The 115,343-nt window shown below is 66.0% G+C and carries 104 protein-coding genes and 1 pseudogene (2 of these 105 running past the window's edge); 73 read left to right on the top strand and 32 right to left on the bottom strand.

The window, feature by feature from the left end; genetic code table 11:
* The 3 genes from secD to AC3A4Z_RS03080 form a co-directional block, all read left to right on the top strand.
* Window positions 1–842, top strand: the 3' end of a protein-coding gene (gene secD / locus AC3A4Z_RS03090) for a protein translocase subunit SecD (RefSeq protein WP_498709965.1). Its footprint begins 919 nt before the window's first position; 842 of the gene's 1,761 nt are visible here — the last part of the coding sequence; the start codon falls outside the window, past its left edge; it ends in the stop codon at window positions 840–842.
* Complete coding sequence (gene secF / locus AC3A4Z_RS03085; RefSeq protein WP_498709963.1) at window positions 842–1,858, top strand: protein translocase subunit SecF; 1,017 nt, start codon at window positions 842–844, stop codon at window positions 1,856–1,858. Before secD ends, secF begins: the two co-directional genes overlap by 1 nt.
* 132 nt (window positions 1,859–1,990) lie before the next feature.
* The gene (locus AC3A4Z_RS03080; protein WP_498709961.1) at window positions 1,991–4,381 is read left to right on the top strand and encodes a RelA/SpoT family protein; all 2,391 of its coding nucleotides are present in this window, start codon (window positions 1,991–1,993) and stop codon (window positions 4,379–4,381) included.
* On the opposite strand, the gene AC3A4Z_RS03075 is transcribed toward AC3A4Z_RS03080, so the two are convergent.
* From AC3A4Z_RS03075 to AC3A4Z_RS03065, 3 genes are all read right to left on the bottom strand, one after another.
* Window positions 4,262–4,999, bottom strand: coding sequence for a type IV toxin-antitoxin system AbiEi family antitoxin (locus AC3A4Z_RS03075; RefSeq protein ID WP_498709960.1), 738 nt, complete (start codon window positions 4,997–4,999; stop codon window positions 4,262–4,264). The two genes, AC3A4Z_RS03080 and AC3A4Z_RS03075, sit on opposite strands and share 120 nt — an antisense overlap.
* A gap of 104 nt (window positions 5,000–5,103) precedes the next feature.
* Complete coding sequence (locus AC3A4Z_RS03070) at window positions 5,104–6,690, bottom strand: DUF349 domain-containing protein (protein ID WP_498709959.1); 1,587 nt, start codon at window positions 6,688–6,690, stop codon at window positions 5,104–5,106.
* A 67-nt stretch (window positions 6,691–6,757) separates the two neighbouring features.
* Window positions 6,758–7,564 (bottom strand): peptidylprolyl isomerase, encoded by an 807-nt coding sequence (locus AC3A4Z_RS03065; RefSeq protein WP_498709958.1) that lies wholly within the window; start codon window positions 7,562–7,564, stop codon window positions 6,758–6,760.
* A gap of 224 nt (window positions 7,565–7,788) precedes the next feature.
* Between AC3A4Z_RS03065 and hisS the strand changes: the two genes are divergently transcribed.
* The gene (gene hisS / locus AC3A4Z_RS03060; protein ID WP_498709956.1) at window positions 7,789–9,159 is read left to right on the top strand and encodes a histidine--tRNA ligase; all 1,371 of its coding nucleotides are present in this window, start codon (window positions 7,789–7,791) and stop codon (window positions 9,157–9,159) included.
* Between the two features lie 23 nt (window positions 9,160–9,182).
* Here hisS and AC3A4Z_RS03055 read toward each other — a convergent pair.
* Window positions 9,183–10,542 (bottom strand): annotated as a pseudogene (locus AC3A4Z_RS03055) (HNH endonuclease).
* 248 nt (window positions 10,543–10,790) lie between these two features.
* Entirely contained in the window at window positions 10,791–12,029 is a 1,239-nt protein-coding gene (locus tag AC3A4Z_RS03050; protein ID WP_498709954.1) for an APC family permease, read from the bottom strand.
* 96 nt (window positions 12,030–12,125) lie between these two features.
* Here AC3A4Z_RS03050 and aspS point away from each other — a divergent pair, with 96 nt between their 5' ends.
* Complete coding sequence (aspS, locus tag AC3A4Z_RS03045; protein WP_498709952.1) at window positions 12,126–13,904, top strand: aspartate--tRNA ligase; 1,779 nt, start codon at window positions 12,126–12,128, stop codon at window positions 13,902–13,904.
* 75 nt (window positions 13,905–13,979) lie between these two features.
* Window positions 13,980–14,768: a GNAT family N-acetyltransferase gene (locus AC3A4Z_RS03040; RefSeq protein WP_498709951.1), complete on the top strand. Its 789-nt coding sequence runs from the start codon at window positions 13,980–13,982 to the stop codon at window positions 14,766–14,768.
* 24 nt (window positions 14,769–14,792) lie between these two features.
* Here the strand turns inward: AC3A4Z_RS03040 and AC3A4Z_RS03035 are convergent, their stop codons facing one another.
* The gene (locus tag AC3A4Z_RS03035) at window positions 14,793–15,467 is read right to left on the bottom strand and encodes an acVLRF1 family peptidyl-tRNA hydrolase (protein ID WP_498709950.1); all 675 of its coding nucleotides are present in this window, start codon (window positions 15,465–15,467) and stop codon (window positions 14,793–14,795) included.
* Between the two features lie 65 nt (window positions 15,468–15,532).
* Between AC3A4Z_RS03035 and AC3A4Z_RS03030 the strand changes: the two genes are divergently transcribed.
* The 14 genes from AC3A4Z_RS03030 to nusB all read left to right on the top strand — a co-directional run bounded on the left by AC3A4Z_RS03030 (window position 15,533) and on the right by nusB (window position 29,098).
* Window positions 15,533–16,954: a replication-associated recombination protein A gene (locus AC3A4Z_RS03030; protein ID WP_498709948.1), complete on the top strand. Its 1,422-nt coding sequence runs from the start codon at window positions 15,533–15,535 to the stop codon at window positions 16,952–16,954.
* Window positions 16,955–17,124: 170 nt separating this feature from the next.
* Window positions 17,125–17,751 (top strand): 30S ribosomal protein S4, encoded by a 627-nt coding sequence (gene rpsD, locus AC3A4Z_RS03025; RefSeq protein ID WP_050054931.1) that lies wholly within the window; start codon window positions 17,125–17,127, stop codon window positions 17,749–17,751.
* 146 nt (window positions 17,752–17,897) lie between these two features.
* Window positions 17,898–18,272 (top strand): DUF948 domain-containing protein, encoded by a 375-nt coding sequence (locus tag AC3A4Z_RS03020; protein WP_050054932.1) that lies wholly within the window; start codon window positions 17,898–17,900, stop codon window positions 18,270–18,272.
* 18 nt (window positions 18,273–18,290) lie between these two features.
* Window positions 18,291–18,533, top strand: coding sequence for a hypothetical protein (locus tag AC3A4Z_RS03015; RefSeq protein WP_498709945.1), 243 nt, complete (start codon window positions 18,291–18,293; stop codon window positions 18,531–18,533).
* Window positions 18,534–18,665: 132 nt separating this feature from the next.
* On the top strand, window positions 18,666–21,344 hold the full coding sequence (gene alaS, locus AC3A4Z_RS03010) for an alanine--tRNA ligase (RefSeq protein WP_498709943.1): 2,679 nt from the start codon (window positions 18,666–18,668) through the stop codon (window positions 21,342–21,344).
* A 7-nt stretch (window positions 21,345–21,351) separates the two neighbouring features.
* Window positions 21,352–21,951 (top strand): Holliday junction resolvase RuvX, encoded by a 600-nt coding sequence (gene ruvX, locus AC3A4Z_RS03005; RefSeq protein WP_498709942.1) that lies wholly within the window; start codon window positions 21,352–21,354, stop codon window positions 21,949–21,951.
* Entirely contained in the window at window positions 21,948–23,687 is a 1,740-nt protein-coding gene (mltG, locus tag AC3A4Z_RS03000) for an endolytic transglycosylase MltG (protein ID WP_498709940.1), read from the top strand. Before ruvX ends, mltG begins: the two co-directional genes overlap by 4 nt.
* Entirely contained in the window at window positions 23,684–24,544 is an 861-nt protein-coding gene (locus AC3A4Z_RS02995; RefSeq protein ID WP_498710071.1) for a shikimate dehydrogenase, read from the top strand. The genes mltG and AC3A4Z_RS02995 overlap by 4 nt, the downstream gene beginning before the upstream one ends.
* Before the next feature lie 26 nt (window positions 24,545–24,570).
* Complete coding sequence (aroC, locus tag AC3A4Z_RS02990) at window positions 24,571–25,770, top strand: chorismate synthase (RefSeq protein WP_498709939.1); 1,200 nt, start codon at window positions 24,571–24,573, stop codon at window positions 25,768–25,770.
* Between the two features lie 27 nt (window positions 25,771–25,797).
* Window positions 25,798–26,337, top strand: coding sequence for a shikimate kinase (locus AC3A4Z_RS02985; RefSeq protein ID WP_200900794.1), 540 nt, complete (start codon window positions 25,798–25,800; stop codon window positions 26,335–26,337).
* On the top strand, window positions 26,334–27,425 hold the full coding sequence (gene aroB / locus AC3A4Z_RS02980; protein ID WP_493968971.1) for a 3-dehydroquinate synthase: 1,092 nt from the start codon (window positions 26,334–26,336) through the stop codon (window positions 27,423–27,425). Before AC3A4Z_RS02985 ends, aroB begins: the two co-directional genes overlap by 4 nt.
* Window positions 27,425–27,943, top strand: coding sequence for a tetratricopeptide repeat protein (locus AC3A4Z_RS02975; protein ID WP_307609795.1), 519 nt, complete (start codon window positions 27,425–27,427; stop codon window positions 27,941–27,943). Before aroB ends, AC3A4Z_RS02975 begins: the two co-directional genes overlap by 1 nt.
* A gap of 181 nt (window positions 27,944–28,124) precedes the next feature.
* Window positions 28,125–28,688: an elongation factor P gene (gene efp / locus AC3A4Z_RS02970; protein WP_050054941.1), complete on the top strand. Its 564-nt coding sequence runs from the start codon at window positions 28,125–28,127 to the stop codon at window positions 28,686–28,688.
* Window positions 28,688–29,098 carry a transcription antitermination factor NusB gene (nusB, locus tag AC3A4Z_RS02965; protein WP_050054942.1) on the top strand — a complete coding sequence of 137 codons (411 nt, stop codon included), beginning with the start codon at window positions 28,688–28,690 and terminating at the stop codon, window positions 29,096–29,098. The genes efp and nusB overlap by 1 nt, the downstream gene beginning before the upstream one ends.
* A 100-nt stretch (window positions 29,099–29,198) precedes the next feature.
* On the opposite strand, the gene AC3A4Z_RS02960 is transcribed toward nusB, so the two are convergent.
* Window positions 29,199–30,470: a PrsW family intramembrane metalloprotease gene (locus AC3A4Z_RS02960; RefSeq protein ID WP_498709936.1), complete on the bottom strand. Its 1,272-nt coding sequence runs from the start codon at window positions 30,468–30,470 to the stop codon at window positions 29,199–29,201.
* A gap of 179 nt (window positions 30,471–30,649) precedes the next feature.
* Between AC3A4Z_RS02960 and pyrR the strand changes: the two genes are divergently transcribed.
* The 13 genes from pyrR (at window position 30,650) to AC3A4Z_RS02895 (ending at window position 45,765) form a co-directional block, all read left to right on the top strand.
* On the top strand, window positions 30,650–31,237 hold the full coding sequence (gene pyrR, locus AC3A4Z_RS02955) for a bifunctional pyr operon transcriptional regulator/uracil phosphoribosyltransferase PyrR (RefSeq protein ID WP_498709935.1): 588 nt from the start codon (window positions 30,650–30,652) through the stop codon (window positions 31,235–31,237).
* On the top strand, window positions 31,234–32,256 hold the full coding sequence (locus AC3A4Z_RS02950; RefSeq protein ID WP_493968974.1) for an aspartate carbamoyltransferase catalytic subunit: 1,023 nt from the start codon (window positions 31,234–31,236) through the stop codon (window positions 32,254–32,256). Before pyrR ends, AC3A4Z_RS02950 begins: the two co-directional genes overlap by 4 nt.
* The gene (locus AC3A4Z_RS02945) at window positions 32,256–33,590 is read left to right on the top strand and encodes a dihydroorotase (protein WP_498709934.1); all 1,335 of its coding nucleotides are present in this window, start codon (window positions 32,256–32,258) and stop codon (window positions 33,588–33,590) included. Before AC3A4Z_RS02950 ends, AC3A4Z_RS02945 begins: the two co-directional genes overlap by 1 nt.
* Entirely contained in the window at window positions 33,590–34,111 is a 522-nt protein-coding gene (locus AC3A4Z_RS02940) for a PH-like domain-containing protein (protein WP_498709933.1), read from the top strand. The genes AC3A4Z_RS02945 and AC3A4Z_RS02940 overlap by 1 nt, the downstream gene beginning before the upstream one ends.
* Entirely contained in the window at window positions 34,092–35,396 is a 1,305-nt protein-coding gene (carA, locus tag AC3A4Z_RS02935; RefSeq protein WP_493968977.1) for a glutamine-hydrolyzing carbamoyl-phosphate synthase small subunit, read from the top strand. The genes AC3A4Z_RS02940 and carA overlap by 20 nt, the downstream gene beginning before the upstream one ends.
* A complete protein-coding gene (gene carB, locus AC3A4Z_RS02930; RefSeq protein WP_498709931.1) occupies window positions 35,396–38,710 on the top strand; it encodes a carbamoyl-phosphate synthase large subunit in 3,315 nt (1,104 codons plus the stop codon). The genes carA and carB overlap by 1 nt, the downstream gene beginning before the upstream one ends.
* Window positions 38,703–39,575, top strand: a complete 873-nt coding sequence (gene pyrF / locus AC3A4Z_RS02925) for an orotidine-5'-phosphate decarboxylase (protein WP_493968979.1) — start codon at window positions 38,703–38,705, stop codon at window positions 39,573–39,575. Before carB ends, pyrF begins: the two co-directional genes overlap by 8 nt.
* A 148-nt stretch (window positions 39,576–39,723) precedes the next feature.
* The gene (mihF, locus tag AC3A4Z_RS02920; protein ID WP_498709930.1) at window positions 39,724–40,041 is read left to right on the top strand and encodes an integration host factor, actinobacterial type; all 318 of its coding nucleotides are present in this window, start codon (window positions 39,724–39,726) and stop codon (window positions 40,039–40,041) included.
* A 43-nt stretch (window positions 40,042–40,084) separates the two neighbouring features.
* Window positions 40,085–40,681: a guanylate kinase gene (gene gmk, locus AC3A4Z_RS02915; protein WP_498709929.1), complete on the top strand. Its 597-nt coding sequence runs from the start codon at window positions 40,085–40,087 to the stop codon at window positions 40,679–40,681.
* A gap of 15 nt (window positions 40,682–40,696) precedes the next feature.
* Entirely contained in the window at window positions 40,697–40,957 is a 261-nt protein-coding gene (rpoZ, locus tag AC3A4Z_RS02910; RefSeq protein WP_003800778.1) for a DNA-directed RNA polymerase subunit omega, read from the top strand.
* Between the two features lie 34 nt (window positions 40,958–40,991).
* Complete coding sequence (gene coaBC, locus AC3A4Z_RS02905; protein ID WP_498709928.1) at window positions 40,992–42,233, top strand: bifunctional phosphopantothenoylcysteine decarboxylase/phosphopantothenate--cysteine ligase CoaBC; 1,242 nt, start codon at window positions 40,992–40,994, stop codon at window positions 42,231–42,233.
* An 87-nt stretch (window positions 42,234–42,320) separates the two neighbouring features.
* On the top strand, window positions 42,321–43,556 hold the full coding sequence (metK, locus tag AC3A4Z_RS02900; protein WP_050054961.1) for a methionine adenosyltransferase: 1,236 nt from the start codon (window positions 42,321–42,323) through the stop codon (window positions 43,554–43,556).
* 82 nt (window positions 43,557–43,638) lie between these two features.
* Window positions 43,639–45,765: a primosomal protein N' gene (locus tag AC3A4Z_RS02895; protein WP_498709924.1), complete on the top strand. Its 2,127-nt coding sequence runs from the start codon at window positions 43,639–43,641 to the stop codon at window positions 45,763–45,765.
* A gap of 53 nt (window positions 45,766–45,818) precedes the next feature.
* Here AC3A4Z_RS02895 and AC3A4Z_RS02890 read toward each other — a convergent pair whose 3' ends face one another.
* Genes AC3A4Z_RS02890 through AC3A4Z_RS02875 form a run of 4 tightly spaced genes read right to left on the bottom strand, consistent with a single transcriptional unit; the run spans window position 45,819 to window position 49,688 of the window.
* Entirely contained in the window at window positions 45,819–46,901 is a 1,083-nt protein-coding gene (locus AC3A4Z_RS02890) for a glycosyltransferase family 4 protein (RefSeq protein WP_498709922.1), read from the bottom strand.
* Window positions 46,898–47,827 (bottom strand): alpha/beta fold hydrolase, encoded by a 930-nt coding sequence (locus AC3A4Z_RS02885; protein WP_498709920.1) that lies wholly within the window; start codon window positions 47,825–47,827, stop codon window positions 46,898–46,900. Before AC3A4Z_RS02885 ends, AC3A4Z_RS02890 begins: the two co-directional genes overlap by 4 nt.
* A 6-nt stretch (window positions 47,828–47,833) precedes the next feature.
* Window positions 47,834–48,703 (bottom strand): aldo/keto reductase, encoded by an 870-nt coding sequence (locus AC3A4Z_RS02880; RefSeq protein ID WP_493968985.1) that lies wholly within the window; start codon window positions 48,701–48,703, stop codon window positions 47,834–47,836.
* Between the two features lie 10 nt (window positions 48,704–48,713).
* Complete coding sequence (locus AC3A4Z_RS02875; protein ID WP_498709918.1) at window positions 48,714–49,688, bottom strand: sugar-binding transcriptional regulator; 975 nt, start codon at window positions 49,686–49,688, stop codon at window positions 48,714–48,716.
* A gap of 124 nt (window positions 49,689–49,812) precedes the next feature.
* Between AC3A4Z_RS02875 and AC3A4Z_RS02870 the strand changes: the two genes are divergently transcribed.
* The 3 genes from AC3A4Z_RS02870 (at window position 49,813) to glpK (ending at window position 54,033) form a co-directional block, all read left to right on the top strand.
* The gene (locus AC3A4Z_RS02870) at window positions 49,813–51,624 is read left to right on the top strand and encodes a glycerol-3-phosphate dehydrogenase/oxidase (protein WP_498709917.1); all 1,812 of its coding nucleotides are present in this window, start codon (window positions 49,813–49,815) and stop codon (window positions 51,622–51,624) included.
* 90 nt (window positions 51,625–51,714) lie between these two features.
* Window positions 51,715–52,464: an aquaporin gene (locus AC3A4Z_RS02865; protein WP_493968988.1), complete on the top strand. Its 750-nt coding sequence runs from the start codon at window positions 51,715–51,717 to the stop codon at window positions 52,462–52,464.
* Window positions 52,465–52,518: 54 nt separating this feature from the next.
* Complete coding sequence (gene glpK, locus AC3A4Z_RS02860) at window positions 52,519–54,033, top strand: glycerol kinase GlpK (RefSeq protein ID WP_498709915.1); 1,515 nt, start codon at window positions 52,519–52,521, stop codon at window positions 54,031–54,033.
* A gap of 94 nt (window positions 54,034–54,127) precedes the next feature.
* On the opposite strand, the gene AC3A4Z_RS02855 is transcribed toward glpK, so the two are convergent.
* The gene (locus AC3A4Z_RS02855; RefSeq protein ID WP_498709913.1) at window positions 54,128–56,422 is read right to left on the bottom strand and encodes a PEP/pyruvate-binding domain-containing protein; all 2,295 of its coding nucleotides are present in this window, start codon (window positions 56,420–56,422) and stop codon (window positions 54,128–54,130) included.
* Window positions 56,423–56,715: 293 nt separating this feature from the next.
* Here AC3A4Z_RS02855 and leuS point away from each other — a divergent pair, with 293 nt between their 5' ends.
* The 6 genes from leuS (at window position 56,716) to AC3A4Z_RS02825 (ending at window position 64,719) form a co-directional block, all read left to right on the top strand.
* Window positions 56,716–59,244, top strand: coding sequence for a leucine--tRNA ligase (leuS, locus tag AC3A4Z_RS02850; protein ID WP_498709912.1), 2,529 nt, complete (start codon window positions 56,716–56,718; stop codon window positions 59,242–59,244).
* A 54-nt stretch (window positions 59,245–59,298) separates the two neighbouring features.
* The gene (locus tag AC3A4Z_RS02845; RefSeq protein WP_498709911.1) at window positions 59,299–60,309 is read left to right on the top strand and encodes a DegV family protein; all 1,011 of its coding nucleotides are present in this window, start codon (window positions 59,299–59,301) and stop codon (window positions 60,307–60,309) included.
* Window positions 60,310–60,378: 69 nt separating this feature from the next.
* Complete coding sequence (locus tag AC3A4Z_RS02840) at window positions 60,379–61,299, top strand: ComEA family DNA-binding protein (protein WP_498709909.1); 921 nt, start codon at window positions 60,379–60,381, stop codon at window positions 61,297–61,299.
* Between the two features lie 279 nt (window positions 61,300–61,578).
* Window positions 61,579–63,444, top strand: coding sequence for a ComEC/Rec2 family competence protein (locus AC3A4Z_RS02835; RefSeq protein WP_498709908.1), 1,866 nt, complete (start codon window positions 61,579–61,581; stop codon window positions 63,442–63,444).
* Window positions 63,378–64,394: a DNA polymerase III subunit delta gene (gene holA, locus AC3A4Z_RS02830; protein WP_498709906.1), complete on the top strand. Its 1,017-nt coding sequence runs from the start codon at window positions 63,378–63,380 to the stop codon at window positions 64,392–64,394. The genes AC3A4Z_RS02835 and holA overlap by 67 nt, the downstream gene beginning before the upstream one ends.
* Window positions 64,342–64,719, top strand: a complete 378-nt coding sequence (locus AC3A4Z_RS02825) for a VOC family protein (RefSeq protein WP_498709904.1) — start codon at window positions 64,342–64,344, stop codon at window positions 64,717–64,719. The genes holA and AC3A4Z_RS02825 overlap by 53 nt, the downstream gene beginning before the upstream one ends.
* Before the next feature lie 88 nt (window positions 64,720–64,807).
* On the opposite strand, the gene rpsT is transcribed toward AC3A4Z_RS02825, so the two are convergent.
* A complete protein-coding gene (gene rpsT, locus AC3A4Z_RS02820; RefSeq protein ID WP_091419918.1) occupies window positions 64,808–65,068 on the bottom strand; it encodes a 30S ribosomal protein S20 in 261 nt (86 codons plus the stop codon).
* A gap of 169 nt (window positions 65,069–65,237) precedes the next feature.
* Window positions 65,238–65,816, bottom strand: coding sequence for a type II toxin-antitoxin system PemK/MazF family toxin (locus AC3A4Z_RS02815; RefSeq protein WP_498709901.1), 579 nt, complete (start codon window positions 65,814–65,816; stop codon window positions 65,238–65,240).
* 173 nt (window positions 65,817–65,989) lie between these two features.
* Between AC3A4Z_RS02815 and lepA the strand changes: the two genes are divergently transcribed.
* Both lepA and hemW read left to right on the top strand, forming a co-directional pair.
* Complete coding sequence (gene lepA / locus AC3A4Z_RS02810) at window positions 65,990–67,843, top strand: translation elongation factor 4 (protein WP_200900804.1); 1,854 nt, start codon at window positions 65,990–65,992, stop codon at window positions 67,841–67,843.
* A gap of 36 nt (window positions 67,844–67,879) precedes the next feature.
* On the top strand, window positions 67,880–69,109 hold the full coding sequence (gene hemW / locus AC3A4Z_RS02805) for a radical SAM family heme chaperone HemW (RefSeq protein ID WP_498709899.1): 1,230 nt from the start codon (window positions 67,880–67,882) through the stop codon (window positions 69,107–69,109).
* Window positions 69,110–69,157: 48 nt separating this feature from the next.
* On the opposite strand, the gene AC3A4Z_RS02800 is transcribed toward hemW, so the two are convergent.
* The 3 genes from AC3A4Z_RS02800 to AC3A4Z_RS02790 form a co-directional block, all read right to left on the bottom strand.
* Complete coding sequence (locus tag AC3A4Z_RS02800) at window positions 69,158–69,691, bottom strand: 2'-5' RNA ligase family protein (RefSeq protein ID WP_498709897.1); 534 nt, start codon at window positions 69,689–69,691, stop codon at window positions 69,158–69,160.
* A 52-nt stretch (window positions 69,692–69,743) separates the two neighbouring features.
* Complete coding sequence (locus AC3A4Z_RS02795; RefSeq protein ID WP_498709894.1) at window positions 69,744–70,163, bottom strand: DUF4870 domain-containing protein; 420 nt, start codon at window positions 70,161–70,163, stop codon at window positions 69,744–69,746.
* 117 nt (window positions 70,164–70,280) lie between these two features.
* Window positions 70,281–71,129, bottom strand: coding sequence for a DUF3097 domain-containing protein (locus AC3A4Z_RS02790; protein ID WP_498709892.1), 849 nt, complete (start codon window positions 71,127–71,129; stop codon window positions 70,281–70,283).
* A gap of 175 nt (window positions 71,130–71,304) precedes the next feature.
* Here AC3A4Z_RS02790 and hrcA point away from each other — a divergent pair, with 175 nt between their 5' ends.
* The 3 genes from hrcA to AC3A4Z_RS02775 all read left to right on the top strand — a co-directional run bounded on the left by hrcA (window position 71,305) and on the right by AC3A4Z_RS02775 (window position 74,313).
* Window positions 71,305–72,318, top strand: coding sequence for a heat-inducible transcriptional repressor HrcA (gene hrcA, locus AC3A4Z_RS02785; RefSeq protein ID WP_498709890.1), 1,014 nt, complete (start codon window positions 71,305–71,307; stop codon window positions 72,316–72,318).
* Window positions 72,319–72,400: 82 nt separating this feature from the next.
* On the top strand, window positions 72,401–73,528 hold the full coding sequence (gene dnaJ / locus AC3A4Z_RS02780) for a molecular chaperone DnaJ (RefSeq protein WP_493969002.1): 1,128 nt from the start codon (window positions 72,401–72,403) through the stop codon (window positions 73,526–73,528).
* 2 nt (window positions 73,529–73,530) lie between these two features.
* Entirely contained in the window at window positions 73,531–74,313 is a 783-nt protein-coding gene (locus AC3A4Z_RS02775; RefSeq protein ID WP_498709888.1) for a 16S rRNA (uracil(1498)-N(3))-methyltransferase, read from the top strand.
* Between the two features lie 10 nt (window positions 74,314–74,323).
* Here the strand turns inward: AC3A4Z_RS02775 and AC3A4Z_RS02770 are convergent, their stop codons facing one another.
* Entirely contained in the window at window positions 74,324–75,226 is a 903-nt protein-coding gene (locus AC3A4Z_RS02770; RefSeq protein WP_498710070.1) for a GerMN domain-containing protein, read from the bottom strand.
* A 439-nt stretch (window positions 75,227–75,665) separates the two neighbouring features.
* Between AC3A4Z_RS02770 and AC3A4Z_RS02765 the strand changes: the two genes are divergently transcribed.
* The 5 genes from AC3A4Z_RS02765 (at window position 75,666) to AC3A4Z_RS02745 (ending at window position 81,156) form a co-directional block, all read left to right on the top strand.
* Entirely contained in the window at window positions 75,666–76,754 is a 1,089-nt protein-coding gene (locus tag AC3A4Z_RS02765) for a PhoH family protein (RefSeq protein ID WP_493969004.1), read from the top strand.
* Window positions 76,751–77,224, top strand: coding sequence for an rRNA maturation RNase YbeY (ybeY, locus tag AC3A4Z_RS02760; RefSeq protein ID WP_498709886.1), 474 nt, complete (start codon window positions 76,751–76,753; stop codon window positions 77,222–77,224). The genes AC3A4Z_RS02765 and ybeY overlap by 4 nt, the downstream gene beginning before the upstream one ends.
* Entirely contained in the window at window positions 77,221–78,552 is a 1,332-nt protein-coding gene (locus AC3A4Z_RS02755) for a hemolysin family protein (protein ID WP_498709884.1), read from the top strand. The genes ybeY and AC3A4Z_RS02755 overlap by 4 nt, the downstream gene beginning before the upstream one ends.
* Window positions 78,536–79,495, top strand: coding sequence for a GTPase Era (gene era, locus AC3A4Z_RS02750; protein ID WP_498709882.1), 960 nt, complete (start codon window positions 78,536–78,538; stop codon window positions 79,493–79,495). The genes AC3A4Z_RS02755 and era overlap by 17 nt, the downstream gene beginning before the upstream one ends.
* Window positions 79,496–79,710: 215 nt before the next feature.
* A complete protein-coding gene (locus AC3A4Z_RS02745; RefSeq protein WP_498710069.1) occupies window positions 79,711–81,156 on the top strand; it encodes an LCP family protein in 1,446 nt (481 codons plus the stop codon).
* A 99-nt stretch (window positions 81,157–81,255) separates the two neighbouring features.
* Here AC3A4Z_RS02745 and AC3A4Z_RS02740 read toward each other — a convergent pair whose 3' ends face one another.
* Window positions 81,256–83,208, bottom strand: coding sequence for a M13 family metallopeptidase (locus tag AC3A4Z_RS02740; protein WP_498709881.1), 1,953 nt, complete (start codon window positions 83,206–83,208; stop codon window positions 81,256–81,258).
* A 253-nt stretch (window positions 83,209–83,461) separates the two neighbouring features.
* Between AC3A4Z_RS02740 and leuA the strand changes: the two genes are divergently transcribed.
* The 3 genes from leuA (at window position 83,462) to AC3A4Z_RS02725 (ending at window position 86,905) form a co-directional block, all read left to right on the top strand.
* A complete protein-coding gene (gene leuA / locus AC3A4Z_RS02735; protein ID WP_498709879.1) occupies window positions 83,462–85,201 on the top strand; it encodes a 2-isopropylmalate synthase in 1,740 nt (579 codons plus the stop codon).
* Window positions 85,202–85,313: 112 nt separating this feature from the next.
* A complete protein-coding gene (recO, locus tag AC3A4Z_RS02730; protein ID WP_498709877.1) occupies window positions 85,314–86,066 on the top strand; it encodes a DNA repair protein RecO in 753 nt (250 codons plus the stop codon).
* A 2-nt stretch (window positions 86,067–86,068) separates the two neighbouring features.
* The gene (locus AC3A4Z_RS02725) at window positions 86,069–86,905 is read left to right on the top strand and encodes an isoprenyl transferase (RefSeq protein WP_498709875.1); all 837 of its coding nucleotides are present in this window, start codon (window positions 86,069–86,071) and stop codon (window positions 86,903–86,905) included.
* A gap of 37 nt (window positions 86,906–86,942) precedes the next feature.
* Here the strand turns inward: AC3A4Z_RS02725 and AC3A4Z_RS02720 are convergent, their stop codons facing one another.
* Window positions 86,943–87,908: an alpha/beta hydrolase gene (locus AC3A4Z_RS02720; RefSeq protein WP_498709873.1), complete on the bottom strand. Its 966-nt coding sequence runs from the start codon at window positions 87,906–87,908 to the stop codon at window positions 86,943–86,945.
* A 109-nt stretch (window positions 87,909–88,017) separates the two neighbouring features.
* Here AC3A4Z_RS02720 and AC3A4Z_RS02715 point away from each other — a divergent pair, with 109 nt between their 5' ends.
* Window positions 88,018–89,103: a quinone-dependent dihydroorotate dehydrogenase gene (locus tag AC3A4Z_RS02715; protein ID WP_498709871.1), complete on the top strand. Its 1,086-nt coding sequence runs from the start codon at window positions 88,018–88,020 to the stop codon at window positions 89,101–89,103.
* 106 nt (window positions 89,104–89,209) lie between these two features.
* Here AC3A4Z_RS02715 and AC3A4Z_RS02710 read toward each other — a convergent pair whose 3' ends face one another.
* Complete coding sequence (locus AC3A4Z_RS02710; protein ID WP_050055215.1) at window positions 89,210–89,812, bottom strand: DUF3043 domain-containing protein; 603 nt, start codon at window positions 89,810–89,812, stop codon at window positions 89,210–89,212.
* A 91-nt stretch (window positions 89,813–89,903) separates the two neighbouring features.
* Between AC3A4Z_RS02710 and AC3A4Z_RS02705 the strand changes: the two genes are divergently transcribed.
* From AC3A4Z_RS02705 to AC3A4Z_RS02685, 5 genes are all read left to right on the top strand, one after another.
* On the top strand, window positions 89,904–91,346 hold the full coding sequence (locus AC3A4Z_RS02705; protein ID WP_498709869.1) for a dipeptidase: 1,443 nt from the start codon (window positions 89,904–89,906) through the stop codon (window positions 91,344–91,346).
* 175 nt (window positions 91,347–91,521) lie between these two features.
* Entirely contained in the window at window positions 91,522–91,911 is a 390-nt protein-coding gene (locus AC3A4Z_RS02700) for a HesB/IscA family protein (protein ID WP_050055216.1), read from the top strand.
* A gap of 186 nt (window positions 91,912–92,097) precedes the next feature.
* The gene (gene ctaC / locus AC3A4Z_RS02695; protein ID WP_498709867.1) at window positions 92,098–92,970 is read left to right on the top strand and encodes an aa3-type cytochrome oxidase subunit II; all 873 of its coding nucleotides are present in this window, start codon (window positions 92,098–92,100) and stop codon (window positions 92,968–92,970) included.
* A 10-nt stretch (window positions 92,971–92,980) separates the two neighbouring features.
* Window positions 92,981–94,708: an aa3-type cytochrome oxidase subunit I gene (ctaD, locus tag AC3A4Z_RS02690; protein ID WP_498709865.1), complete on the top strand. Its 1,728-nt coding sequence runs from the start codon at window positions 92,981–92,983 to the stop codon at window positions 94,706–94,708.
* A complete protein-coding gene (locus AC3A4Z_RS02685) occupies window positions 94,705–95,106 on the top strand; it encodes a cytochrome c oxidase subunit 4 (protein ID WP_050055219.1) in 402 nt (133 codons plus the stop codon). The genes ctaD and AC3A4Z_RS02685 overlap by 4 nt, the downstream gene beginning before the upstream one ends.
* 125 nt (window positions 95,107–95,231) lie before the next feature.
* Here AC3A4Z_RS02685 and AC3A4Z_RS02680 read toward each other — a convergent pair whose 3' ends face one another.
* The gene (locus AC3A4Z_RS02680) at window positions 95,232–95,525 is read right to left on the bottom strand and encodes an HPr family phosphocarrier protein (protein WP_498709863.1); all 294 of its coding nucleotides are present in this window, start codon (window positions 95,523–95,525) and stop codon (window positions 95,232–95,234) included.
* 153 nt (window positions 95,526–95,678) lie between these two features.
* On the opposite strand from AC3A4Z_RS02680, the gene AC3A4Z_RS02675 reads away from it, so the two are divergent.
* Window positions 95,679–96,461: a GntR family transcriptional regulator gene (locus tag AC3A4Z_RS02675; RefSeq protein ID WP_498709862.1), complete on the top strand. Its 783-nt coding sequence runs from the start codon at window positions 95,679–95,681 to the stop codon at window positions 96,459–96,461.
* Between the two features lie 122 nt (window positions 96,462–96,583).
* Here AC3A4Z_RS02675 and qcrB read toward each other — a convergent pair whose 3' ends face one another.
* The 4 genes from qcrB to ctaE all read right to left on the bottom strand — a co-directional run bounded on the left by qcrB (window position 96,584) and on the right by ctaE (window position 100,919).
* Window positions 96,584–98,254 carry a cytochrome bc1 complex cytochrome b subunit gene (gene qcrB / locus AC3A4Z_RS02670; RefSeq protein ID WP_493969021.1) on the bottom strand — a complete coding sequence of 557 codons (1,671 nt, stop codon included), beginning with the start codon at window positions 98,252–98,254 and terminating at the stop codon, window positions 96,584–96,586.
* On the bottom strand, window positions 98,232–99,305 hold the full coding sequence (gene qcrA / locus AC3A4Z_RS02665; RefSeq protein ID WP_285250271.1) for a cytochrome bc1 complex Rieske iron-sulfur subunit: 1,074 nt from the start codon (window positions 99,303–99,305) through the stop codon (window positions 98,232–98,234). The genes qcrB and qcrA overlap by 23 nt, the downstream gene beginning before the upstream one ends.
* Before the next feature lie 100 nt (window positions 99,306–99,405).
* Entirely contained in the window at window positions 99,406–100,194 is a 789-nt protein-coding gene (gene qcrC / locus AC3A4Z_RS02660; RefSeq protein ID WP_498709859.1) for a cytochrome bc1 complex diheme cytochrome c subunit, read from the bottom strand.
* Between the two features lie 86 nt (window positions 100,195–100,280).
* Complete coding sequence (gene ctaE / locus AC3A4Z_RS02655) at window positions 100,281–100,919, bottom strand: aa3-type cytochrome oxidase subunit III (protein WP_201298412.1); 639 nt, start codon at window positions 100,917–100,919, stop codon at window positions 100,281–100,283.
* A 148-nt stretch (window positions 100,920–101,067) separates the two neighbouring features.
* Between ctaE and trpD the strand changes: the two genes are divergently transcribed.
* On the top strand, window positions 101,068–102,126 hold the full coding sequence (trpD, locus tag AC3A4Z_RS02650; protein ID WP_498709857.1) for an anthranilate phosphoribosyltransferase: 1,059 nt from the start codon (window positions 101,068–101,070) through the stop codon (window positions 102,124–102,126).
* A gap of 13 nt (window positions 102,127–102,139) precedes the next feature.
* Here trpD and AC3A4Z_RS02645 read toward each other — a convergent pair whose 3' ends face one another.
* Window positions 102,140–102,418, bottom strand: a complete 279-nt coding sequence (locus tag AC3A4Z_RS02645; protein WP_050055227.1) for an Lrp/AsnC family transcriptional regulator — start codon at window positions 102,416–102,418, stop codon at window positions 102,140–102,142.
* Between the two features lie 109 nt (window positions 102,419–102,527).
* Window positions 102,528–102,929: a DUF3054 family protein gene (locus tag AC3A4Z_RS02640; protein ID WP_493969025.1), complete on the bottom strand. Its 402-nt coding sequence runs from the start codon at window positions 102,927–102,929 to the stop codon at window positions 102,528–102,530.
* Window positions 102,930–103,076: 147 nt separating this feature from the next.
* On the opposite strand from AC3A4Z_RS02640, the gene AC3A4Z_RS02635 reads away from it, so the two are divergent.
* Together AC3A4Z_RS02635 and AC3A4Z_RS02630 are read left to right on the top strand one after the other, a co-directional pair.
* Entirely contained in the window at window positions 103,077–103,475 is a 399-nt protein-coding gene (locus AC3A4Z_RS02635) for a VOC family protein (protein ID WP_498709855.1), read from the top strand.
* Between the two features lie 56 nt (window positions 103,476–103,531).
* Window positions 103,532–104,002 carry a VOC family protein gene (locus tag AC3A4Z_RS02630; protein ID WP_498709854.1) on the top strand — a complete coding sequence of 157 codons (471 nt, stop codon included), beginning with the start codon at window positions 103,532–103,534 and terminating at the stop codon, window positions 104,000–104,002.
* Window positions 104,003–104,011: 9 nt separating this feature from the next.
* On the opposite strand, the gene AC3A4Z_RS02625 is transcribed toward AC3A4Z_RS02630, so the two are convergent.
* From AC3A4Z_RS02625 to AC3A4Z_RS02615, 3 genes are all read right to left on the bottom strand, one after another.
* Window positions 104,012–104,608 carry a hypothetical protein gene (locus AC3A4Z_RS02625; RefSeq protein ID WP_498709852.1) on the bottom strand — a complete coding sequence of 199 codons (597 nt, stop codon included), beginning with the start codon at window positions 104,606–104,608 and terminating at the stop codon, window positions 104,012–104,014.
* Entirely contained in the window at window positions 104,605–105,708 is a 1,104-nt protein-coding gene (locus AC3A4Z_RS02620; protein WP_498709851.1) for a chitinase, read from the bottom strand. The genes AC3A4Z_RS02625 and AC3A4Z_RS02620 overlap by 4 nt, the downstream gene beginning before the upstream one ends.
* Before the next feature lie 101 nt (window positions 105,709–105,809).
* Entirely contained in the window at window positions 105,810–108,149 is a 2,340-nt protein-coding gene (locus AC3A4Z_RS02615; RefSeq protein WP_498709848.1) for a bifunctional polysaccharide deacetylase/glycosyltransferase family 2 protein, read from the bottom strand.
* 271 nt (window positions 108,150–108,420) lie between these two features.
* On the opposite strand from AC3A4Z_RS02615, the gene AC3A4Z_RS02610 reads away from it, so the two are divergent.
* From AC3A4Z_RS02610 to AC3A4Z_RS02595, 4 genes are all read left to right on the top strand, one after another.
* Entirely contained in the window at window positions 108,421–108,570 is a 150-nt protein-coding gene (locus tag AC3A4Z_RS02610) for a hypothetical protein (protein ID WP_493969031.1), read from the top strand.
* 249 nt (window positions 108,571–108,819) lie between these two features.
* A complete protein-coding gene (locus AC3A4Z_RS02605; RefSeq protein WP_498709846.1) occupies window positions 108,820–110,013 on the top strand; it encodes a type III polyketide synthase in 1,194 nt (397 codons plus the stop codon).
* Between the two features lie 17 nt (window positions 110,014–110,030).
* Window positions 110,031–110,714 carry a methyltransferase domain-containing protein gene (locus tag AC3A4Z_RS02600; RefSeq protein ID WP_498710067.1) on the top strand — a complete coding sequence of 228 codons (684 nt, stop codon included), beginning with the start codon at window positions 110,031–110,033 and terminating at the stop codon, window positions 110,712–110,714.
* 1 nt (window position 110,715) lies between these two features.
* Window positions 110,716–111,909 carry an FAD-dependent oxidoreductase gene (locus AC3A4Z_RS02595; RefSeq protein ID WP_498709843.1) on the top strand — a complete coding sequence of 398 codons (1,194 nt, stop codon included), beginning with the start codon at window positions 110,716–110,718 and terminating at the stop codon, window positions 111,907–111,909.
* On the opposite strand, the gene AC3A4Z_RS02590 is transcribed toward AC3A4Z_RS02595, so the two are convergent.
* Complete coding sequence (locus AC3A4Z_RS02590; RefSeq protein WP_498709841.1) at window positions 111,900–112,358, bottom strand: nuclear transport factor 2 family protein; 459 nt, start codon at window positions 112,356–112,358, stop codon at window positions 111,900–111,902. The two genes, AC3A4Z_RS02595 and AC3A4Z_RS02590, sit on opposite strands and share 10 nt — an antisense overlap.
* A gap of 53 nt (window positions 112,359–112,411) precedes the next feature.
* On the opposite strand from AC3A4Z_RS02590, the gene AC3A4Z_RS02585 reads away from it, so the two are divergent.
* From AC3A4Z_RS02585 to AC3A4Z_RS02570, 4 genes are all read left to right on the top strand, one after another.
* Window positions 112,412–113,092, top strand: a complete 681-nt coding sequence (locus AC3A4Z_RS02585) for a peptide deformylase (protein WP_498709839.1) — start codon at window positions 112,412–112,414, stop codon at window positions 113,090–113,092.
* Between the two features lie 71 nt (window positions 113,093–113,163).
* A complete protein-coding gene (locus AC3A4Z_RS02580) occupies window positions 113,164–114,045 on the top strand; it encodes a putative RNA methyltransferase (RefSeq protein WP_498709835.1) in 882 nt (293 codons plus the stop codon).
* 125 nt (window positions 114,046–114,170) lie between these two features.
* Window positions 114,171–114,644, top strand: a complete 474-nt coding sequence (locus tag AC3A4Z_RS02575) for an NfeD family protein (RefSeq protein ID WP_498709833.1) — start codon at window positions 114,171–114,173, stop codon at window positions 114,642–114,644.
* Between the two features lie 23 nt (window positions 114,645–114,667).
* Window positions 114,668–115,343, top strand: the 5' portion of a protein-coding gene (locus tag AC3A4Z_RS02570) for an SPFH domain-containing protein (protein ID WP_498709831.1). Its footprint extends 269 nt past the window's final position; the window shows 676 of its 945 coding nt (coding positions 1–676); its start codon is at window positions 114,668–114,670; its stop codon lies off the right edge, out of view.

Raw genomic sequence — 115,343 nt, 5'->3', positions numbered from 1 at the left:
TCACGGAACAGACCGCGAAGGCGTTGTCCGACCAGCTCCGCTTCGGCGCCCTGCCCATCAGCTTCGAGATCCAGAGCGAACAGCAGATTTCCGCCACCCTCGGCGGCGAGCAGCTGCGCATGGGTCTCCTTGCCGGCCTCATCGGCCTGCTGCTGGTGGTGGTCTATTCGCTGTTCCAGTACCGGGCCCTCGGTTTTGTGACCATCGCCTCGCTCGTGGTGGCCGGCATCCTGACCTATCTGGCCATCGCCATCCTGGGCTGGACGGAAAACTACCGGCTGTCCCTGGCCGGCGTCGCGGGCATCATCGTGGCTATCGGCCAGACGGCAGACTCGTTCATCGTCTACTTCGAGCGCATCAGGGATGAGCTTCGGGAGGGACGCGGGCTGGTGTCCGCCGTCGAAAACGGCTGGAAGCGCGCCAAGCGGACCGTCCTGGCCTCGAAGGCAGTCAACCTGCTGGCGGCCCTGGTTCTGTACTTCGTGGCCGTCGGCAACGTGCGCGGCTTCGCCTTCACCCTGGGCCTGACCGCCATCGCCGACCTCATCGTGGTGTTTATGTTCACGCACCCCACGCTGCAGCTGCTGGCCCGCACCCGGTTCTTTGGTGAAGGACACCGGTTCTCCGGTCTCGATCCGAAGCGCCTTGGCGCCGTTCCGCTGTACCGCGGCGCCGGCCGCCTCAGGACCCCCGAGGACCGGCCCGCCGTCGCTGTCCGTGCCAAAAACGCGGGCGCCACGGCCGAGGCGGAACGCCGGATGACCATTGCCGAACGCCGCCTGGCGCAGAAGCAGGAAGAGCTGGCCGGCTCCTCGAAGTCTGCAGCGAAGGAGAACAAGTAATGCCAAGCTTCGCGACGTTCGGTAACGAGCTCTACACCGGCAAACGCTCCTACAACTTTGTAGGGGCCAAGAAGATCTGGTTCATCATTGCGGCCGTGGCCGTCGCCCTGTCCATCCTCATCCCGGTGGCAAAGGGCGGCTTCAACCTCGGCATCGAGTTCCGCGGCGGATCCGAGTTCACGGTCTCGAACGTGAAAACCACAGACGCCGCCCTCGGCGAGAAGGCCGTCACGGACGTGGTGGCCGGCAGCGTGCCCCGCGTCGCCAACGTGGCCGGGACCACCATGCGGATCCAGACCGACAAGCTCACCGACGATGAGACCCTTCGCATCAAGGAGGGCCTCACCACAGCCTACGGAGTCACCGATAACGAAGTGACGTCCACCTTTGTGGGACCCACCTGGGGTGCTGACGTGACCAAGCAGGCGCTGATCGGCCTGGTGATTTTTGTGCTCCTTGCCGCGGTGCTGATGGCGCTGTACTTCCGCACCTGGAAGATGTCGCTATCGGCCATCGCAGGCATGGTGGTGACGATGTTCGTCACAGCCGGGGTGTACGCCCTCAGTGACTTCGAAGTCACCCCGTCAGCCATCATCGGGTTCCTCACCGTGCTGAGCTACTCGCTCTATGACACCGTGGTGGTGTTCGACAAGATCCGTGAGAACACTGCCGAGCTCGATGCCTCAACGCGGCGCACGTTCGCGGAGGAAGTCAACCTGGCAGTGAACCAGACGCTGGTCCGCTCGATCAACACCATGATGGTGGCCATCCTGCCCGTCGGCGCCATCCTGTTCATCGGCGCCGGCCTCCTGGGGGCGGGTACGCTGCGCGACCTTTCACTCGCGCTGTTCGTCGGCATCCTGATCGGCACTGCGGCCACGATTTTTGTTGCCGCTCCGATGTACGCCTGGCTGCGCCAGAACGAGCCTGACCTCGTACGGCAGGCCAAGCGGGTTGAGCAGCGCCGTGCCGCTGCGGAGCGGTCCGCTGCTCCCGTGGAGCCGGCACAGGCCTAGGACGTTCCGTCCGGGCCGGGCAGCGTCAGAATCCTGACGCTGCCCGGCCCGTGCTGGTTTAAGCGCCGGTTATAAAAGTCGCTGCGGTGAGGAATAGACTGGGGTAATTAAACGGTCATGAAGGGTGCTTCATTGGAAGAACGTTCTGCGTCGCTGCCGACAGCACAGGGAGATCAGGGTCCGGCCGGTGTGCAGACCGGGACGGCCGCTTCTGCGCGCGCAGGTTCGTTGGTCCCCGTGGACAACTCCGGTTCCCGCCCCACTTTTCCGGGCCGCCGGGAACGCACCAGGTCCCGGCTTGCCCGCCTGACCGGCCGGGGTACGGCCAACTATTCGCCCATCCTTGAGCCTTTGCTGAGGACGGTCCGGGCCAACAATCCCAAAGAGGATTTCGACCTCATCCAGCGTGCGTTCGACGTTGCAGAGCAGAGCCACCGCGGCCAGAAGCGCAAGAGCGGCGACCCGTACATCACCCACCCGGTGGCTGTGGCCACGATCCTCGCCGAGCTGGGCCTCAGCGGAACCACCTTGGCGGCCGCACTCCTGCACGACACCGTGGAGGACACCCCGTACACCCTCGCCGACCTGAAACGTGACTTCGGCCCGGAAGTTGCGATGCTTGTTGACGGGGTCACCAAGCTGGACAAGGTCAGTTTCGGCGAAGCGGCGCAGTCCGAGACAGTCCGCAAGATGGTCGTGGCCATGGCCAAGGACATCCGGGTGCTGATGATCAAACTCGCCGACCGGCTCCACAACGCCCGCACCTGGCGCTTCGTGTCTGCCGAATCATCGGCCCGCAAGGCCCGTGAAACCCTGGAAATCTTTGCCCCGCTGGCGCACCGGCTGGGCATGAACACCATCAAGTGGGAGCTGGAGGACCTGTCCTTCGCAGCCCTGTACCCCAAGGTGTACGAAGAGATCGTCCGCATGGTGGGGGACCGCACGCCCGAGCGGGAGAAGAGCCTCAGTGTCATCCGTGACCAGATCACCGAAGATCTGCGGACCGCAAAGATCAAGGCCACCATCACGGGCCGGCCCAAGCATTATTACTCGATCTACCAAAAGATGATTGTCCGCGACAAGGACTTCGACGACATCAACGACCTCATGGGTGTCCGTGTCCTGGTGGACTCCGTCCGTGACTGCTACGCCGCCCTCGGCACCATGCACTCGCGCTGGAACCCGCTGCCCGGCAGGTTCAAGGACTACATCGCGATGCCCAAGTTCAACATGTACCAGTCGCTGCACACCACGGTGATCGGTCCTGGCGGCAAGCCGGTGGAGATCCAGATCCGGACCCACGAAATGCACCGCCGCGCCGAGTACGGTGTTGCGGCGCACTGGAAGTACAAGGACCAGCCCAACCGCACCGCCGTTGGCCCCGGCAGCCCCCGCGACGGCGACATGGGCTGGCTCCGGTCCCTGGTGGACTGGCAGCAGGAGACGTCGGATCCGGGGGAGTTCCTCGATTCCCTGCGGTTCGAGATCAACGCGCGGGAGGTTTTCGTCTTCACCCCCAAGGGTGAGGTGATGGCCCTGCCCGCCGGATCCACTCCCGTGGACTTCGCCTACGCCGTCCACACCGAGGTGGGTCACCGGACCATCGGCGCCAGGGTCAACGGGAAGCTGGTTCCACTCAACAGCGAGTTGAATCACGGCGACTGGGTGGAGATCTTCACCTCCAAGGCCGAAGGAGCAGGCCCCAGCCAGGACTGGCAGCATTTCGTCAAGAGCGCCCGGGCCCGCAACAAGATCCGCCAGTGGTTCAGCAAGGAACGCCGCGAAGAGGCGATCGACCGCGGCAAGGAACTCCTCACCCGCGCCATGCGGAAGCAGAACCTTCCCCTGCAGCGACTGATGACGCATGAGGCGCTGGCCGCGGTGGCGGAGGATTTCAAGTACGTCGACATCTCCGGCCTGTACGCCGGCGTGGGTGACGGGCACACCTCGGCCCAGGCGGTCATGGAAAAGCTCGTCGAAAGCCTCGGCGGCAATGAGAGCGCCGACGACGACATCTCCGAAGTCAGCATCCCCACCCAGGTCACCAAGGCTCGCTTCTCCGATTCCGGTGTTGTGGTGCGCGGCGTCGGCGACGTCTGGGTGAAGCTGGCCCGCTGCTGTACGCCTGTTCCGCCGGACCCCATTCTCGGGTTCGTCACCAGGGGCTCGGGCGTATCCGTGCACAGGACGGACTGCACCAACATCTCCGACCTGAAGGATCAGCCGGACCGGATCGTTGACGTGGACTGGGCGCCCACACAGTCCAGCGTGTTCCTCGTGGAAATCCAGGTTGAGGCGCTGGACCGGAAATCGCTGCTCTCCGACGTCACGCGCGTGCTGTCCGAGAACCACGTCAACATCCTGGCCGCGAGCGTCCATACGTCCAGCGACCGGGTAGCCATCTCAAAGTTCGCCTTCGAGATGGGCGACCCCAAGTACCTCAACCACGTCCTGAGTGCTGTCCGCCGGATCGACGGTGTTTTCGACGTCTACCGCACCACGGGGAACAAGCGCCGGAGCTAGCTGCGCCAGCTTTTCCAGGGCTGCCCTCTTGTGGGGCACCCTGGGACTCGCTTCCACGGCGAGAATCAGCAACCGCAGGCGCACATCGTTCTGCGGGCGTGCCAGCAAACTATCCAACGTGGGGATGGCCCGCTCCGCGTCCACATGCAGGGCGATATCCAGCGCAGTGCGCAGGGGACTGGAGACCATCAGGCCGCCCAGGCTGACAACGTCAAAGGGCCCGAGCTTGACCTCATGCAGGCTGCACCCCCTGGTGTTCCGGAGGCTCGAAACCCGCCGCTTGGTATCCACCAAAAGTGCCAAACGGTCCGGCTCGGCCGCACAGCCATAGATCCAGGCCGCCGTCATCCGCCCGGCCACCACCCGCTGGCGGACGGCCGCCGGAACCGCCCCGGCTGCGGCTCGTGCCCGGAGTTGCGGGGTGGCAGGGGTTCCGGGCAGTGCGTAACCGTGCTGATGGAACCGGGTCAGCAGGCCGTCCGCGGCCAGCGACTGAAGCTCCGGGAGGGCAAACGGCATGCCCGGAGCATAGAGCTCGGGAAAGCGCGGCAGCGGTTCTGCCCTGGAGGATGAATCCGCGCCGTGGGCGGCGGCGGGAGTTGCCGATGGTGTCGCCATCCACCCATCCTGCCGCGCCCACGTTAACTGGCACAGGCCCGGTTCCGGTTATGTGGATAACCGGAACCGGGCCTGCAGTGCAACAGCCTGGGAGTAAAAGACGGTCAGGTCAGTTCGCTGGCCGACCGCTGGATCTGGTCGAGCCAGGCCTGGCGCGCTTCGAGGGCTTCCTGGGCAGCCTTGATCCGGCGCTGGTCGCCCGTCTTCTCAGCCTTGGCAAGGTCTTCCTGGAGCCCCGCGATGGCGGATTCCAACTGCGAAAGTGCGCTGTTGGTGCGTGCCTTGCGCTCCGGGTTGGAGCGCTGCCACTGCTCTTCCTCGGCGTGGCGGACTGCGTCCTCCACCTTCCGCAAGCCTGCTTCGACGCGTCCCATGTCCGCGCGAGGAACCTTGCCGGCCTCTTCCCAGCGGTCCCGGATGGACTGCAGGGCCTTCTTGGCAGCTGCCAGGTCCTTCACCGGGAGAATGGCGTTGGCTTCGGTCAGGAGGGCTTCCTTGACCGTGAGGTTCGAGGCGTACTCCTGGTCGATCTCGTCATTTGCTGCCTGGCGGGCAGTAAAGAAGGCATCCTGGGCGGCGCGGAACCGGGCCCAGAGGGCGTCGTCGTCCTTGCGGCTGGCCCGCGGGGAGGCCTTCCACTGGTCCATCAGGCGGCGGTACTCGCCGGCGGCGAATCCCCAGTCGGTGGAGGTGGACAGTGCTTCGGCCTCGGTGATCAGCTTCTCCTTGGCGGACTTGGCAGCTGAGTTGTTGCTGTCCAGCTGTGAGAAGTAGGCGCGGCGGTGACGGTCGAAAACGGTGCGGGCGGCACGGAACCGCTTCCACAGGGCGTCCTCGTTGCTCCGGCCCAGGCGGACTCCGCTCTTCTGGGCCGCCTTCCAGGTCTCGAACAGTTCGTTCATCCGGGCACTGGAGGTCTTCCACTGTGTCTGGGCGGGATCCTGGCCGGAGATTTCCTCGGCTTCGGCCACGATCGCCTCGCGGGCAGCGAGCTCGGAGGCGCGGGCGGCGTCGTGCTCCGCCTTCTCCGCCTTTTCGAGTTCAACAATCTGCGTTGACAACGCATCGAGGCGGGCCTCTGCAGACCGGAGGTCGCCCACCATGTTGCGCTCGGCGAGCTGCTCGCGCAGGTGGGTGACGGTCTTTTGCATGTCGGTGCTGGGGGCCCTGGAGCTGACGCGCTGTTCGAGCAGCACAATCTGGGCCACCACGTCGTCGTACTTCCGCGCGAAGTAAGCCAGCGCCTCGTCGTCGCTGACACCCGGGTACTGGCCCACGGGGTGCTCGGCGCCGTCGATGTTCAAAAAGACGTGTCCATCCCCTTCAACGCGGCCCCACTTCGAGGCTTCTGCCAGCGATGTTGCCGGCGCTGCGGGTGCCGGAGCTGCGGCAGGCGCGGCGGCAGGCTTGGGACGGGAAGCGAAGGCGGCCGGAGAGGGAGCCGGACGGGGTGCCGGTGCCGGGGCGCTGGTTTCCGGGGTTGTGCCGGCCGGGGAAGGGTCTGCCGTCGCATTCGCGTCCGAGGCTGTACCCTCCTCGGCAACGCTCCCGGTGGCGGTGCTTTCGGGGGCCTCTTCCACGGGAGCTTCCGCTTCCGGGGTGCTGGCTGCAACTGAAACTTCCTCGGAGGCGGGGGCCGCCGTCCCGGTCAGGTCTGTTGCTGTTTCGTCGGATTTCTGACTGTCTGTCACCGCTAAAAGTCTTTCGCTTGGAGGGAAATACTCAGGTCCTGCACCGCAGCCTCCGGGGCCCGGCTTCCTACTTCAGAGAAAACGAGTCTATCGTGACTGGTTCCACAGGTGCGCCGTCTGTGTCGCTGCTGCCCGGCGTGACCCCGGCTGCAGCAATATTCGACACCACATCAAGGCCGGAAGTCACTCTTCCCACGACGGTGTAGCCCCCGGCGCTGTCCGCCGGAATGACCGTGTCCTTGTACACAATGAAGAACTGTTTCCCGTTTCCGAACGCGTTGTTCCCCGTGCGGGCCACAGCGATGGTTCCGGCCGGATAGGTATTGTCCGCGGGTGTGTTCTCCAGGGGCCCCCACGTGTAGCTTGGGTCGCCCTGCCCGTCAGGACCGGATGCGCCGCATTGAAGCAGCCCGAACGTCTCACCTGTGGTGAGGCGATGGCAGGACTTGGCACTGAAGTAGCCTTCGTCGCTGAGCGACTTGAAAACAGCGGCGGCCTGCGGTGCTTTCGTCCCGTCCAGCTCCACAGCCAGCGGGCTGCCGTTCAGGACCAGGTTTCCGGTGAAGGTCTTTCCGGCAGCCGTTTCCGCGGCAGGAATGTTGGGACCGTTGGTCGCTTGTGCTGACGGGCTCGCAGATGCGGAAGGGCTGGACAGCCCTGCCTCGGCGGCAGCAAACTCCTCCTCGGTGGGATTGCCGGCAAAGGCGGTCAATTGGAGGACGACGGCGAGCAGCACGGCGGCGGTTCCGGCACCGGCGGCGATCATGTTGTCGCGCTTTCGCCGCTTCTCCTGGTCCCGGCGCAGCTCGCGCTTGGCTTCCATCTGCTGAATGCGCCGCTTTGCTTCGCGGGCACTGCGTGAACTGGCCGCCAAGGGTCCTCCTTATTGTCGGGCTGCTGCGCCGCGCGGCACGGGCCGCCGGCGCAGGTGTCTGACGGCCGAGCCCTCGCTTCCGCTGCATTAGAGATGCTGGCGGATGACGCATAAACTGACTGCCGCACATAGTTTATGCATGACTGGCTGGACTGCCGCCGTTCCGGGCCCGTTTCGGGCCGCGCAAGTCCCAGGCACCCTTAACAAAGAGGAGAAAATCCACCATGGCACGCACCGCCTCCCTGTCCGGATTCCCTGAGTGGCTTCCCGAGGAGCGGCTGGTGGAGCTGCATGTGCTGGACACGCTGCGCCGGGTATTCGAGCTGCACGGGTTCGCTTCCATTGAAACGCGGGCGGTTGAAACCGTGGGGCAGCTGCTTCGCAAGGGTGAAATCGACAAGGAAGTGTACGGTCTCAGCCGGCTCCAGGAGGACGAGAGCGAGAACCCCGTTAAGGGCGGCAAAGCTGATCCTCACGCCCTTGCACTCCACTTTGACCTGACTGTTCCGTTTGCACGCTATGTGGTGGAGAACGCCGGCTACCTCGCTTTCCCGTTCCGCCGCTACCAGATCCAGAAGGTCTGGCGCGGTGAGCGGCCCCAGGAGGGCCGCGCCCGTGAATTCACCCAGGCGGATATCGACGTGGTGGGCGACGGCGAACTGCCGTTCCGCTACGACGTCGAAATCGCCCTGGTCATTGCAGAGGCCCTCAGCGCCCTCCCCATCCCCGACTTCAGGCTGCGGGTCAACAACCGCAAGCTCGCCGAGGGTTTCTACCGCGGCATCGGCCTGGACGATACTGCCGGTGTACTGCGCAGCATCGACAAACTTGAGAAGATCGGTCCCGCGAAAGTCGCCGGGCTGCTGAAGGCTGAACTCGGAGCAACCGACCAACAGGCGCAGAAAGCACTGGAGCTGGCGGGAATCCGCACCGAGGACACCTCCTTTGTGGAACAGGTGCGGGCCTTGGGCGTCAGCAATGAGCTGCTCGAGGAAGGCCTGAGCGAACTGGAACAGGTCATCGAGGCCGCTGTTCAGCGCGCTCCCGGCAAGGTGCTGGCCGACCTCAGCATCGCCCGCGGCCTGGACTACTACACCGGTACCGTGGTGGAAACTGTTTTGGTGGGCCACGAGCAGCTTGGGTCCATCTGCTCCGGCGGCCGCTACGACGCGCTGGCCTCCAAGGGTAACCGGAAGTTCCCCGGAGTTGGCCTCTCGATCGGCGTTACCCGGCTGGTGTCCCGCATCCTCAGCCAGGACCTGGCCAAGGCGTCCCGGTCCGTTCCCACCGCCGTGCTTGTCGCCCTGAGCAATGATGAGAGCTGGAGCGCCGCACAGGACGTCGCAGCCCAGCTCCGCAGCCGCGGAATAGCCACGGAAGTGGCAGCGAAGGCTGAGAAATTCGGCAAGCAGATCAAATTCGCCGACCGCCGCGGCATCCCCTTCGTATGGTTCACCGACGACAACGGCACCCACCAGGTCAAGGACATCCGCACCGGTGAGCAGGTAGTGGCATTCCCCGAAACCTGGACCCCGCCGGCGGAGGATTTGGCTGTCCAGGTCGTGTCAACAGCCCCGGTGGCTTCCGCAGTCTAGGGCTGCTCCCTGATGCGCTGCCGCTACCTAGGCAGCGCTTCCTGGAAGTGGGCGCGTTTGAGGGCATTGCGTTGCCTGGCTTCAGCGCGACGTGGCCTTGGCCGCATTACTGCTGTGGCAGGCAGGCCAACCGCAACGGTTCGAAGTAGGGGGCCGTTGGCTACCGGCGTTCCCGGCAAGGGCGGCGAGGTGGACCTGTAGGTGTGGCCGGTGGGTGTCCTTGTTTCGGCTGAATGCCTTTGACCTGGTCTGGTAACCGTCTTTGCGGTCCAGCCTGGTGTTTCTTTGGTGTGGTTGCAGGCTTCGCAGAGGCCTTGGCCGTTGGTGCCGGCGGTTGGTCCGTCGTTGTGCCAGGGAATGATGTGGTCCAGGTGGCGGATGGGCGCGTCGCAGTAGGGGGTGCGGCAGGTGTCGTCCCGTACCTGGATGAACCGGCGGAGTCCCGGCGGGAAGAGCCGGGCTTTGGAGTCCATTGCGACGAGCTCCCCGCTGGTGGGGGCGGTGTAGAGCCGGCGGAGCCAAGCCTGAAGCTCGGAATCATCCGCGAAGTGCCCAGGTCCAGCGTCTGTCATCAGTTCGCCCTTGAGGGCTTTTCGGGCCCATTCGCCGGGGATGATGCCGTAGCCGGTGAGGCGGGCGGGTTCGCTGTGGCCTTGGAAGAGGGTGCGGTCGGTCATGACGAGTTGGAGGTTGATGCCGGTGTAGCCGCCCGGGGTGCCGGTGACGCATTCCACGAGCCGATCGGCCATGATGGCACTCTTGGGCCGCTCATCGCCCGAAGACCTCAAGGCATCGGCGTGCCTGGTCAGCGCCGCCGAAAACGGCGACCCCCTGGGCCACCGGAAGGAGAGCGGTCAGCCGGGTCATGGTGTCCGGAGCCGGCCGGAGGGTCACGGTCCGTTCATTCACGGCATGGCTGGCCCGCCTGGCGACTGAGTGCGGGTCCCGCCGGTATGCGGCGGCCCGCACGGCGGCGTTGATGGCCCGGTCCCCGCAATGAGCCAGGGACCCGGTGTCCGCCGCGATCTCTTCATCCACAGCGGCCCGGTCCTCAACCGACAGGCAGGCCGTTTCCCTCACCACCAGGGTGGCCCGCCACTCGTTCAGCTGGCCCGATTCCAGCGCCGCGAACGTGTGGGGCATCTCAGCCAGGGCTTTCCCCAGACCCAGCAGCCTGCTCCCACGGGACGGGGACTCCCGACGCGCCAACGCGATTTCCGCGCCCACCCCGGCACCGAGCTCATCCGCCGGCACACCCGCGGCGGCCTGTTCCCGCCGGACGCCAAGATCGTAGGCCACGGCGATACGGGCCTGCTTCGCCGCGGCAGCGGACTTCACGTCCTCCAGCTCCCGCATCTGGTCAATCTTTCCCGGCCCGTCCATAGCGATTGGGACAGCAGCCAGCCATTCAAGGACATCAGCAACAGAAGGAACAGCACGGTTTTCCACCGCGACTGCCCCTGCCAACCCTTGAATCGCTTCCATAACCAAAGTCTTCCAAGGGGCCCCGCTAACGGCACGAACCCACCGGCCCTATGGAATAGCCGGGGACATCAGCCTCAGGGCTTGAGGACGGCGGCCGTTCCGCTACAAGCGGCAAGGCCGCCGTCGGACGCTATGCGGGCGGTGCGCTAACGGCGGAAGCGCAGCACCAGCCAGCGGCCCGCCACACCTAAGGCAAGAACCGCCGTCATGGTCAGCACGGAGGCTGCAGGCAGGGTGAAGGCCAGGAAAAGGCAGCCCAGGAAGCCGACGGCGTTCAACCACTGTGGCGCGTACCCGGGGTGGACGTTCAGCGTGAACGCAGAGGCATTCGCCACCGCGTAATACAGCAGCACGCCGAAACTGGAAAAGCCCACCACTGTCATAACGTCCGTGGTCAGCAGGAGCAGGATCACGACGGCGGCGACTGTCAGCTCTGCAACATACGGCACCGTGTGCTTGCCGCCGATCCTGGCCAACGGGCGGGGAAGGTCCCGCTCCCGGGCCATGGCCAGCGTGGTACGGCCCACGCCCGTGATGAGGGCGAGAAGAGCACCCAGGCACGCGGCCGCCGCGCCAGCCTGCACCGCCGGCGCGCCCGCCGCAAACTGCGACTGCAGCACGGCCTCCAACAGCGGCGTCCTCGTCGCCGCAAGCTGCCCACCGGGCAGGTGGTTCAGGAGCAGCAGCGCCAGGGCCAGGTAGATGGCGAAGGCCGAAGCCAGGGCGCCAAGGATGGCCCGGGGGATTGAGCGGGCAGGGTCCTTCACTTCCTCACCCAGGGTGGCGATCCTCGCGTACCCGGCGAAGGCGAAAAACAGCAGGCCGGCGGCAGGCAGCACTCCGCCGGAGCTGCCAGGGGCAGCCGTGCCGTCAGGGGACGGGTGCGGCCCCACCAGCGCGGCTGCCGCAACAAACACCAGGGTGGCCAGCACCACGCACAGCAGTATCCGGGTCAACAGGGCAGTCCGGGTGATTCCCAGCAGGTTCACCACGGTGAGCGCCACAACCGCCGCCACGGCCACCGGCACAGCGTAGCTTCCTGCCACATAGCTGCCGAAGGTCAGCGCCATCGCCGCGCAGGATGCGGTCTTCCCGGTGACAAAACCCCAGCCCGCGAGGAATCCCGGCCACTCACCGAGCTGTTCCCGGCCGTAAACATAGGTGCCGCCGCTGGTGGGATATTTTGCGGCCAGCGCCGCAGACGCCACCGCATTGCAATACGCCACCGCCCCCGCGATGATCACCGAAACCAGCAGCAGGTTTCCGGCCAGCGCGGCGGCGGGTGCGAAGACCACGAAGACGCCGGCGCCCAGCATGGAGCCGAGGCCGATGGTGGTGGCGTCGAAGGTGCCAAGCCTGCGTTGCAGCTGCTGGTGTTCGCTCATGCGGCGGTAGTCCCTGGGTAGCGGGTAAACTCGAACGGGATCGTTCCCGGATCGATCCTATTTAACTTCCCACTGTTTCCCGCAGAAAGGCGTGCTGTGCTGCGCACACATGACCTCGGATCCCTTCGTTCCGAGCACATTGGACAGACCGTAACCCTCGCTGGCTGGGTGGGCCGCCGTCGTGATCATGGTGGTGTGGCCTTCGTTGACCTGCGCGATGCTTCCGGCGTGGCCCAGGTTGTAGTCCGCGAGGAAGAAGTGTTCCACGGCCTGCGCAACGAGTATGTCCTGCAGATCATCGGCACGGTGTCCAAGCGGCCCGAGGGCAACGAGAACCCTGCCCTGGCCACCGGCGAGATCGAGGTGATGGCCGAGAAGGTGGTTATCCTCAACACCTCCGATCCGCTCCCGTTCCAGATCGACGAGCACGTTGAAGTGGGCGAGGAAGCACGCCTGAAGCACCGTTACCTGGACCTTCGCCGCCCCGGCCCCGCCCGCAACCTGCGGCTGCGCTCCGAAGCCAACCGGGTTGCCCGTGAACTGCTGCACCGGGACGGCTTCGTTGAGGTGGAAACGCCTACGCTGACCCGGTCCACGCCCGAAGGCGCCCGCGACTTCGTGGTCCCCGCACGCCTGGCACCGGGTTCGTGGTACGCGCTGCCGCAGTCGCCGCAGCTGTTCAAACAGCTCCTGCAGGTGGGCGGCTTCGAAAAGTACTACCAGATTGCGCGCTGCTACCGCGATGAGGACTTCCGTGCCGACCGGCAGCCCGAGTTCACCCAGCTCGACATCGAAGCCAGCTTTGTGGAGCAGGACGACATCATTTCCCTGGGCGAGAACATCGTCAAGGCACTGTGGAAGCTCATCGACGTCGAAATTCCGACCCCCATCCAGCGGATCACCTACCACGACGCCATGGCGCGCTTCGGTTCGGACAAGCCGGACCTCCGCTTCGGCGTGGAGCTTACCGAACTGACAGAATTCTTCAAGGACACCAACTTCGGTGTCTTCAAGGCGCCCTACGTGGGCGCTGTGGTGATGCCCGGCGGTGCTTCGCAGCCGCGCCGCACCCTGGACGGCTGGCAGGAATTCGCCAAGCAGCGCGGCCACAAGGGCCTGGCCTACGTTCTCTTCAAAGAAGACGGCGAGCTGGCGGGACCCGTCGCCAAAAACCTGACGGACACCGAGCGCGCCGGACTGGCGGATGCCGTAGGCGCCAAGCCCGGTGACTGCATTTTCTTCGCCGCAGGCGAGAAGTCATCCGCCCGCGCCTTGCTGGGTGCGGCACGCGTGGAGATCGGCCACCGCACCGGCCTGATCAACCCCAACGACTGGGCCTTCTGCTGGGTTGTCGACGCGCCGATGTTCGAGCCGGCAGCAGCAGCCGTTGCCTCGGGCGATGTGGCCGTCGGCGCCGGTCAGTGGACCGCCGTCCACCACGCCTTCACCTCACCCAAGCCCGAGTTCATGGACAGCTTCGACACGGACCCGGAGTCAGCGCTGGCCTACGCCTACGACATCGTCTGCAACGGCAACGAAATCGGCGGCGGTTCCATCCGTATCCACCAGAGCGACATCCAGGAACGGGTGTTCGAAGTGATGGGCCTTTCGCACGAGGACGCCCAGGAAAAGTTCGGCTTCCTGCTTGAGGGCTTCAAGTACGGCGCACCCCCGCACGGCGGCATCGCCTTCGGCTGGGACCGCGTGGTGGCGCTCCTATCCGGCGTGGACTCGATCCGCGACGTCATTGCCTTCCCCAAGACCGGCAACGGCTACGACCCGCTGACGGCTGCCCCGGCCCCGATCACGCCGCAGCAGCGCAAGGAAGCCGGCGTTGACTTCAAGCCGGAGGCCAAGCCGGCCGACGGCAAGTAAAAGCTTCAACCCGTTTGACCCGGAGGCTCTCCCGCAAGGGAGGGCCTTCGGGCTTAACCGCAGAGGAGAGGAACCATGCAGCCCAATCTTTTGGGTCAGCAGGCGTGCGCCTATGAGCCCCTGCTGGATGCCGCGTGGCCAGCCCCGGAGCGGTTCGACACGGGGGAGTGGGTCTTCCGGGCCGCGGAAGGGGTGACCCAGCGGGCCAACTCCGTCTGGCCGCGGAACACCGCCAAAGCGCCCGTGGACGCGCTGCGCGGGGCGGTGCAGTGGTACCGGGAACGGCGCCTTCCCCTGATTTTCCAGGTTACGGACACGCCGGCCAATGCAGAGCTCAATGCCGTCCTCGACGGACAGGGCTTCACGCGGCAGTCGGAGACGCTCATCATGGCCAGGACCGCCGGCGCAGAACCCCTGCGTTCACTGGCCGCTGGTGCTCCGGTGGAGATCAGCGACCGGCCCGACGACGAATGGCTGGCCCTGTGGTGGAGCGTGGACGGCCGGGGCGGCACAGCAGAGCTGGAGACGGCGCGTGCCATCCTCACCGGCTGCCCGTCACTGTACGCCCTTGTGAGGGACGACGACGGCCGGCCTGCCGCCGTCGGACGCCTCGCCATGGTGGAGGGAACCGGCGGCGTGTACTGCATGGCCACGTCCCCGGCGCACCGCCGGCGCGGGTACGCTTCGATGGTGCTGCAGGCGCTCCTGTCCGGGGGTAATGCGCGCGGGCTGGACCACTTTTGGTTGCTGGTGACAGCCGCGAACCAGGGTGCGCAGCAGTTGTACGGCCAGGCAGGCTTTAGGGAGTCGGGGCGTTACCTCTACCGCCAGCAGCGGCCGCGCCGGGCACTGACGGGCTGCTGACCCGTCCCCGGCTCCTGGTCCTGCCTATGCGGGAGGGTCGGTGACCTGGACCCGCACCGCGCACGCGTCGGCGGCAGCTTTCCGCAGCACCGCTGTTTTGGGATCCGGGACGTCAAGGTAGGCCAGCCGTGGTAGTCCGGCATAGTCCTTCAGGGACGGGTGCTGGAGGACGATGCCTGCCAGGGCCCTGTCGCCGCCGGGAACCACGTATTCGAAGGGCTCGCCGGCAAACACCCGCAGCGCCTGTTCCGCAACGGCATCAACCAGCGCGTCGGCCTGGTTTGACCGGCGCCGCGCGAACCTCTGCTGCGACTGGCCGCCGGCGGCGGTCCGCGACTGCACATAAGTCGAACCCACCTTGGAAGCCAGCGGTGTTCCCTCACTCACCACCGCCACGCCATATCCGCCCCGGCGCACCAGCAACAGTCCACAACGGCGCGGCTGGGAGGCGAGCGACGCCAGCCGCTCCAGGGCGTCCGCACCACGTCCCGGGCGGCCGTCCGCCGGCCACGGCGCCTGGAGGAGCGCTTCGGCGCCGTCGGACGCCAGAAGGTGCAGCCCGTCGTCGTCATCCTTCAGCTGGAACCCGCCATGGGCAGCCCCGAACCTTTCCGCCCAGCCGGCCAGGCGGCCGCCCGGGACAAACGCGGTCCGGACGGACGGCGTGCGCTGTCCTCCGGCGGAAGTGCGTGCGGGCATGGGGCGTCCTTCGCTGGTCGGCGGCTTCGGCGGGAAAGCCGAACGACTGGAAGTAGCCTATCTATGTGGATGATCTCTTCGGGCAAGGGCCCGGTAATGACGACGACGGCGACGACGGTGCGCCGGCCGCCGGCCGGACAGCCGGGGGAGGAGGCAGCGCCTCCCCGCGCGGTCCGCTCGCCGTCCGCATGCGTCCCCGCACCCTGGACGAGGTGGTGGGGCAGCAGCACCTCCTCGGCCAGGGCTCACCCTTGCGCCAACTGGCGGCCGGCGCCGGAGCGGACACGTCCGGCCCCGCCGGACCCACCTCGCTGATCCTTTGGGGCCCGCCGGGAACCGGCAAAACCACCCTCGCGCACGTCATTGCGCGCGGACCCGGCAGGAAGTTCGTGGAACTCTCCGCCATCACCGCCGGCGTCAAGGACGTCCGGCGCGTCATGGACGAGGCGCTCACCGCCCGCGACCTGTACAAGACCACCACCGTCCTGTTCCTGGACGAGATCCACCGCTTCAACAAGGCCCAGCAGGATGCCCTGTTGCCTGGGGTGGAAAACCGGTGGGTGGTGCTGGTTGCCGCCACCACGGAAAACCCTTCGTTCTCTGTGGTCTCACCGCTGCTGTCGCGCTCACTGTTGCTGACGCTCCGGCCCCTGACGGACACGGATATTGAAGGACTGCTGCAGCGCGCCGTCGCTGATCCCCGCGGCCTGAACGGGAAAGTGGACCTCACCGCAGAAGCACTCGACCACCTGGTCAGGCTTTCGGGCGGTGATGCGCGCCGTGCCCTGACCGCACTGGAGGCGGCAGCCGGCGTTGCGTTCGGGGACGCCGACGATGCCGAAGACGGGCCCGTCGCCGTCGACCTGAAGCACACCGAACGCGCCCTGGACGTCGCCGCCGTACGCTACGACCGCGCCGGTGACCAGCACTACGACGTCATCAGTGCCTTCATCAAGTCCATCCGCGGGTCCGACGTGGACGCGGCGCTCCACTACCTTGCCCGGATGCTGGAAGCGGGGGAGGACCCGCGCTTCGTGGCCCGCAGGATCATGATCTCGGCCGCCGAGGACGTGGGGATGGCTGATCCCACCGCGCTGCAGACTGCGGTGGCGGCCGCGCAGGCGGTACAGCTGATCGGGATGCCGGAGGGGCGGATCATCCTCGCCGAGGCCGTGGTCCACCTGGCGACGGCGCCGAAATCCAACGCCGCGTACATGGGCATCAACAAGGCAACTGCCGACGTCCGGGCGGGCCTGGGGATCGGCATTCCGGCGCACTTGAGGGATGCACACTACCCGGGCTCCAAGCAGCTGGGCCACGGCGTCGGGTACAAGTACGCCCACGACGCTCCGCACGGGGTGGCCGCCCAGCAGTACCCGCCGGACGACCTGGTGGGGAAGGACTACTACAAGCCCACCGCCAACGGCGCCGAACGCGACATCGCGGTGCGGCTGGAGCGGCTGCGGAAGATTGTCCGGGGCAAGTAGCCGCCATGGTAGGATAGATGTTTGTCTGGCAAGGCGCGGACGCACAATCTCCCCAATTTTACGTTGAGAAGGTTATGCCTGCGCCCAGTAGCAAAAGGCAGCGGTTGGCCGATGCTCTCCATCGTGGAGGCCAGTAACACTGACACACCGCAGATATTGGAAGGACACAAGTGGCTAACAACACTCGTGCTCGCCGTCAGGCCCGCCTCTCGCGGTCCCTCGGCATCGCTCTGACCCCCAAGGCCGCCAAGTACATGGAGCGCCGCCCGTACGGCCCCGGTGAGCATGGCCGTGCCCGCAAGAAGCAGGACTCCGACTACGCCGTACGTCTGCGCGAAAAGCAGCGCCTGCGCGCCCAGTACGGCATCCGCGAAGCACAGATGACCCGTGCCTTCGAAGAGGCCCGCCGCACCAAGGGCCTGACCGGTGAAAACCTCATCGAACTGCTCGAAATGCGTCTTGACGCCCTGGTCCTGCGTGCCGGCTTCGCCCGCACCATCGCCCAGGCCCGCCAGCTGGTTGTGCACCGCCACATCATGGTTGACGGCGTCCGCGTTGACCGTCCGTCGTTCCGCGTCGGCGAGGGCCAGCTGGTCCACGTCCACAGCCGCAGCGAAACCATGGTTCCGCTCCAGGTTGCAGCAGCAGGCGCCCACCGCGATGTCCTGCCCGCCGTTCCCGGTTACCTGGACGTCAAGCTGGAGGCCCTCCAGGCACGCCTGGTCCGCCGCCCCAAGCGCTCCGAGATTCCGGTGACCTGCGAAGAGCAGCTCGTCGTCGAATTCTACGCACGCTAAATCCCAGCAGCGTATACAAAGAAGCCCGTGGCAAGCGCCGCGGGCTTCTTTGTATGTAAGGTACTTGGGGGACATCTGCGGAAGCGCGCTTTGCGAAGCATCCGCGGATGGCATGAACCACAGAATTCCGAGGAGATGAAACGTCTATGTCTGGTGGCGATATTGCCGGCCTGATCGCTGCCGGAGTGTTCGCGCTCCTGGTGCTGCTGCTGGCAGTGCCCATCCTGAAGCTGGGCAAGGTCCTGGACGAGGTGCGCACGTCCATCAGGTCACTGAGCGACGGCGCCACGCCCCTGATGGACGAGGTCACCGCTACCGTGTCCACCACCAACCAGCAGCTGAAGAAGGTGGACGGCATCTCGTCCAACGTCTCGGACGCCTCGGCCAACCTGTCCGCCTTGTCCTCGCTGGTTGCCGCTACCGTTGGTTCGCCGCTCATCAAGGTGGCAGCGTTCAGCTACGGCGTCCGCACCGCCCTGGCCAACCGCAAGAAACCCGCTGCCGGCCGCCGCAGCCGCTGACCTTTCGGAGACCTGAAAATGAAACGACTTGTCTGGATGGGAATCGGCGTGGCCATCGGTGTCATCGCGTTCCGCAAAGTGACTGAGGCGCAGGCCAGCATGCAGTCCACCCTCGGACCGCAGGGCCTGAACCGGGCAGTGGGCCGGCTCACGGATGGAATCTACGATTTTGCCGACGCCATCCGCGACGGCATGCGCGAACGGGAAACCGACCTCCGCGCCGCCCTTGGAGTGGACTCCGACGAACTGGTCCGCCGCTGACCCCGGCGTCCACCCCAAGCGGCCCGGCCGCAGCACAATTAGAACCAACCGGCAGCAACCGTCCCAACGGAACTGCCACATGAACGAACTTCCGCGCAGCCGCGTGGACCAAGAAGGGTAAGTAAACAGCTCATGAAGTCGCAGGAGATCACAAAGCGCTGGGTGGACTTTTTTGTCAGCAAGGGCCACACGGCGGTTCCCTCCGCATCGCTGGTCTCCAGCGACCCCTCGCTGCTGTTCACGGTTGCCGGCATGGTTCCGTTCATTCCCTACCTCACGGCCCGCGAGGTGCCGCCGTACTCCCGCGCCACCAGCGTGCAGAAATGCATCCGCACCGGCGACATCGAGGAAGTGGGCAAGACTGCCCGGCACGGCACCTTCTTCCAGATGTGCGGCAACTTCTCCTTCGGCGACTACTTCAAGGAAGACGCCATCAAGTTCGCCTGGGAACTGCTCACCAAGAGCGTCGACGACGGCGGCTACGGCCTTGCGCCCGAACTGCTGTGGGTGACGGTCTACGAAGAGGACGACGAGGCCAAGGACCTGTGGCTGAAGAACACCGGCGTCCCGGCCGAGCGCATCCAGAAGATGGGCAAGTCGGACAACTACTGGCACACGGGCCAGCCCGGCCCGGCCGGCCCCTGCTCCGAGATCTACTATGACCGCGGCCCCGCCTACGGTGTTGAGGGCGGTCCGCTGGCGGATGAGACCCGCTACATTGAGATCTGGAACCTCGTGTTTATGCAGTACCAGATCGAAAACGTCCGTTCCAAGGAGGACTTCGATGTGGTGGGCGAATTGCCCAAGCGCAACATCGACACGGGCCTGGGCATGGAACGCCTGGCCATGATCCTGCAGGGCGTCGAGAACATGTACGAGACCGACCAGGTCCGTCCCGTCATCGACAAAGCCGCTGAACTTTCCGGGAGGGAATACACCTCTGCCGAGACCCCGGACGATCCCCACCACACGGACGACGTCCGCATGCGTGTGGTGGCCGACCACATCCGCTCGGCCCTGATGCTCATTTCCGACGGCGTGACCCCCTCCAACGAAGGCCGCGGCTACGTCCTGCGCCGCCTCATCCGCCGGGCCGTGCGCTCTATGCGGCTCCTCGGCGTCGAGCAGGCCTGCCTGCCGGAACTGCTGCCCGCCTCCCGTGACGCCATGAAGGGCGTCTACCCCGTGGTGGACACCGACTTCGCCCGGATCAGCCGGATTGCCTACGCCGAAGAGAAGGCCTTCCTGCGCACCATCGCCTCCGGCACCGCGCGCCTTGAGGACGCCGTCAGGGAATCCAAGGCCGCCAACAAGCCGCTGTCCGGCGCCGACGCTTTCACCCTGCACGACACCTACGGGTTCCCGTTCGACCTCACGCTCGAAATGGCTGAGGAAGCGGGCCTCAAGGTGGACGAAGCCGCCTTCCGCAGCCTCATGCAGGAGCAGCGCCAGCGCGCCCAGGCCGACGCCAAGGGCAAGAAGGGCGGCCATGCCGACCTCAGCGTGTTCCAGGAACTGCTCGGCCAGGGCGAGACCGTCTTCACCGGATACACCGAGCTCGACGGCGAGTCCCGCGTCCGCGGCATCCTCACCGGAGGCCGGCCGGTACAGCAGGCCTCCACCGGCGACGAGATCGAGCTGGTGCTCGCTGAAACCCCGTTCTATGCGGAAGCCGGCGGCCAGGCGGCCGATACCGGCCTCATCACCGGCGACGGGTTCGTCGTCGAGGTCCTCGATGTCCAGCGCCCGCTCAAGGGCCTGAGCGTGCACAAGGCGATCGTTCGCGAAGGCGAGATCGGCGCCGACTCCCTGGTCCGCGCCGCCGTGGACCGCGAACGCCGCCACGCCGCCGAGCAGGCACACACAGGCACACACATCGTTCACGCTGCGCTGCACCAGATCCTTGGGCCGGAAGCCACCCAGCGCGGGTCCTTCAACAAGGCAGGCTACCTGCGCTTCGACTTCGCCTGGGGTGAAGGGCTGAGCACCGCCACCCGTTCGGAAATCGAAGAAGTATCCAACCTTGCCATCCGGAACAACTATGCCGTCGAAACCAAGGTCATGGGCCTGGCAGAAGCCAAGGCCCTGGGCGCCATGGCCCTTTTCGGTGAGAACTACGGCAGCGAAGTGCGGGTTGTGGAGATCGACGGCGCGTGGTCCCGCGAGCTCTGCGGCGGAACGCACGTGTCCAACACCTCGCTGATCGGCAGCCTTTCGCTGCTGGGCGAACAGTCCGTCGGATCGGGAAACCGCCGCGTGGAGGCCTTCGTGGGCATGGACGCCTTCCGCCACCTTGCCGCCGAACGCGCCCTGGTGACGGAACTGACGGACATGCTCAAGGTCCCGTCCGGCCAGCTGGCCGACAGGATCGCCGCCACCCTCGCCAAGCTCAAGGCCACGGAGAAGGAGCTGGACCGCCTCCGCAAGGAACAGCTCGCTGCTTCAGCCGCGCAGCTGGTGAACAGCGCCAAGGATGCCTCGGGCGTCAGCGTGATTGCCCACGATGCCGGCCAGGTCAGCGGCGCGGACGACCTCCGCGGACTCGCACTGGACCTCCGGAGCCGCCTGGGCTCGGCTGCTGCAACCGTGGCTGTGGCCGGTGTTGCCAATGACCGTCCCATGATCCTGGTGGCCACCAATGAGGCCGCGCGGGAGGCCGGGGTCAAGGCAGGCGCGCTGGTCCGGGTTGCCGCGGGCATCCTCGGCGGCGGCGGCGGCGGCAAGGACGACGTCGCCCAGGGCGGCGGAACGGACGCTGCCAAGGTGGCCCCCGCCCTGGCGGCCGTTGTGGACGCCATCGCGCGGCGATAAAGCACCCATGACCAATCCAACAGCGGCCGGCGAAAGTCCCCAGGGCGTCAAACTGGGGATCGACGTCGGCACCGTCCGGGTGGGTGTGGCCATCTGCGATCGGGACTCGATCCTGGCCACGCCGTACAAGACCCTGGACCGGAACCCGAAGAAAAACTCCGATATCAGGGTCATCGCGAATCTGGTGCAGGAACTCGATGCAGTGCAGGTCATCGTCGGCTTGCCGCGCACCATGAAAGGTGAAGAGCACGCCTCTGCGAGGATGGCCGCCGAGTACGCGGTGCTGCTCGCAGCAGAGCTGGCAGCACGGTCAATGGCCGTCCCGGTCAACCTGGTGGATGAGCGGCTGAGCAGCGTGACGGCGCACCGGAACCTGCACGAAGCTGGCATGAGCAGCCGGAACCACCGTAAAGTAGTTGATCAGGTCGCGGCGGCAGGCATCCTTCAGCACGCCCTCGACATGCAAAAAGCCAGGGGAGCGGATGTAGGCCGACGCGTCACCGCGCCCTCCCCTTCCGTGGACCTGGGGGTCAACGAGGCGGATGAGTCTGTCCGCACCGCCCCGGAGGCCACGGACCGATCTTCAGATAATGGAAGGCAACAGTGAGTCCTGCCAACATTGACGACGCTTCCGGTCCCTTGGACGCCGGGGCAGCGAGGCCGCTGACCCGCAAGGAACTCCGGGCACGCGAGAAGACCCTGAACACCGGGCTCCAGGGCACCGTGCCCGAGCAGGCGTACGAAACAGGGCACGACGTGCCTCCCGTGCCTGCGGATCCCCCCGCGGTGCCGGCCCCTGCGGAGCCGGATGCCGCTGCAGCGCCTGCCCCGGTCCCGGTCGCTGAAGAGCAGCCCGTTCCGGCTGCTCCCGCGACCCCGCCGTCCATCCAGGATGTCCACCAGGATGTCCACCAGGATCAGCCGCACCAAGAGGCCGCCGCCGAGTCGCACCCTGTTCGGCAGCCCGTCGTCCACCAGGACGCCACCCACGAGTCGGATGCCCCCGCGACGGAGATCCACCACGTCGTCCACCAGGACGACGTGCACGTTCCCTATGAGCCCGCCCTGGCCGGCCACCAGCACGCAGCGGACGGGCAGCATGACGGCAGCCTCCACTATACGGACGGGCACGGCTATCAGGACGGCGTCCACCATGACGAAGTTTTGCATCCCGAAGGCCACTACGAGCAGGGGCACTACGACGATGGGCACTATGAGGCAGGGCACCACGACGACGGGCACCACGAGTTCCTGCCCGGTCCCGCGGCCGTAGTGGCCAAGCCGTCCAAGAAAGTACGCCGCCGCCGGCGGTTGCTGGCACTGTTCCTCACACTCGCAGTTTTTGTCACTGCCGTGGCCGTCGGCGCGCAGTTCCTCAAACCCCTGCTGGGCAATGACAAGCCCAGCGACTTCCCTGGCCCGGGATCGGGTGAGGTTGTGGTGACGGTCGAGAACGGCGAAGGTACGCGGTCGGTGGCCAGCACCCTGGAGGACCAGCGCGTGGTGGCGAACGCCGACACCTTCCTGGCTGCTTTCACCGCATCCGGGGGCATCCTGGCTCCGGGCGACTACACGTTCAAGACGGAGATGAAGAACAGCGACGCCGTGAACGTGCTGCTCGGCCAGGACAAAACCAAGGTCATCTACTTTGCCCTCAGTGCCGGGCTCCGCATCGGCGAGTCCCTGCAGGCCATATCCGAAGGATCCGGAATCTCCATCCAGGACCTGAAGGCCCTCAGCGACCAGCCGGCACAGTTCGGCCTGCCCGCCAGCGCCAAGAACCTGGAAGGCTTCCTGGCGCCGGGGGAGCACCGCTACCCGCTGGGCACCTCCGCGAAGGACATCCTTCAATCTCTGGTGAAAACCACCCTCGACGAGCTTGTCTCCCAGGGGATCACCGATCCGGCCAAGCAGTACGAAGCCGTTATCGTTGCCAGCATCGTCCAGGCCGAGGGCGGCCAGGCAGAATATGGCGATGTGGCCGGCGCCATCTACAACCGGCTCAAGCCCAATGACCAGACCGGCGGGTTCCTGCAGGTGGACTCTGCCGTCACCTACGGGCTGGGCACCAAGAGCTACAACTTCACGGATGAACAGCGCCAGGACAAGTCGAATCCGTACAACACCTACGCGAACGCCGGCCTCCCGCCGGGGCCCATCGGTTCTCCCGGAAAGACCGCAATCGATGCTGCCGCCAAGCCGAAGACCAACGACTACCTGTACTGGGTGACGGTCAACCTGGACACCAAGGAAACCAAGTTCTCCAAGACGCTCGCGGAGCACAATGGCTACGTGGAGCAGTACAACGCATGGTGCCAGGCCAACGCCGGCCGCTGCACATGAGCCTCCGGGCAGCCGTCCTGGGCCACCCGATCAGCCACTCCAAATCGCCGGCGCTGCACCATGCGGCGTACAGCAGGCTGGGCATCGGCATCAGCTACACGGCCATCGACGTCACCGAGGAACTGTTGCCCTCGCTGATGCGCCAGGTCCGCGACCAGCCGGGCTGGCGCGGCCTGTCCGTCACCATGCCCCTGAAAGCGGCGATGGTGGGCGAAGTGGATGAGGTCCGCGGCGTGGCCCGGACCCTGGGCGTGGTGAATACGGTGTCCTTTGAGGAGCACGGAAGCGGCTTCCGGACCATTGGCTCCAACACGGACGTGGCCGGAATCGTCAACGCGGTCCGGCACGCAGGTGCCCGGACGCCCTCGGCCCCTGTTGTCCTCGGCGGAGGTGGAACGGCGGCCGCGGCGGTGGCGGCCCTGAAGGAACTCGGGGCCGATTCGGCGCGCATCTTCGTACGGGACCCGTCGCGCACCGCTGACGTCCGCGGCGCCGCGGACAGCCTTGGCCTCGCCCTGGAGGTGCTGCCCATGGCAGAGGCCGCGGCACCCACGGCCGCTGCCGACGTCGTAATATCGACCCTGCCGCCGCGCGCGGCTGACGGACTGGCCGCCGGAATCGCCGCCCTCAAAACGCCCACGCCCGGTGTTTTGCTGGATGTGGCCTACGATCCCTGGCCCAGCCTGATCGCGTCCGTGTGGCAGGGGGGCGGCGGCGCCGTGGTGCCCGGCCTTGAGATGTTGCTGTACCAGGCCGTGGAACAGGTGCGCCTGTTCAGCCGGCTCAATGAGGAAGTTAACGCATCTGTCATAGATGTGATGTGTGACGCAGTCGGCCTACCCCGACGGGCGTTGTGACCGCCATACGTGGCAGGATGGAAAATATGTTGCGTTGGTTGACTGCCGGTGAATCCCATGGTCCGGCTCTGATGGGAATTATTGAAGGCGTCCCCGCCGGTGTGGAAATCACCAGCGGTCACATCGCCGATTCACTGGCCCGACGGCGCCTGGGCTACGGACGCGGCGCACGGATGAAGTTCGAACAGGACGCCGTGACCATCCTGGGCGGCGTGCGGCACGGAATCACCCAGGGCGGTCCCGTCGCCATCCAGGTGGGCAACACCGAATGGCCCAAATGGGAACAGATCATGGCGTCGGACCCCGTCGATCCCGAGCTGCTCGCGGACCAGGCCCGCAACGCGCCCCTGACGCGTCCCCGCCCCGGCCACGCCGACTTCACCGGGATGCAGAAATACGGCTTCGACGAGGCCCGCCCCGTCCTGGAACGCGCCAGCGCCCGCGAAACCGCCACCCGCGTGGCTCTGGGAACTGTCGCGGCCCAGTTCCTCAAGCACCTCGGCATTGAACTCGTCAGCCACACCGTCTCCATTGCCACTGTCACCGTCCCGGAGGGCCGCCCGCTGCCGCTCCCCGCGGATGTGCTGGCACTGGATGCAGACCCGCTGCGCTGCTTCGACCGCGAAACCTCCGACGCCATGGTGGCGGAGGTGGACGCCGCCCACAAGGAAGGCGAAACCCTGGGCGGCGTTGTTGAAGTCCTCGCCTACGGACTTCCGCCCGGACTGGGCAGCTACGTCCACTGGGACCGCCGGCTTGATGGCAGGCTCGCCGCTGCCCTGATGGGCATCCAGGCGATCAAGGGCGTGGAAGTGGGCGACGGCTTCCTCACCGCCGCACGCCGCGGCTCCGCCGCCCACGACGAAATCGTCAAGGACGCCGACGGCCGGATCACCCGTACCAGCAACCGCGCCGGCGGCATCGAGGGCGGCATGAGCATCGGTGACGTGCTTCGCGTCCGCGCCGCCATGAAGCCCATCGCCACCGTGCCCCGCGCCCTGAAGACCATCGACGTCAGCACCGGCGAACCCGCCAAGGCCCACCACCAGCGCTCCGACGTCTGTGCCGTTCCGGCCGCCGGTGTTGTTGCTGAAGCCATGGTGGCGCTCGTCCTGGCCGAAGCTGTCACCGAAAAGTTCGGCGGCGACTCCGTGGCGGAAACCGCTCGGAACATCAAGGGTTACCTGGACAACATTCCGGCGTCCCTGGACTCGATCGGCCAGTAAGTGCCCCACCGCAACAACACCCTGTCCATGGGCCGTCCGGTGGTTCTCATCGGGCCCATGGCCGTCGGCAAATCCGCCATCGGACACCAGCTGGCCCAGCAGCTCGGGGTCCCGTTCGTGGACACCGACGCCGTTATCGTTGCCGCCCACGGATCCATCGCAGACATCTTCGCCGGCCGCGGCGAACATGCCTTCCGGGAAATTGAGGCGCGGACAGTGGCCGACGTCGTCGAAGCTGCAGACGGCACCACCACCGTCATCTCCCTCGGCGGCGGAGCCGTCCTGGACTCCGGGACGCAGCAGCTGATCGGCCGCTGCACCGTGGTGTACCTCGAGTGCGACGCTGACACCGTTGCAAGCCGCATCGCCCGGAACTCCGGACGGCCCCTGCTCGCGGGGGATGCGATGGGACGCTGGACAGCCATGTTCGCCACCCGCAAGCCGGTCTACGAGCGGCTGGCAGATATCACCCTGGACGTGCGCCACGGCTCGGTTTCCGAGCTGGGGCGCCGACTGGAAGCAGCACTGCGGGACTACGCAGCTGCCAAACAGGAAGTTGAAAAGTGAGCGCCGAATCAACAGTCATCAAGGTCACCGGCGAATCCGCCGCCAACAACTACGACGTGGTGGTGGGCCGCGGACTGCTCGGTGACCTTCCCGGCCTGCTCGGTGAGCGGGTCCGGCGGGTCCTGGTCATCCATCCCCGCGCCCTCCGGCTCACCGGCGATACCGTGCGTGACGAGCTGGCCGCGGCAGGTTTCACCTCGCTGACCGCTGAAATTCCCGACGCCGAAGAGGGCAAGCACATCCAGGTGGCTGCCTTCTGCTGGCAGGTCCTGGGGCAGAACGACTTTACGCGCTCCGATGCGATCGTGGCCGTCGGGGGAGGGGCCGTCACGGACCTTGCCGGATTCGTCGCGGCCACCTGGCTGCGCGGCGTCAAGGTCATCCACATGCCCACCAGCCTGTTGGGCATGGTGGACGCCTCCGTGGGCGGCAAAACCGGCATCAACACCGCCGAGGGAAAGAACCTGGTGGGGGCATTCCACCCGCCCGCCGCCGTGCTGGCGGACCTCGATACGCTGAACACGCTGCCTAAGAATGAGATCATTTCCGGCATGGCGGAAGTCATCAAGTGCGGCTTCATCGCCGACCCCGCCATCCTTGACCTCGTTGAAAAGGACCCGGAAGCCGTAGCGGACCCGCAGTCGGCCGCCCTCCGCGAGCTCATTGAGCGGGCCATTGCCGTGAAGGCAAAGGTGGTCTCGGAGGACCTGAAAGAGTCCGGCCTGCGCGAGATCCTGAACTACGGCCACACGCTGGGCCACGCGATCGAGCTGGTGGAGCGCTACTCCTGGCGCCACGGGGCCGCCGTCTCCGTGGGCATGATGTTCGCTGCCGAGCTTGCCCGCAGCGTGGGACGGCTCAGTGACACCGACGCCGACCGGCACCGCAGCATCCTCGACGGACTGGGGCTTCCGGTCACCTACCGGAAGGACCGCTGGCAGGGACTGCTCGACGGCATGCGGCGGGACAAGAAGTCCCGCGGCGACCTTCTGCGCTTCGTGGTCCTGGATGGGGTGGCCAAGCCGGGGATCCTCGATGTCCCGGACACATCGCTGCTGTTCGCCGCCTACCAGGAAATTGCTTCCTGATGCAGGGCGACATGGAAGGCACAACAGACTGGCCGGAAGCCGGGTTCCCCGGCATCCGCATCAACCCCGAGACCCTGCTGCCGGAAATCGTGAACGAGGACGCCTGCCGGGAAGCCCTGGCCGTCTCCACCGACCCGGCTGACCACATCTTTGTGCTGCTGGTGGAAGGCCATGCCGCCGAGGCTGCCGAACTGCTGGCCGAGGCCCGGTTCAAGGATCCGGAATCCTTCCGGCTGAGGGCCTTCGAAGCCGAAGTGCTGCGGGTGTCCAACCGCATGGACCGGGCCGTGGAGCTGTTCCGGCAGCTGCTCGCCGAAGTACAGGGGACGCCCCGTGAAGCGCTGGTCCTGCAGTTCCTGGGCAAAACCCAGTACACGGCGGGCCAGACCTCGGCAGCAGTCGAATCCTTCGCCCGTGCCCTGGATCTGCGGGTGGCCGAGTCGGCTGATGCCGCCCTGATTTACTCCTCCACAGTGGCGCTCCAGCGCGCCCGGGATGTGCTGGACCTGGCCTGCTGACGCCGGACAGCACACCCCGCCCGGACGCCGGACCTGGGGCACCCCCGATTTACCGGTAGAATGGTATTTGAATTTTTTCGAACTCCGATTTTTGACAAATACGAGCTGGCACGCCGCCTGGCCTGCCGCCCGGCATACAGCGTCTGACAACGCGACCAGACAGAGAAACCAGAGGATACCAGTGGCAACCACTAACGACATCAAGAACGGAACGGTCCTGAAGCTTGAGGGCCAGCTCTGGAACATTATCGAATTCCAGCACGTCAAGCCGGGCAAGGGCGGCGCCTTCGTACGCACCAAGATGCGCAACGTGATGTCCGGCAAGGTTGTGGACAAGACGTTCAACGCCGGACTCAAGATCGAAACCGCCACCGTGGACCGCCGCGATTACCAGTACCTGTACCAGGACGGCGCGGACTTCGTGTTCATGGACACCTCCGACTACGACCAGATCACGGTCTCCGGTGCCACTGTTGGCGACGCCACCAACTTCATGCTCGAGAACCAGATGGTCAACATTGCCATCCACGAGGGCACCCCGCTTTACATCGAACTGCCGCCGAGCGTCGTCCTCGAAATCACCTACACCGAGCCGGGCCTGCAGGGTGACCGCTCCTCCGCCGGCACCAAGCCCGCAACCCTGGAAACCGGCTACGAGATCCAGGTCCCGCTGTTCATCGAGAACAACACCAAGGTGAAGGTGGACACCCGCGACGGCAGCTACCTTGGCCGGGTCACCGAGTAGTGAGCGCCCGCGGTAAAGCCCGTAACAGGGCCCTGGATGTACTTTTCGAAGCCGAGCAGCGCTCGGTTTCGGCTTTCGACGTGCTCCGGGCACGCCGGGAGAAGACCGACCAGATCATCAACCCCTACACCCTCGAGATCGTCGAAGGCGTGCTCTCCCAGCAGACGGCCATCGACGAATTCCTCGAAACCTATTCGCAGGGCTGGAGCCTTGAGCGTATGCCGTCGGTTGACCGCATCATCCTCCGCATCGGCACCTGGGAGCTCCTCTACAACGACGACGTCCCGGACGGCGTGGCGGTGAGTGAAGCGGTGGCGCTGGCCAAGACGCTCTCCACCGACGAGTCGCCGCAGTTCATCAACGGCCTCCTCGGCCGCCTGCAGCAGCTGAAGCCTTCCCTGCTCGCCTGAGCGGCAGCAACGGAAAGGGCCGGCGTCCACCATGGTGGACGCCGGCCCTTTCCGAATCTAACGTCACTTCCGCCCTTCGCGGGTGGGAGGCGCCGTGGACCTAACCGGCGACGGCGGCGCGCAGGGCCAGGATCCGCTGCAGCTGCTGCCGCTCCTCGGCCTGGTGCAGCTGGACATCACGGCCGCTGAGGATCCGCTGGCGGGTGTTGGCCAGGTGCGTCGCGGCTTTCATGAAGTCCTTCATCTGCCGTTTCCTGCCATAGCTGCCTGCCCAGTTCAGGGCAGTCCGGCGGCCGCCGAAGGTGGCTAGTAGCTCCACTTCGGCGGGGGTGAACCAGCCGGCGGCGGAGTATTCGAGCAGGCGCTGCCGGGTCAGCCGCTTCTCGGCAACCCGCAGGAGGACGATGCCGCCCACGGCCAGGAAGAAGAGGGGAACCTGGACCAGGATGTAGTCCACCAGGAAGCCCTGCCCCATGCTGTTCCAGCGGTTGTGCAGGAACATGGCCGGCAGCAGCCCGAGGACAAATGCGCCTATCGCGGCGCCGGTTCCTCCGCGGCGGGCGGCGAACCCCATGACCAGCCCCGTGGTGCCGGTGAAGATGGCGTGGGCAAAGGGGGACATGACGCCGCGGAGGAAAAACACCTGGGCGAAGTCGCCGGCAGGGTCCGCCGATTCCGCGATGGCCCTGCCGAAGTACAGGATGTTCTCGGTGAAGGCGAAGCCGCCGGCAATGGTGAAAGCGAAAACCACCCCGTCCACCGGGCCGTCAAAATGCCGCCTGGCCAGTATCAGCAGGAGCAGCAGCCCCAGGGATTTGGCGAACTCCTCCACGATGGGCGCCTGGACAGTGGCCATAAACGTCTGCAGGTCCGCCTCATCGGAAAACTGGAAGCCCAGGACAAAAAATGGCTGGATCAGCAAGGTCACCGCAATCGAAACTGCAGCGCCCCAGGTGAAGGCGAAGAACAGGAGCCGTTTTGGCTCGGGTTCCCACTTATCGATGACGTAGACCGCCAGGAGGACCACCGACAGGGGGATCAGCGATGCCAGGAAACCGATCAGGAACCCCGCTGGCCCCGTGTTCGACAACAGAAACGGCACCACCAGGAAGAGGCTGAGGAAGGCCAGCGTACTGCCGCCGATGGTCAGCGCCACCAGGCTACCGCTCCGGGCCCGGCCCGCCCGCATCACTGACTCCTGCGGCGGCACCAGGGCGTCTACGGGCCGGCCCTGGTGCCCCGGGGCGGAGCGGTAGTTCCCGGGCTGCACCTGGCCCATCCAGGTCGGGTTGGCTTCGCGGGGAAGTGGAGTACCCCCGCGGTAGGGATCCTCAGGCGGTCCGGACGCAGGGTAGCGGGGGTGCATCGACATATCCGAAAGCCTAGGTGGCTCCTGCCGCACCGCCAAGGATCCTGTCCGCCAGCGGCGGAAAAGTGTGACCATCACCGCGTCCTTCCGGGACGGGCCCGGCAGGCCTGTGTGGTAATTTTGAAGCGCACATGATCCTTTTTTAATTCCGTCCTGTGAGGCGGGGAAAGGGGAGACGAGCGTTGACTTCTGTCACCAGCGCACCGGTTCCAGCCAGGGTGGTCCTCAGCCAGGCGGACATCGACCGGGCCCTCACTCGTATCGCCCATGAGATCCTCGAGGCCAACAAGGGTTCCCAGGACCTCGTCCTGCTCGGCATTCCGCGCCGCGGTTACCCGCTGGCTGCCCGGCTCGCCGCAAAGATCGCCGCTGCCGATCCCAGCGTGGACGCCGCAGCCATCACCGGCCAGCTCGACGTCACCATGTTCCGTGACGACCTGTCCCACCAGGGCACGCGCCCGCCGTACCCCACGAAGCTGCCGCGCACCGGCATCGACAACAAAGTGGTGGTCCTCATCGACGACGTCCTGTACTCGGGCCGCACCATCCGCGCCGCCCTGGACGCCCTCGTGGACCTGGGCCGGCCCCGCATTGTGCGGCTCGCCGTGCTGATTGACCGCGGCCACCGCGAGCTCCCCATCCGGGCAGACCACGTAGGCAAGAACCTGCCCACCTCCTCGGCGGAGAAAGTCCGCGTCCGGCTCGAGGAAACGGACACCGCCCCCGGCGGCACCCCCGTCAACGAAGTAGTGATCGAGGGCCGCTCGTGAAGCATCTCCTTTCCACCGAAGACCTGAGCCTCGCCAACGCCATCCGCATCCTCGATACCGCCGAGGAAATGGCTGCAGTGGGCGACCGCGAAGTCAAGAAACTGCCCGCACTGCGCGGCCGCACCGTAGTGAACCTCTTCTTCGAGGACTCCACCCGCACGCGCATCTCCTTCGAGGCCGCCGCCAAGCGCCTGTCCGCTGACGTCATCAACTTCGCCGCGAAAGGCTCCTCAGTCTCCAAGGGGGAGTCCCTGAAGGACACCGCCCAGACGCTGTCCGCGATGGGCGCTGACGCCGTCGTCATCCGGCACTGGGCCTCAGGGGCTCCGCACCGGCTGGCCGCGACCGACTGGATCGATGCCGCCGTCATCAACGCCGGGGACGGCACCCACGAACACCCCACCCAGGCGCTGCTTGACGCCTTCACGATGCGCCGCCACTGGGCCCGCCTGGCCGGCACCGGGTCCGAAGGCGCGGACCTCAAGGGAATGCGGGTGGCCATCGCCGGAGACGTCCTGCACTCCCGCGTGGCCCGTTCCAACGTCTGGCTCCTGCGCACCCTCGGCGCCGAGGTAACCCTGGTGGCGCCGCCCACCCTGCTGCCCATCGGCGTCGAAAAATGGCCCTGCAAGGTCAGCTACAACATGGACGAAACCCTTGAGCAGGGCGCCGACGCCGTGATGATGCTCCGGGTGCAGGGCGAACGCATGAACGCGTCCTTCTTTCCCAGCACCCGGGAATACTCGCGCCGGTGGGGTTTTGACGACAACCGGCTGCGCGCGCTGGACTCCCTGGGCATGAAGGACACCATCATCATGCACCCCGGGCCCATGAACCGGGGCCTGGAAATCTCGGCGGCCGCCGCCGATTCCCCCCGCTCCACCGTCCTGGCCCAGGTCCGCAACGGCGTGTCCGTGCGGATGGCAGCCCTTTACCTGCTGCTCTCCGGGGACACCCGCGAACCAGCCGCCCCCGCCCTGGCGTATGCCGGCACCCATTCCACCAAGGAGAGCAACTGATGGCAGCCAACACCGGAACCTATCTGATCCGCGGCGCCTCGCTCCTGGGCGGCGAGCCGGCAGACCTGCTGATCCGCGACGGCGTTATCGCCGAGACCGGAACCGGCCTGTCAACTGACGGGGCCACCGTCATCGACGCCGCCGGCCTGGTGGCACTGCCCGGCATGGTGGACGTGCACACCCACCTCCGCGAGCCCGGCCGCGAGGACGCCGAGACCGTGGAAACCGGAACCCGGGCCGCTGCCCTCGGCGGGTACACTGCCGTCCACGCGATGGCCAACAGCACTCCCGTGGCCGACACCGCCGGCGTGGTGGAGCAGGTCTACAGCCTCGGCCAGGCGGCCGGCTGGGTAGACGTGCGCCCCGTGGGCGCCGTCACCGTGGGCCTGGCCGGCGAGCAGCTCGCCGAACTGGGCGCCATGGCCGATTCCCGCGCCCGGGTCCGGATGTTCTCCGACGACGGCATCTGCGTCCACGATCCCGTCCTCATGCGCCGTGCGCTGGAGTACGTCAAGGCGTTCGACGGCGTGGTGGCCCAGCACGCCCAGGAACCGCGCCTGACTGCCGGTGCCCAGATGAACGAAGGCGAAGTCTCCGCGGTCCTGGGACTCACCGGCTGGCCCGCCGTGGCCGAGGAGAGCATCATCGCCCGCGACGTACTGCTGGCCCAGCACGTTGGCTCCCGGCTCCACGTCTGCCACGTCTCCACCGCGGGTTCAGTGGAAATCATCCGCTGGGCGAAGCAGCGCGGCATCAACGTCACGGCGGAGGTCACCCCGCACCACCTGCTGCTGACCGATGACCTGGTCCGCAGCTACGACCCCGTGTACAAGGTGAACCCGCCGCTGCGCACCGACGCCGACGTCCAGGCGCTGCGTGCCGGGCTCGCAGACGGGACCATCGACGTCGTCGGCACCGACCACGCGCCGCACCCCAGCGAGCACAAGGAATGCGAGTGGGCCCAGGCCGCCATGGGCATGACCGGCCTGGAAACGGCACTGTCCGTGGTGCAGCACACCATGATCGAGACCGGCCTGATCAGCTGGGCGGATTTCGCCCGGGTCACCTCCTCGGCTGCCGCCAGGATCGGCCGGCTGGAAGACCAGGGCCGGCCGCTGGAAACGGGGGAGCCCGCCAACATCATCCTGGTGGACCCCGCCGCGCGCTGGACGGTGGAGCCCGCCAAGATGGCCACCATGGGACGCAACTCCCCGTTCAAGGGCATGGAGCTGCCCGGCAAGGTGGTGGCCACGTTCTTCAAGGGCCACCCCACCGTGCTGGACGGCAAGCTCAACATCCCGTACCCGCACGCGGCGTCCGTGGGTGCCGCCTGATGGACACCCAGCTGCTCTCGCTGGTCATCACGCTGGCCCTTATCGCCGCAGCCTTCGCCCTCATCGGCCTGGGCTGGCGGAACCGCCTGAGGCGCCAGGCCGACGTCGAACAGTTGCCGCTGGTGCCGGAGGCGCCGGGGGAGCCGCTCGCCGGCGCCGAGGGGCAGTACGTCGCGTCCACCACCGGCGGCGACTGGCTGGACCGGATCGCCGTGCACGGGCTGGGCATCCGGACCAACGCCACAGTGGAGGTCTATCCGCACGGTGTCCTCTTTGACCGGTCGGGCGCCCCGGCGCTGTACATTCCTGCGGCGTCCCTCACCGGGGTCCGGCTGGACAGCGGCATGGCGGGCAAGTTCGTGGAGAAGGACGGCCTCCTGGTCCTGGCGTGGGTGCACGGCAGCCACGAGCTGGACACCGGCTTCCGGACCCGCCGGGCAGAGGACAGAAACGTGCTTTTCGCAGCACTTCAGGAATTGATTTCTTCGGCCCCCGCGGCTGATGCCAATAGTGGAAAGTAAGCAAGTGACAACAAACACCGCAGTATCCGCCCCAGTTTCCGCTCCTGTATCAGCTCCCGCTGCGCTCGTCCTCGAAGACGGCCGCATCTTCCGCGGAAGCAGCTACGGCGCCACCGGAACCGCCCTGGGCGAGGCAGTCTTCGCCACCGGGATGACCGGCTACCAGGAAACCATCACCGACCCCTCCTACGCCCGGCAGCTGGTGGTGCAGACCGCACCGCACATCGGCAACACCGGAGTAAACAATGACGACGCCGAGTCCCGCCGCATCTGGGTGGCCGGCTACATCGTCCGCGATGCCGCCCGCCGCCCCTCCAACTGGCGCTCCGAGCGCTCCCTGGACGAGGAACTCGTGGCCCAGGGCATCGTCGGCATCCAGGGCGTCGACACCCGCGCCATCACCCGCCATCTCCGCGAGCACAAGACCATGCGCGCCGGCATCTTCTCCGGCGACGCCGCCCAGGCCACGGACAAGGAGCTGCTTGAGGCAGTCCTCGCCAGCGCCCCGATGGAAGGCGCCCGGCTGGCCGAGGAAGTCAGCGTGGACGAGGCCTACGTCGTGGAACCGAAGGACCACGGCTGGGACGGCGAACCCCGGTTCAGCATCGCCGCCGTCGACCTCGGCATCAAAGCAATGACCCCCGTCCGGTTCGCCGAGCGCGGCGTCCGCGTCCACGTGCTCCCGGCCACCGCCACCCTCGAGGACGTCAAGGCTGTCAACCCGGACGGTTTCTTTATGTCCAACGGCCCCGGCGACCCCGCCACCGCCGACACCCAGGTCAAGCTCCTCCGCTCCGTCCTGGACGAAAAGCTGCCGTACTTCGGCATCTGCTTCGGCAACCAGATCCTGGGCCGCGCCCTGGGCTTCGGCACCTACAAGCTGCGCTACGGCCACCGCGGCATCAACCAGCCCGTTATGGACCGCCGCACCGGCAAGGTGGAGATCACCTCGCAGAACCACGGCTTCGCCGTGGATGCACCGCTCGACGGCGCCACCCAGGCTCCCGAGGCACGCTACGGGCGCGTCGAGGTCAGCCACGTCAGCCTGAACGACGACGTCGTGGAAGGCCTCGCCTGCCTGGACATCCCCGCCTTCTCCGTGCAGTACCACCCCGAGGCAGCGGCCGGACCGCACGACGCCGCCTACCTGTTCGACCGCTTCATCGACCTGATGGAGGGCACCCGGGACGGTAAAACTGCCAATTTGTCCAAGGACCCCGTGGACTCCGCACATTCAGCCGGCGCTGAACACAAAAACGACAACAAGACTGAGGACAAGAAGTAATGCCGAAACGTACAGATCTCAAGAGCGTCCTCGTCATTGGTTCCGGCCCGATCGTCATCGGCCAGGCCGCGGAATTCGACTACTCCGGCACGCAGGCGCTGCGCGTCCTCAAGGAGGAAGGCCTGCGGGTCATCCTGGTCAACTCCAACCCGGCCACCATCATGACCGACCCGGAGTTCGCCGACGCCACCTACGTTGAGCCCATCACCCCCGAGGTGGTGGAGAAGATCATCGCCAAGGAGCGCCCGGATGCCGTGCTGCCCACCCTGGGCGGCCAGACGGCCCTGAACACGGCCATCGCGCTGGACAAGAACGGTGTGCTCGAGAAGTACAACGTGGAGCTCATCGGCGCCAACATCGCCGCCATCGAACTCGGCGAGGACCGCGAAAAGTTCAAGGGCGTGGTGGAACGCTGCGGCGCCGAGTCCGCCCGCAGCCACATCATCCACACCATGGACGAGGCCCTGAAGGCCGCCGTCGACCTCGGCTACCCCATGGTGGTCCGCCCATCATTCACCATGGGCGGCCTCGGCTCGGGCCTTGCCTACAACGAGGACGACCTCCGCCGCATCGTGGGCCAGGGCCTGCAGTACAGCCCCACCAGCGAGGTGCTGCTCGAAGAGAGCATCCTCGGCTGGAAGGAATACGAGCTTGAGATGATGCGCGACAAGAACGACAACGTCGTAGTGGTCTGCTCCATCGAGAACTTCGACCCCGTAGGCGTGCACACCGGCGACTCCATCACGGTGGCACCGGCCCTGACCCTGACGGACCGCGAATACCAGCGGCTGCGCGACATTTCCATCGCCGTCATCCGTGAAGTGGGCGTGGACACCGGCGGCTGCAACATCCAGTTCGCCATCGACCCCGCCACCGGCCGCGTGGTGGTCATCGAGATGAACCCCCGCGTGTCCCGTTCCTCGGCGCTGGCCTCCAAGGCCACCGGCTTCGCCATCGCCAAGATCGCCACCAAGCTCTCCCTGGGCTACACCCTGGACGAGATCCCGAACGACATCACGCAGAAGACCCCCGCATCCTTCGAACCCACCCTCGACTACGTGGTGGTCAAGGTGCCGCGCTTCGCGTTCGAGAAGTTCCCGGCAGCGGACAACACCCTCACCACCACCATGAAGTCGGTGGGCGAGGCCATGGCCATGGGCCGTAACTTCACCGAAGCCCTGCAGAAGGCGCTGCGGTCGCTGGAGCAGAAGGGCTCGCAGCTGGACTTCAGCTCCGTCCCCGAATGGGAAGTGGCTGAACTCATCGAGAAGGCCAAGCGCCCCACCACGGAGCGGCTGCATCAGGTCCAGCGCGCCCTCCTTGGCGGTGCCAGCGTGGAGGACCTCTTCGAGGCCACCAAGATCGACCCGTGGTTCCTGGACCAGCTCCAGCTCCTCAACGAAATCTCCCGCGAAATCCGCCAGGCCGGTGCGCTCACGCCCGACATGCTGAAGCGGGCCAAGCGGCACGGCTTCTCCGACGAGCAGATCGGCGCCCTCACGCACAACTCCGAGGCCGTGGTCCGCGGTGTCCGCCAGGCGCTGGGCATCCGCCCCGTCTACAAGACCGTGGACACCTGCGCCGCGGAATTCGCCGCCTATACCCCGTACCACTACTCGGCCTACGACGAGGAGGACGAGGTTGCGCTGCACTCCAAGCCCTCCATCCTGATCCTCGGCTCCGGTCCCAACCGCATCGGCCAGGGCATCGAGTTCGACTACTCCTGCGTGCACGCCTCCATGGCACTGCGCAAGGCCGGCTACGAGACGGTCATGGTCAACTGCAACCCGGAGACCGTGTCCACGGACTATGACGTCTCCACCCGCCTGTACTTTGAGCCGCTGACCCTTGAGGACGTCCTGGAGGTCATCGCGGCCGAGGAACGCACCGGCGGCGTGATGGGCGTGTTCGTCCAGCTCGGCGGCCAGACCCCGCTGAAGCTCGCGCAGCAGCTCGCCGACGCCGGCGTGCCCATCCTGGGCACGTCGCCGGAAGCCATTGACCTGGCCGAGCACCGCGGCATGTTCTCCCGGGTCCTGGACAAGGCCGGGCTGGTCTCGCCGAAGAACGGCACCGCCGTCTCCTTCGAGGATGCCAAGAAGATCGCGGATGAGATCGGCTACCCCGTGCTGGTCCGCCCGTCCTACGTCCTGGGCGGCCGCGGCATGGAGATCGTCTACGACGAGCCCAACCTCTCCCGCTACATCGCGAACGCCACGGAAATCACCCCGGACCACCCGGTGCTGATTGACCGATTCCTGGAGGACGCCGTCGAAATCGACGTCGACGCCCTCTTCGACGGCACCGACATGTACCTGGGCGGCATCATGGAGCATATCGAGGAAGCCGGCATCCACTCCGGCGACTCCGCCTGCGTCCTGCCGCCCATCACCCTCGGCACCAACGTCCTGGAGCGGGTCCGTACCGCAACCCGGGCCATCGCCGAAGGCGTGGGCGTCCGCGGCCTGATCAACATCCAGTTCGCCCTGGCCTCGGACGTGCTCTACGTCCTTGAAGCCAACCCCCGTGCGTCCCGGACCGTGCCGTTCGTCTCCAAGGCCACCGGCGTACAGATGGCCAAGGCCGCTGCCCTGATCGGCACCGGCGTGACCATCAACCAGCTCCGCAGCGCCTACAAGATGCTGCCGGAGGTGGGCGACGGCTCCACCCTGCCGCTGGACGCTCCGGTGTCCGTCAAGGAGGCAGTGCTGCCGTTCAGCCGCTTCCGCACCCTCGAAGGCAAGGTGGTGGACTCCCTGCTCGGGCCCGAGATGCGTTCCACCGGCGAGGTCATGGGCATCGACAAGCACTTCGACACCGCGTTCGCCAAGAGCCAGGCCGCGGCCAACAACGCGCTGCCCACCGAAGGCAAGATCTTCGTCTCGGTGGCCAACCGCGACAAGCGGTCCGTGATCATGGGCGTCAAGCGGCTCTCTGACCTCGGCTTCGAGATCGTCTCCACCGGCGGCACGGCTGATGTCCTGCGCCGCAACGGCATCCAGGCCACCCCGGTCCGCAAGGTCGCCGAAGGCAGCAGCGCCGAAGGCGAAGGCACCATCGCGGACCTCGTCATCGCCGGCGAGATCGATATGGTCTTCAACACCCCCTCCGGCGGCGAGGCCCGCAGCGACGGCTACGAACTGCGCGCCGCTGCCACGTCCATCGGCATTCCCTGCATCACCACGGTGGCCGAGTTCAACGCCGCCGTCCAGGCCATCGAGGCCATGCGGACCTACGAGTGGTCTGTCACCAGCCTCCAGGAGCACGCGGCGGCGCTGGCCGAATCCCAGAAAGCGGCCCTGCAGCATGCCTGAGCAGGCAGCAGCGTCTTCCGAAGTGCAGGGCCGGGAGTCCTTCGGCTCCCGGCTCGGTGCCGCCATGGCGGCCCGCGGCCCGCTGTGCGTCGGCATTGACCCGCACCCGTCCCTGCTGTCCGCCTGGGGTCTGAAGGACGACGTCGACGGCCTCCGTGCGTTTTCCCTCACCGCCCTGGACGCAGTGGCTTCCCTCGCTGCCGCGGTCAAGCCGCAGGTGGCGCTCTACGAGCGCCACGGGTCCGCAGGTATGGCTGTCCTGGAGGAAGTGCTTGCCCTGGCCCGGGATGAGTCGGTCCTGACCATCGCCGACGCCAAGCGCGGCGATATCGGCTCGACCATGGCGGCGTACGCCGACGCCTGGCTCCGCGACGGTTCGCCGCTGGCCGCCGACTCGGTGACCCTAAGCCCCTACCTGGGCTTCGAATCACTGCGTCCGGCGCTGGACCTTGCGGCCGAAACCGGGCGCGGGGTCTTTGTCCTCGCCCTGACGTCCAACCCCGAAGGGGCCTCGGTCCAGCACGTCGGGGGAGCGGACTCCGTGGCGCGCCGCATCGCCCTGGCCGCCGGCGGCGAAAACCGCCGTTACCCGGGGGAGCTTGGCTCTGTGGGACTGGTGGTGGGCGCCACTGTCGGCTCTGCCCTTGCGGACCTCGACGTGGATCTCGCCGCCATGCGCGGACCCATCCTCGCTCCCGGGCTCGGCGCACAAGGGGCCACCCCGGCCCACCTGCGCGCTACCTTCGGCGACGCCTACGGGCAGGTCCTCGGAACCTCCAGCCGGGAGATCCTCTCGGCCGGCCCCCGGCGGCAGGCACTGCGGGACGCCGCCCAGCGGACCCTCGACGGACTGCGCAGCGAATAAGTACTGCGCTGCGGGCCGGGTACTGCGGGCAAATAGCTGCCCGTTTCCCGCGGATGCATTGATTCGGGCAGCACCAAAGGGTAGTTTCAGGACAAGTCCAAGGGCGGCCGCCCTTGGACATATCCGCCGAAATCCGGGGGTGTCACCCATGGTGCTGCGACCCTTATCCGCGTCCGAACGGACTGATGCCCTGAACAAGGCCGCGGCAGCCAGGGCGACACGGGCTGCCGCCAAGGAAAGCCTGAAGAACGGCGACAAATCCGCGGCTGAGATCATCAGTGCAGCCGTGGAGGATGAAGCCATGGCACGGATGAAAGTATCGGAGTTGCTGGAGGCCTTGCCGGGCATCGGCAAAGTCCGGGCCGCCGCCATCATGAAGCAGCTGGGCATTGCGGCTTCCCGCAGGCTCCGCGGCCTCGGCATCCACCAGCGCCGGGCGCTGGTAGATTTTATAGACGAGAACTAGGGCTGCCCCGGCCGCCTTCCCCGAAATCCGCATAAAGGAATACGTGAGTAAAAAACCTGGACTGACAGTCCTCGCAGGTCCGACGGCTGTTGGCAAAGGCACCGTGTCCACCTTCATCCGGGACAACTACCCGGAGGTCTGGTTGTCCGTCTCGGCCACCACCCGGGCTCCGCGGCCGGGTGAAATCGACGGGGTGCACTACTTCTTCAAATCCAAGGAGGAGTTCGAGCGGCTCGTTGCCGATGGCGAGCTCCTCGAGTGGGCAGTGGTCCACGGCCAGAACACTTACGGCACCCTGAAAAGCACCGTGAACCAGGCCATTGCCGAGGGACGCTCAGTGCTGCTGGAGATCGACCTGCAGGGTGCCCGCCAGGTCAAGGCCGCCGTTCCGGACGCCCAGTTCGTCTTCCTCGCGCCGCCGAGCTGGGAGGAAATGGTGCGCCGGCTGGTGGGCCGCGGCACCGAAACCCCTGAGGAACAGCAGCGCCGGCTGGAAACCGCTAAACTGGAACTTGCTGCTGAACCGGAGTTCGACCATACCGTCATCAATGACGACGTTCGCCGGGCGGCGGACGAGCTTGTTTCACTCATGGGGCTGACCCCGCATCCGCACGGGGCGCGGGAAGCGTCAGCCCGCTAGGAATTTGGAGAATTCGTGTCCACGAACCTTGAAGGCATCATCAACCCGCCGATCGACTCGCTGCTTGAGGCAGCCGATTCCAAGTACGGCCTGGTGATCTTCGGTGCCAAGCGTGCTCGTCAGATCAACGCCTACTACGCCCAGCTGCACGAGGGCCTCTTCGAGTACGTCGGCCCGCTGGTTGACACCAAGCTGAACGAGAAGTCGCTTTCGATCGCCCTGCGCGAGATCAACGAAGGCAAGCTGGTTTCCACGCCGATTGAAGCCGCGGAGTAATTCTGCCGCCTGAGGTGCTGTTGACGGAGGTCACGTGCGCATAGTCCTCGGAGTCGGGGGAGGGATCGCCGCCTACAAGGTGGCATCGCTCCTCCGGCTTTTTACTGAAGCCGGCCATCACGTCACAGTGATTCCCACGGAGGCGGCCACACGCTTTGTGGGCACCGCCACTTGGGAGGCGTTGTCCGGAAACCCTGTCAGCAACAGCGTTTTCGACGACGTCCACCAGGTCAACCATGTCCGCCTGGGCCACGAAGCCGACCTCGTGGTGATCGCCCCTGCCACTGCCGACCTCCTGGCCAAAGCAGCCACCGGCCAGGCGGGCGACCTCCTGACCAACACCTTGCTGATGGCCCACGGCCCGGTGCTGTTCGCCCCGGCCATGCACACCGAAATGTGGCAGCACGCGGCCACCCGCGCCAATGTTGAAACCCTGCGCAGCCGCGGCGTTGCCGTCCTCGAACCCGCTACCGGCCGGCTGACAGGATCCGACTCCGGGCCGGGCAGGCTGCCGGAGCCCGAAGTCATTTTCGAGGCCGCGATGGCCCTGGTCGAGGGGCAGTCGGACTACCAGCTGCCGCTGGCCGGCCGCACCGTCACCATCAGCGCCGGCGGAACACGCGAACCCCTGGACCCCGTCCGTTTCCTCGGCAACCGGTCCTCCGGGAAGCAGGGTGTGGCACTGGCTGTCGCCGCACGTAACGCCGGAGCAACAGTGAGGCTGATCGCGGCCCACATGGAAGTTCCGCCGCCGGCCGGGGTGGAAGTGGTCCTGGTGGAGACTGCCCTGCAGCTGCGGGAAGCCGCGCTGGCAGCCGCTGCCGATTCCGACGTCGTTATTATGTCCGCCGCGGTAGCCGACTTCCGTCCGGCAGAAGTTTCCAGCACCAAAATCAAGAAGCGCGACGATACCGCCGATCCCGTGATCACACTGGTCCGCAACCCTGACATCCTGCACGAGCTCGTGGAGCGCCGGAACAGCTCCGGACCCGCCGAAGGGGAGCAGCTGATCGTCGGGTTCGCTGCGGAAACCGGGGACAGCCACGGCGACGTGCTGGCCTACGCGGAGGCAAAGCTGCAGCGCAAAGGCTGCGACCTGCTGGTGGTCAACCACGTCGGCGCGGACAAAGTCTTCGGCCAGGACACCAACTCCGTGGTCATCCTGGCCCGCTCGGGCTCCGAACCACAGGAGGCGTCCGGAACCAAAACCCAGGTTTCGGCCGCCATCATCAGCCGGATCGGCTTCGAACTGAACCGCGTATCGCCCCGCATCTGAGTGCTCGGCGGGCACGTCCGCTGAGCAGAGTGACACCGCATGACGTCCCGTCGGGGCAGTCCGGATTCCAACAAGTAAGGTAATTGAGTGACTTTACCGCTGCACCTTCCCCAGTCCCATGGGGCCACGCCCTCCGCGCTCCGGCTCTTCACCTCGGAGTCCGTCACCGAGGGCCACCCGGACAAGATCTGCGACCAGATCAGTGACGCCATCCTGGACGCACTGCTCGCCGCCGACCCGGAATCGCGGGTAGCCGTGGAGACCATGGCCACCACCGGCCTGGTCCACGTGGCCGGCGAAGTCACCACCGACGCCTACGTCGAAATCCCGCAGATTGTCCGCGAAACCATCCTCGGCATCGGTTACGACTCCTCGGCCAACGGTTTCGACGGCGCCCGCTGCGGAGTTTCCGTTTCCATCGGCCAGCAGTCCAACGACATCGCCGGGGGAGTCTTCAACTCCCTCGAAGCCCGCGAAGGACGCCAGGAGGACGACTACGACCTCCAGGGCGCCGGCGACCAGGGCCTGATGTTCGGCTACGCCAGCGACGAGACTCCCTCCTACATGCCAACCCCCATCTGGCTGGCACACCGGCTGTCGGAGCGGCTCACCGAAGTGCGCAAGTCAGGCCAGCTGCCCTACCTCCGCCCGGACGGCAAGACCCAGGTGACCGTGGGCTATGACAAGGACCTGCCCGTCTCCGTCGAGACCGTCGTTATCTCGAGCCAGCACGCCGAAGGCGCAAGCCTGGCGCAGCTCCGCGCGGACCTCGCCTCCATCGTCATCGAGCCCGTCCTCGCCGGCGCCAACCTGGACATTTCCCGGGCAGCGAACATCCTGAACCCGGCCGGCGAATTCGTCATCGGCGGTCCCGTCGGCGACGCCGGCCTCACCGGCCGGAAAATCATCGTTGACACCTACGGCGGCATGGCCCGCCACGGCGGCGGTGCCTTCTCCGGCAAGGACCCCTCCAAGGTGGACCGCTCGGCTGCGTACGCCATGCGCTGGGTCGCCAAGAATGTGGTGGCAGCAGGACTGGCCAAGCGTGCCGAGATCCAGATCGCCTATGCCATCGGCCAGGCCCGCCCCGTGGGAACCTACGTTGAAACCTTCGGCACCGAAACGGTGGATCCTGCCCGCATCAGCGCCGCCATCGCGGAGATCTTTGACCTCCGTCCCCGCGCCATCATCGACGCCCTGGACCTGAAGCGGCCCATCTACGCCAAGACTGCCGCGCACGGGCACTTCGGCCGCGACGATCCGGACTTCACCTGGGAGCGCCTGGACCGCGTCGACGACCTGAAGGCGTTCTTCAACGCCTAGGAATGCCGCAGTGCAGGAATGTCTGTGCCCGGTGGTTTGCTGGCTCTGTCCACTTGGGTGATGCTGAACGGAGGTAGCCGCCATGGTTGCTGACCATTCGGGACAGCCACTGCTGGACCTGCCTGCAACCGTGCAGCCATCCCTGCTGCAGGGTTTTCCGGACCGGAAACAACAGGCGGGGCCGCAGTTCGCGGAGCACCTGCCGGTGGCGCGTGTCCTTGTTGAGTCATCCCTGCCCCATTTGGACCGGCCTTTCGATTACGGCGTCCCGGCCGCCCTCGATGCGGACGCCCGGCCCGGGGTCCGGGTCAAGGTCAAGTTCAATGGCCAGGACTTCAGCGGCTTTGTCATGGAGCGGGTGGCGGAGTCCGACGCCGGACACACCCTCCTGCCGCTGGCTAAGGTGGTTTCCCCGGTTCCGGTCCTGACGCCGGAAATCCGCGACCTCGCCACCGCCGTTGCCGCGCGCTACGCCGGAACGGTGAGCGACGTTCTCCGCGTCGCCATTCCGCCCCGGGTGGCCCGGCTGGAGAAGACCTTTTTGGATGTCCGGGAAGCAGCGGCTGAGGCTGAAGTGCGCCAGCCGGATAATACCGGGGCGGACGTTCTGCAGAGCGCCTGGGCTGACTACCGCAACGGCCCTGCCTTCCTGCGCCACCTCACTGAAGGCGGGGCGCCGCGCGCTGTGCTCAACCCGCTCCGGGCGTTCGGCGCGGCGGGCTGGCCCCAGCTGGTGGCGCAGGCCGCGGCCGCCGCTTTCGCGTCCGGCCGGGGTGCCCTGGTGGTAGTGCCGGACAACCGCGACCTTGACCTGCTTGAAGGCGCAATAAAGGGCCTGTTGCCCGAAGATGCCGTAGCCCGGCTGACGGCAGAGGACGGCCCCACTCCCCGCTACCAGAATTTCCTGCGCCTCCTCGCCGGCGCGGCGCGGGTGGCCATCGGCACCAGGTCGGCTGCCTACGCACCGGTAAAGGACCTCGGTCTCGTCGTTTGTTGGGACGACGGCGACGACCTCCATATCGAGCAGCGGGCACCCTACGCGCATGCCCGGGAGGTCCTGCTCCTGCGCGCCGAGCAGGCAGGGGCGGCGTGCCTCCTGGCCGGCCACACCCGCAGCACCGAAGTCCAGCGGCTGGTGGAAACCGGCTGGGTGCTACCGGTCGAGGCGGAGCGGAACGTTGTCCGGCGCACCGTCCCGCGGGTGATGAACACTGCCAACAGTTTCGAACAGGAACGGGATCCGCTGGCCCGGATTGCCCGGCTGCCCGGCGCCGCCTGGCGCGCTGCGAAAGAAGGGCTCGAGCAGGGCCCGGTCCTGGTCCAGGTGGCACGGGCAGGCTATGTGCCCTCGCTGGTGTGCGAAACCTGCCGGGAGCCAGCCCGCTGCGGAACCTGCCAGGGGCCGCTGGCGCTGGCCGTCGGCGCTTCCGCGGTTCCGCAATGCCGGTGGTGCTCCACCCCGGCACTCGACTGGGGCTGTTCCCACTGCGGCGGCCGGAGGCTCCGCAAGGGTGCCACCGGAGTGATGCGGACGGCCGAGGAACTGGGGCGCGGCTTCCCGGGGACAACGGTCATCACGTCCTCCGGAGACCACGTCAAAGCCAGCGTAGGCCCGGGCAAGTCTTTGGTAGTGGCCACCGTGGGTGCGGAGCCTGTGGCAGAGGGCGGCTACGCGGCGGCTCTGCTTTTGGACGGCGACTCGCTGTTGCGGCGGGAAAACCTGCGGGCCGGTGAGGACACGGTGCGCCGCTGGTTTAATGCCGCCGCCCTGGTCCGGCCCGCGTCCGACGGCGGGCTCGTGGTCATCACGGCCTCGGAGACGTCAGCTGTGGGTGCCCTGCTCCGCTGGGATCCTGCAGGTTACGCCCGGCGGGAACTGTCCCTTCGTATGGAACTGCAACTGCCGCCGGCGGTACGGATTGCCTCGATCACCGGCCCCCGGCCCGCCGTCGAGCACTTCACCGCCGAAGTGGCAGCGCAACTGGAACCGGGCGGGATCAAGCTGCGCACCGCCGGGCCTGCCCCCGTGATCCTTAGCGGACCGCCCTCATCGCGCCGCGCGGGGGAAGACGTCCGCACCCTCCTGTTCTTCCCCTACGCCCAGGCGGCGCCCGTCACCCGGGTCCTGCGTGCAACCCGGGCGGCGACGGCCGCAAAGCGGAGCTCGGAACCCGTCCAGCTCCGCCTCGACGGCGTGGACGTCCTCTAACCGCAGCGCTGTTACTTCCTGCCTCGGCGCTGTTACTTTCTGCCGCGGCGCAGTTACTTCTTGCCGCGGCGCTGGGCGATGATGTCGTGTGCCACGTCCACCAGCTGGCGGGCCGATTCGTCCCACGTGAACTCACGGGAACGGGCCAGGGAGCGCCGCGAGGCTTCCTCCCACCGTTCCCGGTCCTTCAGCTTCGCCACAGCTGCGGCGAACTGTTCGGGCGAGGCCGGATCAACATAGCTGGCGGCGTCACCGCCCACTTCACGGAAGATGGGGATGTCACTGGCGATGACCGGTGTGCCCAGGGCCATGGCCTCAACGAGCGGCAGGCCGTAACCTTCGGCCCTGGAGAGACTCACCAGTGCCGTAGCCGTGGTCAGGAAGGCTGCGTACTCCTCGTCCGTAACCCCGTTGTGGAACACCACGTGCGCGCCCGACGGGACCAGCTTTTCCAGTTCGGCGCGGCGCTGCGGAGTGATCCGGCTCAGCAGGTGCAGCGTGTAGCCGGGCAGGGAAGCCATTCCCGCCACCATGGTCTCCACATTCTTGTAGGGCATAAATGACCCCATGTAGACGATCGAGGGTTCGGCGCCCGCTTCCGGTTTCCTCGGTTCCGCGGCCGGCTGCGGCGCGTTGCCGATGATCCTGACCGGCCGCCGCGTCAGCCGGTACTTGGCCATCAGCGCCTCGGTGGTTCTGCTGACGGTTGCCACCGCGTCTGCCCGATTGAGCAGGAGCCGCTGCGGCCAGAAAGCCTTGTGGTACAGCCGCCACAGGACCCGGACCGGGGCGGGCAGGAATCCCGGCGGCTCAGGGTGCTCGTAATAGATGAGGTCATGCAACGTCAGGACCAGCCCGTACTTCCGGCCCCAGGTGCCCATTGTCTGCATGGGGCACACCACCACGTCCGCGCCCAGCGGGTTCACCTTGCGTGCCACCAGCAGTTCGGCGGGGGAGAGGGGACTGTTGATCAGCGTGTAGGGCACGTCCGGCAGCAGGGCGAGCTGCCGGAGGTCCGAGACCAGCATGGAGACGTCAGCGATTTTGGCGGTGGCCTCGATCAGGCTTGCGCCATAACGGCTGATGCCGTCGTGGTGGTCGGTCCTGGTGAAACGTGCATCGATGACTATCTTCACGCGGGGTGGTCCTTAAGGAAGCTGCGGATGTACCGGGCGGCCGGCTCTGGCGTCTCGTAATGGATCAAATGGCCGACACCCGGAATGACCTGAAGTTCGCCGTCCGGCAGCAGATCAAGAAGCCGGTGCTGGTCAGGGAGCGTTGCGATTTCGTCCTTTTCGCCCGCGATCAGAAGCACTGGAAGCGTTAAGCTGGGGGCCACCTCTGCCACGTGGCTGCTGACGGAGGCGGTGAAGGACTCCAGGAGGCTGTCCCTGCTGGCGAACGCGCTGAAATAGGCGTGGTGCTGGCCGTGGATAAACCGCCGCAGCTCCCGGTCTTTCGTCTTGGCCATGGTCTCGCTCATGACCCGCACAATCGCCGGGCTCCGCAGCAGTGCCTGCCCCAACGGGCCGGGAAGCCGGGCGGCCAGCTTGTAGTACAGCACCGCCAGCCTGGTCATGATGCCTTTGGGCCCCTCAAGCGCCGGCGCGGCAATGGGATTGATTAGGATCAGCGGCTGTACGGCGGCCGGATGGTCCGCCACGAAGTGCGCCGCGATGATGGACCCGAAGGAGTGCCCCAGCAGAACCGTGTCCGGTCCCAGGCCCATGGCCGCCATGAACCCGCTGATGAACGCTCCGTAACCGGCCACCGTGTGGCCGCCCGACCCGAACGCCTCTGAACTGCCGAAGCCTGGCAGGTCAGGCATGATGATCCGCATGTCAGGAAGCTGGTCGGCCACGCGCAGCAGTCCGTGATGGTCCCCGCGGAACCCGTGGACCACCAGGATGGTCCGGGTTTCAGGTGTTTCCCGGACGGGTTCGTAGGTCCAGAAGGCCACCTTCCGGCCGGCGAGCCGCACGGAAGAAGCACGGGTGCGTCCTGCCAGGTCCGGGCCGAAGAACGCGGGGGCGGGCTGTGGCCCTGAGTGTGTTGTTTTCATCCAGTCCTAGTTCACGTTGTCCGGGTGGGAACCCGTTCGTTCTCCCCGGTCGAGGCCGGCCAGCGCGTCCATGTCCCGGGCTGAAAGCTCGAAGTTGAAGATGTTGAGGTTCTCCCGGATCCGCGCCTCGGAGCTGGCTTTGGGGATCGCGATGTTTCCAAGCTGAATGTGCCAGCGGAGGATCACCTGGGCGGGCGTCCTGTGATGTTCGGCCGCGCAGGCCTGGACGACGGGGTCGGCCAGCACGTGTCCGCGCCCCAGGGGGCTCCACGCTTCGGTGCGGATCCCCAGGTCATCGTGGATCTTCCGGAGCTCCTGCTGCTGAAGCCAGGGATGCAGCTCGATCTGGTTGACCGCGGGGGTCACTTCCGCCGTCTGCATCAGCCGGTCAAGGTGCGAGGGCTGGAAGTTGCTGACTCCGATGGCCCGGACTTTCCCCTCCCGGTAGAGCGTCTCAAGTGCCCGGTAGGTGTCCGGAAACAGTCCGCGCCGGGGGCAGGGCCAGTGGATGAGGTACATGTCGACGTAGTCCAGGCCGAGGTTGACCATTGAGTCATCGAAGGCCCGGAGGGTGGCATCGTAGCCGTGATGGTCGTTCCATACTTTCGTGGTGACAAAAAGGTCGTCCCGGGCCGGTGCCGGGAAAAGTTCCCCGGAGCCGCCGCTGCCGGCCGGCGCACCCAGCTGGGAGCTGATGCCGCGGGCAACACCGGACTCGTTGCCGTACATCGCGGCGGTATCGAAATGCCTGTACCCCGCATCGAGGGCCATGGCCACCAGTCCGGCTGCATCCGACGGCGGCACCTTGTACAAGCCAAAACCCAACTGGTCGATCAGCACGCCGTTGTTCAGGCTGAGCCGCGGTGAGGTCCTCATAACCTTGACTCTACCTATTCGAGGCGGACATGCCCTCCAGGCCCACCAGGCGGCGCGCGGTCGCCTCGTCGAGGATCAGGTCCGTTGCCAGACCCGCCGCGAGGGCGCCCTTGAGACCGTTGATTTTGGAGACCCCGGAAACCACGCAGATCCTGCGCCGGACCTGCCGGAGTTCGGACAGCGCCGGACCGGTGGACCGCTCGTTCAGGACGATGCCGTCAGAGGAACCGTCGCTCCGGAAGAAGACAGTGGCGACATCGCCCACCACATCCGAATTGGCCAGGATGTTGAGGTCGTTCTCGTCCAGGTAGCCGCCGGCGTACACATGGCTCGGGTAGTCGGCGTCCACGGAGCCGACGCCGAAGATGGCGATGCTCATCTTGGCCTGCAGTGCGAGGATCCGCTGCACGCTGCGTTCATTCCACATCGCAGTCTTGGTGGCGGCGTGGTCAAAGAAGGCGGGAACCGGGAACTGTTCCACGCGCGCTCCGTAGGCGCTGCCGAACCGGCGCATGATGTCGCTCGCATAGGTAATGCCGGTGGTGTGCATGTTGCCGGCGCCGTTTAGCTGGACGATGACGCTGTCATGCGTAATTTTCCTGGTCAGGTGCCGGCTGACGGCGCTGAGCGTAGAGCCCCAGGCCACGCCGATAATCGCATTGGAATCCACCAGGGGCCCGATGGTACGCGCGGCCTGCATGGCAACGCGGTCCAGGGTTTCGGCCTCATTGAGGGTCTCCACCACCGGAACAACGTGGACGTCAACGCCGTAGCGGCGGCGGATCAGTCCTTCCAGTTCCGGCGCGGTGTCCAGCGGGTTGCGGATTTGGACCTGCACCAGGCCCGTGTCACGGGCCGAGGACAACAGGCGGGAAACCGTTGAGCGCGACGTCCGAAGTTCGCGGGCAATGGCGTCCATCGTCAGGTCCTGCAAGTAATACATCTGTGCAGCCCGCAGGGCGTCGGCATGCCGGGATGGATCCACAAGAACTCCGTTCTGCACGTTTGTGCATATTGCTTGACTCCATTTTCCATTACTCCAAACAATAGATGAGAACGGCGGCCAGCCAAGGGTGGCCGCGCAAACACAAAGCCCCAAGGGAGTCATTTTGGGACCCAAGGATTCACCTGCCCATCCGGCCGCGACGAAGCCCGGCAGCGAGCGCGCATCAGTACACAACCTGCGGCGGCGGCCCCACGCAAAAGTGCTGGTGGTAGGCGGCGGAATCAACGGCGTCGGAACCTTCCGGGATCTGGCCCTCCAAGGTGTGGATGTGGCACTCGTCGAACGCGGGGACTACTGCCAGGGGGCCAGCGGCGCGTCCTCGCACATGATCCATGGGGGCATCCGCTACCTCGAAAACGGCGAGTTCCGCCTGGTCCGGGAATCGGTAGTCGAACGCAACCGGCTGCTCCGGATCGCCCCGCACTACGTCAAGCCGCTGCAGACCACCATCCCCATCTTCAGCACCTTCTCCGGTATCCTCGCGGCTCCGCTGCGGTTCCTTACCCACAAACAGCAGGGCAAGCCCAAGGAGCGCGGCGCCTTCCTCATCAAGGTCGGCCTCAGCCTCTACGACTCGTTCTCACGCGACGGCGGCACTGTACCGTCTCACCAGTTCCGGGGCCGCAAACGCGCCCTGGCAGAACTGCCCGGCCTTCGCCCGGACGTCAAATACACGGCAACGTACTTCGACGCCTCGGTGCACAACCCGGAGCGGCTCACACTCGACGTCCTGCAGGATGGCGAGAAAGCAGGGCAGGTGCCCGGGGCCTCCACTACGCAGGGCAGCACTGCCCGCGCCAGCAACTACCTTTCGCTGAAGTCCATGACAGGTGAGCCCAACCGCGGCACCGGCACAGGCAGCACTGTCCGGCTGCGCGATGAGCTGACCGGAGCGGAATTCGACTTTACTGCTGATGTCATCGTCAACACAACGGGCGCCTGGGTGGATCTCACCAACGAGGCCATGGGCACCGCCTCCGCCTTTATGGGCGGTACCAAAGGATCACATATCGTGCTGGACTCCCCGGCATTGCTCGAAGCCTGCCGGGGACGCGAAATCTTCTTTGAGCACACCGACGGCCGGATCGTCCTCATCTACCCGATGGGCGACCGTGTGCTGGTGGGAACCACTGACGTGGATGCGGACATGGGCCAGGACGCCGTCTGCACGGACGAGGAGATTGACTACTTCTTCGAACTGATCAGCCACGTGTTCCCGGACATTCCCGTCAGCCGTGACCAGATCGTCTACACCTTTTCGGGCGTCCGGCCCCTGCCCCGGCACGACGCGACCCAGCCCGGATTCGTTTCCCGCGACTACCGGATCGAGCGCCGTGGTCCGGCAGGCACCGAAGCCGGGGCCGTGGTGCTCAGCCTGGTGGGCGGCAAATGGACCACCTTCCGTGCGTTGGCCGAACACCTGACCAACGACGTCCTCGCCGAGCTTGGCCTGAAGCGCAAGGTGTCCACGGCGCAACTGGCCATCGGCGGCGGCGCAGGCTTTCCCGCCGACGACCCCGGCGTGCAGAAGTGGATCAAGCAGCACATGGCTCCCGGGCGGGACGCGGACCGCACCGCCGGCCTCCTGACCCGCTACGGAACGCGGGCGGAGGACGTCATCAGTTACCTCGACGCCGAGCCGGACCACCTGCTCCGCTCCACCCGGGAACTCAGCGTCCGGGAACTGGAATTCATGGCAGCCCATGAGCAGGTGGGGCACCTTATCGACGTCCTGGTGCGCCGGACGTCGCTGGCCTTCCGGGGACTCGTCACAGGCGAACTGCTCAACGAGGTGGCAGAGGTGCTCGCCGTTCCACTGGGCTGGGACGCAACTGCCCGTGCCGCCGAGGTCCGGCACGCGCAGGACGTTCTGCAGCGGTTCCACCGCGTCGAAATCGACAGCCTGGTCGCTTAGGCCCGGCTGGCCGCCGGGGCAGCAAACCGCCCCGGCACAACGGTCCTTCAACCCGCGAAGGACTGACAACAGAAAATAGGAGAGTCAAAGATGTCTCTTGGAATTGTTTTCCTTTCCGAAGTATTCGGAACGGCGATGCTCACCCTGCTGGGTTGCGGCGTCGTGGCCAATGTGGCCCTGCGGGGCACGAAAGGCAACAGCGGCGGGTTCCTGATGGTCACCTGGGGATGGGGTGTCGCTGTTTTCGCGGGTGTCTTTGTCGCCGCGAAATCCGGAGCACACCTCAACCCCGCCGTGACGGTTGGGCTCCTGCTGAACGGGAAGGCGGAGTACGCTCCGGGTGTTCCCGTTGACTTCGCCTCCACGCTGACCTATTTCGGCGGCGAATTACTGGGCGCCTTCCTCGGTGCCGTGGTCTGCTGGCTGGCTTACAAACAGCATTTCGACGCCGAAGAGGAAGTTGCCAGCAAGCTCGGCGTCTTCTCCACCGGCCCGGCCATCCGGAACAGTACCTGGAACCTGGTGACAGAGATCATCGGCACCTTCGTCCTGGTGTTCGTTATCCTGACCCTCGGCGGCACCCCGTCCGGCCTCGGCCCGCTCGCTGTGGCGCTGCTCGTCGTCGGCATCGGCGTCTCCCTGGGCGGCCCCACCGGCTATGCCATCAACCCGGCCCGCGACCTCGGCCCGCGCATTGCCCACGCCCTGCTTCCCATCAAGGGCAAAGGCTCCAGTGACTGGGGCTATTCATGGATCCCCGTTGTGGGCCCGCTCGTCGGCGGTGCCCTGGGCGGGCTCGTTGCCAAGCTGGTTCCGATCATCATCACAGCAGCTGCCTGACCGATTCCCCAGTCACTGACCCCAACACACCCAACCCAAGACAAGGACGTCATCATGAACCAGTACGTAATCGCTGTTGACCAGGGAACCACCAGCACCCGCGCCATCATCTTCAACCACAGCGGCAGCATCGTCTCCTCCGGGCAGATGGAACACGAACAGATCTTCCCGAAAGCCGGGTGGGTGGAGCACAATCCCGCCGAAATCTGGAACAACACCCGCGAGGTCATCGCCTCCGCCCTCTCCAAGGCGAACCTGACGCGGCACGATATTGCCGCCGTCGGAATCACCAACCAGCGTGAAACCGCCGTGGTGTGGGACAAAACCACCGGTGAGGCCGTCTACAACGCCATCGTCTGGCAGGACACCCGCACGCAGGACATCGTGGATGAGCTGGCCAGGGACGGCGGCGCGGACCGCTTCAAGCAGAAGGTAGGCCTGCCGCTGGCCACCTACTTCTCGGGCACCAAGATCAAGTGGGTCCTGGACAACGTGGACGGCGCGCGCGAAAAGGCCGAGGCCGGCAACCTTGTGTTCGGAAACACTGACGCCTGGGTCCTGTGGAACCTCACCGGCGGCGTGGACGGCGGCGTCCATGTCACCGACGTGACGAATGCATCGCGCACCCTGTTTATGGACCTGGAGACGCTGCAGTGGGACGAGGAAATCCTGGGCATCTTCGGCGTTCCGCGGTCCATGATGCCGGACATCAGGTCCTCCTCGGAGGTCTACGGCACGGTCCACACCTCACAGCTGCTGCGCGAAGTTCCCGTGGCCGGCATCCTCGGCGACCAGCAGGCAGCCACCTTCGGCCAGGCGGCATTCCAGACCGGTGAAGCGAAGAACACCTACGGGACCGGCTGCTTCCTGATCTTCAACACCGGCGAGGAGATCGTGCACTCGAAGAACGGGCTGCTGACAACGGTCGGCTACAAACTCGGCGACGCCGCACCCCACTACGCCCTGGAAGGCTCCATCGCCGTCACCGGATCGCTCATCCAGTGGCTGCGTGACAACCTGGGCATGATCAGCAGCGCCCCCGAAGTCGAGACCCTGGCCGCATCCGTCAAGGACAACGGCGGCGTGTACATCGTCCCGGCCTTCTCCGGACTCTTCGCGCCATACTGGCGTTCGGATGCCCGCGGTGCCATCGTGGGCCTCACCCGGTTCGTCAACAAGAACCACATTGCCCGGGCCGCGCTCGAAGCCACTGCATTCCAGACCCGCGAGGTGCTTGATGCAGTCAACGCGGATTCCGGCGTTCCCCTCACCGAGTTGAAGGTCGACGGCGGCATGGTGGCCAACGACGCCCTCATGCAGTTCCAGGCGGACATCCTGGGCGTGCCGGTGATCAGGCCGAAGGTGGTTGAGACCACTGCCCTGGGTGCCGCCTACGCCGCCGGCCTCGCCGTGGACTTCTGGAAGGACCTCGGCGAACTCTCAGCCAACTGGTCCGAGGACAAGCGCTGGGAACCCCAGATGGACCAGGCCGAACAGGACCGCCAGCTGCGCCTGTGGAGGAAGGCAGTCACGAAGTCCATGGATTGGGTGGACGAGGACGTGAGATAACGCCAGCTCCAGCCGAGGGCGGCCGGACTTAAAAGCGGGGCAGGGGCCGCCTTCCCCGCCCGTCCGGCCGCTCTTGAGTCCGGCGTCCTTAGCGTCAGTCCTCGTCGATTTCGATAGTGCCTGCGTTGCCGTCGACTGTGACCAGTTGGCCGGTGCGCAGCATGCGGGTGGCGTTGCCGGTGCCCACTACTGCGGGGATGCCGTATTCGCGGGCTACAAGGGAGGCATGGGCGGCGAGGTTGCCTGTGTCCGTGACCACCGCCGCCGCTGATGCGAACAGCGGGGTCCACGCCGGAGCCGTTGCCCTGGCCACGAGTATTTCGCCCGGCTGGAAACTGGAAAAGCCGGCAGGACTGTCCACGATGCGTACCCGGCCTCGTGCCCTTCCCGGGCTTGCCGGATGCCCGAGCAGCGCTCCCGGCGGCACGTTGCGCGTACTGCGCGCAGCGTCCGCCAGGCGGTCGAACATGTTGCCGAACCGGGGAAGTTTTCCGAGCACCAGCGGCGCGTCGAGTTTCCGCTGCCGCAGCCAGTCGGCCCGGCGCCGGGACACCGCATCCTGTTGGGGCGGGGCGCCGGTCCGCACGTCCGCCCGGGCCAGGAAGTAGACGTCGTCAGGGCTGTCGATGACGCCCGCCCGCTGCAGTTGTGTCCCGATCTGCGCGGCGCACTGCCGCAGCAGGGGCCAGCCGAGGGTGAAGTCGCGCGCCTGCTCCTCGCGCAGCAGCGCATAATGCTGTGCGAGGGCAAGGAGCGCGTCAAACCGCTGCAACAGCCGGGTGCCCTGCAGGATGTGGCGGCAGGCGGCCTCGGCTGCCTGGCGCCGTTCCATTGCCGTTGCCGCGGCATGCGGTGTCGGGTTCCGGCCGTCCGCTTCGACTCCGCCGCCGGGACTTTGCTGTTCTTCGCCCGCCGTCGGGTGATACCAGTCCAGGCTGTAGACCGCATGTGGTACCCGGGCTGGCGGCCTCGGCATCAGCCCGCCGAGCAGGACCTGGTAGCCCTCGGCACCGGGGGTTTCCTGCTGCCCTTCCTTCAGGGCTGGAGCCAGGTGCTTGCGCCAGAAACGGGCCAGCACCGCCTCCATCTTCCAGGCGGCGCCGCCGGCTGCCGCGAAGAACCAGAGGTAAGCGCCGGCCGCGCCAGCCACCTGCTCCACCATCTCCTTAAGATCGTCGAGGCTGGCGGTTTCCACGGCGGCTGAATACCGGGCCACCAGCTTCCGGTAGGCGGGAAGGTGCACAGTCCGCCATTCCAGCTCGAGGCTGCCCAGGACTGCGCGGTCCGCGCCCGGGGGGTCGAACATCGGGCGGACCACGGAATTGTAGAAGTACGGCAGTGAACGCCATGTGCCGCCGAACAGAAGGTGGGGGAGTGCGCGCGGCGTCGGCGGGGCCACGTAGTACCAGCCGTTGACCACGGCGTTGCCCATCGGCACGCTGATCCCCGAAGAGCGGAAGACGGCCTCGTTGTAGGCGTTGTCGATCAGGGGAACCAGCCAGTCCATAAAGAGCGGGGTCACGGGCTCGGGCAGCCATTCGCCCATCCGGAAGTTCCGGAGCCAGACGCCTTTCCCCGGCGGCTCCCACGTGACCGGTTCCGGAACAGCAGTCATGGGCCGCGCCTGCACGATATGTACGAGGCCGTTCCGGTCCAGGGCCCACTCAACGTCCTGGGGAGTACCAAAATGCCTGGCGACGTTCCGGGCTGCGGCCGCCACCGCCGTCGCGCTTTCCGCGGTAAGGACGCCGGCAACCCCCTGCGTTCTGCGGACCTGCGCCGGCCGTACCACCCAGTCCTCGCCGCCCTCGGTCCCGGCCACCAGGCTTTCCCCCAGCCCCGGTACGGCCGCAATGACTGTTTCATCCCGGGCGCCGGTCAATGGGTTGGCCGTGAACGCCACGCCCGCTGCTGCGGCATCCACCATCTGCTGGACCAGGACCGCCATCCCGCTGCTGCCCGGCGTGCTCCCGGCGTCGAATTTGTCGTGGGCGTCCTGGTAAGCCCGTACCCGGCCAGCTTCGGCGGATTCGAAGCAGCGGTCCACTGCCAAAGCCAGGCCTGCCGCATCCACCCCCAGGTAGCTCTCGTACATCCCGGCATAGGAAGCGCCCGGAAGGTCTTCAGCAGCTGCGGAGGAGCGCACAGCATATGGCCCCGGACCGGCGTTCCGCGCAGCCGCCTGCAGGCGCAACGCCCAATCCTCCCGGCCGGAACCGTCCAGCATTGCTGCCCGGGTAACAACAAATCCCGGCGGGACGGAAAAACCCGCAGCGAGGAGCGCTGACAGTGCCGCCGCCTTGCCGCCCGCTTGCTCCCGGCGCAGGGCAGGGGATCCGCCGAGCGGAGGCAGCCCAAGGACTGCGTCGTCACCCGTATCGTCGCCCATGGAATCACCTGCCGGATCAGGGGCCGCGCGGCCTGGCCCAAGTCTAGTTACGCCGGGACGGCCCGGTACAGGCGGGAGCTCAGCCGGGCCCGCACAGGTGCGCTAAAGTAGTTCCATGCGTGCGATCCTTCTGCTTAGTTAGCCGCCCGGCGTCCGATACAACGGATAACCGTGCGGCAGCCCCTCCCTGGCGAGGGGCTTTTGTGTGTCCGGGCGTGTTTGTCGGGCCGGCAGCAGGAGGATCAGGCCGTTATGGCAGCACAGATGCCGTAACAGAACAGAAGAGGGCAGCAGTGGGCGTTCAGCCGGAGACAGAGACCGGAACAGCAGCAACAGTGCAGGCGGAGGTGCCCGAGGAGGGCACGTACAGCTTTGCCGCCATGGAGGCCAAATGGCCGCAGGTGTGGGAAGACCTTCAGGTTTTCACACCTGTCGACGACGGGTCCCGGGAACGGCGCTATGTGCTGGACATGTTCCCCTACCCGTCCGGGGACCTGCACATGGGCCACGCGGAAGCCTTCGCCATGGGCGACGTGGTGGCCCGCTACCTGCGCCAGCGGGGCTACGACGTACTGCACCCGATCGGCTGGGACTCCTTTGGCCTGCCCGCCGAGAACGCCGCCATCAAGCGCAACGCCCACCCCAGCGAGTGGACCTACGCCAACATTGACACCCAGGCGGCCTCCTTCAAGCGCTACGCCATCTCCGCTGACTGGTCCCGCCGGCTGCACACCTCTGACCCCGAGTACTACCGCTGGACCCAGTGGCTGTTCAAGCGTTTCTATGAGCGCGGACTGGCGTACCGGAAGGATTCACCGGTCAACTGGTGCCCCAAGGACCAGACCGTGCTGGCCAACGAGCAGGTAGTCAACGGCGCCTGCGAGCGCTGCGGCACCACCGTCACCAAGAAGTCCCTCAACCAGTGGTACTTCAAGATCACCGAATACGCCGACCGGCTGCTCGATGACATGGAGCAGCTCCGCGGCCACTGGCCCGAGCGCGTCCTGGCGATGCAGAAGAACTGGATCGGCCGGTCCGAGGGTGCCCACGTCAACTTCGTGATCGAGGCCGACGGCGGGAAGCCCACCAAAGAGGTGACCGTCTTCACCACCCGTCCGGACACGCTGTACGGCGCTACCTTCTTTGTGGTGGCAGCCGATGCGCCGCTCGCCGTCGAGCTCGTCACGGCGGAGCACGCCGCCGCCCTGGACGAATACCGCGAGCAGGTCAAGGCCCTCTCGGAAATCGAGCGCCAGTCCACCGAGCGGGAAAAGACCGGCGTGTTCACGGGGCGGTACGCGGTCAACCCGCTGAACGGGGAGAAACTGCCCGTCTGGGCCGCGGACTACGTCCTGGCTGACTACGGCACCGGCGCCATCATGGCCGTCCCCGCCCACGACCAGCGCGACCTGGACTTCGCCCGCAAGTTCGGCCTGCCCGTGCGGGCTGTCCTGGACACAGGCGAGGAGGACCCTGCAGTCTCCGGCACCGCCACGGCAGGGGAAGGCACGCTGATCAACTCCGGCGACCTGGACGGCCTGCCCAAGGCAGAAGCCATTCCCGCCGCCATCGCCATCCTCGAACGCCAGGGTACCGGCGAGAAGTTCGTGAACTTCCGCCTGCGTGACTGGCTGCTCAGCCGCCAGCGCTTCTGGGGCACCCCGATCCCGATCATCCACTGCCCGTCCTGCGGCGAGGTTCCGGTTCCGGACGAGCAGCTGCCCGTCACCCTGCCCTCCGACCTGCGCGGTGAGGACCTGTCGCCAAAGGGCACCTCGCCCCTTGCTGCTGCTGAAGCGTGGGTGAACGTGGAATGCCCGTCCTGCCACGGCCCGGCCAGGCGGGACACCGACACCATGGACACCTTCGTGGACTCATCGTGGTACTTCCTGCGCTTCGTCTCGCCGCAGTACACCGAAGGGCCTTTCGATCCCGAAAAGATCAACGACTGGATGCCCGTGGGCCAGTACGTGGGCGGCGTGGAGCACGCAATCCTGCACCTGCTCTACGCCCGGTTCTTCACCAAGGTGATCCACGACCTCGGCATGATCGACGCCGACGAGCCGTTCAGCGCGCTCCTGAACCAGGGCCAGGTCCTCAACGGCGGCAAGGCCATGAGCAAATCGCTGGGCAACGGCGTTGACCTCGGTGAGCAGCTGGACAAGTACGGCGTGGACGCCGTCCGCCTGACCATGATCTTCGCGTCCCCGCCCGAGGACGACGTCGACTGGGCCGACGTTTCGCCCTCCGGTTCCGCGAAGTTCCTGGCCCGTGCCTGGCGTCTCGCCCAGGACGTGTCGAGTGCGCCGGGCGTCGATGTCACCACCGGCGACCGGGCGCTCCGCTCCGTGACGCACCGGACCATTGCCGACGCTGCCGAACTGCTGGATGCCAACAAGTTCAACGTGGTGGTGGCCAAGCTGATGGAGCTGGTCAACGCCACCCGCAAGGCCATCGACTCCGGTGCAGGCGGCGCCGACCCGGCAGTGCGGGAGGCGGCCGAGGCCGTTGCGGTGATCCTGAGCCTCTTCGCCCCTTACACAGCGGAGGACATGTGGAACGTCCTGGGACACCCCGCCTCGGTGGCCAACGCCGGCTGGCCCGCCCACGACGCTTCCCTGCTGGTGCAGGACACGGTCACCGCCGTTGTGCAGGTCCAGGGCAAGGTGCGGGACAGGCTGGAGGTCTCCCCGGACGTTTCCGAGGACCAGCTGCGGGAACTGGCGCTGGCCTCGGACAACGTCCAGCGCGCCCTCGACGGCCGCGGCATCCGCACCGTCATTGTCCGCGCCCCTAAACTGGTCAACATCGTCCCGGCCTAGCCGGACCAGGCCGCCGGAAACCTCCGGCGGCCTGCTTGACCCCAGGAGGCCCCCTTGCCCGACCGCGACGCCGCTGCCTGGCCCTGGATCAGGGCCCGCCTCGCCGCCATGCGCGCCAAGCAGGATACTGCCAGGCGGGACAGCGACGCCGCCCGGCCGGACGCCGTCGTACGTACTGCCGTGGTGACTGATTCCGCAGCTGCCTTGCCTGCGGCCTGGTCCGCAAGTCTCACTGCTGACGGCCGCCTGACCGTGATTCCCATGCCGGTGATGGTGGGCGACGAAATCTATGGGGAGGGCGAGGATGACATCTCGCAGACGATCGCGCTGGCCCTGGCCAGCGGCACGTCCGTGAAAACTTCCCGGCCGTCGCCCGGCCAGTTCGAGCAGGCCTACCTCGCCGCGCAGCGCCGGGGCTACGAGGCCGTAGTTTCGGTGCATATCTCCGGCGGCCTGTCCGGAACGGCCGACGCCGCCCGCCTTGCCGCAGCCCGCGTGGGCATTCCCGTGGAAGTGGTGGACTCCGCAACTGTGGGCATGGCCCTCGGGATGGCTGTCCAGGAAAGCGTCCGAACAGCGGCCGAAGGCGCCGCGGCCGGAGCGGTGGCCGCTGCTGCGGCGGCGCAGGCAGCCCGCACGAAAGTCTATTTCTACGTTCCCAGCCTTGAGCAGCTGCGCCGTGGCGGCCGGATCGGGGCGGCGGCGTCACTGTGGGGCACCATGCTGGCCATTAAGCCCATCCTGGCGGTCGACGACGGCAGGATCGTCCCGCTGGAAAAGGTCCGGTCCGCTGCCAGGGCAATCGCCCGGCTCGAGGAAATCGTGACCGCCGACGCGTCGGCCCGTCCGGACGGCGTCCGGCTCGCCGTCCACCATTTCGGGAACCCTGCGGAGGCCGAGAGCCTCGCCGCACGGCTGGCAGCATCGTTGCCGTACTCTCCTCCGGCCCAAATCAGTTCCCTTCCCGCCGTGCTCGCTGCCCATGCCGGACTTGGAGTTCTTGCCGTCATCGTGGGCGACCGCAGCGGTGTGGGCGGGAATGCCGGCGCCGTCGAACCCGGATAGGGGCATCGTTTCCACATAGCAGAGCCTGGCCCTGTTGCCGGGGCGTGGCTTGTCCCTAGCGTGGGGCGTATGTCACGCCGGGATGCTGGAGCAGCAGGTCAGCAGGCGCGCCACGCCAGGAACCGGCTGCAGGCCACCCTTGGCAGCAACCCGCGCGGGCTCCTCCTTGAAGAGGACCGTCAACCTGCCTTCGAATACCGCGGCGGGCAGGATCCCGACGGCGGCGCCAACCGCGGCGGGGTTGATTCCGCCCTACTCCACGACGTGGGCCCGGCCATCCGATGGCGTCTCGGACTGCGGCTCGCCCTGCTCCTCGGCATCCTTGCCGTCGCGGCCGGTGCCTGGTTCTGGTGGCAGGCGGCGTCAGGGCGGCCCGAGATCCTTCCCCTCAGCGGGGTCAGCCCGGAAACCACCGCCGGGACTGGGGAGAATGGCCCCGCGGATGCGGGCGACGGCGGCGGGAGCCGGGCGGGTCCTGCGCCCGGAACACCCGCAGACACGTCGTCGGGAACGCAGGAAAGTTCCGTTGCCGGCATTGTGGTTGTCCACGTTGCCGGTGCAGTGCTGCGGCCGGGAGTGGTGCAACTGCCGGCAGGCAGCCGGGTGCACGATGCTCTTGCCGCGGCTGGAGGAGGAACTCCGGGCGCGGACCCGAACCGGCTTAACCTGGCCGCCGTGGTGGAGGACGGGCAAAAGATCCATGTCCCGCTACAGGGTGAGCCGATGCCGGAGAGTGCAGGCCAGGCGGGAGAACCGGATGCCGGCGGTTCTGCGGAGGGAAGTGCGGGAACCTCGGGATCGAAGGTCAACCTGAACACGGCGGGGGTGGAGGAACTGGATGGTTTACCGAAAGTGGGGCCTGTGCTGGCCCAGCGCATCGTGGACTGGCGCAAGGAACACGGGCCTTTCAAAGCGGTGGAGGAACTTGATGCCATCGACGGCGTGGGGCCCAAGATGCTTGAAGCCCTGCTTCCGCTGGTGACCATATGAGACACAGGGAAGATGCGGTGAAGATGCCGATGGCGCGGTGCTGTTATGGGTAACCGGGCAACCCGGACAGGGACCAGTCCCTGGAACCGGTATGTAGAGTCGGCCGTCCGTGGCTACGCCGCCCCGGGGGAGGGTTCCGAAATCCCGGGGACGGGGGAGGGCGCCACAGGGGGTGGCCGGGGCGGGATACAAGAGCCCACTGTCAGGGCGCGGAAGCCAAACCTGCGGAAATTGCCCCACGGCCGGAGCCCGGTTGAAACTTTGCGGAGCTACTGGGCTGTGCAGTCCGCCCGCTTTGATGCCGGCAACAGGAAGGCCGCCCTGGAAGCGGATTCGGGCGATGAAGCACCCCGCCGGCGTACTGATGTGCGGCTGGCCCTGCCTGCAGTTCTCGTCTGGGGTGCGTCCCTTGCCGGGCTATGGCTGCCCCCCGCAGCCTTGGCCGGCCTCTGCTGTATCCTGCTGGTGGTGGCGGCCGTACTGCTTTGCCGAACGTGGAAGACCCGAGGGCCGGCAGTAGCCGGCGGCCCGCGTCGGCCTGCCCGGCGGAGTCTCCTGACCACCACAGCGATCGCGTTCCTGCTGGCAGCCACAGCGGCGGCGCACTCGGCAGTTGCGTCCACCCAGCGCCATGAGGGCCCGCTCGCGGCTGCAGTCTCGTCAGGCAAGTCTGCGGTGGCTGTGGTGGAAGTGGCAGGAACGCCCCGTGCATTGAACCCGCCAAACCAGGCGGGTACACCGGCACGATGGTCCGTGCCTGTCTGGACCCGGGACGTCAGCACCGGAGGTGTCCTGCTGCGCACCCGGGCCCAGCTGCTGGTGACAGGGGGCGGCGCCTGGGGAACCATGGTGCCCGGACAGCTGGTGCGCGCCACCGGGAAACTCCGGCCGGCAGATCCCGGAAGGGAGGAAGCAGGCATGCTGGCTGCTTCCTCGGGACCGGGAAAACCCACTGATTCGCCAGTCCTGCAGGAGTCCGCCAAGGAACTGCGGGAACAGTTTGTGGCGGCGGCCGCCTTCCTCGCTCCGGATCCGCAGGGCCTGCTTCCCGGCATGGTCACCGGGGACACCAGCGCTTTGGACGAGGGCCTGGAGGCGGCAATGAAAACTGTGGGCATGACCCATCTGACCGCCGTCAGCGGGGCTAACTGCAGCCTGGTGCTCGGTGCCCTGCTGCTTGCCTGCCGCCGGTTCCGTTTGCCCCGGGTGCCAGCGGCAGCACTCGCCGTGGCGGGCCTTGGGTTGTTTGTCCTGCTGGTAGGTCCGGATGCGAGCGTCCTGCGGGCTGCCTTGATGGGGGCCGTTGCAGTGGCTTCGCTGGCCGGTGGCAGGACGGGACGGGGGCTGAGCTTCCTGTGCCTTGCCGTGATCGGCCTGCTGCTGGCGGACCCAGGGCTGGGATCAAGTTTCGGGTTCCTGCTATCCGTTCTGGCCACGCTGGGGATCATTATCCTTGGCCGGCGCATCATGGACTGGACACCGGCGTCGATCCCGCGGTGGGCGGCAGCGGCTGTCGCTGTTCCTCTGTCCGCGCAACTGCTGTGCGGGCCGGTGACCGTGGTGCTTCAACCGCAGTTTTCGACGTATTCCCTGCTGGCCAACGTCCTGGCCGCACCCCTCGTGGCGCCCGTGACACTGCTGGGAACCGCTGCCGTTCCGCTCGTGGTTCCCTTCCCGTGGGCAGGAACTGTCCTGATCGCGGTGGCAGGCACCTTCAGCGCCGGAGTTGCAGCGACGGCGAGATGGGCGGCGCAGCTTCCGGGCGCCGCCCTGCCCTGGCCGGAGGGGGTGCCCGGGCTCGTGACCATGCTGTTGCTGTCCGTCCTGACGTTCGGGGCTGTGTGGGCAGCGGCCCGCCCGCACCGGCTCCTGCGCAAAGTCATTGCCGCCCACCGGCATACCGTGGCCTTGATCGAGCTGCTGGAGGAAAACGCTGCCCGGACACTGCGGCACCTAAAACCGAAGCCGTTGGCCGTGAACCCACGGGAGTTGCGCCCGTCACACCATGCCCGCTTGGACCGGGCCCCGGGACATGGCAGGCTGGGATACTCCACCAAACTTTCCGGAAGGAAGCCCCGATGGCTGTTGCGCAAAAGCGTGCAACCCGTACGCCCGCGTCGAACGGCCCCACCTGGCGGGACGTAACCCCCGCCGGAGTCGTCTTGGTGAGCGGGCCCGAAGAGTACTTGGGCATCAGGGCCATGGACCGTGTCCGCGCCCAGGTGCGGGCAGCTTCCCCTGATGTGGAGGTCAGCCGCATCAATGCCTCGTCTTACGAGGCCGGGACCTTGCTGATGCAGGTCAGCCCCTCCCTCTTTGGCGAAAACAAACTCATCGAGGTCGAAGCAGTTGAAGCCATGAACGAGGCTTTCCTGGCGGACGCGCTGGCCTACCTTGGCCACCCTGAGCCGGATGCCGTCCTGGTGCTGCGCCACGGCGGCGGAGCCCGGGGCAAGAAACTGCTCGACGCAGTCAAAAAAGGCGGCTGGCCGGTCGTGGACTGCCAGCCCCTGAAAAAGGACGCCGACAAGGTGGCTTTCGTGGCGGGCGAGTTCAAGGCCGGGGGACGGCGGATCGAGCCCGACGCGGTGCAGTCCCTGGTCAACGCCGTCGGGGCAAACCTTTCCGAGCTGGCTGCAGCCTGCAACCAGCTCATCGCCGATGCCGGCACCACGGTCACCACCGACATCGTGGACCGGTACTACGGCGGCCGGATCGAGGCCACGGCCTTCAAAGTGGCAGATGCCGCCATGGCCGGTAACGGCCCGCTGGCACTGTCCACCCTGCGCCACGCACTGGCCACTGGGGCAGATCCCGTTCCGCTGGTCGCCGCGCTGGCGGCCAAGCTCCGCACTGTGGCGCGCGTCGCCGGCGCTTCCGGCTCATCCGCCCAGATCGCCGCTGAACTCGGGATGCAGCCCTGGCTGGTGGAACAGGCGCAGCGCGACGTCCGCCGGTGGACCCCCGAAGGGCTGGTGCGCTCCATCCAGGCCACTGCCGAGGCGGACGCACAGGTCAAAGGGCTGGCCCGGGACCCGGTTTATGCGGTGGAGCATGCCGTGCGGATCATCGCAATGTCAGTGCAGGGCCGGTAACCCCGGCAGCACTTCGATATGGGGTCGGCGGTATGGCTCTTCGACCTGGAACATCCACGAGGTCAACGACGATGCTGCACGGCTCCGCCGCTCTACCCAGGGGGTAGGGCCGTACCTCGAGTTCCACCGCGAGCCGGACCGGACGATCGAGTGGGGCCGTGTTCATCTGGACCTGATGCCGTACCAGGACGACGACCAGTCGGCGGAGGTGGACCGGCTGAAAAGCCTGGGCGCCACCAGAGCGGACGTGGGCCAGGGCAATGTGCCATGGGTGTGCCTTGCCGACCCCGAAGGCAACCAATTCTGCATCCTCACCGCGGGCTGACCGGGCGGCCCGCCGGGCGTTGTTAAAGATGTGTGGCCGGTACCAAACGGTACCGGCCACAACCATCAGTTCCTGCGAACTGGAAACCTTACAGTGCGTTGACCTTCTTGGAGATCGCCGACTTACGGTTTGCTGCGTTGTTCTTGTGCAGAACACCCTTGCTAACAGCCTTGTCCAGCTTGCGGCTGGCAGCAACCAGGGCAGTAGCAGCTGCATCCTTGTCCGAGGACTCAACGGCGGTGTTGACGGCGCGGATGGCCGTCTTCAGCTCGGACTTGACTGCGTTGTTGCGCAGGCGTGCCTTCTCGTTGGTGAGGATGCGCTTCTTCTGGGACTTGATATTCGCCACGTGTGAACTCTCTTTTTAATGCGGAAATGGTCTAGAGGGCTTTCAGATTGGCCATTGACTGAGCGGCGTGGGGATACCTATGGCGGCCAACCATCAGTGGCCGTCGACCTGCACGGACACACAGCTATAAAGAATAGCAGGTCAGGCGCGGGACTGGCCATTTTGCGGGCTAGTCCCAGCCGTGTCGGCGGCGGAGTCCTGCTGCCGCCTGTTCAAAGCGCTTGCGGTCCAGCACGGACCCTTCCCGGCGGACACTGTCCGGCCGCAACTGCAGGATGCGGTCCAGGCGCGCCTCGCTGGGCCGGCCCTGCCGGTCCCAGGCGCCCGGACCGAGGTCCACATAGTCCTTTGATACTGCCGACGCCGGCACCCGGTCCTTGCTGGTCAGCATCAGTCCCAGCAGGTAGCCGCCGCTTCTGCCCACCACGAGCACGGGCCGGTCCTTGCCCCGGGTGTGGTCCTCCTCGTACGGGACCCAGGCCCACACCACTTCTCCCGGATCAGGTTCACCATCCGGCTGCGGCGCATAACGGAGATCAATGCGGCCGCGAAAGTCCCCCGGGTACTGGTGTCCCCGCGGTTGATTGTCCTGAAAATGGCCAACCGGGCGCTGTCCGCCCGGATTCCTGGCGGAGCCGGAACGGCCCGGGACAGGGCGGCCGTCCGGCGCCGTGCCGCCACCCGCCTTCCACAAGACACGCAGGCCGGCTTTGACGGCGTTCGCCAGGGATCCTAGATTGATTGCCATTCCGCAACCCTATCCCCGGGCTTCCTCCCCGCCCGGGGAACGTCAACAGGCCGGGAAATGCGGTGGCAGCCGCCCGGACGTGGGACACTGGAGGTTCCAAGATGTGCGGCTGACCGCCGGGGCCTTCGTTGCGCTCCGCGGAACCGCGTGAATGCCAACAGTAAGGACCCTGCGTGTCTCCCATGGCCCGCACCGCCCCGGTGCCCGCCGCGACAGATCCGGCCATTATTCGGAACTTCTGCATCATCGCGCACATTGACCACGGCAAGTCCACACTGGCCGACCGTATGCTGCAGTACACCGGCGTCGTTCAAACCCGCGACATGAAGGCCCAGTACCTGGACCGCATGGACATTGAACGCGAGCGCGGCATCACCATCAAGTCCCAGGCTGTCCGCATGCCCTGGGAGCTCGACGGCACCAGCTACGCCCTGAATATGATCGACACTCCCGGCCACGTCGACTTCACGTACGAGGTGTCCCGCTCCCTGGCGGCCTGTGAAGGCGCAATCCTCCTGGTGGACGCAGCCCAGGGCATCGAAGCCCAGACGCTGGCCAACCTGTACCTGGCGATGGAAAACAACCTCACCATCATTCCGGTCCTGAACAAGATCGACCTGCCGGCGGCCCAGCCCGAGAAGTACGCGGCCGAACTGGCCAGCCTGATCGGCGGGGACCCCGAGGACGTACTCCGGGTCTCGGGCAAGACCGGCATGGGCGTTGAGGCTCTGCTGGACAAGATCGTCCGCGACCTCCCGGCTCCCGAAGGCGATGCAAACGCTCCTGCCCGTGCCATGATCTTCGACTCCGTGTATGACACCTACCGCGGCGTGGTCACCTACGTCCGCGTCGTGGACGGCATGCTCCACCCGCGCGAACGCATCCAGATGATGTCCACGCGGGCTACCCACGAACTCCTGGAGATCGGGGTGAGCTCCCCGGAACCCACCCCCTCCAAGGGCCTGGGTGTCGGCGAAGTGGGCTACCTCATCACCGGCGTTAAGGATGTCCGCCTGTCCAAGGTTGGCGATACCGTCACCAATCTCGCCAAGCCGGCAGCCGACTCCCTGCCCGGCTACGCCGATGCCAAGCCGATGGTTTTCTCCGGACTGTATCCCTTGGACGGCACCGACTACCCGGTGCTTCGCGACGCACTCGAGAAGCTGATGCTCAACGACGCCGCCCTCGTGTACGAGCCGGAAACGTCCGCTGCACTGGGCTTCGGGTTCCGCGTGGGCTTCCTCGGACTGCTCCACCTGGAAATCACCCGCGAACGGCTCGAACGCGAATACAACCTGGACCTCATCTCCACCGCACCCAACGTGGAATACGAAGTAACTCTGGAAGACAAAAAGGTGGTCCATGTGACCAACCCCAGCGAGTACCCCTCCGGCAAAATCTCCGAAGTCCGCGAGCCCATGGTGGCCGCCACCATCCTGGCCCCGAATGAATTCGTCGGCGCCATCATGGAACTGTGCCAGAGCCGCCGCGGCGTGATGGGCGGCATGGACTACCTGTCCGAGGACCGGGTGGAAATCCGCTACCGCCTGCCGCTGGCCGAGATCGTCTTCGACTTCTTCGACATCCTGAAGTCCAAGACCCGCGGTTACGGCTCGCTGGACTGGAAGGCCGACGGCGACCAGGTGGCCGACCTCGTGAAGGTGGACATCATGCTCCAGGGCGAACAGGTGGATGCCTTCTCCGCCATCACCCACCGCGACAAGGCGTACTCCTACGGCGTCATGATGACCACGAAGTTGCGCGAGCTCATCCCGCGCCAGCAGTTCGAGGTACCCATCCAGGCGGCCATCGGCTCCAGGATCATCGCCCGCGAAAGCATCCGCGCCATCCGTAAGGACGTCCTGGCCAAATGCTACGGAGGCGACATCTCACGCAAGCGCAAGCTGCTGGAGAAGCAGAAGGAAGGCAAGAAGCGCATGAAGATGGTGGGCCGCGTAGAGGTTCCGCAGGAAGCCTTCATCGCCGCCCTCACCACCGACGAGTCCAAGGACAAGGCCAAAAAGTAGTGAACACCGCGTCCGGCAACACCGGAGGCCCCTGCAATGCCTAGCACACTTCCCCTCGGCGACCCGGCGCCGTCGGACGGCCTGCTGCCTGCACAGGCAGTGGACGGTGCGGCGGACCGCGCGTTCGGGCTGTACGTCCACATCCCGTTCTGCGCCGTGCGCTGCGGCTACTGCGACTTCAACACCTACACCGCCACCGAACTCGGCGGCGGAGCGTCCCAGGACGCGTACGCCCGGACGGCCGCCGCAGAGGTGACCATGGCAGCGAAGGTCCTCCCGGCGTCGGGCCTTCCTGCACGGAAGCTGAGCACGGTGTTTTTCGGCGGGGGCACGCCCACGCTGCTGCCAGCAGCCGACCTCGCCCTGATCCTCCGCCGCGCCATCGATGAGTGGGGAATCGAGGACGGCGCCGAGGTCACCACCGAGGCCAACCCCGACTCGGTCACCCCGGAATCCCTCGCGGTCCTGAAGGAAGCCGGGTTCACCAGGATCTCCTTCGGCATGCAGTCCGCCGTCCCGCACGTCCTGAAAGTCCTGGACCGGACGCACACCCCGAGCCGCGTCCCACAGGTGGTCCGCTGGGCGCGGGAAGCAGGGCTTGCGGTAAGCCTGGACCTGATTTACGGGACCCCGGGGGAGTCCCTCGCGGATTGGCGCCACTCCCTGGAGACCGCGCTGTCCTACGAGCCCGACCACATCAGCGCCTACGCGCTGATCATTGAGGACGGCACCAAGCTGGCGGCCCAGATCCGCCGCGGCGAAGTTCCCGGCATTGACGACGACGACCACGCCGACAAGTATGAGCTGGCCGACCAGCTGATTACCGAAGCCGGCCTGGGCTGGTACGAGGTCAGCAACTGGGCCCGCACACCGGAGCAGGCCTGCCGGCACAACCTGGCCTACTGGCGTGGCGATGACTGGTGGGGGATCGGTCCCGGTGCGCACTCGCATGTGGGCGGTGTCCGCTGGTGGAACGTCAAACACCCCACCGCCTACGCCGGCCGCCTGGCCCAGGGCCTCTCACCTGCTGCCGGCCGGGAAACCCTGGACGCGGAAACGCGGAACGTGGAGCGCGTGATGCTCGAGGCGAGGCTGCACTCCGGGCTGGCGGTATCCGCGCTCGGTGCAGCCGGCAGGCACGAGGTGGCAGGCCTGATCGCGGACGGTCTGGTGGAGCCGGCGGCAGCCTTCCAGGGGCGGCTCGTCCTGACCCTCAAAGGCAGGCTGCTGGCCGACGCGGTGGTTCGCCGGGTCCTGCCGGACTGATCCGCCCCGCCGGCTTTGCGCAGGAGCCGCCACGCCGGTGGAACCTCGTCAGTCCTGGGGCGGCTGACCGCCCAGGCGGGTGATGGTCCGGGTGGTGCTGTCCCAGAGCCTGGCTTCGATGCATTGCCCTTCCGCCCGCACGTCCACGCAGTCCATGGCAGCCCCGAGCAGGTGGCCGGGAATCCGGCGTGCGAGCGTGACATGCGGGGTCCAGGAGCCAGGCATGGTATTGGCGAACGCCCCCGTGCTGAACCGGTGAAGGCCGGCATGAAGTTCCAGCAGGGCCTTGGACAGCACCACCAGCCGTGCCAGCACATACTTGCCCTGTTGAGATGGGAAAACCACGACGCCGGAGAACCGGGCCTCGACGGGCAGCTCGGCCCACACATCCTGGGCATCGGCATCCAACAACAGGCTGTTGCCCGCGGCCAGCGTGATGTGGGGGCGGTTGCTTGGGGCTGTATGCGAGGCGAGGCTTGGCAGGCCGGCGTCAGCGAGCCTGGCCCAATCGGACCGGATCAGGGCATCCAGGGAGCCATCGAAGGTTAACTCGATGCTGCGCATGCACCCGGGTGGGCCCACGCCGGCAGGGTTCCCTGGCCGAAGCGAAGCGAGGCTAGGGTGCCGGTGGGGATTACTTGATCCAGCGGAGGTTGTACTGGTACCGGTACGGCTGGCCGCGGTTCACGCGGATGCCGGCCGCCACCGAGAAGCAGGTCAGCGCGATCCAGATCAGTGTGGCGACCACGGCAAAGATGTTGCCCACCACAGGCACGAACACCAGGATATTGGCCACCACAGCGGCGATGGTGGGAGGCAGGCTGAAGTTCAGCGCCTCCTTGGACTCCTGGGCGGTAAAAGGGCCGCGGTCACGGAAGATCAAGTAGATCAGGAGCGCAGGAACGCAGCCCAGGATCCCGCCGAAGTGCGAGAGCGTAGCCCACTGCCTGTCCTCGCTGGCCGTCAGGGGCAGGGCATTCGCCGGGACGCCATGGTACTCCGAACGGCCCTGGCCGCCCTGGCTGTCCCTGTGATCGCGTGCGTTTTCTGCCACAGTCTGTTCCTTCGAAAGTGCAATGCTGCCGACTAAGAATGCCAATATCTGCTGCGGCGCCGCCATCGGCAGATACCGCAGTACCAAGAATACTTGGTGCAGGCGTCCGCGCCTGCCCTAAGGGACCGTGAGGAAATCGATCACTTCCTCCACCCGGCCCAGCAACGACGCTTCCAGGTCCGCGTAGGTGCGGACCGCGCCCAGCAGTTTCTGCCATCCCAGCCCGATGTCTTCCTTGGTGGAGTGCGGCCAGCCGAATGCCCTGAGGATACCGGTCTTCCAGTCCTGACCGCGGGGCACTTCAGGCCACGTCTCAATACCCAGGACGGCCGGACGGATCGCCTGCCACACGTCCACGTAGGGGTGGCCGACAATCAGGACGTTGCCGGCAGCTCCGGGGGATGCCATCACGGCATCGGCAATGCGCGACTCCTTGGAGTCGGGCACCAGGTGGTCCACCAGCACGCCCAGGCGCCGGCCGGGACCGGGATTGAAGCCGGCAACGGCCGCGGCCAGGTCATCAATGCCGTGCAGGGGCTCGACGACGATGCCCTCCACTCGGAGGTCGTCTCCCCAGACCTTTTCCACCAGTTCGGCGTCGTGCTTTCCCTCCACCCAGATGCGGCTCGCCTTGGCCACCTGCGCGCGCTGCCCGGCCACCCGCACCGAACCGGACGCTGTCCGCCCGGCGGCCGGGCCGCCGGCCTGCTTGGGTGCTGGCGGCATTAGCCGGATCGGCTGGCCTTCCAGGAGGAAACCGAAGCCCAGCCGGAAGGACCGCGACTTGCCCCGGCGGTCCTCCAGGGCCACCACATGCATGCCGCCCGATTTTTCCACCCGGGTGACCGCCCCGACCCAGCCGGACTGGACCTCCTCCAGCACCATTCCCCGCTCTGCCGGCACTTCGGGCAGTTGCGTCCGTGCGGGCGCGGTCAGGTCCTGGGCTCCCCAGTTCTGGTATTGCATGGATGAACTCCGCTTCGTGCTGGATCCGGGCCCGGAATTTCGCCCGGAGCGGTACCAATGCTAACAACGGGGCGAGTCATAATAGACTGTTAGCACTTAGGCATGTCGAGTGCTAACCCCTGTGAGGTACGGTGCGGGCGGAACGGCTGCCCTGATCCCTGGATGGAGGTGGAGTGTGAGCGAGCCGCGCAAGCTTGAAGTACTGCGGGCCATCGTGGAGGACTACGTCCACTCGCGCGAGCCCGTCGGGTCCAAGGCCCTGGTGGAACGGCACCATCTTGGTGTCTCCAGCGCCACCATTCGCAATGACATGGCCGCGCTTGAGGACGAAGGGCTGATCACGGCCCCGCACACCAGCGCAGGCCGGATTCCCACGGACAAGGGCTACCGGCTCTTCGTGGACCAGATTTCCGCGGTCAAACCTCTGTCCCAGGCAGAGCGGCGTGCCATCCAGTCGCTCCTGGAAGGCGCCGATGATCTCGACGACGTCCTGGAGCGCACGGTCCGGCTGCTGTCCCAGCTGACCAACCAGGTGGCGGTGGTCCAGTACCCGCACCTCAACCGCGCACTGGTCCGCCATATTGAATTCGTCCTCCTGGCGCCGCGGAAGGTGCTGGTGGTGCTGATCGCCAACAGCGGCAAAGTGGAGCAGCGGGTCATCGACGTCGGGCAGGACATGGGCGATGACGTCCTGGCCACGCTGCGCACGCATTTCCTGGCATCCCTCGGCGGGACGGCACTGAGCCAGCTCACGCAGTCCCTGCCCGGAGTGGTGTCCGGCGCCGCTCCCGCGCAGCGGCAGGCAGCCCAGGCGCTGGCGCACGGACTGGAAGCCCTGGCCCACAACAGCCGCGAGGACCGCATGGTGATGGCCGGTACAGCCAACCTTGCCCGTTCCAACGTGGATTTTCCGCTCAGCATCGGACCTGTGCTGGAGGCGCTGGAGGAACAGGTGGTGATGCTGCGGCTCCTGAGCGAGATGGCGCAGGACCACCGGGGCGTGGCCGTCAGCATCGGCCGCGAGAACCCGTATGACGGGCTGGCGGAGGCTTCGGTGGTCGCCACGGGATACGGGCCGGACAGCGTCGCGAAGATCGGCATCCTGGGGCCCACCAGGATGGACTATCCCACCACGATGGCCGCGGTCAGGGCCGTCGCCCGGTACCTGTCACGGATTTTGGGACCCTGACCCGCGCCGTCCGGCTCCCAGCCAAGAACAGTAGCGCCGGCAGTACAGCTGCAGGCAAAACAACAAGGAAGAGATACGAACTTTGAGCAGCCACTACGAAGTCCTTGGAGTCTCACCGGATGCTACCGGGGAAGAGATCAAGAAGGCCTACCGCAAGCTGGCCCGCACCCTCCACCCCGACGTAAATCCCGGTGAGGACGTTGCAGACCGCTTCAAGGCCGTGACCCACGCCTACGAAGTTCTCTCCGATCCGCAGAAGCGCCGGGTGTACGACACCACGGGCAACGAGAACGGCACGGACAACGGATTCGGCGGCGGGGCGTACGCAGGCCAGGGCTTCGCCTTCCAGGACATCTTCGACACGTTCTTCGGTGCCGGCGGTTCCACCGGCCCCGCATCGCGGGTCCGGCGCGGCCAGGACGCGCTCATCAGCGTCCGGATCGAACTGCGCGACGCCGTGTTCGGCGTCAACAAGAAGCTTGAAGTGGATACCGCAGTAGTCTGCCCCACCTGCGAGGGCTCGTGCTGCCGGCCGGGCACCCACCCCGAGCGCTGCGATATCTGCGGCGGCAGCGGCCAGGTCCAGCGCGCGGTCCGGTCCATCCTGGGCCAGGTGATGACGGCGGCCCCGTGCGGCACCTGCGAAGGTTTCGGAACTGTCATCAAGGACCCCTGCAACGAGTGCAACGGGCAGGGCCGCATCCGCAGCCGCCGTTCGCTGACCATTAAGGTTCCCGCCGGTGTGGCCACCGGCACCCGCATCCAGCTCTCCGGCCAGGGCGAGGCCGGTCCTGCCGGCGGCCCCGCAGGTGACCTGTACGTTGAAATCCGGGTCAACAACGACGCCACGTACGTCCGCGAAGGCGACGACCTGCACGCCACCTTGAACATCCCCATGACTGCAGCCGCGCTGGGAACCGACGTCACCCTGGAAACCTTCGACGGTCCCCAGGACATCGACGTCAAGGCAGGAACCCAGTCCGGCGAGATCATCACCCTGCGCGGGCTGGGCGTCACCCACCTGCGCGGGTACGGCCGAGGTGACCTGAAGGTCCACCTGCAGGTGGAGACGCCGGCCAAGCTGGACGCGGCCCAGGAAGACCTGCTGCGCCAGCTCGCCAAGCTGCGCGGGGAGCAGATCACGGAGGGCAAGCTGGCCGCCAGCGGCGGCATGTTCGCCAAGCTCCGGGACCGGTTCGGTAACCTGTAGCGGTGAGCAACCCCGTCTTTTTCACGGCGTCCGGGTCCCTGGACCGGATGGTACCGGAAGGGCGCTTTGTCCTCGAGGGACTCGAGGCCCGGCACGCGGTGACCGTCAAACGGCTGGCTCCCGGTGAGCCCGTGGACATCGTCGATGGCGCTGGTACCCGGATGAGCGGCACAGTTGTTTCCGCTTCCCCGGCCGGCCTCGAGGTCGAATGCTCGTCCATCGGCGTTGAGGACCGGCCGGGTGTCAGGCTGGTGCTGGTCCAGGCCCTGGCCAAGGGCGACCGTGATGAACTGGCCATCGAAACCGCCACCGAACTGGGGATTGACGCCGTCATCCCGTGGCAGTCCGAACGGTCCATCGTGCGCTGGAAGGGGGACCGGGCGGCCAAGGCCCACGCAAAGTGGCAGTCTGTGGTGACCGCGGCCGCCAAACAGGCCCGGCGCGCCTGGATCCCGGAGGTGCGTGCCGCCGTCGACACCGCCGGTCTCGCCGCTGCTGTCCAGGCCGCCGACCTCGCCGTGATCCTGCACGAGGACGCCGTGCGTCCCCTGCGGATGGTCCTGGAATCGTGGCTCCCGACTGATGCTCCTGAAGGTCCGCGGGAAATACTCCTCATCGTCGGCCCCGAGGGCGGCATCAGCCAGCGCGAGGTGACAAAACTGTGCGGCCAGGGCGCCGTGACCGCCCTGTTGGGACACCATGTGCTGCGCTCATCGACTGCCGGTCCCGCCGCCGTCGTCCTCGCCAGCGACATCCTCGGGCGCTGGGCGGCCCCGGCAGCCTGAGGCCGCCCGGCTAGCGGACTTTGAATCCCCGGGTGTCTTCGGTGCCGTCCTGCTGGCCGTCGGGGTTCGAGGTTTGCGCCACGCGCAGCTCATAGTCCCCGGCGGGCAAGGTCAGCGCCAGCGTAAAGACCCCGGCCTGGGCAGGGTCCGATGCCGCGGTTGTTTCGCCTGTCAGGAACGGCGCCTTGTTTCCGTTTTCCTCGGCGCGCAGGATCTGCCAGCGGAGCTTGCCGCCCGCAGCAGTGCTCCGGCCGGTGATCTTGACGCTTCCGTCCGCCACCTCAACGTTCTCCTGCGGATCGATGATCCATACCGGGGCCACGAGTCCTGCCGTGCGGGCCATAAGGGACCCCAGCTGGACGTGGTTGAACGCCATGTAGTCGGTGTGCCCGTCCACCAGGATGCGTACGCGGATCTGCTGGCCGGAGTCGATCAGGCCGGAACTGGCCGCAGCCGCGGTGGCCGTGTACACCAGTTGCTGGATGGCCCGGGCCGCCATCTCGGCGTCCAGGTTGCTGTTGAAGGCGTCCTCTGACACGTCAACAGTGATGACGTCCTTGCCGGAAATCGACGTCGCCAATTCCTTGGGGTTCTGCCATGGGGTGAAGAAGTCCGGGTCCAGGGGCTTATCGGACATCATGGCGCGCAGGGCGCGGGTGACGGGGTTTTCCTGCTCCGGAACATCCCGGAACTCGCGGTAGAGGAAAACGTTGCTGTTGCTCCGGCCGATCCAATAGACCGGTGCCTTGTTGGAGGACTGGGTGGTTTCCAGGGGCGCGCTGGTGGACGGGGCCCCGGACACGCTGCCCGAAGCCGCGGGACTTGTGGCAAGGGCGCCGGTGGGGGCCGGGTCCGGTTCAGCAATGCAGCCGGTGAGGACAGGGGCCGCAGCCAGAAGCCCGGCAAGAAGCATCGAACGGGCACCGTTCAAGACTCTTCCGGCCCGGCGGGGCCCTGCGGTTTCCGGCAAGGTGATTGCCTGTCCTTTCCTGGTTGAATAGGCCGATCCCCGGTCAGCCCCGGTGCTTCATCGGCACCCTGGATTTCCAGCATTGCACAGCCCCGGCGGACCAATGCCGCTGAAGGAGCCCGGCCCGGCAACTGCAACGGGAACGATATGAGGCCGATATGAAGTTGATACCTAATGACGCCGGACTGCCGGAAGGCCGGTCCGGCGTTCGCTGTCAGCGTCAGGGATCCGGCCTGGGCATCCTGCCCGGCTATGGGGCCGGCTCTGCCCGCTGGCGTAAGATGGAGGGTACCGCTGAGACGCAACGGGGACAGCCCGCCGCGGATCAGCCAGCAGCTACTCTTTCGAGATCGAGGGGATCACGGGCCCGCGGGCCAACACCATGACTGAATCAGCTAACGGAAAGCGCAGGCTTGTCACCGGCGAAGGCGCCGCGGGGGAATTTCCCCATACACTCCCTGGCGTCCGCACCGAAGTAGTCCTCTTCGACAATTCCGACCAGATGGTTCAATCCCTCGGCAGCCATGATGAAGCGCTGCGGTTCATTGAAGAGCAGTTCCCCGATGTGAACTTCCACGTCCGAGGAAACGAGCTTTCCATCAGCGGACCGGCCACGGACGTGCCGAGGATCATGCGGCTCCTCCACGAGGTCCGGGGACTTGTGGCACGCGGCACGGTCATCAGCCCGGCAGTGCTCCAGCAGCTCGTGGCCCTGCTCCGCACCCAGTCCATGCAGAACCCGGTGGACGTGCTGACCCATGACATCCTCTCCAGCCGCGGTAAAACGATCCGCCCGAAGACGCTGAACCAGAAGAACTACGTTGACGCCATCGATGCCAACACCGTGATCTTCGGAATCGGTCCCGCCGGTACCGGAAAGACCTACCTCGCTATGGCCAAGGCCGTTCAGGCCCTGCAGCAAAAAGAGGTCAGCCGCATCATCCTGACCCGGCCCGCCGTCGAGGCAGGGGAGCGGCTTGGCTTCCTGCCCGGCACCCTGAGCGACAAAATCGATCCGTACCTCCGTCCGCTGTACGACGCCCTGCACGACATGATGGACCCGGAGTCCATTCCGCGGCTTATGGCAGCAGGAACCATCGAAGTGGCGCCGCTCGCGTACATGCGCGGCCGGACCCTGAACGACGCCTTCATCATCCTCGATGAGGCCCAGAACACCACGCCGGAGCAGATGAAGATGTTCCTCACCAGGCTGGGATTCGGGTCCAAGATGGTGGTCACCGGCGACATCACCCAGGTGGACCTGCCCTTCGGCACGCGTTCCGGGCTGCGCATCGTGGAGGAAATCCTGCAGGGCATAGAGGACGTGAACTTCTCCGTCCTGGACGCCGCAGACGTTGTCCGGCACCGGCTGGTGGGCGACATCGTCAATGCCTACAGCATCTGGGATGATGTCCAGCGGAACAGGGTCAAGCATTCTGCAGGCCGGGAAAAACGGGGGGAACACGCATGAGCATCGAGGTCAACAACGAGTCCGGCGTCCAGGTGGACGAATCTGAACTCGTGGCCTTGTCCAGGTACATCTTTGAGCAGCTGTACATCCATCCCCAGGCGGAACTGTCCATTCTCCTCGTGGACGAGCCGGCCATGGAGAAGCTGCACATTGAGCTGATGGACGAGCCCGGCGCCACCGACGTCCTCTCGGTGCCCATGGACGAACTGACCCCCGGAACTCCTGACAGGCCAACACCCCAGGGCATGCTCGGGGACATCGCCGTATGCCCGCAGGTGGCGAAGGTCCAGGCCGGAAACGCCGGCCACTCGCTGCAGGACGAAATGCTGCTGCTGACCACGCACGGCATCCTGCACCTGCTCGGCTACGACCATGCCGAGCCTGAGGAGAAGGCCGAGATGTTCGGGCTTCAGCGCGAGCTCCTGTCCGGCTTCACAGGCAAAGAAGCGCCCGCCGAGACCACCCAGTGACGCCTTTGCTCCTTGTCGTGATGGCCCTGGCTTTCCTGGGCGTCGCGGCAGTACTGACCGCGGCCGAGGCCGCCTTCAATTTCCTCCCGCGGCACGATGCCGAGGAAGCGCTCGTGAAGAGCCGCGGCACTGCCATGCGGCGGATCCTGGCCCAGCCCGTTGCCCACATCCGGGCCCTGCGGTTCTGGCGCATCTGGTTCGAGATGGCCTCGGCGGTTGCCGTTGCAGTCCTGCTCTACAGCCTGCTGGACAACATCTGGCTCGCAGGCCTGGCCGCTACAGGCATCATGGCCCTGCTGGGATTCGTTATTGTCGGCGTGTCGCCGCGCCAGCTCGGCAGGCTCCACTCCGCTGCCGTGGTGCGCTTCACCGCCCCGTTGATCCGCTTCCTCACGTGGGTCCTCGGACCCATCCCCGGCTGGCTCGTGGCTTTGGGAACTGCGGCGGCCCCCGGCGCGCCCAGCGGTGATGAGGCGTTCTTCAGTGAGCAGGAATTCCGCGAACTGGTGGACCGGGCCAGCGAATCCGACATGATCGAGGACACTGAGGCTGAAATGATCCAGTCCGTCTTCGACTTCGGGGACACCCTGGTCCGTGCCGTCATGGTGCCCCGGACAGACATCCTCAGCATCGAGGCTGGTTCCAGCCTCCGCCTGGCGATGTCGCTCTTCCTCCGCTCGGGGTACTCCAGGATGCCGGTGATCGGCGAAGACACGGACCACATCCTGGGCATCGTGTACCTCAAGGACGTGGCAGCAGTCCTTCACGGGCTGGGAGCCGACGAGGAACCGCCGCTGGTGGATTCCCTGATCCGGGAAGTCCGGTATGTTCCCGAATCCAAGCCGGTGAGCGACCTGCTCCGGGAACTGCAAAAAGAATCCACGCACGTGGCCATCGTGATCGATGAGTACGGCGGCACCGCCGGACTTGTCACCCTCGAGGACCTGATTGAGGAAATCGTGGGCGAGATCGTGGACGAGTACGACACCGAAAGCGCGGAGGCTGTTGAGCTTGGGGACGGCTCCTACCGTGTCAGCGCCCGGATGAGCATCGACGACCTCGGCGAGCTTTTTGACATTGAACTCGACGACGACGAAGTGGACACCGTGGGCGGACTGCTCGCCAAAGCACTGGGCCGGGTGCCCATCGTCGGCAGCCACGTGGAAGTGGACGGGGTGTCGCTGCGGGCCGACAGGCTCGAAGGACGCCGGAACCGCGTCAGCCACATCATTGCGGCGCCCGCACCAAAAGTAGACACTGACCTTGAAGACCTCTTCCAAGAGGCGGAAGCAACCCAGCAGGGAGTTCCACGTGAGCAAGAAAAATAAGGCCGCCGGCGAAGAGGATTTCGGCGGTTTCCACGCAGGGTTTTCGGTCCTGGTGGGCCGTCCCAACGCCGGCAAATCGACGCTGACCAACGCGCTGGTGGGCAAGAAGGTGGCCATCACTTCCGCCAAGCCCCAGACCACCCGGCACACCATCCGCGGTATCGTCCACCGCGAGGACGCACAGCTGATCCTGGTGGACACGCCAGGCCTGCACCGTCCCCGCACGCTCCTCGGCAAGCGCCTGAACGACCTCGTGGCGGACACCCTGGCCGAGGTGGACGCCATCGGCTTCTGCCTTCCTGCGAACGAGAAGATCGGTCCCGGTGACAAGTTCATTGCGGCGCAGCTTGCGGCTGTAGGACGCAAGCCGATCATCGCGATTGTCACCAAGGCAGATCTGGTGGACAGGCAGGCCCTCACGGAACAGCTCCTGGCCGTCGCCGCGCTCGGCCGCGAAGTGCTGGGGGAGGAGGGCTGGAAGGACATCGTTCCGGTGTCCGCCACCGACGGCTTCCAGGTGGGGACCGTAGCCGACGTACTGATCAGCCACATGCCGCCGTCGCCCCCGCTGTACCCGGACGGGGAGCTGACCGACGAGCCGGAAGCCGTGATGGTCGCCGAGCTCATCCGGGAAGCGGCGCTGGAAGGCGTCCGTGACGAATTGCCGCACTCCCTGGCGGTGGTAGTGGAAGAGATCGTCCCCCGCGAGGACCGGCCGGAGGACAAGCCCCTGCTGGACGTCCGCGTGAACCTCTATGTGGAGCGCCCGTCGCAGAAAGCCATCATCATTGGCAAGGGCGGCAGCCGGCTGCGAGAAGTGGGCACCAACGCCCGCAAGGGAATCGAGGCTCTCCTGGGGACGCGCATCTACCTCGACCTTCATGTGAAGGTTGCCAAGGACTGGCAGCGGGACCCGAAACAGCTGGTCAAACTGGGCTTCTGAGCCTTTGAACCGGGGACGGCCTGGGCCGCCCGGCAATTTCCCAGACTGGACCACTAAAATGGACCGGATTCAGAATCTAGAGGAAGGTTCATTACGTGGGGCGAGGCCGCGACAAGCGCGAAAACGGAGCTGACGTATCAGCCGGGGGGCCGAGGTCCAAGCACGCGGAAGACGGCACCGTTGGCGCCGCGCGCCACCTGGGCCGCGACCGTGCTATGCCGTTGTGGCTGAAAATCGTTACCGGCGTCCTGTCGCTGGCAATGATCGGCGCCCTCGCGTTCGCCGGATTCTGGTTTATCCGGCTGCAAAGCAACATCTCCAAAGCGCCGTTGAACGCGGGCGGTGGCAACAGCGAACCCGTGAGCGAATCGACCGGGCGGATGCAGATCCTGATCCTGGGCTCGGACACCCGCGAGGGCAAGAACGCCGAGTACGGTTCAGCCGACGATTCCAAAGGCTACGGGAAGTCGGACGTCATGATGCTGATGGACATCTCCGAAGACAATAAGCGCGTCAGCGTCATCAGTTTTCCGCGTGATTTGCTGGTGGACCTGCCCGAGTGCACAGACACTGAAACCAAGCGGACATTTCCCGCCCGGAGCGGTGTAATGATCAACGAGGCCATGAACGAGGCCGGTATTGGCTGCGCCGTGGACACCGTAAACAAACTGACCGGCCTGGAAGTGGACCATTTCATGATGGCGGACTTCAACGCGGTGAAGGAACTGTCAAACGCAGTGGGCGGGGTGCAGGTGTGCATCAGTGACGCAGTATATGACCCGGACTCCGGACTGAGGCTGCCCAAGGGCACGTCGGCGGTAGAAGGTGAAATGGCCCTCTCCTTCCTGCGGGCCCGCCATGCCTTTGCCGATGGCGGCGACCTTGGCCGTATCAGGGCCCAGCAGGGATTCCTGTCCTCCCTGACCAGGAAGATCAAGGATGAGGGGACCCTCTCGGACCCCGGCAAGATGCTGACCATCGCCGACGTCGTGACCAAAAACCTGACAGTGGACGAGGGGCTGGCCTCAGTACCTACCCTGCTCACCATCGGTAACCGGCTCAAGGACATTGATCTCAGCAAGGTGGCGTTCGTGTCGGTTCCCACCACGCCCGCCCTCGTCGACCCCAACAGGCTGCAGATCGCCGAACCGGCCGGTTCGCAGCTGTTCTCCGCCCTTCGGCAGGACATTGACCTGACCGACCCGACGGCGCCCGCCCCTTCGGAAACCGCGGCGCCGCCTACTGCGGCTCCGAGTGAGACTGCAGCTCCGCTGCCGCCGTACAACAAAGCACTTCAGCCTGTGACGGTGGCCAACGGCTCTGGCGTCCCGGGGCGGGCACAGGAGATCGTCCAGGCCCTGGTGTCCGGCGGATTCACCCAGGCAGGGCAGTTCGAGGCTACCGCCGCTAACCAATCGGTTGTCTACTATGGCCAGGATTTCGCCGACGTGGCTGCCGACATTGCGGCGCTGCTGGGGATCCCTGCTGCGCAGATTGTGCCTGCCCCCGGGGTTTCCGGTGTCCAGGTATATCTCGGCACCGACTTCACCTCCGGTACTGCCTATGGCGCGAACGTTGCGCTGCCGGAGGACATCGTCAACCAGACTGCAGGCGACACTGTCTGCCAGCAGGCCAATCCGTACCTGATCGTCGAGAGTTAGCGGAGACCGGGGCTCCGAGCAGGCAGCGTTTTCGGCGTTGGAGACTTTCAGCAAAGCAAAAATCGGGGCCCGCTGTTGCGGGCCCCGATTTCTTGACTGCTACCAGATGCTGACGCGGTCCCCGGGAGCCATCCACATGCCGTCCTGCTCTGTAACATCGAAGGCTTCATGGAAGGCGTCGAGGTTCTTGGCAATGGCGTTGGTCCGGAACTCGTTGGGGGAGTGCGGGTCCGTGGCCAGCCGGCGGATCGCCTCTTCACTCCGGATGACCTGCCGCCAGCCGGCAGCCCAGGAGGCAAAGAACCGCTGCTGCCCGGTAAGGCCGTCCAGGACCTCGGGTTCCTTGCCGTCCAGGCTGATCAAGTACGCCTTGTAGGCAATGGCCAGGCCGGCAAGGTCGCCGATGTTCTCGCCAAGGGTAAGCCGGCCGTTCACGGTGTGCCCTGGCGCGGCATAGGGTGACAGGGCATCGTACTGGGCCACGAGCTTCGCCGTGAGTTGCTCGAAAGCCTGGCGGTCCTCATCGGTCCACCAGTTCCGCAAGGCCCCGCCACCGTCGAACTGGGACCCCTGGTCATCAAAGCCGTGGCCGATCTCGTGGCCGATGACCGCGCCGATTCCTCCGTAGTTCACGGCATCGTCGGCGTCGGCGGTGAAGAACGGCGGCTGCAGGATCGCCGCCGGAAACACAATCTCATTCATCATCGGGTGGTAGTAGGCGTTGACGGTCTGCGGAGTCATCAGCCATTTATCGCGGTCCACCGGCTTGCCAACCTCGTCAAGGTGCCGGTCGACGTCGGCGTTGTGGGCCCGCTCCACGTTGCCCAGGAGATCAGCCGGGTCGATCTCCACGGCGGAGTAGTCGATCCACTTCTCCGGGTAGCCGATCTTCGCCCGGAAACCCTCCAGTTTCCGCAGCGCCTCCGCCTTGGTGGACGCGCCCATCCAGCCCACGGCGGTGATGCTCTGCCGGTAGGCCTCGATCAGGTTGGCAACGAGCGTTTGCATCCTGGCCTTGTGCGTTTCCGGGAAGTGCCGGGCCACATAGATCTGTCCTACGGCTTCGCCGAGGGCACCCTCCACCACGGCCACGCCGCGCTTCCACCGGTCCTTGTTCCGCGGCGTGCCGCTGATGGTGGTGCCGTAGAACGCGAAGTTGGCGTCGACGAAAGCCGAGGACAGGTAGGGCGCGGCCGCACTGACCACCCGCATGGCAAGCCATTCCTGCCAGTGGGCCAGGGGCTCGGATTCGAGGAGCAATGCGGCGCCTTCAAAGAACGGCGGGGTGCTCACCACGATCTCCTGCCGCTTCGCACCATCGATGCCGGCGGCCTCGAACCACGTGGAGATCAGCGGGAACATGGCGGATGCCTCGTCCGCCGTCTTCAGGTTGTAGGTCTTCTGCGGGTCCCGCAGCGTGACGTTGTCCCAGTGGTGCGAGGCGAGCTTTGTTTCCAGCGCCACCACCCGGCCCGCGGCGGCCGCCGCATCCGGAATGCCCGCCAAGTCGAGCATCCGGCGGACATGTGCCTCGTAGGCGGTGACCATCGGGGCAAACTTTTCTTCCCGGTAGTAGGACTCGTCAGGCAGTCCTAGCCCGCCCTGTCCCGTATAGAGAAGGACCCGGTCCGGGTTTCCTGCGTCCGGTGCCGGGTAGATGTAGAAGAGCCCGCCAACATCGGCCCGGAACAGCCGGCCCGCCAGGGAAACAAGGTCCGCCACGGTAGTGGTGGCAAAAACGTCGGCCAGGCGTTCGCGGATGGGTTCCATGCCCTTGGCTTCAACGGTTGCTTCGTCCATGAAGCTGCTGTAAAGCCCGCCCACTTTCCGCTCTATGCCGCTGGCTTCCGGGCCCTTGGCTGCGGCTTCCTCGATGATGTCGCGGACGGCGATTTCCGACCCGTCGCGGAGCGCGGTGAACGTGCCTTCGAGGGGTCGGTCATCGGGAATCTCGGTGGCCTTCAGCCAGGCCCCGTTCACGTGCTGGTAGAGGTCATCCTGGGGCCGGACGGTGCTATCAAAGGTGGACAGGTCGATCCCCGAAATGGGCACGGAAGCTCCTTCTGATGAAGAGCCGCGGCCCGCGGAATACCGGGCGGCGTCTGCATGCTGGACGTAACGGACGGTAGTGCCCTTTCATCTTACGCACCCGTGCTACCCTCAAATGGTGCGTGCAGAGCTTCTTCTTCTTAGCTGCCGCGGCGAGGCCTCAGACGCGATCTAGCGCAAGGCCCACCCTCGCTGCGGAGTTTGTGTTGCCCGGCCACCCTTTCAAAGAAGAACCACAGAAAAGGCCCCGATAGTAATGCGAAACGCACAGAAGCCCTCCGGAATGCCCGCCCACCGCTACACGCCGTTCCAGGACCAGATCAAAGTTGAGCTGCCGGACCGCACCTGGCCGGACAAGATCATCACCAAGGCCCCGCGCTGGTGCGCAGTGGACCTGCGCGACGGCAACCAGGCCCTGATCGATCCGATGAGCCCGGCCCGCAAAATGAAGATGTTCGACCTGCTGGTCCGGATGGGCTACAAGGAGATCGAGGTAGGCTTTCCCTCCGCCTCCCAGACAGACTTTGACTTTGTCCGCCAGCTCATCGAGGGCAACCACATCCCGGATGATGTCACCATCCAGGTCCTGACCCAGGCCCGCGAGCACCTGATCGAACGGACCTACGAGTCCCTGGTGGGCGCCAAGCAGGCCATCGTCCACCTCTACAACTCCACGTCGGTGCTGCAGCGCCGCGTGGTGTTCAACCAGGATGAGGACGGAATCCTGGACATCGCGCTGCAGGGCGCGCGGCTGTGCAAGAAGTACGAGGAAACCCTCGTGGACACGCACGTGACCTACGAATACTCCCCGGAATCTTTCACCGGCACCGAGCTGGAGTACGCCGTGCGCGTCTGCAACGCGGTTGCCGATGTTTTTGAAGCCTCCGCCGACCGCCAGGTCATCATCAACCTGCCGGCCACCGTGGAGATGGCCACCCCCAACGTGTACGCCGACTCCATCGAATGGATGAGCCGCCACCTGCACCCGCGGGAAGGCATCATCCTCTCCCTGCACCCTCACAACGACCGCGGAACGGGCGTTGCCGCCGCTGAGCTGGGTTACATGGCCGGTGCGGACCGGATCGAAGGGTGCCTGTTCGGCAACGGCGAGCGGACCGGCAACGTGGACCTGGTCACCCTGGGCCTGAACCTCTTCGTGCAGGGCATCGACCCCATGATCGACTTCTCCAACATCGACGACGTCCGCCGCACCGTGGAGTACTGCAACCAGCTGCCCGTCGCGGAGCGTTCCCCTTACGGCGGCGACCTCGTGTTTACCGCATTTTCGGGATCACACCAGGACGCCATCAAGAAGGGCTTCGAGGCCCTGGAGCGGGACGCAGCCGCCGCCGGCAAGGACGTTTCCGACTTCACCTGGCAGGTCCCGTACCTGCCCGTGGATCCCAAGGACCTGGGCCGCAGCTACGAAGCCGTGATCAGGGTCAACTCCCAGTCCGGCAAGGGCGGCGTGGCCTACCTGCTCAAGAACGAGCACAGCCTGGACCTGCCGCGGCGCGCCCAGATCGAATTCTCCGGCGTGATCCAGAAGCGCACGGACACCGTGGGCGGCGAAGTCAGCGGCGCCCAGCTGTGGCAGGTCTTCCAGGACGAGTACCTGCCGTCCGGGAAAGCCGACGGCCAGTGGGGACGTTACTCCCTGGGCGGGGTCAAGACCGAAACAGATAACGACGGCGGCATGACGCTTCACGCCTCCCTCACCGTGGACGGCGTGCAGGTGCAGCGCACAGGCACCGGCAACGGTCCCATCGCCGCACTGCTCAGCATCCTGCGCGAGGACGGTGTGGACGTCCGGGTACTGGACTACAGCGAGCACGCGCTCTCCGAGGGCGGCAACGCGATGGCCGCCGCCTATGTGGAGTGCGCTGTGGGGGAACGGGTGCTCTGGGGTGTGGGTATTGACGCCAACACCAGCATGTCCTCCCTCAAGGCCGTTATCTCAGCAGTGAACCGCGCCATCCGGGACGCCCAGGCCTGATGCCGGACGTTGTGCCGCCGGGGAGGCCCCGGCGGCACAACGGCAAGGCCGCTTCGGCTCCTGCCTGCCGGCGGCGGGCAAGCCCTGCCCGCAAAAAATGGGAAGATAAGGCGTGGCCCAACACTCTTTCGCCTCCCGGGCGTACCGGGACGACGCCGTCGTCCTCCGCACCCACAAACTGGGCGAGGCGGACCGCATCATCACCCTCCTGACCAAACACCACGGCCAGGTCCGGGCCGTGGCCAAGGGCGTCCGGCGGACCAGCAGCCGGTTCGGCGCCCGCCTTGAACCCTTTATGGTGGCGGATTTGCAGCTGATATCAGGGAAGAGCCTGGACATCGTCACCCAGGCAGTGGCCAAAGGCGCCTACGGCGGAAGTATCGCCGCAGACTATGGCCGGTACACCGTTGCCGCCGCCATGACGGAGACCGCCGAAAAACTCACGGACGTTGACGGCGAGTCGGGAACAGCACAGTACAACCTTCTGGTGGGAGCACTTGCCTCCCTGAGCCGGGACGAACATGCCCCCGGGCTGATCCTGGACTCCTACCTGCTCCGGGCACTCGCGACCGGAGGCTGGGCGCCAAGTTTCACGGACTGTGCCCGCTGCGGGCTGCCCGGGCCCCACAACGCGTTTTCGGCGCCCCTGGGCGGGATGGTCTGTGCCGGGTGCAGGCCTCCCGGGTCACCGGCGCCCGCACCGGAAACAGTGGTGCTGCTGGCCGCGCTGCTGACGGGGGACTGGGCAACGGCGGACGCCTCGCTGCCCGTCCATCGCAAGGAAGCGGCGGGCCTGGTGGCCGCCTACCTCCAGTGGCACCTTGAACGAGTATTAAAGTCCCTCAAACATGTGGAGCGCAGCTGACAGTGGCCCTGGGAAAAAAGAACAACGCAGCCCCGAAGCGCAGCCATCCGGTGGTTGCGCCCTACCCGCACCCTTCAGGCGCCGTGGCGCCGTCCATCCCCTCCGAGTTCATTCCGCGCCACGTGGCCATTGTGATGGACGGCAACGGACGCTGGGCAAACCAAAGGGGTCTGCCCCGGATCGAAGGGCATAAGGCCGGTGAGCCGGCCCTCCTGGACGTGATGGCAGGGGCCATCGAGCTGGGGATTGAGTACGTCAGCGTCTACGCCTTTTCCACCGAAAACTGGCGGCGCTCCCCGGAGGAAGTGCGCTTCCTGATGGGATTTAACAAGGACGTGCTACGCCGGCAGCGGAACCAGCTCGACGAATGGGGTGTCCGGGTCCGCTGGTCCGGCCGCCGGCCGAGGCTCTGGGGATCGGTGATCCGTGAACTTGAAGAGGCGGAGCAGTTCACGGCCGGCAACAGCACCTGCACGTTGACCATGTGTGTTAATTACGGCGGCCGGGCGGAGATCACTGACGCCGTATCCGCCATCGCCGCGGACGTTGCGGCGGGCAGGCTCAAGCCCGGTGCCATTACCGAGCGGACCATCCAGAAATACCTGGACGAGCCGGACCTGCCGGACGTGGACCTGTTCCTGCGCAGTTCGGGGGAGCAGCGGCTGTCCAACTTCATGCTCTGGCAGTCGGCCTACGCCGAGTTCGTATTTATGGACACCCTGTGGCCCGACGTCGACCGGCGGACCCTGTGGGCTGCGGTGGAAGAGTACGCCCGCCGGGACCGGCGCTATGGTGGTGCGGTTGACGCAGCCCGCCCGGCAGGAGGGAACGCCGGCTAGGCCTGCCGCACCGGAAGCGGATCCTCCCGCCCCCGCGTTACGCGGGGGCTCCGTACGCCCGCAGCCAGCGGGCCAGCCTCGCGTAGGCGTCGGCGCGCACGGCGGCGGGGGAGAGGAACACGTCGTGGAGGGCGCCGTCGATCCTCTCAACGGTCACGGTGCGCCCCAGAGTAAGGGCTCGCGCGGCAATAATGTTGACGTCAAGAACGGCATCCGTCCTGCGCATTTCCTCCGACCAGAAGAGGCCGTTGGCGCTGCCGCGGGACAACAGCACCAGGACGGGAACCTCGATGTTGAGTCCGCGCGCCACTTTCGCATGCCCGGCAAGGACGGCGCTGAGCCAGCCTGCCCGGACGGGAAAGGCCATGGGTGGGCGGTACTGGTCATCCAGCGCCCATTCGCCGTCCGCCGAGCTGCTGATGGTGCGCCAGTAGAAGCCGCGCGGCGGGAGCCGCAGCACCGCCTCGGGCCGGATACGGGCCACCGGCCCCACCATGCCCCATGCCGCGCGCCGCACCATGGCGCTCCCGTGCATCTCCAGCCACGGGCTGTTGAGGACGAGCTGTGAAACGGCCCCGGGGTGCCTGCTTGCCCACAGGGCCGCCACCAGCCCGCCGGTCGAATGGCCCATCAGGGTCAGCGGCATGGCGGCACCGTCCTGGCTGATGATCCGGAACGCCGCCTCAATTTCAGCGTCATAATCGGCCAGGTCAGACACATAGCCGCCGGGTGAACCGGGACGCAGGCTACGGCCGTGGTTGTGCATATCCAGCGCGTAGAAGGCATAGCCGGCGGAGGACCAGAAACGGGCCAGGTCAACGTTGAAGAAGTAGTCGCTCCAGCCGTGCAGGAAAAGCACTGCCCTGCGGGGCTCCAGGCCTGCTTCCTGCTGAACGGGCCGGAACCGGACCAGGGTGGCGGTCCGTTCCACACCATCCTGTCCCGCGGCGGCGAAGGCAAGGGATTCGAACCCGTCGCCCAGGATGTCCCGCTGCCATTCCATGGCCTTATGCTAATCCGCTGCCTGCCGCGCCTGTTCCGTGCCGGCCTGATTCCCGTCTTGCGCCAGTCCCGTTTTGGTGTGGCGCCGCCAAGACGGAAAACTAGGAGGCATGCGCGTTTATCCCACATTCTTCAGGCTGGCCTTTTCATGGATGGACGCCGAGCGCGCCCACAAGATCGGATTCAAGGGCATCAGGCTCGCGCACCGCTCCGGAGCGGGGAAAGTCCTGGCAAAACTGACAGCGCCTGCACCGTCGCTGCAGACAACGGCTTTTGGCATCACCTTTCCGTCCCCCTTCGGACTGGCCGCCGGCTTCGATAAGGAAGGCCACGGCATCGAAGCCCTTACTGAGCTCGGCTTCGGCCATGTCGAGGTGGGAACCATCACCGGACAGGCCCAGCCGGGCAACGAAAAGCCGCGCCTGTTCCGCCTCATCGAGGACCGCGCCGTGATCAACCGGATGGGCTTCAATAACGACGGCGCCACCGCCGTGGCACCGCGGCTGAAGGCTGCGCGTGCGGAACTTCAGCGCAGGCACCCCTCGGTGCGCCCCGTCATCGGTGTCAACATCGGCAAGACCAAAGTGGTGGAACTGGCCGACGCCGTGGAGGACTACCTGGTGAGCGCGCGCAGCCTGGCGCCCGCCGCGGACTACCTGGTGGTGAACGTCTCTTCGCCCAACACGCCTGGACTGCGGCTCCTGCAGGATGTGGAGAGCCTCCGGCCGCTGCTCACTGCCGTGGGAGAAGAAGCGGACCGTGCGGCCGGCCGCCACGTTCCCCTGCTGGTGAAGATCGCCCCCGACCTGAGCGATGAGGATATCGACGACGTCGCCCGGCTTGCGCTGGACCTGAAGCTGGACGGCATCATCGCCACCAACACCACCATTGGCCGCACTGGGCTGGCTTCCCCCGCGGAGCAAGTGGAAAAGTGCGGTGCCGGCGGGCTGTCCGGCGCACCGCTGAAACAGCGCTCACTCGACGTACTGCGGCGGCTCAAAAAGGTCACCGGCGATTCCCTGACGCTCGTGGCAGTGGGCGGTGTCGAGAATGCCCGGGACGTCCAGGACAGGCTCGACGCCGGCGCCACCCTCGTGCAGGGCTACACGGCCTTCCTCTACGAAGGACCGTTCTGGGCCGCCCGCATCAACCGGCAGCTGGCGAAGAACCGCGGCGTCCAGCGTCCAGGCGCTTAAACAGGCAACCCCTTCAAAAGGTGTGACCCCTTAATACAGGCAACCCCGGCGGGTCATCCCGCCGGGGTTGTTTTTGTTTCTGTGGCCGCCTGTGCCGCCGCAGGGGTCAGGCCGGGTACTGCCCGCGCTTGACCTGGGGCTTGGGCAGGCGGAGCTTGCGGAACTGCAGTGAGCGCATGGAGCCGTACCAGACGGTGCCGCGTTCCACCTCGCCGAACTTTTCGGCCAGCCGCTTGCGGAGCTTGCGGGAGAGGATAAAGACGTCCAGGAATACGGCAAGGAACATCACCCAGAAACCACCCAGCACATAGATCATCATGTCGCTGGACGCCGGCACCACCAGTGACACCAGGACAAAGACCAGGGCGCCGAACATGAGGTATTCGCCCAGGCTGAACCGGGCATCCACGTAATCGCGGGCAAACCGCTTCTGCGGCCCCTTGTCCCGCAGCGGGAGGAACTTCTCGTCACCCGTGTCCAGGGCCTGGCGCATCTTGAGGCGCTGGTCCTGGATGGCCTGGCGCTCGGCAGCCTTTGAGGCTTTGCGGTCCTCGGGCACCAGCGGGCGCCTGCGGGCCGCTTCCTGGGCTTTGCGCGTGGGGGTGGGGGCGCCCTTGCCGGCTATGCCGCCCTGCCGCGCCGCAGCATCCGCAGCCTGCTGGTCAATTAATTCCTGCGCCGAGGGCGCTTCCTTTTTACGTCCGAACACCTCAACAGAATACCTTGCGGGAGGGCCCCGGTTTCCTGCCCGTCCGGAGGCCTGCAATGCGGCCGAATGTGACGAGGGTAATGTTTTTTCCATGACTTCACCCTCACCGGCAACCCCGAACAGTATTGACAGAGCCCAACCAGCAGGCTCTGGCCAGGCCCCGGCTACGGAAGACCTCCGCGCCGCAGTAGACCGCACCTTTGACCAAACCCTTGCCCGGCTCAAGGAACTCGTGGCGATTCCCGGTATCGCCTGGCCCAGCTTTGACAGGTCGCCGCTGGAACGCAGCGCGGAAGCTGTGGCGGAGCTGCTGCGCGGATCCGGCCTCGGCGACGTCCAAATCCTCGGCTGTGACAAACCGGACGGCACTCCCGGCGGCCCCGCCGTCGTCGCGCGCCGTCCCGCCGCGGAAGGCAGGCCGACCATCCTGCTCTACGCGCACCATGACGTCCAGCCTGCCGGCGACGAAGCATTGTGGGAAACAGAACCCTTCGCCGCCGTCGAGAAGGACGGCCGGCTGTACGGACGTGGCGCCGCGGACGACAAAGCCGGAATCATGGCCCACATCGCCGCCTATGCTGCCGTCTCCGAGGTCCTCGGTTCGGAGCTCGGCCTGGGCGTTACCTTCTTCATCGAGGGTGAAGAGGAGGCAGGCTCTCCCACCTTCAGGCCTTTCCTGGAGGCAAACCGGGAAGCGCTCCGCGCCGACGTCATCGTCGTCGCGGATTCCAGCAACTGGAAGGTGGGCGTACCGGCCCTGACAACAAGCCTTCGGGGGCTGGTGGACGGAACCATCGAGGTCCAGGTCCTGGAGCACGCCGTGCACTCGGGAATGTTCGGCGGCCCGGTGCTGGACGCCCCCACGCTGCTGGCGCGCCTGATTGCCACCCTTCATGACGACGACGGCAACGTCGCCATCCCCGGGCTGGTGTCCACCGATACCACCTCGGTGGACTTCCCCGAGGCCGACTACCGGGCCGACGCTTCAGTGCTCGACGGCGTCCGCCTCGCCGGCACCGGCAGCATCGCCTCCCGGCTCTGGACCAAGCCCGCACTGTCCATCATCGGGTTTGACGCACCGGGCGTGGACGTGGCCTCCAACACGCTGCTGCCCAGGGCGCGCGCCAAGTTCAGCCTGCGGCTGGCCCCCGGGCAGTCGCCCGAAGAAGCCATGGAGGCTGTCCGCAGCCACGTTGAGTCCAACGCTCCATTCGGAGCGAAGGTCACCTTTACGCCGGGGGAGAGCGGCAACCCGTTCCAGACGGACACCTCTTCAGCAGCCGCGGGCCTTGCGATGTGGGCACTGGGGGAGGCGTGGGGCGTGCCGGCAGTGGAGACGGGAATCGGCGGTTCCATTCCCTTTATTGCGGACCTGACGGAGCTCTACCCCGACGTCCAGATCCTGGTGACCGGTGTGGAGGACCCGGACTCGCGCGCCCACAGCGCCAACGAGTCCCTGCATCTTGGGGACTTCCGGAAAGCCATCCTCGCCGAAGCGCTCCTGCTGGCACGCCTGAACAGCGGCGGGCTCTAGGAACCGGCGGCCCCGGGCAGACTCCGCGGGAACAACAGCGGCCCCCGCATGGTTACGTCAGGAGTTAGAGCTACACGTGCGCCCCGCGTAGCATGTAGCTATAGCCCATACCGTATCCGTAGGGGCAGGCCACCGTTAGCGCGGGGCCGCCAGACCGTCCTAAGAAGGTAGGCCAATGAGCACCGCAACCAATGAGAACAGCACCGAGACCACCAGCGCTGCCACTGATGAGCTGCCCGTCCACGAGGTCAACCTGACCGACGTCGCCGCAGGCAAGGTCCGCAGCCTCCTTGAGCAGGAAGGCCGCACGGACCTCCGCCTCCGCGTCGCGGTGCAGCCCGGCGGCTGCTCAGGGCTGATCTACCAGCTCTACTTCGACGAGCGCCTCCTCGACGGGGATGCCGTCCGCGACTACGACGGCGTTGAAGTAGTAGTGGACAAGATGAGCGTCCCGTACCTCAGCGGCGCCAGCATTGACTTCGAGGACACCATCTCGAAGCAGGGCTTCACCATCGACAACCCGAACGCCGGTGGCTCCTGCGCCTGTGGAGATTCCTTCCACTAAGACCGGTTGTTTCGCCTGGTGCCGGCGCCGTGGCTTCCCGCAACCAACACTGCGGGAGCCACGGCGCCGACATGTGGGCGAAACACCCGGGGGAGCGGTAAGCTCTACACCGAGTAGTAAAACTTTTAGTGTGCCCGCGGCGCCGATGGCTGCCCGGACAACAGCAACAAGTAGGAAGGGCCGTCTGTGAGTTCGCAGAACCGAACCGGCAGCCGACGCAAAACGATCACCACGATCACAGGCTTGGCAATTGCCGGCGCGTTGGTTTTGACCGGATGTTCGCCAGAGGTAGAGAAGGGGTGGCTGCCCACGGAACGTGGCACCACCAGCAACAGCGACCGCATCATGGACCTCTGGGTCAACTCATGGATTGCCGCCCTTGCAGTGGGCATCATTACCTGGGGCTTGATCGTCTGGTGCCTCGTTGCCTACCGGCGCCGCAAGGGCACCGTCGGGTTCCCGCGGCAGACCAGCTTCAATCTTCCCCTGGAAGTCTTCTACCTGACTATCCCGCTGTTTATGGTCCTGGTGTTCTTCTACTTCACCGACCGCGACCAGCAGGCCATTGATGACCGGTCCCAGCCTGCCGACGTCGTTGTTGACGTCCGCGGCAAGCAGTGGGCCTGGGACTTCAACTACAAGTCCGGCGATGTCATCGAAGAAGACGTCCACGAGGCCGGCGTCCAGGCGCACCTCACCGGCAACACGATCGACAAGGAACAGCTCCCCACGCTGTACCTGCCCGTCAACAAGTCCGTTGACCTCGAGCTCAACTCACGCGACGTGATCCACTCCTTCTGGGTTCCCGCCTTCCTGCAGAAGCGCGACATGATCCCCGGCAAGACCAACTACATCCGGTTCACCCCCACTAAAGAGGGCACCTACGACGGCAAGTGCGCCGAACTTTGCGGCGAGTACCACTCCGAGATGCTGTTCCGCGTCAAGGTGGTGTCGGAAGCTGAATTCCAGGCACACATGGAAGAGCTTAAGGCAGCCGGCAACACGGGCCTCCTCGGTGTGGAATACGACCGCAACCCGAACCTGAACGAATTTAAGTAAGGGGAGCGACGTGGCTACGTACACTCAATCCGCACCCACCGGAGTCCTCACAGCTCCCGTGGTTCCCAAATCCAAGGGACGCATCGTCGTCAACTGGATCACTTCCACCGACCACAAGACCATCGGGTACATGTACCTGATCGCGTCGTTTGTGTTCTTCTGCCTCGGTGGCGTCATGGCGCTGCTGATCCGCGCCGAACTGTTCGAGCCCGGCATGCAGATCCTGCAGACCAAGGAGCAGTACAACCAGCTGTTCACCATGCACGGCACCGTGATGCTGCTGATGTTCGCCACCCCGCTCTTCGCAGGCTTCGCGAACGTGATCATGCCGCTCCAGATCGGTGCACCCGACGTCGCGTTCCCCCGGCTGAACGCGCTGGCCTTCTGGTTCTTCCTCTTCGGCTCCACCATCGCGGTGTCCGGCTTCATCACCCCGCAGGGTGCCGCCTCCTTCGGCTGGTTCGCCTACGCCCCGCTGTCCAACACCACCTTCAGCCCCGGCATCGGTGGCGACCTGTGGGTGTTCGGCCTGGCACTGTCCGGCTTCGGCACCATCCTGGGTGCAGTCAACTTCATCACCACCATCATCTGCATGCGCGCTCCGGGCATGACCATGTGGCGGATGCCGATCTTTACCTGGAACACCCTGGTCACCGCCATCCTGGTGCTCATGGCCTTCCCGCCGCTTGCCGCCGCGCTGTTCGCGCTCGGTGCTGACCGCCGATTCGGCGCTCACATCTTCGACCCCGAAAACGGCGGTGCCGTCCTCTGGCAGCACCTGTTCTGGTTCTTCGGCCACCCCGAGGTGTACATCATCGCGCTGCCGTTCTTCGGCATCGTCTCGGAGATCTTCCCGGTCTTCAGCCGCAAGCCGATCTTCGGCTACAAGGGCCTGGTCTACGCAACGATCGCCATCGCCGCGCTGTCCGTGACCGTGTGGGCGCACCACATGTACGTCACCGGCGCCGTGCTGCTGCCGTTCTTCGCATTCATGACCATGCTGATCGCGGTTCCCACCGGCGTGAAGTTCTTCAACTGGATCGGCACCATGTGGCGCGGATCGCTGACCTTCGAAACCCCGATGCTCTGGAGCATCGGCTTCCTGATCACCTTCCTCTTCGGCGGCCTCACCGGCATCATCCTGGCCTCCCCGCCGCTTGACTTCCACGTCTCCGACTCCTACTTCGTGGTGGCACACTTCCACTACGTGGTGTTCGGTACCGTGGTGTTCGCGATGTTCGCAGGGTTCTACTTCTGGTGGCCCAAGTGGACCGGCAAGATGCTCAACGAGCGCCTGGGCAAGATCCACTTCTGGCTCCTGTTCCTCGGCTTCCACGGCACCTTCCTGATCCAGCACTGGCTGGGCGTCGAGGGTATGCCCCGCCGCTACGCGGACTACCTGGTGGAGGATAACTTCACCTGGATGAACCAGTTCTCCACGGTGGCCTCGTTCGTCCTGGGCGCCTCGCTGATCCCGTTCTTCTGGAACGTCTACATCACCTGGCGCAGTGCCGAAAGGGTACAGGTGGACGATCCGTGGGGCTTCGGTGCCTCGCTTGAGTGGGCCACGTCCTGCCCGCCGCCGCGGCACAACTTCACCTCGCTGCCCCGGATCCGCTCCGAGCGTCCCGCCCTCGACCTGCACCACCCCGAGCTTCGACAGGTCCACACCGCCGAGTCGCCCGCTCCTGCAGCCCAGGTACTCGGTAACGCCGACCAGAAGGACACAGCACAGTGAAAATCGAATCATGGATCTTTGGTTCCGGAGTCTTCTTCTTCGTACCGGTTTCGCTGGTCTACGGGTTCCTCACCAACTGGGGTGAGTGGGTCGGTATCCTGGGGATCCTGCTGGTCGGCGGCCTCGCCGGCATGATCGGCGGATACCTTGGCTTCACCGGCAAGCGCGTTGGCATGCGCCCGGAGGACCGCAGCGACGCCGAGATCCACGAGGGCGCCGGCGAGCAGGGGCACTTCAGCCCCTGGTCCTGGTGGCCCCTGGTCCTGGGCATCGCCTGCGCCACCGGTTTCCTCGGCCTGGCAGTGGGCTGGTGGATCGTTTTCATCGCAGCGGGCCTGGCCCTCGTAGCCCTCATCGGCTGGGTTTACGAGTACAGCCGCGGCGACCACGCCCACTAAGCATCACGCAGTAAACAACGACGGCGGGCCTCACCTGGAAAGGTGAGGCCCGCCGTCGTTGTTTTGTTGGTTTCGGGACTACCGGGAGCGCATTGGCGCCGGCCGGAAGGGGAGCAGCAGGGGGCCTACCCGGCTCCCTGCGCCTCCAGCAGTCTGCCGAGGGATCGGAGGGCTTCCTGCGCCTTTTCGCGGCTCAGCGGGCCGTCCAGGACCGAATCCGGGATGCCCAGTTCCACCTCGCATCCGTGGTGGAAGTCGGCCGTCATCACCTGCAGCAGCGACCGGGCATCAACGTCCGTGATGCCCGCCTTGGTAATGGTCACGGGAAGCCCGGTTTCAGTAACTGCCCGAACGAATACGGCGGCCGGACGCGCGTGCAGTCCGATCGAGGCTGTGACCACGGCCTTCTGAGTTGGCAACGGGACTCCTTATTTGAGACGGCCCCATCCGTCTGGTACGAAATTTTCCTGTCCAATATAACGGCACTCCTTCCTGCTCAACGAAATGCTCCGGCACTGTGGCACGCGGTGGTCTAGACCTGACCTAAAATGGCCAAGTGATCCTCAAGCAAAATGTGGTGCCCCGTGGCCGGTAGCGCGGCAGCCATTGCCGGTGAAATTGACCGGACCAGCGGGACAGCCATCTACGTCCAGCTGCGCGAAATCCTCCGGACCTACATCGTTGAGTCGTGCAGGCCCGGTTCGGCGCTGCCCTCCGAACGCGACCTTGCGGAGCGCTTTGGCCTCGCCAGAATGACGGTCCGGCAGGCGATAGATGCCCTGGTGGGCGAAGAAGTCATTGAGCGGGTGGTGGGGCTTGGCACCTTCGTCCGCAGGCCCAAGCTTGACCTGCAGGTCAAGCTGACCTCGTACAGCGAAGAGATGCAGCGCCGCGGCATGGTTCCGGCCGCCAGGGTCCTGAGCTTTGAACAGATCGGTGCGAGTGCCTTCCTTGCCCGGGAGCTCCAGCTGGACGAGGGCACGCCGCTGGTCCGGTTCCGGCGCCTTCTGCTGGCGGACGGTGAGCCCATGAGCGTCGACGAGAACTTTATCCCGGCCCACAGGGTTCCCGGCCTGCTGGACGGGGAGCCACCCACCTCGCTGTACAACGTCCTCAGCGAACAGTACGGCCTGGTGATGGAGTGGGGCGAGGACATGATCGAAGCCACTGCCGCCTCACCCTCGACGGCCCGTTTGCTGAATGTCGAAGTCGGCGCGCCGTTGCTGAAGATCCAGCGCCACGCTTTCGTCGCCCGGACCATGGTGGACTATTCCGTCTCCTATTACCGGGCTGACCGGTACAAGCTGTGGGTGCCGCTGCAGCGCCCGGGCGCACGCCGCTCCCGAAGCCACTGAATCCAACCGCCTGCTGTCAGTGGATGCGCTGACCCTTCACTGGCGTGGTGGGTGGTGCAGCAGAAGACAAGAAGACCCGGTCCTTGCGGACCGGGTCTTCTTGTTGTGGAGATCGACTGGGCCTAGTGGCTCAGGCTCTTGGCTTCCTCGGGTGCTTCGACAGCCGCGTGGCCATGGCCGTGGGCGGCTTCCAGCTCCGCGGGGGTTGCCGGAGCAACACGGTCCTCGAAGAACCAGCGGGAGAGGAACGCGCGGCGCTTCTCCTTGCGGGTTACCACACCGTGTTCATTGGGAACGGCGGGGAGGACCTCAGGCGATTCGAAGCCCACCAGCTTGTAGCGCTTGTACTCGTCCAGCGGTGCGTGCACCTCGATGAACTCGCCGTGGGGGAGGCGGACGATACGCCCGGTCTCGCGTCCATGGAGGGCAATCTCGCGGTCCTTACGCTGCAGTGCAAGGGCGACGCGCTTGGTGACGATGAACGCGATGATCGGGCCAATGAAGAACAGCGCCCGCAGCCAGTAGGTAACGTCGTTGAGCGACACGTGGAAGTGGGTGGCGATGAGGTCGGAACCTGCAGCAGCCCACATCACGCAGTACCAGACGAAACCTGCCATACCGATTGCCGTGCGGGTGGGGGCATTGCGCGGACGGTCCAGTACGTGGTGCTCGCGGTCGTCCTTGGTGATCCACCGCTCAATCCACGGGTACATAAACATCACCGTGAACAGAATGCCCGCGGGCACCAGGGCCGGGAGCAGGACATTGAAGGTGAATACGAAGCCGAACCAGTTCTGCTCTACTTGCCAGTCACCCAAAGTGCCGGGCATCAGGCGCAGTGCGCCGTCAACAAATCCGATGTACCAGTCAGGCTGGGTACCGGCGGACACCGGGGAGGGATCGTAGGGACCGTAGTTCCAGATGGGGTTGATCGTGAAGAATCCGGCCATCAGCGCCAGGACGCCGAAGACGATGAAGAAGAATCCACCGGCCTTGGCTGCGTAGACAGGACCGAGGGGGTAGCCGACAACGTTGTTGTCGTTGCGTCCCGGGCCGGGGTACTGGGTGTGCTTGTGGACCACCACCATGAACAGGTGCAGGACGATCATCAGCAGGATCAGTGCCGGGACCAGCAGGATGTGCAGCATGTACAGGCGGCCGATGATGGCGGTGCCCGGGAATTCTCCACCGAAGAGGAAGAACGAGATGTAGGTTCCAACGATCGGGATGGACTTGATCACGCCGTCGATGATTCGCAGGCCGTTTCCGGACAGCAGGTCATCGGGAAGGGAGTATCCGGTGAAGCCGGCAGCCATGGCCAGGATGAGCAGCACGCTGCCCACCACCCAGTTCATTTCACGGGGCCGGCGGAAGGCACCCGTGAAAAAGACGCGCAACATGTGCACGGCAATGGAAGCGACGAACAGCAGTGCTGCCCAGTGGTGGACCTGGCGCATGAACAGGCCGCCGCGGACGTCGAAGGAGATGTCCAGTGACGAGTTGTACGCGACGGACATTTCAACGCCCTTAAGCGGAACGTACGAGCCGTCGTAGTGCGTCTCCGCCATGGACGGATCAAAGAAGAACGTCAGGAAGGTGCCGGACAGCAGCAGGATGACAAAGGAGTACAGTGCCACTTCACCGAACATGAAGGACCAGTGGTCGGGGAAGACCTTGCGGCCGAATTCGCGGAGGATTCCGGAACCGCCAACACGTGAATCGACGAAGTCGGTGAACCGGCCTGTCTTGGTTTTGGCGACGAAAGCGGGCTCAGCTGTTGATGCTGCGCTCATGCATATCACGCTCCCAGTAACTTGGTCCTACAGGTTCTTTGAAGTCGCTGGTGGCGACCAGGTAGCCTTCGTCGTCAACTGCGATGGGCAGCTGGGGGAGAGGCCGGCTGGCGGGGCCGAAGATCACCTTGCACTCCTGAGTGAGGTCAAAGGTGGACTGGTGGCACGGGCACAGCAGGTGGTGCGTCTGCTGCTCGTACAGAGCAACGGGGCAACCAACGTGGGTGCAGATCTTTGAGTAGGCAACGATGCCGTTGTAACCCCAGTCCTCGCGGCCCTCGGAAGGGTTCAGTGAAGCGGGATCCAGGCGCATGAGCAGCACAACGGCCTTGGCCTTTTCGTTGAGCTTGCCCTCGTGGAGTTCGTTCAGGCCTTCCGGAATGACGTGGAAGGCTGAGCCGATGGTGACGTCGGAAGCCTTGATCGGCGTTCCGTCAGGGTCCCGGGCGAGGCGCTTGAGCTTGCCGTCCGCGGGAGCCCACATGGTGTGGGCCAGCTTGTTGTCGGGACGCGGGCCGAGGTCGCCGAAAAGGGCAACTGCGGGCAGCGGGGCCAGCGCAACGGCGCCGAGGAGGGTGTTGCGGATCAGCGGGCGACGCTTGATGCCCGTCTCTTCCACGATGTCGTCAACAATCCGGACGGCGGCCTGGCGGTCCTCCTCGTAACGGATCGCGTGGCGCTCTTCCGAAACTTCGTGGTCCGGCATCAGGGCCTTGGCCCAGTGCACGATGCCGGTTCCGATACCCAGCATCGCAAACGCGGTGCCGATACCGAGCAGCATGTTCTGGAGCCGGATGGATTCGATCGTTGATTCACCCGCCCCCAGGTCGATGGCAAAATATGCCACCAGGAAGATCAGGGTGCCAACAACAGAAATGCCAAATAGTAAGGCGACCTGCCGTTCTGCCCGCTTTGCGGCCTTCGGGTCCGTGTCAGCCAGGCGCAAACGGTGCGGAGGAATTCCAGGGTCCTGGAACTTCTCCACCTCATTCTGACCAGCCGTAGCTACGGTGCCCGAGTGGTTCGGACTGCCGTCACTATGGTTGCCCATAATTCGCCTCATCCTTCTCTCGTCCCGGCGGATGCCGGGTTAGTTTCTAATATCAAGCTGCTGACTCGCCAGCAGAAGTTTTGGTGTTCCGCGCCAAGCCCTAGGACGTGCGCGAGGTCAGCCAGATGGTGAAGGCGATGATAACGCCGAGGCCTGCGACCCAGACGAAGAGGCCTTCAGCTACAGGGCCGAGCGAACCGAGGTCGGCGCCGCCGGGGGAACCGGAGGTTTCGATCTGCTTGAGGAAGGTGATGATGTCGCGCTTTCCTTCAGGCGTGATGTTCGAGTCGCTGAAGACCGGCATGTTCTGCGGTCCGGTGACCATTGCCTCGTAGATGTGCTTGCCGGAGACATCTGCCAGGGCGGGGGCGAACTTGCCCCGCGTAAGCGCACCGCCCGCGGCGGCAGCGTTGTGGCACATGGCGCAGTTGGTGCGGAAGAGTTCCCCGCCCTCAGCTGCGTTGCCCTTTTCGTCCAGCAGCTCTTCTGCAGGAAGTGCCGGGCCGGCACCCAGGGAGGCGACGTAGGCTGCAAGCTGGCGGGTCTGTTCGTCATTGAACTGAACAGGCTTCTTCAGCGCCTGGGGGCCGTTCATCTGCATGGGCATGCGGCCGCTTCCAACCTGGAAGTCAACAGCAGCAGCGCCGACGCCCACGAGGGACGGACCATCCTGGGAACCGCTGGCACCCATGCCGTGGCAGGTGGCGCAGTTGGCGGCGAAGAGCTTGCCGCCTTCCTCGACGTCACTTGTGCTGTACGTGGTGGTGGAAGCCTTGGCCTCGTTGACGGTGGTGGCCACGGCGTACAGCCCGCCAGTGATGAGGAGTCCCATCAGTAGCAGGGCAATTGCTGCCAGTGGGTGTCGCCGCTTTTGCGAGAGTGCCTTCACGTGGTGGTTCCTTTATTCGATCCTGGGCGGGCTCCGGGAGCCGCTACCTGAAATTCTGCCTCTTGTAGAAAAAGAATCAAAGCTGGCTACTTGAGGACGTAGATGACCAGGAAGAGGCCGATCCAGACGACATCCACAAAGTGCCAGTAGTACGAGGTGACGATCGCGGACGTTGCCTCGAAGTGCCCGAACTTCTTCGCGGCAAAGGAGCGGCCCATGATCAGGAGGAAGGCAACGAGCCCGCCGATCACGTGGAGGCCGTGGAAGCCGGTGGTCATGTAGAAGGCCGAACCGTAGGCGTTCGAAGAGAGCGAGACGTGCTCGGAAACCAGCATCGCGTATTCAGTGGCCTGGCCGGCGACGAAGAACGCACCCATCAGGAACGTGAGGGTGAACCATTCGTTCATTCCCCAGCGCGAGAACTGGAAGGCCCCGCCTGTTTTGCGCGGCTGCAGCCGCTCGGCGGCGAAGACGCCCATCTGGCAAGTAAAGGAACTGGCCACGAGGACGATCGTGTTGACGAGCGCAAAGGGGAAGTTGAGCTTGGCTGTCTCTTCGGCCCACATCTCGCCGCTGGTGGAGCGGAGCGTGAAGTACATGGCAAAGAGACCGGCGAAGAACATCAACTCGCTGGAGAGCCACACTACGGTTCCAACGGAAACCATATTGGGGCGGTTCAGCGTGGGGTGCGCCGGGGTACTGGGGGCATGGGTCGCAGATGTCACATAGACATTATGTCTGTAAAACTCCGTGCTGCCCAACGCAAACCGGCTTTTCGGGGGACTTTTTCTACAAAGACGCGAAATCGGCCGGAAAAGTTCCCCTGGCCGTTCATATTGGTCAGTCCCGGCTTTCCCTCGGTAGCATCAGCAGGTGACTTCACAGGCATCTGCAGCGCCGGCGGGCAACACCTGGCCCCGGCTGATTTCGGCACTGATCAAAGGCAATGACCTTGCGGCGGACAGCACCGCGTGGGCCATGGACACCATCATGTCCGGGGAAGCGACACCTGCCCAGATAGCCGGCTTCCTGGTTGCCCTCAGCGCCAAGGGCGAGACCGTGGAGGAGTTGTCCGGCCTCGTGGATGCCATGCTTGCGCACGCAAATCCGGTCTCAATCTCCGGAGAAAAGCTGGACATCGTTGGTACCGGTGGTGACCAACTCAACACCGTGAACATTTCCACGATGGCCGCACTGGTTGCTGCCGGCGCAGGCGCCAAGGTGGTCAAGCACGGCAACCGCGCGGCGTCGTCGTCCTCCGGTTCAGCCGACGTGCTCGAGGCGCTCGGTGTCCGGCTGGACCTGTCCATCGACCAGGTGGCCCGCAACGCCGAGGAGGCCGGAATCACGTTCTGCTTCGCGCAGGTGTTCCACCCGTCCTTCCGCCACACCGCGGTGCCGCGGAAGGAACTGGCCATACCTACCGCCTTCAACTTCCTGGGTCCGCTGACCAACCCTGCTCGCGTACAGGCTTCGGCGGTCGGCGTCGCCAACGCCCGGATGGCTCCTTTGGTGGCGGGTGTCCTGGCCCAGCGGGGGAGCAGGGGACTGGTGTTCCGGGGCAATGATGGACTGGACGAGCTCACCACCACCGGTCCCTCCACCGTGTGGGAGATCCGCAACGGCACCGTGACGGAACAGTCGTTCTCCCCCGAGGACCTCGGCATCAGGCTTGCCACCGTGGACCAGCTCCGCGGCGGCGATGCCCAGGCGAACGCAACCGTAGTCCGCGAAGTCCTCGCGGGCAAGGAAGGCGCCGCCCGGGATGCCGTGCTCCTCAACGCGGCTGCCGGCCTGGTGGCTTTTGACACCAGCGCCGAAGGTCCGCTGCTCGAGCGGATGCGCACTGCCTACGCCCGGGCCGCCGAGTCCATCGGGTCCGGTGCTGCTGCGGCCGTCCTGGAAAAATGGGTGTCGCTGACCCGCTCCTGACGGACCCGGACTGCTACTCGAAGCCGAGGGCGAACGCAGCGTCCAGATCATGCTGGGAGTAGGCGCGGAACGCTATGTGCGTCGTGGTGTGGACCACCGCAGGCACCTTGGAGAGCCGGTCAGCGATGACGTCGGCGAGGTCCTCATGGCGACGGACCCGTGCCACCGCGATCAGGTCCCATTCGCCCGTCACGGAGTAAACCTCGCTGATGCCCTCGATCGCTGAGATCTCCTCGGCGGTTTCGGGGATGCGGGCGGCGTCGGTTTTGATCAGGACGAATGCGGTGATCACGTTGAATCCTTCCGGATCTGTTGCGCCGTAGCAGGGCCCGGCAAGCTTCTGGGTGTAGCCAGCCTATTACATCCGGGCCTGGCGCCGGCCGGGCCGCGCCTGGCCTGCGTCAGGTCTTCCGGAGCCGCCGGGCTCCTGCCAGCGCCAGGCGCCAGCCCACCAGCAGCAGCCCCAGGCTCAGGAGGGCTACGATGATGAACGGCAGCACCACTGTCTGGTTCGTCAGGAGCCGGAGCAGCATGCCGCCGGCCAGGGCGCCGAGCCAGACAGCCAGGCCGGTCCGGCGCACGGAGAACGGGTTCCGCCACGCCCTGGCGGCCAACCAGCCGAGGGCCGCGCCGGCCAGGAACGGCCACGCTGTCAGGAACACGCCGGCCACTACATCCCCCCGTTGGTGCGCATCCCGGCCTACTGCGGCAAACACCAGGATGAGGACCACGTCCGTAATGGCTGCGGCTGCTATTTGCCCCCGGGAAAGGACGTGCACGGGCCGGTGAAGTGGAGACGACATGGTTTCGAGCCTAGCAACCCGCGGCCTGTCCCCGGTGCCATCGCTGCCCCGCACCACTCCCTTCGCGCGCCTTCCCCCGCGACGCCTTGCCCCGGCACCTTCGAGTGAGCAGGATGGATAGCTCAACAGTGTCCGGAAGGCGGAGCCATGCGAGTCATCCAGGTTGCCCAGTACGCCCAGGATCTTCAGCGCGCGGCAGCGTTCTACTCCCGGTTGCTCGGCGTTGAGCCCACCGCCGTGTTTGACCCTCCCGGGCTGTTGTTCTTCGACCTTGACGGCATGCGGCTGTTACTCGAGCGCGGAGCCCCGCGCGCACTCCTCTACCTCGAGGTGCCCGATGTGAGGGAATCGGTGGAACAGCTGAAAGGCAGGGGAGTCGAGGTAGTGGCGGAACCGCATGTCATCTTCAGCCACGCCGACGGACTGTTGGGGCCCCAGGGAACGGACGAATGGATGGCCTTCATCAGGGACAGCGAAGGCAACACGGTAGGGCTGGTCAGCCAGCTGCCCGCGATGCCGCCACCAATGACCCCCGGCGGCGCCTGAGGCCGTTGTGCCGTTCTGATACCGCGATTAGGCTCGACCCGGAAAGGAGCAACCCCATGCCACGCACTATCGGAACATGCCTGTGGTTCGAGAACGAGGCGGAACAGGCCGCGGAGTTCTACACTTCCGTCTTCGACGACTCCAGGATCCTGAACGTCTCACGTTTCGAAGGTGCGCCCGGCCCGGAGGCGCAGGCGGTCGCCGTCGAGTTCGAGCTGGAAGGCCGTGCCTTCACCGCGCTCAACGGTGCGCGCGGGGCCCTCTTCACCGAAGCGGTTTCGTTTGTAGTGGACTGCGAGGACCAGGCTGCGCTGGACCGCTACTGGGCGGCTTTGACCGACGGGGGCACCGAAAGCCAGTGCGGCTGGCTCAAGGACCGGTTCGGTGTGTCATGGCAGATCGTTCCGTCCGTACTCGGCTCGCTGCTTGCCGGGCCCGATCCCTTGGGTTCCCAGCGGGCCATGCAGGCGATGCTGGGGATGCGCAAGCTTGACATCGCGGAATTGCAGAAGGCCTATAACGGCTGACACAGGCCTTTACCGGGATACCAACGTATCGCCGTAGCCGGTGTCGCATATGCCGTCGTGGAGGACCCCTGTTCCGGGGGCAACGGCATAATTCCTGCCCGGGTTGAGTACCGCGGCTTTCACCCCGGTGATGTCTGCGGCGCAACGGTGGACGAAAGGCGCGGATTCTTCGGCGCCGCCGATCCACAGGTCGATCCACAAGGACGCATTGCCGTATGCCCCCGCGCCGGTGTGGCACGGGCCGTCTTGAGGGTTGGGTCCATCCCCGCAGGTGTCTTCGACAATAAAGTAGCGGCGCACACCGGGCAGGTAGATGCGCGTTCCGGCCGGAATGTCCAGGACGGACGTTCCGGTCGCCCGGGAATGCCCGACGGCGACAGTCACCGGATCGTCGTACGTTCCGGTTCCGCCGGCCGTTCTGTGCAGTACGGGGTGGCTGATGGCGGGCGATCCCTGCGGGGTGTTGTCGTGCCAGGAGTAGGCAGTGACGAAGACATTCGGGACAACGATTTCGTCTGCCGCCAGCAGGGGAGTGCTACCGCAGGCGGTCGCTGCAACGACGGCGGACAGCAACGCTCCTGCCCACACGGCTTTCCTCGGCATCATTTGCCGGGCTCCGCCGAAGGGGTGCCGGCAAAGGGCTGGCCCAGCACCCTGGCGAACATGCCCGGTTCCTGGTCCTGTCCGCTGCAGTTGCCGGAGGCGGCATTGGCCGACTGCGCCGGGTCGTCAGCGTGGCACGCCCTGTCGCGGTTGAGCGACCACAACGACATCCGCCCGAGGCCCCGCTCCGCGGCGAAGGAGCTGAGGCCTTCGGCGTCGTCCCGGCTGAACACCTGGTCCGGTACGTCATTGCGGCCGATCATGGGTGTCAGCCCCATCTTCTGCCAGAGGGCTGAGTCATCCAGCGGCTTGCCGGACCGCTGGAACAGCCCTTTGAGCGTCTGGTGCGTTCCCTCGGCCGCGCGGATCGATGTGCTCAGCATGGTCTGGCCATCGTGGAGCGGGCCGAAGTTCATGGTCATGATGTTGATGCCGGCCAGATCGACTCCTGCCTTGAGCATTGTTTCCACGGAAACTTCGGCTGCGGCTGTCAGGCCAGCCGCCGAGACAGGGAGGGTCAGCCACACTTTCAGGGGCCGGTCCGCCGGGCGTCCGGCCTGGATTTCCGCAATGGCCGCCGCACGCCGTCCGGCCGCGGAGGCGTCCGCCGCCCCCGCCCCCTCGACGTCGAGGTCCACCGTGTCCAGCCCGTACCTGTCAATGACGGCCGCATAGGCGCTCCTCAGCGCATCGCCGTCTGTGCAGGCAACAGCCAGTTCCACGCCCCGCTGCCCGCCGAAGGCAACAGCCACATCGTTGCCCGCGCTGCGGAAAGACTCCACCTGGGACTCCAGGTCAAGCTTGCTGTTGGCCTGGTCAAGATCGTAGGAACCGCCCCATGACGGCTCGCAGGGACGCTCCGGGTGGGACGTGACGAAGGAAAGTATCGCCGTCGCCTGTCCGTCCACGGTCACATCCTTGAGGGCGAGGCGCGGGACAAGCGTTACGTCGAGGTAGCCGCCGAACCACCGCGCACTGATTTCGGACTCTTTCACTTTCTCCTCCGGAACATCCGTTTTGCCGGCATCGGCGCCACAGGCAGTGAGCGGCAAAATGGCCGCAAGAATGAACAGGACCCTGCTCTTCCACGTCGATCCGGCCATGTGCCGATGCCCCCTCGTCGGTCGTCCAAAAGCACGTTCGTTAGGTTGGTCACAATAGTCCCGGACGGCGTTTCCGGGCTACAGCTGAGGGGCGCCGCGGATCAGGTGGAACTGGGTGTGAGAGGTTCCAGCTTTCTGGGCGGTGCGGCGGTGAGGGCGGAAACCGCAACGCTGTTGGTGCGTTCGGGCCTGTACCAGCCGACGGCGGTGCCTCGAAGCGCCTGGAGGGCGGACCCGAAAATGACGTAAGCCCGAAGGGGTTCGTAGATCAGCCGGTAGATGGGAACCATCAGCAGGTGGAGGAGGTTCTCGCGCACCATCAGCACTGCCACGATGGAGATGAGCATGTGGGTGGCCGCCACGAACAGGGAGAAAATGGCGATGGCCTGCCATTCGCCGCGGCTGAGGCTCACCACGGCGACGATGACGGTGAGTGGCATAAAGATCAACGGGACAAGCACGGCGATCAGGGCGTAGGGCATGGTCAGCATGCCCAGCGCACCGTACCGGGGGTTGAAGAGCATGGCCCGGTGCTTGTACAGGGTCTGGATGTTGCCGTAGGTCCAGCGGAGCCGCTGTTTGAAGAGGCCGCGGAGGGTCATGGGTGCCTCGGTCCAGGCCACGGCTTCGTTTTCCTGGGCGATGCTGTAGCCGAGCCGCTGCAGGGTCAACGTGAGGTCGGCGTCCTCGGCCAGGGTGTCATGGGAGTAGCCGCCCGCCCGGACCAGGGCTTCCCGGCGCCAGGCGGCGCAGGCACCCGGGGCGATCGAGATGGCCCCCATAAGGCCCTCCGCCATGCGCGTGACGCAGATGCCCGAGAGGTATTCGAGGCTTTGCCAGGCCGTGATGAGGTTCCGGCGGTTCCCGACCTTGACGTGCCCGGCCACTGCTCCCACTTCCTTGCCGCTGCGTGGAGCCAGGAAGTGGCGGGCAAACATCTTGATGGTCTGTGGCTCGAACAGCGTGTCGCCGTCGAGGGTGATGATGATGTCCCCCCAGGACTCATCGATTCCGTGGTTGCTCGCCGCCGGCTTCCCGGCGTTGGGCTGGTTCACCACGCGGAGGGCAGGCCAGGTCCTGGCATACTCAGTCAGCACGGCGAGCGTGCCGTCAGTGGACCCGTCATTGACGGCCACCACTTCCATCAGCGGATAATCGCTGGCACGCAGGGCATCCAGGGTTTTCGAAACCACGAGCTCCTCATTGAACACCGGCAGGACCACGCTCACGAACGGCCACTCATTTTCCTTGAGGTTGTCCCAGCGGCGTTTCTTCATCTTGGCGTTGCTGACCAGGGCCAGGATGACAAACAGGAACGTCAGGATGGTGAGGGATCCGATGCCGAACCAGAACAGCCAGGTGAGCAGGATGTTCGGGGTGACAAGGTAGGCCGAGAGGGCCGTGAAGGTCGCGTTGTCTTCCAGCGTTGCGGGCACGTTGGTCCGCGGCACGAATTCTGATGGAAGCAAGGGCTGGAGGGTGGTGAAGGTATAGCCCTGTGCTTTCGCTTCCGTGATGAATTTCTTGAGCATGTTGACCGTTGCGGTGCGGTTTCCGCCGCCGTCATGGAGCAGCATAACGTGGCCTCGGCCGTCCAGCGCCGGGAGCTCTATCGGGTTATCGGGACTGTGTTGCCAGTCATGGGTGTCCAGGTCGAAGGCAATGTGGAGGTAGCCCAGCTGCTGGGCCTGCAACAGGGCCAGGGTGTTGTTTTCGGGATCGCCGGTGGGGATGCGGAACAGCCGGGATTCGTAGTTGGCCACCGACCTCATCACGCGGTCCGCTCCGACGATCTGCTGCCGGTTGTAGGCGTCATCGTGGGCCCAGAAGTCGATGTGGGATGCCGAGTGGTTTCCCACCATGTGGCCCTCCCGGACCATGCGCCGGAAGAGGTCGGGATATTTGACCACGTTGTCTCCGACGGCGAAGAAGGTGGCGGGGACGCCCTCGGTGGAGAGCAGGTCGAGGATTTCCGGCGTGTACGTGGGGTCGGGACCGTCGTCGAAGGTGAGCATCAGCGTGCGCTCCAGCGGGCGGCCGTAGCCCTCCACAACGTAGGGGCTGTCGCCCGTCATGAGGACTTCGTCGGGAGTGGCTTCCCGCCACACCGTGCCGCTGAACGGATCCTTCAGCAGCGTTTTGCCGTCCTTGTGTTCCACGAGGGCGATCCGGTGGAACGGGGCGACTTCTTTGTCGACGCCGATCCTCGGTATGTTCTCAAGGTCCTGGCCCACGAGGAGCTCGCGGGGATAGTCTGCAGCCTGGTTAAGGTTTGGCGGGCGCACCGGGGCGGTGGCGGCAGGAAGAATGGCGAGAGCGGACAGGACGACTATCAGCAGGCAGGCAAAAAGCAGGCCCAGAATTCGGCGCCAGCGTTTACCGCTGGCATCGAAAAAGACCGGTGGCCGGCCAAGCGGCTGCGGAGGGGCTGGAATGGTCATCAAAGTCCTCACCAGGAAAACCGCGCCTGCAGGTGTCTTTACAGGCGCCAGGGAGGTGACGCGGGACAGCAGATCGGGGGTGTGATCTGTCCACCCATGGCTCCCGGGCCCAGCAATTCCCGGAGTGTCACTTGATAAGAAGGCTAGGAGCCCTGCAGTCCCTGCACATCCGTAAGTGGTACTCGACTTTCCGATGGCTCCATACGTGTTCCGGTACCTGCCTGCGGGGGAGGACCACCTGCAGGGAATACTGGCGGTAGCATCGGTGCCAATGAACAAACCGTTGTGGATCTGCTGCCTGGTGGGCGCCGCCTTCGGGCTGGCCATGGGGCTTGCTGTTTTTGACAGCCCCTTCATCGGCTTTGCACTCGGGCTGGGCGCCGGCGCCTTGGTGGGAGCCGGCATCGGCCAGCGGCGCTAGCCGCGGAAGCCGGTCCGGAGGGGGAGTTGCGGTCTGACGGTTCCAGGCCCATCAAAGCAAGGGCAAGGGGCGGCCCCAACAGTGTTACTTGACATAATGTAGATTATCGGCGCTTTAGCAACGAGCCTTGGAAGGGGTCTGGCGGGTTCATCCAGGCGCCATGCGTGGGATCGATGGCAAGGACAGTTCCAAGGGGCAAATCCGCAGGTCAGCATTGTCTTAACCCGACTGCTCGTTAAGAATGTGTCAATGACGGTCTATGTGCGGTCCCTTGAAACAGCTGTCCCGAAAACGATGCTGATCCAGACGGAAGCCCGTGACGTGTTTGCGGCCCAGCCAGGTTTATCCAGGCTCGGCTCGCGGCTGGTCAGTACATGTTTCGATTCAGCGGCCATCGACACGCGTTTCACCGCCGTTGAGGAACTGACCAACGATTTCCGCTCGGACAACCCGCAGTTCTACGATCCGGCCACCGGTCTGCTGCTGAACCCCAGCACGAAGGTCCGCAACGAGATCTTCGGCCGGGAGGCCACCAAGCTCTTTGTGGACGCCGCCCGCGCTGCCGTTGCAGGGGCACCGGAACTCGATTTACTTGACATAACTCATCTCATCACAGTCTCCTGCACCGGGTTCTTCAACCCCGGCCCTGACTACAAAATCGTCCGCGAACTGGGCCTCGATCCGGCCGTCCAGCGCTACCACCTCGGCTTTATGGGCTGCTATGCGGCGTTTCCGGCGCTGCGGGCAGCGAAACTTTTCTGCGCGGCGGACCCGGACGCGGTGGTGCTGGTGGTGTGCGCGGAGCTGTGCTCCCTGCACGTCCGCACTTCCAACGATCCCGACACCATCATGGGGTCGGCCCTCTTCGCCGATGGTGCCGCGGCCGCCGTCGTCACAGCCCGGAGCGGCGCCGGGGAACATTCCTTGCTCCGGCTGGACCACTTCGAAACCGTCCTCACCCCGGTGGGCGAAGACTCCATGGCCTGGAACATCGGCGACCACGGGTTTGAGATGGTGCTGGGAAATTACGTGCCGCACATCATCGATGACCACATCGTGGGCGCCCTCCAGCCACTCCTGGCGAAGGATCCGGAACTGGCCGCACTCCCCTACACCTCTATCCGCCACTGGGCCATCCATCCGGGCGGCCGCAGCATCCTGGACAAAGTCCAGTCCCGGCTAGGCCTCACCGATGAACAGCTGGTCCCGGCTCGCGAGACGTTGCGCAACTACGGCAACATGAGCAGCTCCACGGTGCTGTTTGTGCTCAAGCACATCCTCGAACAGGACTCCGAAGACGGCGACGAACGGATCTGCTCCATGGCTTTCGGTCCCGGACTCACCGTGGAGACAGGACTCTTCACCAAGCTGCGGCAGGCACCTGCCGGAACGCAGCCGGACCAGGTGTCCGGCCATGCGGCGGCGGAAATGCCGGTTTCCTGAGCCTGGTGGACATTCTGATGCGGCAGCGCGCCGCCGACGCCGTGGAACTGATGGACCTGCCGGACTGCGACGCCCGGCTCCTGGACAACACCTACCGCCAGTTCGGCCTGGTCAATCGGGTCCTGTCCGGCTGGCGGAGGCTCTACGTCCGTGGACTGCGTCCGGGGCTGGCGGCGAGCACAGCTCCTGGCACGTTGCTTGACATCGGCTCCGGCGGCGGCGACCTGGCCTACCAGCTCGCCGAATGGGCCCGCCACGACGGGCTGGCGCTGCGGATCACCGGCATCGACCCCGACGCCCGGGCGGCCGCCTTCGCCCGCGGACGTCCGCCGCGGCCCGGGGTGGAATTCCGGCAGGCGCACAGCTCAGACCTGGTCCGGGAAGGCAGCAGCTTCGACTACGTCATCTCAAACCACGTGCTCCACCACCTTTCGCCCGGCGGGCTCCAGCAGCTCCTATCCGACTCCGCCGCCCTGGCCCGCCGGAGAGTGCTCCACAACGACCTGCGCCGCAGCGCCGCCGCGTACGCACTCTTCTGGGCCGCCGCCCTGCCCTTCCGCGATTCCTACATCCGCGTTGACGGCCTGACGTCCATCCGCCGGAGCTACACCCGCGCGGAACTATCGGCACTCGCCCCGCCGGGCTGGACCGTGGAACCCTCCGCAGCGTTCCACCACGTCCTCGCCCTGCGCAGGAACTGACGTGGCCACGGACGTCCTGGTCATCGGCGGGGGTCCTGTGGGCCTGTACCTCGCCGCTTTGCTGCTCCAGGACGGCGTCAGCGTGAAGGTGCTTGAACAGCGGCAGGAAAGGAACCTGCACACACGGGCCATCGGCATCCACCCGCCCGCCCTTGAAGCGTTGGACCAGGTTGGAATTGCAGGTTCTGCCGTCAACCACGGGGTCCGGATCAGGGAGGGTATGGCGGTCAGCGGCGGAAAGACCATAGGCGCCATGTCCTTTGGCGACGTCTCCGACGCGTTCCCGTTTGTCCTGGCCCTGCCCCAGTTCCGCACGGAGCAGCTCCTTGAGGAGCGTGTCCGCCAACTCGACGGCAATGCGCTGGTGCGCGGTGTGCGGGCCATGGAAGTGAGGGACGACGGCGGACGGGTCACCGTTGGTGCTGAGGCGTTCGGGGAGGCCGGGTGCCACCGGATGGAGTTCGCCGCCTCCCTGGTGGTGGCGGCCGACGGCGCGCGATCCCGGGTGCGCAGCCTTCTGGGTGTGTCCGTGGACAGCAGGAACTACCCCGACCATTACCTCATGGGAGATTTCCAGGACCCGGGGCCCTACGGCGACAGAGCCGTCCTGTTCCTTGAGCGCGGCGGAATCGTTGAGTCTTTCCCCTTGCCCGGCGGTGTCCGGCGGTGGGTGGTGCGGCTGGGCAGGCCCGCCGGCACTGCGGAGCCGGACCGGCTGGCGGACCTGGTGCGGGAACGGACCGGAATCCTTCCGGACGCGCGGACCAACACCATGCTGAGCGCCTTCAGCGTCCGGTCCGCCCTTGCCCGCAGGATGGCCTCGGGGCGGGTGGTCCTGATTGGAGACGCGGCACACGAGATCAGCCCTATCGGGGGCCAGGGCATGAATCTCGGCTGGCTGGACGCCCAGGCCCTCTCCCCCGTTATCCGGTCGGCGTTGTCGGGCGGGAAGGACAGGACGGGGCGGCAGTTCGAGGAGTTCGAGGCCGGGCGGCGCCGGGCGGCCGTGCTGGCCAGGCGCCAGTCCGAAATCAACATGATGCTGGGCCGTCCGTTGCCCGTGCCGTTGCTGACCGTGCGGAACCTGGCGATCAGCGCCGCTGCCGGCACCCCGGCCGTCAACCGCTGGGTTGCCCGGCGGTTCACCATGCAGTCACCGGCCCCCGCCAGGCTGGCCGGCAGCAGCTACCGGTAATAGCAGTCGTAACTGTCCTGGCTGACAATCAACCCGTCGCGCACTTCAAAGACCGACGACGTCCTGGCCCGGATCGTTTCACCCCGGTCCCAGTAGCGGAGGTCCATCCGCACCGTCGCAGACCAGTCGGCTTCCACAGCCACCCGGCCGCCCTCGCAGGTGGTCCGCCGGATGAGGAACTTCTGGTCCGCCACCACATTCGGGCTTTGATCGGCTCCCGCCAGGACGTCGGGCAGCGTGCGGGTGGAGCCTTCAGGTGCCAGGAGGTGCGGGGCCTCCACCAGGACAAACGAGTCAGCAAGGAAAGGCCGGATCCCGGCCGCTCCCCCGCCCGCTTCCAGCACACGGATGAACCCCAGGACGCACTCCAGTGGGGAGGTGTCCACTCGCGGGGTGTCCTGCGTCAGGTGGTTCAGTGCTTTGTTGTGCTGCGGGGAAGGCTCAGGCATGGGATAGACACTAGCTGAGCGTCCGTGTTCCGGCAGGCCATTAGGCTTTGCTCATGAGCCAGAGCGCGCCCGGAACAGACCTCACCGCAGTACAAATCCGCGAAAAAGTGGAGCAGATCCTCGCCGCCGGGACCCTTCCGCCCATTGTGCAGGCCGGACACCCCGCCCTCCGCCAGCGCGCCGCGGCGTTCGACGGGCAGCTGTCCGGCGAGCTGCTCACCCGGCTGATCACCCTCATGCGCGAGGTGATGCACCAGGCGCCCGGCGTGGGCCTCGCAGCGCCGCAACTCGGTATCCCCCTGCAGCTGGCCGTCCTCGAGGACCAGTTCGATGTCGACCCCGAAGCTGCCGCCCTGCGGAACCGGAGCCCGCTGGAGTTCCTGGCCATCGTGAACCCCAGCTATACGCCGCTTGGCCCCGGGCTTGCCTCCTTTTATGAGGGCTGCCTGTCGCTCAACGGCCTGCAGGCCGTTGTTGCCCGCCACGAACACGTCCTGCTCGAATTCCAGACCCCCGACGGAGCGGCCGCGCGGCGGGAGTTTTCCGGCTGGCAGGCCCGGATTGTGCAGCACGAGACGGACCACCTGAATGGAGTGCTGTACGTGGACAGGGCCCAACTGCGGTCGCTCAGCAGCAACGCCGAATACGCGGCGCACTGGGCGGAGGCAGGCATCAGCAGGGCTCAGCACGGGCTCGGTTTCGATGCCGGTCCTGCCGGTATCAGCCGCACGTGAATTCCCGCGCCTGACCTCCTGCGCCTGACATCGCCGGGAAACGCGAGGCCACGCGCTCTAGGATGGTTTCCATGCCCTCCACCATGGACCTTCCACTGCTGTGCCCGGTATGCTCCCATCCCCTGGACCTTCGGGGAACAGCCTCAGGGCAGGGCCGCCTGGCCTGCCCCTCCGGACACAGTTTCGACGCCGCGCGGCAGGGATACTTCAACCTGCTGGTGGGTAAGGGGACGGCCTTCGAGGCCGACTCGGCTGACATGGTCCAGGCGCGCGCCGAATTTCTGGGGGACGGCCATTACGGGCCCCTTGCAGACGCGGTGGCAGCCGCCGTCGTACCCTTCCTCCCGGCGGACCGCGCGGCGGTGCTGGACTCGGGAACGGGGACCGGGCACTATCTCCGGGTTCTGCTCGATGCCGCCGCGGCCCAGGACAGGAAAGTCTCCGCCCTTGGCCTGGACATCTCAAAGTTCGCCCTCCGCCGGGCCGCGCGGCTCAATCCTGAAGCCGTAAACCTGGTCTGCGACATCTGGCAAACCCTGCCGCTGGCGGATCACTCAGTGGATGCCATCACCGTAATCTTTGCACCGCGCAATGCGGCGGAATTTGCCCGGGTGCTGCGGCCGTCCGGGCGGCTGGTGGTGGTCACTCCCCGTGCCGGGCACCTGGCCTCCCTGGCAGCTGTGACCGGCATGCTGGGCCTTGAGGAGGGAAAGGAAGCGCGGCTGGCCGAAGCCATGGAAAGCCATTTCGACGGCGGAACGGCCTCCGCCGTCGACATCCCCTTGGCACTGACACGCCGGGAGGCCGCCGACCTGGCCTTCATGGGGCCGGCCGGGCACCACCTGGACCGCGAGGCCATCTCCGCCCGCCTTGAAGAACTGCCAGAGCCGATCACCGCAGAAGCGAAGTTCCACGTCATGGTCTTCCGGCCCGGGAAGCGTGCCGCCGCGTAACGAGTTGGCCACTATCCGCCGGCCGGACCCGTGGGCCTGCCCGCAGCCTGCAAGCCGGCACTAATATTGAAGAACAGTTACTGGCGGGTGCGCGTCCGCGGCTCCCCGTAGCAAAGGGGGAGAACTTGTTCGAATGGCTGGGGGAAAACTGGTGGGCGTTGTGGCTCACGGCTTTCCTGGCGTTTGCGGTGATCGAGATGATCACGCTTGACCTGTTTTTCATCATGCTCGGCGGCGGAACCCTGGCCGCACTGGTGGCCGACTTCGCGGGCGCTGACCTGTGGCTGCAGATTGTGGTCTTCTGCGTGGTGTCCCTGCTGATGATCGCCTTTGTCCGGCCCGTAGCCCTGTCGCACCTGAAGAAGGGCCCTGCCGACCAGCGGACCAACGTTGACCGGCTGATCGGCGAGCAGGCGTTGGTGATGGAACCGGTGTCCTCCGACGGAGGCCTGGTCAAAATCGGCGGTGACATCTGGACCGCCCGTTCTGCCGGCGGCGTCCTGGCCGCCGGGCAACGAGTTGTGGTCTCCGCTATCGACGGGGCAACGGCAGTAGTTGCCGCCCCGCCCGAGCAGCTGGCCAGTCCTGATACAGCCTGATCAATTGGGGAACAAGGAGATGTATGGATAACGCCGGAGGAACTGCATTGGCCATTGTGCTGGTAGTCCTGATCGTGTTTGTGATAATCGTTCTGGTCCGCTCGGTGCGGATCATTCCGCAAGCGCGCGCGGGCGTGGTGGAACGGCTGGGCAAGTACCAGCGCACGCTGAACCCGGGACTCACCATCCTGATTCCCTTTGCGGACCGGCTCCTGCCGCTGCTGGACCTCCGCGAACAGGTGGTGTCGTTCCCTCCGCAGCCGGTCATCACCGAGGACAACCTGGTGGTCTCCATCGACACTGTGGTCTACTTCCAGGTCACGGATCCACGGGCCGCCACCTACGAAATCGCCAACTACATCCAGGCAGTGGAACAGCTGACCACCACTACCCTTCGCAACGTGGTGGGCGGCCTGAACCTGGAAGAGGCACTGACGTCCCGCGACCAGATCAACGGCCAGCTGCGCGGTGTGCTGGACGAGGCCACCGGCCGCTGGGGCATCCGCGTATCGCGGGTGGAACTGAAGGCCATCGACCCGCCCCACTCCATCCAGGACTCGATGGAGAAGCAGATGCGCGCCGAGCGCGACCGGCGCGCCGCAATCCTCACGGCCGAGGGCACCAAGCAGTCTGCCATCCTGACTGCCGAGGGCCAGCGGCAGGCGTCCATCCTGGCGGCCGAAGGTGATGCCAAGGCAG

The sequence above is a fragment of the Arthrobacter sp. Soil_C_49 genome (assembly GCF_057656635.1).
This window is presented reverse-complemented; position numbering and strand designations above follow the sequence as displayed.

Bases quoted from the DNA above. Each gene is read 5' to 3' on its own strand.
- secF (WP_498709963.1), top strand. From the start codon at position 842: ATGCCAAGCTTCGCGACGTTCGGTAACGAGCTCTACACCGGCAAACGC.
- AC3A4Z_RS03075 (WP_498709960.1), bottom strand. From the start codon at position 4,999: ATGGCGACACCATCGGCAACTCCCGCCGCCGCCCACGGCGCGGATTCA.
- hisS (WP_498709956.1), top strand. From the start codon at position 7,789: ATGGCACGCACCGCCTCCCTGTCCGGATTCCCTGAGTGGCTTCCCGAG.
- AC3A4Z_RS03050 (WP_498709954.1), bottom strand. From the start codon at position 12,029: ATGAGCGAACACCAGCAGCTGCAACGCAGGCTTGGCACCTTCGACGCC.
- AC3A4Z_RS03040 (WP_498709951.1), top strand. From the start codon at position 13,980: ATGCAGCCCAATCTTTTGGGTCAGCAGGCGTGCGCCTATGAGCCCCTG.
- AC3A4Z_RS03035 (WP_498709950.1), bottom strand. From the start codon at position 15,467: ATGCCCGCACGCACTTCCGCCGGAGGACAGCGCACGCCGTCCGTCCGG.
- AC3A4Z_RS03020 (WP_050054932.1), top strand. From the start codon at position 17,898: ATGTCTGGTGGCGATATTGCCGGCCTGATCGCTGCCGGAGTGTTCGCG.
- AC3A4Z_RS03015 (WP_498709945.1), top strand. From the start codon at position 18,291: ATGAAACGACTTGTCTGGATGGGAATCGGCGTGGCCATCGGTGTCATC.
- alaS (WP_498709943.1), top strand. From the start codon at position 18,666: ATGAAGTCGCAGGAGATCACAAAGCGCTGGGTGGACTTTTTTGTCAGC.
- ruvX (WP_498709942.1), top strand. From the start codon at position 21,352: ATGACCAATCCAACAGCGGCCGGCGAAAGTCCCCAGGGCGTCAAACTG.
- AC3A4Z_RS02995 (WP_498710071.1), top strand. From the start codon at position 23,684: ATGAGCCTCCGGGCAGCCGTCCTGGGCCACCCGATCAGCCACTCCAAA.
- aroC (WP_498709939.1), top strand. From the start codon at position 24,571: ATGTTGCGTTGGTTGACTGCCGGTGAATCCCATGGTCCGGCTCTGATG.
- AC3A4Z_RS02985 (WP_200900794.1), top strand. From the start codon at position 25,798: ATGGGCCGTCCGGTGGTTCTCATCGGGCCCATGGCCGTCGGCAAATCC.
- AC3A4Z_RS02975 (WP_307609795.1), top strand. From the start codon at position 27,425: ATGCAGGGCGACATGGAAGGCACAACAGACTGGCCGGAAGCCGGGTTC.
- AC3A4Z_RS02960 (WP_498709936.1), bottom strand. From the start codon at position 30,470: ATGTCGATGCACCCCCGCTACCCTGCGTCCGGACCGCCTGAGGATCCC.
- AC3A4Z_RS02945 (WP_498709934.1), top strand. From the start codon at position 32,256: ATGGCAGCCAACACCGGAACCTATCTGATCCGCGGCGCCTCGCTCCTG.
- AC3A4Z_RS02940 (WP_498709933.1), top strand. From the start codon at position 33,590: ATGGACACCCAGCTGCTCTCGCTGGTCATCACGCTGGCCCTTATCGCC.
- carA (WP_493968977.1), top strand. From the start codon at position 34,092: ATGCCAATAGTGGAAAGTAAGCAAGTGACAACAAACACCGCAGTATCC.
- carB (WP_498709931.1), top strand. From the start codon at position 35,396: ATGCCGAAACGTACAGATCTCAAGAGCGTCCTCGTCATTGGTTCCGGC.
- pyrF (WP_493968979.1), top strand. From the start codon at position 38,703: ATGCCTGAGCAGGCAGCAGCGTCTTCCGAAGTGCAGGGCCGGGAGTCC.
- mihF (WP_498709930.1), top strand. From the start codon at position 39,724: ATGGTGCTGCGACCCTTATCCGCGTCCGAACGGACTGATGCCCTGAAC.
- AC3A4Z_RS02895 (WP_498709924.1), top strand. From the start codon at position 43,639: ATGGTTGCTGACCATTCGGGACAGCCACTGCTGGACCTGCCTGCAACC.
- AC3A4Z_RS02885 (WP_498709920.1), bottom strand. From the start codon at position 47,827: ATGAAAACAACACACTCAGGGCCACAGCCCGCCCCCGCGTTCTTCGGC.
- AC3A4Z_RS02880 (WP_493968985.1), bottom strand. From the start codon at position 48,703: ATGAGGACCTCACCGCGGCTCAGCCTGAACAACGGCGTGCTGATCGAC.
- AC3A4Z_RS02865 (WP_493968988.1), top strand. From the start codon at position 51,715: ATGTCTCTTGGAATTGTTTTCCTTTCCGAAGTATTCGGAACGGCGATG.
- glpK (WP_498709915.1), top strand. From the start codon at position 52,519: ATGAACCAGTACGTAATCGCTGTTGACCAGGGAACCACCAGCACCCGC.
- AC3A4Z_RS02855 (WP_498709913.1), bottom strand. From the start codon at position 56,422: ATGGGCGACGATACGGGTGACGACGCAGTCCTTGGGCTGCCTCCGCTC.
- AC3A4Z_RS02840 (WP_498709909.1), top strand. From the start codon at position 60,379: ATGTCACGCCGGGATGCTGGAGCAGCAGGTCAGCAGGCGCGCCACGCC.
- holA (WP_498709906.1), top strand. From the start codon at position 63,378: ATGGCTGTTGCGCAAAAGCGTGCAACCCGTACGCCCGCGTCGAACGGC.
- AC3A4Z_RS02825 (WP_498709904.1), top strand. From the start codon at position 64,342: ATGCGGTGGAGCATGCCGTGCGGATCATCGCAATGTCAGTGCAGGGCC.
- AC3A4Z_RS02815 (WP_498709901.1), bottom strand. From the start codon at position 65,816: ATGGCAATCAATCTAGGATCCCTGGCGAACGCCGTCAAAGCCGGCCTG.
- hemW (WP_498709899.1), top strand. From the start codon at position 67,880: ATGCCTAGCACACTTCCCCTCGGCGACCCGGCGCCGTCGGACGGCCTG.
- AC3A4Z_RS02790 (WP_498709892.1), bottom strand. From the start codon at position 71,129: ATGCAATACCAGAACTGGGGAGCCCAGGACCTGACCGCGCCCGCACGG.
- AC3A4Z_RS02770 (WP_498710070.1), bottom strand. From the start codon at position 75,226: ATGCTTCTTGCCGGGCTTCTGGCTGCGGCCCCTGTCCTCACCGGCTGC.
- AC3A4Z_RS02765 (WP_493969004.1), top strand. From the start codon at position 75,666: ATGACTGAATCAGCTAACGGAAAGCGCAGGCTTGTCACCGGCGAAGGC.
- ybeY (WP_498709886.1), top strand. From the start codon at position 76,751: ATGAGCATCGAGGTCAACAACGAGTCCGGCGTCCAGGTGGACGAATCT.
- AC3A4Z_RS02745 (WP_498710069.1), top strand. From the start codon at position 79,711: ATGCCGTTGTGGCTGAAAATCGTTACCGGCGTCCTGTCGCTGGCAATG.
- leuA (WP_498709879.1), top strand. From the start codon at position 83,462: ATGCGAAACGCACAGAAGCCCTCCGGAATGCCCGCCCACCGCTACACG.
- AC3A4Z_RS02720 (WP_498709873.1), bottom strand. From the start codon at position 87,908: ATGGAATGGCAGCGGGACATCCTGGGCGACGGGTTCGAATCCCTTGCC.
- AC3A4Z_RS02715 (WP_498709871.1), top strand. From the start codon at position 88,018: ATGCGCGTTTATCCCACATTCTTCAGGCTGGCCTTTTCATGGATGGAC.
- AC3A4Z_RS02705 (WP_498709869.1), top strand. From the start codon at position 89,904: ATGACTTCACCCTCACCGGCAACCCCGAACAGTATTGACAGAGCCCAA.
- AC3A4Z_RS02700 (WP_050055216.1), top strand. From the start codon at position 91,522: ATGAGCACCGCAACCAATGAGAACAGCACCGAGACCACCAGCGCTGCC.
- AC3A4Z_RS02675 (WP_498709862.1), top strand. From the start codon at position 95,679: ATGTGGTGCCCCGTGGCCGGTAGCGCGGCAGCCATTGCCGGTGAAATT.
- qcrB (WP_493969021.1), bottom strand. From the start codon at position 98,254: ATGAGCGCAGCATCAACAGCTGAGCCCGCTTTCGTCGCCAAAACCAAG.
- qcrA (WP_285250271.1), bottom strand. From the start codon at position 99,305: ATGGGCAACCATAGTGACGGCAGTCCGAACCACTCGGGCACCGTAGCT.
- AC3A4Z_RS02640 (WP_493969025.1), bottom strand. From the start codon at position 102,929: ATGTCGTCTCCACTTCACCGGCCCGTGCACGTCCTTTCCCGGGGGCAA.
- AC3A4Z_RS02635 (WP_498709855.1), top strand. From the start codon at position 103,077: ATGCGAGTCATCCAGGTTGCCCAGTACGCCCAGGATCTTCAGCGCGCG.
- AC3A4Z_RS02630 (WP_498709854.1), top strand. From the start codon at position 103,532: ATGCCACGCACTATCGGAACATGCCTGTGGTTCGAGAACGAGGCGGAA.
- AC3A4Z_RS02625 (WP_498709852.1), bottom strand. From the start codon at position 104,608: ATGATGCCGAGGAAAGCCGTGTGGGCAGGAGCGTTGCTGTCCGCCGTC.
- AC3A4Z_RS02620 (WP_498709851.1), bottom strand. From the start codon at position 105,708: ATGGCCGGATCGACGTGGAAGAGCAGGGTCCTGTTCATTCTTGCGGCC.
- AC3A4Z_RS02615 (WP_498709848.1), bottom strand. From the start codon at position 108,149: ATGACCATTCCAGCCCCTCCGCAGCCGCTTGGCCGGCCACCGGTCTTT.
- AC3A4Z_RS02610 (WP_493969031.1), top strand. From the start codon at position 108,421: ATGAACAAACCGTTGTGGATCTGCTGCCTGGTGGGCGCCGCCTTCGGG.
- AC3A4Z_RS02605 (WP_498709846.1), top strand. From the start codon at position 108,820: ATGACGGTCTATGTGCGGTCCCTTGAAACAGCTGTCCCGAAAACGATG.
- AC3A4Z_RS02600 (WP_498710067.1), top strand. From the start codon at position 110,031: ATGCGGCAGCGCGCCGCCGACGCCGTGGAACTGATGGACCTGCCGGAC.
- AC3A4Z_RS02590 (WP_498709841.1), bottom strand. From the start codon at position 112,358: ATGCCTGAGCCTTCCCCGCAGCACAACAAAGCACTGAACCACCTGACG.
- AC3A4Z_RS02585 (WP_498709839.1), top strand. From the start codon at position 112,412: ATGAGCCAGAGCGCGCCCGGAACAGACCTCACCGCAGTACAAATCCGC.
- AC3A4Z_RS02580 (WP_498709835.1), top strand. From the start codon at position 113,164: ATGCCCTCCACCATGGACCTTCCACTGCTGTGCCCGGTATGCTCCCAT.